Annotated in this window: 73 protein-coding genes and 1 pseudogene (1 of these 74 running past the window's edge); 38 read left to right on the top strand and 36 right to left on the bottom strand. The window is 75.2% G+C overall.

Features of this window, described 5'->3' with window-relative positions; translation table 11 throughout:
- From AC3ERT_RS16705 to AC3ERT_RS16665, 9 genes are all read left to right on the top strand, one after another.
- Nucleotides 1-630, top strand: partial view of a hypothetical protein gene (locus AC3ERT_RS16705; RefSeq protein ID WP_435175070.1) — the 3' portion only. It extends 2736 nt beyond the left edge of the window; 630 of the gene's 3366 nt are visible here — the last part of the coding sequence; its start codon lies off the left edge, out of view; its stop codon occupies nucleotides 628-630.
- Entirely contained in the window at nucleotides 627-3923 is a 3297-nt protein-coding gene (locus tag AC3ERT_RS16700) for a right-handed parallel beta-helix repeat-containing protein (protein WP_435175068.1), read from the top strand. The genes AC3ERT_RS16705 and AC3ERT_RS16700 overlap by 4 nt, the downstream gene beginning before the upstream one ends.
- 90 nt (nucleotides 3924-4013) lie before the next feature.
- On the top strand, nucleotides 4014-4349 hold the full coding sequence (locus AC3ERT_RS16695; RefSeq protein WP_202238224.1) for a WXG100 family type VII secretion target: 336 nt from the start codon (nucleotides 4014-4016) through the stop codon (nucleotides 4347-4349).
- Between the two features lie 72 nt (nucleotides 4350-4421).
- Nucleotides 4422-4709, top strand: coding sequence for a WXG100 family type VII secretion target (locus AC3ERT_RS16690; RefSeq protein ID WP_335979207.1), 288 nt, complete (start codon nucleotides 4422-4424; stop codon nucleotides 4707-4709).
- A 6-nt stretch (nucleotides 4710-4715) separates the two neighbouring features.
- Nucleotides 4716-5282: a hypothetical protein gene (locus AC3ERT_RS16685; RefSeq protein WP_335979209.1), complete on the top strand. Its 567-nt coding sequence runs from the start codon at nucleotides 4716-4718 to the stop codon at nucleotides 5280-5282.
- A gap of 150 nt (nucleotides 5283-5432) precedes the next feature.
- Nucleotides 5433-8990: a WXG100 family type VII secretion target gene (locus tag AC3ERT_RS16680; protein WP_435175066.1), complete on the top strand. Its 3558-nt coding sequence runs from the start codon at nucleotides 5433-5435 to the stop codon at nucleotides 8988-8990.
- 62 nt (nucleotides 8991-9052) lie between these two features.
- Nucleotides 9053-9490 (top strand): YbaB/EbfC family nucleoid-associated protein, encoded by a 438-nt coding sequence (locus tag AC3ERT_RS16675; RefSeq protein WP_335979212.1) that lies wholly within the window; start codon nucleotides 9053-9055, stop codon nucleotides 9488-9490.
- Nucleotides 9491-9576: 86 nt separating this feature from the next.
- Nucleotides 9577-9966, top strand: a complete 390-nt coding sequence (locus AC3ERT_RS16670; protein ID WP_335979214.1) for a WXG100 family type VII secretion target — start codon at nucleotides 9577-9579, stop codon at nucleotides 9964-9966.
- Nucleotides 9963-21461: a WXG100-like domain-containing protein gene (locus AC3ERT_RS16665; protein WP_435175064.1), complete on the top strand. Its 11499-nt coding sequence runs from the start codon at nucleotides 9963-9965 to the stop codon at nucleotides 21459-21461. The genes AC3ERT_RS16670 and AC3ERT_RS16665 overlap by 4 nt, the downstream gene beginning before the upstream one ends.
- Before the next feature lie 137 nt (nucleotides 21462-21598).
- Here the strand turns inward: AC3ERT_RS16665 and AC3ERT_RS16660 are convergent, their stop codons facing one another.
- From AC3ERT_RS16660 to AC3ERT_RS16640, 5 genes are all read right to left on the bottom strand, one after another.
- On the bottom strand, nucleotides 21599-22051 hold the full coding sequence (locus AC3ERT_RS16660) for a protein kilB (protein WP_335979219.1): 453 nt from the start codon (nucleotides 22049-22051) through the stop codon (nucleotides 21599-21601).
- Between the two features lie 157 nt (nucleotides 22052-22208).
- Complete coding sequence (locus tag AC3ERT_RS16655) at nucleotides 22209-26210, bottom strand: Kelch repeat-containing protein (RefSeq protein WP_435175062.1); 4002 nt, start codon at nucleotides 26208-26210, stop codon at nucleotides 22209-22211.
- Nucleotides 26211-26476: 266 nt separating this feature from the next.
- The gene (locus AC3ERT_RS16650) at nucleotides 26477-29578 is read right to left on the bottom strand and encodes a helix-turn-helix transcriptional regulator (RefSeq protein ID WP_435175060.1); all 3102 of its coding nucleotides are present in this window, start codon (nucleotides 29576-29578) and stop codon (nucleotides 26477-26479) included.
- A gap of 109 nt (nucleotides 29579-29687) precedes the next feature.
- Nucleotides 29688-31388 carry a glycine betaine/L-proline transporter ProP gene (gene proP, locus AC3ERT_RS16645; protein ID WP_335979224.1) on the bottom strand — a complete coding sequence of 567 codons (1701 nt, stop codon included), beginning with the start codon at nucleotides 31386-31388 and terminating at the stop codon, nucleotides 29688-29690.
- Between the two features lie 242 nt (nucleotides 31389-31630).
- Complete coding sequence (locus AC3ERT_RS16640) at nucleotides 31631-32440, bottom strand: siderophore-interacting protein (protein WP_435175057.1); 810 nt, start codon at nucleotides 32438-32440, stop codon at nucleotides 31631-31633.
- A 24-nt stretch (nucleotides 32441-32464) separates the two neighbouring features.
- On the opposite strand from AC3ERT_RS16640, the gene AC3ERT_RS16635 reads away from it, so the two are divergent.
- The 4 genes from AC3ERT_RS16635 to AC3ERT_RS16620 are packed head-to-tail and all read left to right on the top strand — an operon-like array spanning nucleotide 32465 to nucleotide 36493.
- Nucleotides 32465-33535, top strand: a complete 1071-nt coding sequence (locus AC3ERT_RS16635) for a FecCD family ABC transporter permease (protein WP_435175055.1) — start codon at nucleotides 32465-32467, stop codon at nucleotides 33533-33535.
- Nucleotides 33532-34632, top strand: a complete 1101-nt coding sequence (locus AC3ERT_RS16630; RefSeq protein ID WP_435175053.1) for a FecCD family ABC transporter permease — start codon at nucleotides 33532-33534, stop codon at nucleotides 34630-34632. The genes AC3ERT_RS16635 and AC3ERT_RS16630 overlap by 4 nt, the downstream gene beginning before the upstream one ends.
- A complete protein-coding gene (locus AC3ERT_RS16625) occupies nucleotides 34629-35471 on the top strand; it encodes an ABC transporter ATP-binding protein (protein WP_435175051.1) in 843 nt (280 codons plus the stop codon). Before AC3ERT_RS16630 ends, AC3ERT_RS16625 begins: the two co-directional genes overlap by 4 nt.
- 17 nt (nucleotides 35472-35488) lie before the next feature.
- Entirely contained in the window at nucleotides 35489-36493 is a 1005-nt protein-coding gene (locus AC3ERT_RS16620; RefSeq protein ID WP_335979236.1) for an ABC transporter substrate-binding protein, read from the top strand.
- A gap of 99 nt (nucleotides 36494-36592) precedes the next feature.
- Here the strand turns inward: AC3ERT_RS16620 and AC3ERT_RS16615 are convergent, their stop codons facing one another.
- Complete coding sequence (locus tag AC3ERT_RS16615; RefSeq protein WP_435175049.1) at nucleotides 36593-37666, bottom strand: BUD32 family EKC/KEOPS complex subunit; 1074 nt, start codon at nucleotides 37664-37666, stop codon at nucleotides 36593-36595.
- 234 nt (nucleotides 37667-37900) lie between these two features.
- Here AC3ERT_RS16615 and AC3ERT_RS16610 point away from each other — a divergent pair, with 234 nt between their 5' ends.
- Nucleotides 37901-38383 (top strand): Fic family protein, encoded by a 483-nt coding sequence (locus tag AC3ERT_RS16610; protein ID WP_435175047.1) that lies wholly within the window; start codon nucleotides 37901-37903, stop codon nucleotides 38381-38383.
- On the opposite strand, the gene AC3ERT_RS16605 is transcribed toward AC3ERT_RS16610, so the two are convergent.
- The 8 genes from AC3ERT_RS16605 to AC3ERT_RS16570 all read right to left on the bottom strand — a co-directional run bounded on the left by AC3ERT_RS16605 (nucleotide 38380) and on the right by AC3ERT_RS16570 (nucleotide 61256).
- A complete protein-coding gene (locus AC3ERT_RS16605) occupies nucleotides 38380-38802 on the bottom strand; it encodes a hypothetical protein (RefSeq protein ID WP_435175045.1) in 423 nt (140 codons plus the stop codon). The genes AC3ERT_RS16610 and AC3ERT_RS16605 overlap by 4 nt on opposite strands.
- Nucleotides 38803-38861: 59 nt before the next feature.
- Nucleotides 38862-44498, bottom strand: a complete 5637-nt coding sequence (locus AC3ERT_RS16600) for an SDR family NAD(P)-dependent oxidoreductase (RefSeq protein WP_435175043.1) — start codon at nucleotides 44496-44498, stop codon at nucleotides 38862-38864.
- Between the two features lie 8 nt (nucleotides 44499-44506).
- On the bottom strand, nucleotides 44507-50614 hold the full coding sequence (locus AC3ERT_RS16595) for a condensation domain-containing protein (protein WP_435175041.1): 6108 nt from the start codon (nucleotides 50612-50614) through the stop codon (nucleotides 44507-44509).
- Complete coding sequence (locus AC3ERT_RS16590; protein ID WP_435175039.1) at nucleotides 50611-53967, bottom strand: non-ribosomal peptide synthetase; 3357 nt, start codon at nucleotides 53965-53967, stop codon at nucleotides 50611-50613. The genes AC3ERT_RS16595 and AC3ERT_RS16590 overlap by 4 nt, the downstream gene beginning before the upstream one ends.
- Nucleotides 53964-57389 (bottom strand): non-ribosomal peptide synthetase, encoded by a 3426-nt coding sequence (locus AC3ERT_RS16585; protein ID WP_435175037.1) that lies wholly within the window; start codon nucleotides 57387-57389, stop codon nucleotides 53964-53966. The genes AC3ERT_RS16590 and AC3ERT_RS16585 overlap by 4 nt, the downstream gene beginning before the upstream one ends.
- Before the next feature lie 380 nt (nucleotides 57390-57769).
- A complete protein-coding gene (locus AC3ERT_RS16580; RefSeq protein WP_435175035.1) occupies nucleotides 57770-59950 on the bottom strand; it encodes a beta-ketoacyl synthase N-terminal-like domain-containing protein in 2181 nt (726 codons plus the stop codon).
- Nucleotides 59951-60099: 149 nt separating this feature from the next.
- Complete coding sequence (locus tag AC3ERT_RS16575) at nucleotides 60100-60906, bottom strand: thioesterase II family protein (protein WP_435175033.1); 807 nt, start codon at nucleotides 60904-60906, stop codon at nucleotides 60100-60102.
- Nucleotides 60903-61256, bottom strand: coding sequence for a phosphopantetheine-binding protein (locus tag AC3ERT_RS16570; RefSeq protein ID WP_435175031.1), 354 nt, complete (start codon nucleotides 61254-61256; stop codon nucleotides 60903-60905). Before AC3ERT_RS16570 ends, AC3ERT_RS16575 begins: the two co-directional genes overlap by 4 nt.
- A gap of 281 nt (nucleotides 61257-61537) precedes the next feature.
- On the opposite strand from AC3ERT_RS16570, the gene AC3ERT_RS16565 reads away from it, so the two are divergent.
- Entirely contained in the window at nucleotides 61538-62890 is a 1353-nt protein-coding gene (locus tag AC3ERT_RS16565) for a salicylate synthase (protein WP_435175029.1), read from the top strand.
- An 88-nt stretch (nucleotides 62891-62978) separates the two neighbouring features.
- Nucleotides 62979-64592 (top strand): (2,3-dihydroxybenzoyl)adenylate synthase, encoded by a 1614-nt coding sequence (locus AC3ERT_RS16560; protein WP_435175027.1) that lies wholly within the window; start codon nucleotides 62979-62981, stop codon nucleotides 64590-64592.
- Nucleotides 64593-65305: 713 nt separating this feature from the next.
- On the opposite strand, the gene AC3ERT_RS16555 is transcribed toward AC3ERT_RS16560, so the two are convergent.
- Nucleotides 65306-66217: a siderophore-interacting protein gene (locus tag AC3ERT_RS16555; RefSeq protein ID WP_435175025.1), complete on the bottom strand. Its 912-nt coding sequence runs from the start codon at nucleotides 66215-66217 to the stop codon at nucleotides 65306-65308.
- A gap of 139 nt (nucleotides 66218-66356) precedes the next feature.
- On the opposite strand from AC3ERT_RS16555, the gene AC3ERT_RS16550 reads away from it, so the two are divergent.
- Entirely contained in the window at nucleotides 66357-67082 is a 726-nt protein-coding gene (locus AC3ERT_RS16550; protein ID WP_435175023.1) for a TetR/AcrR family transcriptional regulator, read from the top strand.
- Between the two features lie 111 nt (nucleotides 67083-67193).
- On the opposite strand, the gene AC3ERT_RS16545 is transcribed toward AC3ERT_RS16550, so the two are convergent.
- Together AC3ERT_RS16545 and AC3ERT_RS16540 are read right to left on the bottom strand one after the other, a co-directional pair.
- Nucleotides 67194-68255 carry a YqcI/YcgG family protein gene (locus AC3ERT_RS16545; protein WP_435132398.1) on the bottom strand — a complete coding sequence of 354 codons (1062 nt, stop codon included), beginning with the start codon at nucleotides 68253-68255 and terminating at the stop codon, nucleotides 67194-67196.
- Nucleotides 68256-68323: 68 nt separating this feature from the next.
- On the bottom strand, nucleotides 68324-69730 hold the full coding sequence (locus AC3ERT_RS16540) for a cupin domain-containing protein (protein WP_435175021.1): 1407 nt from the start codon (nucleotides 69728-69730) through the stop codon (nucleotides 68324-68326).
- A gap of 214 nt (nucleotides 69731-69944) precedes the next feature.
- On the opposite strand from AC3ERT_RS16540, the gene AC3ERT_RS16535 reads away from it, so the two are divergent.
- Entirely contained in the window at nucleotides 69945-70376 is a 432-nt protein-coding gene (locus AC3ERT_RS16535) for a hypothetical protein (RefSeq protein ID WP_435132392.1), read from the top strand.
- A gap of 22 nt (nucleotides 70377-70398) precedes the next feature.
- On the opposite strand, the gene AC3ERT_RS16530 is transcribed toward AC3ERT_RS16535, so the two are convergent.
- The 5 genes from AC3ERT_RS16530 to AC3ERT_RS16510 are packed head-to-tail and all read right to left on the bottom strand — an operon-like array spanning nucleotide 70399 to nucleotide 76444.
- The gene (locus AC3ERT_RS16530; RefSeq protein WP_435175019.1) at nucleotides 70399-71859 is read right to left on the bottom strand and encodes a chlorohydrolase family protein; all 1461 of its coding nucleotides are present in this window, start codon (nucleotides 71857-71859) and stop codon (nucleotides 70399-70401) included.
- The gene (locus AC3ERT_RS16525; RefSeq protein WP_435175017.1) at nucleotides 71856-73127 is read right to left on the bottom strand and encodes an amidohydrolase; all 1272 of its coding nucleotides are present in this window, start codon (nucleotides 73125-73127) and stop codon (nucleotides 71856-71858) included. Before AC3ERT_RS16525 ends, AC3ERT_RS16530 begins: the two co-directional genes overlap by 4 nt.
- Nucleotide 73128: 1 nt before the next feature.
- On the bottom strand, nucleotides 73129-73833 hold the full coding sequence (locus AC3ERT_RS16520; protein WP_335979271.1) for a GntR family transcriptional regulator: 705 nt from the start codon (nucleotides 73831-73833) through the stop codon (nucleotides 73129-73131).
- Nucleotides 73830-75644 (bottom strand): 2-oxo-4-hydroxy-4-carboxy-5-ureidoimidazoline decarboxylase, encoded by a 1815-nt coding sequence (locus AC3ERT_RS16515; protein WP_435175015.1) that lies wholly within the window; start codon nucleotides 75642-75644, stop codon nucleotides 73830-73832. Before AC3ERT_RS16515 ends, AC3ERT_RS16520 begins: the two co-directional genes overlap by 4 nt.
- Nucleotides 75645-75694: 50 nt before the next feature.
- Nucleotides 75695-76444 (bottom strand): aspartate/glutamate racemase family protein, encoded by a 750-nt coding sequence (locus tag AC3ERT_RS16510; protein ID WP_435175013.1) that lies wholly within the window; start codon nucleotides 76442-76444, stop codon nucleotides 75695-75697.
- Between the two features lie 280 nt (nucleotides 76445-76724).
- Here AC3ERT_RS16510 and AC3ERT_RS16505 point away from each other — a divergent pair, with 280 nt between their 5' ends.
- From AC3ERT_RS16505 to AC3ERT_RS16475, 7 genes are all read left to right on the top strand, one after another.
- Entirely contained in the window at nucleotides 76725-78326 is a 1602-nt protein-coding gene (locus AC3ERT_RS16505) for an ABC transporter substrate-binding protein (RefSeq protein ID WP_435175011.1), read from the top strand.
- Complete coding sequence (locus AC3ERT_RS16500) at nucleotides 78326-79363, top strand: ABC transporter permease (RefSeq protein WP_435175009.1); 1038 nt, start codon at nucleotides 78326-78328, stop codon at nucleotides 79361-79363. Before AC3ERT_RS16505 ends, AC3ERT_RS16500 begins: the two co-directional genes overlap by 1 nt.
- Nucleotides 79360-80388, top strand: coding sequence for an ABC transporter permease (locus tag AC3ERT_RS16495; RefSeq protein ID WP_435175007.1), 1029 nt, complete (start codon nucleotides 79360-79362; stop codon nucleotides 80386-80388). The genes AC3ERT_RS16500 and AC3ERT_RS16495 overlap by 4 nt, the downstream gene beginning before the upstream one ends.
- On the top strand, nucleotides 80385-81374 hold the full coding sequence (locus AC3ERT_RS16490; protein WP_435175005.1) for an ABC transporter ATP-binding protein: 990 nt from the start codon (nucleotides 80385-80387) through the stop codon (nucleotides 81372-81374). Before AC3ERT_RS16495 ends, AC3ERT_RS16490 begins: the two co-directional genes overlap by 4 nt.
- Nucleotides 81371-82162: an ABC transporter ATP-binding protein gene (locus AC3ERT_RS16485; RefSeq protein ID WP_435132372.1), complete on the top strand. Its 792-nt coding sequence runs from the start codon at nucleotides 81371-81373 to the stop codon at nucleotides 82160-82162. The genes AC3ERT_RS16490 and AC3ERT_RS16485 overlap by 4 nt, the downstream gene beginning before the upstream one ends.
- Nucleotides 82163-82247: 85 nt before the next feature.
- Nucleotides 82248-83345: a sugar phosphate isomerase/epimerase family protein gene (locus tag AC3ERT_RS16480; protein ID WP_335979286.1), complete on the top strand. Its 1098-nt coding sequence runs from the start codon at nucleotides 82248-82250 to the stop codon at nucleotides 83343-83345.
- A complete protein-coding gene (locus AC3ERT_RS16475; protein ID WP_435175003.1) occupies nucleotides 83342-84343 on the top strand; it encodes a sugar phosphate isomerase/epimerase family protein in 1002 nt (333 codons plus the stop codon). The genes AC3ERT_RS16480 and AC3ERT_RS16475 overlap by 4 nt, the downstream gene beginning before the upstream one ends.
- Before the next feature lie 226 nt (nucleotides 84344-84569).
- On the opposite strand, the gene AC3ERT_RS16470 is transcribed toward AC3ERT_RS16475, so the two are convergent.
- Both AC3ERT_RS16470 and AC3ERT_RS16465 read right to left on the bottom strand, forming a co-directional pair.
- The gene (locus tag AC3ERT_RS16470) at nucleotides 84570-85352 is read right to left on the bottom strand and encodes a class I SAM-dependent methyltransferase (protein WP_435175001.1); all 783 of its coding nucleotides are present in this window, start codon (nucleotides 85350-85352) and stop codon (nucleotides 84570-84572) included.
- A gap of 94 nt (nucleotides 85353-85446) precedes the next feature.
- Nucleotides 85447-86421: an STM4015 family protein gene (locus AC3ERT_RS16465; protein WP_435174999.1), complete on the bottom strand. Its 975-nt coding sequence runs from the start codon at nucleotides 86419-86421 to the stop codon at nucleotides 85447-85449.
- A 300-nt stretch (nucleotides 86422-86721) separates the two neighbouring features.
- Between AC3ERT_RS16465 and AC3ERT_RS16460 the strand changes: the two genes are divergently transcribed.
- The 6 genes from AC3ERT_RS16460 (at nucleotide 86722) to AC3ERT_RS16435 (ending at nucleotide 94173) form a co-directional block, all read left to right on the top strand.
- Nucleotides 86722-89016 (top strand): DNA/RNA non-specific endonuclease, encoded by a 2295-nt coding sequence (locus tag AC3ERT_RS16460; RefSeq protein WP_435174997.1) that lies wholly within the window; start codon nucleotides 86722-86724, stop codon nucleotides 89014-89016.
- A 22-nt stretch (nucleotides 89017-89038) separates the two neighbouring features.
- Nucleotides 89039-90772 (top strand): LppU/SCO3897 family protein, encoded by a 1734-nt coding sequence (locus tag AC3ERT_RS16455; RefSeq protein WP_435174995.1) that lies wholly within the window; start codon nucleotides 89039-89041, stop codon nucleotides 90770-90772.
- A 74-nt stretch (nucleotides 90773-90846) separates the two neighbouring features.
- Nucleotides 90847-92412, top strand: coding sequence for a zinc ribbon domain-containing protein (locus AC3ERT_RS16450; protein WP_435174993.1), 1566 nt, complete (start codon nucleotides 90847-90849; stop codon nucleotides 92410-92412).
- Between the two features lie 30 nt (nucleotides 92413-92442).
- Nucleotides 92443-92820 (top strand): hypothetical protein, encoded by a 378-nt coding sequence (locus tag AC3ERT_RS16445; protein ID WP_435174991.1) that lies wholly within the window; start codon nucleotides 92443-92445, stop codon nucleotides 92818-92820.
- A gap of 89 nt (nucleotides 92821-92909) precedes the next feature.
- On the top strand, nucleotides 92910-93659 hold the full coding sequence (locus AC3ERT_RS16440; protein WP_335979302.1) for an SDR family oxidoreductase: 750 nt from the start codon (nucleotides 92910-92912) through the stop codon (nucleotides 93657-93659).
- Nucleotides 93660-93708: 49 nt separating this feature from the next.
- On the top strand, nucleotides 93709-94173 hold the full coding sequence (locus tag AC3ERT_RS16435; protein ID WP_335979304.1) for a MarR family winged helix-turn-helix transcriptional regulator: 465 nt from the start codon (nucleotides 93709-93711) through the stop codon (nucleotides 94171-94173).
- A gap of 96 nt (nucleotides 94174-94269) precedes the next feature.
- Here the strand turns inward: AC3ERT_RS16435 and AC3ERT_RS16430 are convergent.
- A pseudogene (locus tag AC3ERT_RS16430) lies at nucleotides 94270-95560 on the bottom strand (alpha/beta fold hydrolase).
- A gap of 293 nt (nucleotides 95561-95853) precedes the next feature.
- On the opposite strand from AC3ERT_RS16430, the gene AC3ERT_RS16425 reads away from it, so the two are divergent.
- Nucleotides 95854-96279 (top strand): Ohr family peroxiredoxin, encoded by a 426-nt coding sequence (locus AC3ERT_RS16425; RefSeq protein WP_435174989.1) that lies wholly within the window; start codon nucleotides 95854-95856, stop codon nucleotides 96277-96279.
- A 35-nt stretch (nucleotides 96280-96314) separates the two neighbouring features.
- On the opposite strand, the gene AC3ERT_RS16420 is transcribed toward AC3ERT_RS16425, so the two are convergent.
- The 7 genes from AC3ERT_RS16420 to AC3ERT_RS16390 form a co-directional block, all read right to left on the bottom strand.
- On the bottom strand, nucleotides 96315-96911 hold the full coding sequence (locus AC3ERT_RS16420; RefSeq protein WP_435174987.1) for a hypothetical protein: 597 nt from the start codon (nucleotides 96909-96911) through the stop codon (nucleotides 96315-96317).
- 214 nt (nucleotides 96912-97125) lie between these two features.
- The gene (locus AC3ERT_RS16415) at nucleotides 97126-97365 is read right to left on the bottom strand and encodes a hypothetical protein (protein ID WP_435174985.1); all 240 of its coding nucleotides are present in this window, start codon (nucleotides 97363-97365) and stop codon (nucleotides 97126-97128) included.
- A gap of 83 nt (nucleotides 97366-97448) precedes the next feature.
- On the bottom strand, nucleotides 97449-97778 hold the full coding sequence (locus tag AC3ERT_RS16410) for a hypothetical protein (RefSeq protein WP_435132346.1): 330 nt from the start codon (nucleotides 97776-97778) through the stop codon (nucleotides 97449-97451).
- 132 nt (nucleotides 97779-97910) lie between these two features.
- Complete coding sequence (locus AC3ERT_RS16405) at nucleotides 97911-98534, bottom strand: hypothetical protein (RefSeq protein WP_435174983.1); 624 nt, start codon at nucleotides 98532-98534, stop codon at nucleotides 97911-97913.
- Nucleotides 98535-98651: 117 nt separating this feature from the next.
- On the bottom strand, nucleotides 98652-99410 hold the full coding sequence (locus tag AC3ERT_RS16400; protein WP_435174981.1) for a TetR/AcrR family transcriptional regulator: 759 nt from the start codon (nucleotides 99408-99410) through the stop codon (nucleotides 98652-98654).
- Between the two features lie 414 nt (nucleotides 99411-99824).
- Nucleotides 99825-101543, bottom strand: a complete 1719-nt coding sequence (locus AC3ERT_RS16395) for an ABC-F family ATP-binding cassette domain-containing protein (protein WP_435174979.1) — start codon at nucleotides 101541-101543, stop codon at nucleotides 99825-99827.
- An 80-nt stretch (nucleotides 101544-101623) separates the two neighbouring features.
- Nucleotides 101624-103258: an ABC-F family ATP-binding cassette domain-containing protein gene (locus AC3ERT_RS16390; protein WP_435174977.1), complete on the bottom strand. Its 1635-nt coding sequence runs from the start codon at nucleotides 103256-103258 to the stop codon at nucleotides 101624-101626.
- A gap of 426 nt (nucleotides 103259-103684) precedes the next feature.
- Here AC3ERT_RS16390 and AC3ERT_RS16385 point away from each other — a divergent pair, with 426 nt between their 5' ends.
- Nucleotides 103685-105310, top strand: a complete 1626-nt coding sequence (locus AC3ERT_RS16385) for a tannase/feruloyl esterase family alpha/beta hydrolase (RefSeq protein WP_435174975.1) — start codon at nucleotides 103685-103687, stop codon at nucleotides 105308-105310.
- Nucleotides 105311-105944: 634 nt separating this feature from the next.
- On the opposite strand, the gene AC3ERT_RS16380 is transcribed toward AC3ERT_RS16385, so the two are convergent.
- On the bottom strand, nucleotides 105945-107015 hold the full coding sequence (locus tag AC3ERT_RS16380) for an alpha/beta fold hydrolase (protein WP_435174973.1): 1071 nt from the start codon (nucleotides 107013-107015) through the stop codon (nucleotides 105945-105947).
- A 212-nt stretch (nucleotides 107016-107227) separates the two neighbouring features.
- Between AC3ERT_RS16380 and AC3ERT_RS16375 the strand changes: the two genes are divergently transcribed.
- Nucleotides 107228-107656, top strand: coding sequence for an SRPBCC family protein (locus tag AC3ERT_RS16375; protein WP_435174971.1), 429 nt, complete (start codon nucleotides 107228-107230; stop codon nucleotides 107654-107656).
- 361 nt (nucleotides 107657-108017) lie between these two features.
- Here AC3ERT_RS16375 and AC3ERT_RS16370 read toward each other — a convergent pair whose 3' ends face one another.
- Nucleotides 108018-108932, bottom strand: coding sequence for a phosphotransferase (locus AC3ERT_RS16370; protein WP_435174969.1), 915 nt, complete (start codon nucleotides 108930-108932; stop codon nucleotides 108018-108020).
- A gap of 547 nt (nucleotides 108933-109479) precedes the next feature.
- Between AC3ERT_RS16370 and AC3ERT_RS16365 the strand changes: the two genes are divergently transcribed.
- Nucleotides 109480-110271, top strand: coding sequence for a hypothetical protein (locus AC3ERT_RS16365; protein ID WP_435174966.1), 792 nt, complete (start codon nucleotides 109480-109482; stop codon nucleotides 110269-110271).
- Between the two features lie 39 nt (nucleotides 110272-110310).
- Here AC3ERT_RS16365 and AC3ERT_RS16360 read toward each other — a convergent pair whose 3' ends face one another.
- Nucleotides 110311-110574 carry a hypothetical protein gene (locus tag AC3ERT_RS16360; protein WP_335979330.1) on the bottom strand — a complete coding sequence of 88 codons (264 nt, stop codon included), beginning with the start codon at nucleotides 110572-110574 and terminating at the stop codon, nucleotides 110311-110313.
- Between the two features lie 258 nt (nucleotides 110575-110832).
- Between AC3ERT_RS16360 and tap the strand changes: the two genes are divergently transcribed.
- The 3 genes from tap to tpg all read left to right on the top strand — a co-directional run bounded on the left by tap (nucleotide 110833) and on the right by tpg (nucleotide 114993).
- The gene (gene tap, locus AC3ERT_RS16355) at nucleotides 110833-113019 is read left to right on the top strand and encodes a telomere-associated protein Tap (protein WP_435174963.1); all 2187 of its coding nucleotides are present in this window, start codon (nucleotides 110833-110835) and stop codon (nucleotides 113017-113019) included.
- A 588-nt stretch (nucleotides 113020-113607) separates the two neighbouring features.
- Entirely contained in the window at nucleotides 113608-114144 is a 537-nt protein-coding gene (locus tag AC3ERT_RS16350; RefSeq protein WP_435174960.1) for a hypothetical protein, read from the top strand.
- A gap of 291 nt (nucleotides 114145-114435) precedes the next feature.
- Entirely contained in the window at nucleotides 114436-114993 is a 558-nt protein-coding gene (tpg, locus tag AC3ERT_RS16345; RefSeq protein ID WP_435137923.1) for a telomere-protecting terminal protein Tpg, read from the top strand.
- A 45-nt stretch (nucleotides 114994-115038) separates the two neighbouring features.
- On the opposite strand, the gene AC3ERT_RS16340 is transcribed toward tpg, so the two are convergent.
- Nucleotides 115039-115206 (bottom strand): hypothetical protein, encoded by a 168-nt coding sequence (locus AC3ERT_RS16340; protein WP_335979337.1) that lies wholly within the window; start codon nucleotides 115204-115206, stop codon nucleotides 115039-115041.
- Nucleotides 115207-115343 lie beyond the last annotated feature (137 nt).

The raw sequence follows: 115343 nt of genomic DNA, 5'->3' as shown, positions 1-115343 counted from the left end.
GGCAACAGCGCGGGCGTGGACGCGTCGGTACGCTCCGCGCGGGTCGGGCCGCACGTGCCGCTGGCCCGCTGCGTGGCGTCGGGCCTGCGCCGGCTGCCGTCGTACCGGGGCATCGCCGTGCTGGGCGCGGAGCTGACGGACGCCGAGCGGGCCTGGTACCGCGACGGGCGGCTGGTGACGGAGTGGTCGTTCTGCGCCGCCTCCGCGCAGCCGATCCAGGAGGTCGCCGAGCGCCCGACGTTCGTGGTGTGGTCGATGACCGCGCGGCGCACCAACCTCCTGGACGGCTCCGCGCCGGACCGGGTGGTGTTCCTGCCGGGCACCACGTTCAAGGTGCTGCGCCCGGCCGCCGCTGCGGGCGACCTGGTGCTGATCCGCGAGATGGCGGCGACCGAGATCGGCGCGGACGGCCGGGTCGCCCCCGGGCGGACGGCGCTGGACGAACGGGCCCTGGAGAGCCTGGAACGGGCCGCGGCCGCCCTGCCGAGGACGCCGGTCGCCGCGGACGCCGACCGGCCCCGTACGCCGCACAGCCCGCCCGGCCTGATGCCCGAGGCACCCCGGCCGGGCGCCCGGGCCCGTACCGACGCACCCGCAGCGGGCGCGCACGACAAGGGAGCGACGCAGTGAACCGGCAAGTGCTTGTGGTCTCCCCGGACCGGCCCGGCGCGTACCGGACGCTGACCGAGGCGCTCGCGGACGCCGCCGAGGGCGCGCTGATCACGGTGGGACCGGGCCGCTACGACGAGGCGCTGCACCTGGTGCGGACCGTCACGCTGGCCGCCGACGGCGCCGGGGGCACCGCCCATGTGCACGCCCCCGCGGGCAGCACCGTGGTGGTGGACGCCGAGGCCGTGCAGATGTCCGGGCTGCTGCTCAGCGGCGCCGACCCGGAGGCGCCGGTGCTCGATGTGCGCCGCGGGCAGGCCGCGCTGGACGGCTGCCGGGTGGCGGGCGAGGCGTGGACGGCGGTGCTGGCGTGGGACACCGGGACGGTGGCGCTGCGGGACTGCCAGGTCTCCAACCCGCGGGGCGCCGGCGTGGTGCTGACCTCCGGCGGCGGCAACGTGGTGGAGCGCACCACCGTCGCCGAGGCGGGCTCCTCCGCGGTGGTGGTCGCCGAGCAGGGCCGGTTGACGCTGCGCTCGTCGACCCTGGACCGCGCGGCGGGCAACGGCCTGTGCGTCAACGGCCGCGGCGCGGTCGTGGTGGAGTCCACCCGGATCACCGGCAGCGGCAAGCCCGCGCTGGCCGTCGAGCAGGACGGGCGGGCGGAGTTGACCCGCGTCGAGGTGTCGGGCAGCGCCGGGCTGGACGCGTATCTGGCCAGTACCGCGGGCGCGACCCTGACCGAGTGCACCTTCAGCGGCTCGCGCGGCGAGTCGGTGTACGTCAAGGACAGCGCGCCGGTGCTGCGCGACTGCGTGGTCAGCGGGGCCGCGCAGGTCGGGCTGCACGCCGCGGCGGGCGGCCGGCCGGTGCTGGAGCGCTGCCGGATCGAGGGCACCCCGGTGGGTGTCCTCACCGAGGACGGCGCCGAGGTCGCCGCGAGTGAGCTGGATGTGCGCGGCGCGTCCACCGCGGCGCTGCGGCTGGGCGGCGGCGCCATCCGGCTGACCCGGCTCGCGGTCGCCGACGGCGGCCCCGCCGTCCAGGCGCTGGGCGGCGCGCGGCTGGACCTCGACGAGGGCGAGGTCGCGGTGACCGGCGCCGCCGGCATGGAGCTGGGGGAGCGGGTCACGGCCCGGCTGTCGGAGCTGCGGCTGCGGGTCGGGGGCGGCACCGCGCTGGCGCTCGCGGACTCCGCGCAGGCCGAGGTGGAGTCCGCGACCATCGAGGGCGGCACGGTCGTCATCGGCACCGACAGCCAACTGACCGCCCGCGACAGCGAGTTCCGCGGCTCCGACGGCGACGGCCTGCGGGTGGCCGGCGGCACCCTGACCGCCGTCGGCTGCCGGGTGCACGGCGCCGCCGCCAACGGCGTGCACCTCGCGGCCGGTTCACGCGCCGAGCTGAGCAACTGCACCGTCTTCGACAACGCCGGCGAGGCCGTCCGCTCGCAGACCGCCGAGCCGGTCGGCATCCACGACTGCGACCTGCGCGACGACTCCGGGCCGCACGGCGGCCGTTCGGGCGGCGGCAAGGAGCTGACCGCCACCGCCGCGGACGGCGGCTCCGGCGGCTTCGGCGGGCCCGGCCCCGCCTCGGTCGTGCAGAGCGCCACCGGCGCCGGACCGCTCGCCGAACTCCAGTCGCTGGTCGGCCTGGAGAGCGTCAAACGCGAGGTCACCGGCCTGATCGACCTCAACAAGATGACCAAGCGGCGGATGGAGATGGGCCTGCCCATGCCGCCGATGAGCCGACACCTGGTCTTCGCCGGCCCGCCCGGCACCGGCAAGACCACCGTCGCCCGCCTGTACGGCGCGGTCCTGGCCGAACTCGGCATCCTGCGCCAGGGCCACATCGTGGAGGTCGCCCGGGCCGACCTGGTCGCGCAGATCATCGGCGGCACCGCCATCAAGACCACCGAGGTCTTCACCAAGGCCCTCGGCGGCGTCCTGTTCATCGACGAGGCGTACACCCTGACCAACCAGTCCCGCGGCTCCGGCCCCGACTTCGGCCAGGAAGCCGTCGAGACGCTGATGAAGCTGATGGAGGACCACCGCGACGAGATCGTGGTCATCGTCGCCGGCTACTCCGCGCAGATGGACCAGTTCCTCGCCTCCAACCCCGGCATGGCCTCCCGCTTCGCGCGCACCATCGAGTTCCCCAACTACGCACCGGACGAACTCGTCACCATCGTGCGCGGCCTGTGCGCCAAGCACTACTACGAACTGGACGACAGCGCCCTTGAGGCCCTCGACCGCTACTTCGTGGAGGTCCCCAAGGGCGACACCTTCGGCAACGGCCGCGTGGCCCGGAAGATCTTCGAGGAGATGATCGGCCGCCAGGCCACCCGGCTGTCCGCCCAACCCCACCAGGACGACAGCGCGTTGAGCGTCCTGACCGGCGAGGACGTCACCGAGGCGCCCAGCGCCCCCGGCGGCGCCGACGGCGCCGCCGAACCCGAACTGCCCGAACTGCCCGGCCTGCGGCGGCTGGCCGCCGTCACCGGCCTGGACACCGCCCGGGCGGCTCTGCGCACCCGGCTGCGCGCGCTGGCCGCCGCCCAGCAGCGCCCCGGCGCCGGCCCGGAGCCGCTGTCGGTCCGCGCCAACGTGGTGCTCGAAGGCCCGCCCGGCAGCGGCCGCCGCGCGCTGGCCGCGCTCTACGGGCGCTGCCTGGCCGAACTGGGGCTGCTGCCCACCGGCGCCACCCGGCATGTGCGGCTGTCCTCGCTGCCCGCCCGCTGGGCCGAACAGCCGCTGCTGCGGCTGGCGTCCGCGCTGGAGGAGAACAGCGGCGGCCTGCTCGTACTGGAGTGGACCGAGGCGTTCGAGCAGCGCAGCCCGCAGTCCCGCGAGGCCGTGCTCGGCGCGCTCGCCCGGATCGTCGCCGTGCCCGGCGACACCGTACTGGCGCTGATCGGCACCCCCGAGCACCTGATGGGCCTGATGCGCGAACGCACCGACATCGCCCAGGGGTTCGCCGAGTACGTCCGGCTGGCGCCCTACACGCCCGAGCAGTCCGTGGAACTGGTGCGGCGCCGGCTGCGCGGCTACGGCTTCCAGCTGGACGAGGACGCCGCCCAGGCGCTCGCCGAGACCTTCGGCCGCTCGCCCGAGCCGGTCGGCGCCCACCGCGCGCACCGCCTCGCCGAGCACCTGGCTGCCGGCGCCCGGGCCCGCACCGTGACCACCGCCGACCTGCCCCGGCCGGAAGCCGAGCAGGCCGCGGTGCTCGCCCCCGACGAGAGCGCGCCGCCCCCGGCCGCGCCGCCCGAACCCCCGCACCAGCGGCCCGAGCCGCTGGCCCGGCTGTAAGGACTTCCGGCCCGCCGCGACCCAGCGCCACCCGCGGCAGGCCGGGACACCGAAGCACCACCCCGACACCGACGAGAGGACCGCCCGACCATGGCACTGACATCAGTCGAACTCCAGGGAATGACCGCCGCCCAGGGCACCTTCCAGACCGCCCTGGACGACGGCGCCACCTCCTACGCCCAGATGGCCGGCCAGATCGACGGCCTGCGCGGCAGCTGGACCGGTGACGCCTCCACCATCTACGGCAACGCCATGCAGGCGTGGCTGGACGACTTCAACAAGGTGAACCAGGCGCTGCGGACGATGCTGGAGAAGCTCCAGCAGAACACCAACGTCTACGCGAACACCCACGAGGAGACCCAGCAGACCGCCAACCAGGTCGCGCAGAACATCGCGTCCGGCGTCACCAGCCTGCCCGGCTTCTGAGCCGCCCGCACCGCAGCACCCCCGCATCACCGCACCACGCCCGTTCCACCCTCTTTCCTCCAAGGAGCCCCCGTGGCGACGTACACCGTGCAGATGGAGCAGGTCGACGTCATCGTCGGCGAGATGAACGCCATCACGCAGCGCATCAACCAGGCCCTCCAGGACCTGGACAACCAGGCCAAGATCAACCTCGCCGAGTGGACCAGTGACGCGCAGGCCACCTACGCCCAGGTCAAGGCGCAGTGGGACGCCGCCGCCGCGGACATGACGCAGAAGGCGGCCCTGGCCACCCAGCAGCTCGGCAACATCAACGAGTACTACTCCCAGGGCGAGCGCGCGGGCGTCCAGCTCTGGGGCTGACCTGCCATGACCTACGGAACCCTCGACGGCACCCTGCCCCCGACCCCGTCGCCGCCGGCGCACAAGCCGGAGCAGTACGACGGCGGCACGACGCTGCCGAACGGGCAGGGCACGTACTCCGACGACACGCCGTTCTCGGCGCCGACGGTACCCGGCGGCTCCGGCAGCGGCTCGGGGACGAGCGTGGACACCCCGTCGATGAAGCTCTTCGCGGACAACATCGACAAGCTCATCACGCCCACGCAGGAAGCGGCGAAGAAGCTCGACCCGATCAACGTCGCGCCGGGCGCCTTCTACCACGCCGACCAGATCCGCACGAAGGTCAACGGCCTCAACGCCGACGACGGGCTCAAGGCCCAGTACGGCAAGGTGCTGGCCGACCTGGTGCAGGGCCTGGGCGACCTGCGCGACGGAGTCCGCCAACTGGCGTCGAACTACGCGACGTTGGAGGACGCCAACAAGATGACGTCCACGGACCTGGACAAGGCCATGCAGTCGACGAGCGGGGACTTCACCGTGTTGTTGACCGACGCGGGCGGATCGAGCGGCGGGACCGGCGGGACCGGCGCGTAGGCGGCCGCACCGGCCGGCGGGCGACACGGCGGGCCGGAGACGGCAGGCCGTGCGCACGTGTCCCGTCCGGCGGGGCGGCCCGGGCCACCGGACGCCCCGCCGGGCGGGACCGGCGCACAGCGACGGCGTATTGACGGAGGACTTGCGCACATGGGCACCGACTACGACAGCAACGGGTTCTCGCAGGGCGACGACGGGTCGATCTACGGCGACCCGACGGCGACCGGCTCGATCTCCGACTACGACAGCTGGGACTGGAAGCAGATCGAGGCCGCGATCCGCGGCATGTCGGCGGGTGTGGACGACTCCGACAACCTCGACCGCGCCGCTTCGGTCGCCTCGCCGCAGAGCCTCCAGGACGCGGCGAACGTCTTCTACCACGTGCAGATGGTGCTGTCGGGTGTCGCCAAGGCCCTCCAGGACCAGGCGAAAGCCCTCGCCGGGGACGACGGGCCGTGGAAGGGCGACGCCGCCGACGCCTTCTACGACATGATGAGCACGTTCTCCAAACAGGTCGCCGCGACCGCCGACGTGCTCTCCGGCGGTACCAGCGGCTCGGGCAACTCCGTGCCGCAGCAGCTGGCGGACAACGCCGTCAACCTCACCAACGCGCAGAACAAGATCCACGAGATCGACGTCTGGTACGCCAACCAGGCGACCTTGATGGGCGTCACGCCGATGAGCAACGGCCTGATCCCGGTCAGCAAGAAGCCCGAGCTGGTCAAGATGCTCAACCACGACATGCGCCAGGTGCTGAAGAGCCTGGCCGCCGACTACCAGGTGACCATCGACTCGGTGCGCCCGCCCGGCACCATCACCGGCCCCGGCGCCGGCGACACGCCCCCGGTCGACACCCCGCCGGACGACATCACCGACCCCGGCGACCAGGTCGGCGACATCACCCCCGCCGAGATCGGCCCGCTCGCCAACACCGACACACCCGGGATCGACGCGCAGGGGCCGGAGGCACTGACCGACCCCGACGGCTACACCGCCGCCGAGAACGCGCTGGCGCCCACTCCGTACTCCGGCAGCCTCGACACCAACGGGCCCGGCTCGGGCCTGAGCGACGGCAGCGGGCTCGGTGACGACTCCGGGCTCGGCGGGCTCGGCGACGACAACAGCACCCTGGACCCGAACGCGCTGGACAGCGCGCTCAACCCGGCGGCGTACGACGGCGGCACCGGTGTCGACGGCACCGGCGGACTCGGCGACGGCTCCGGACTGGGCGACGGCTCCGGCCTCGGCGGCACCGACGGGGTCGGCGACGGCACCGGACTCGGCGGGCTGACCCCCCTCACCACCCTGCCCTCGCGCTTCGCCGGCGGCACTGGCGTCGACGGCACCGGCGACCTGCCCGGCTCCGACCTCGCCGAGGACCCCAGCACCTGGGACGACGGCACGACCGCCGCCGACTACCCCGGCGACACCGGCATCGGCGGCGACGCGGCCCTGGGCGACGACAGCGGGCTCGGCGACGAGGCGGGCCTGGGCGGCCTCGGCGACGTCAAGAGCGTCTCGCCGTCCGCGTTCCCCGGCAGCACCTCCACCGCCGGCAGCGTGCCCACCGCGGGCGACCTCGGCCTGGAGTCCGACACGCCCGGCTACAGCCCCTCCGCGTTCCCCGGCTCCACCGGCCTGTCCAGCGGCTCCGGCCTCACCAGCGGCAGCGGCAGTGGGATGCCGTTCATGCCGGGGATGGGTGGGGCTTCGCAGGCGGGGCAGCAGGGTGGTTTGGAGCGTAGTGACGCTTCTGGGTTGCTTGATCCGACGGCGGAGCCGTGGTCGGGGGATGCGAGCACGGCGGGCGACGGGTATCTGCCTTCCAGCGGTGTGCCGGTGGGTGCGGATGACGGGTTGGATCTGGCGGGGTTCGAGCCGTCGGAGTTCCCGGGATCGTCCGACCTTGGTGGGGCGAGTGCGGGTGTCGGCAGTAGCGGGAGTGGGATGCCGTTCATGCCGGGGATGGGTGGGGCTTCGCAGGCGGGGCAGCAGGGTGGTCTGGAGCGTAGTGACGCGTCCGGTCTGCTTGATCCGACGGCGGAGCCGTGGTCGGGGGATGGGGATGTGGCGGGGGAGGGGTTGTTGCCGTCGGGTGGGGTGCCGGTGGGTGCGGATGGGGGGTTGGATCTGGCGGGGTTCGAGCCGTCGGAGTTCCCGGGGTCGTCCGAAGTGGCCGGTGATGTGGGGGGTGTGGGGGCGTCCGGGAGTGGGATGCCGTTCATGCCGGGGATGGGTGGGGCTTCGCAGGCGGGGCAGCAGGGTGGTTTGGAGCGTAGTGACGCTTCTGGGTTGCTTGATCCGACGGCGGAGCCGTGGTCGGGGGATGGGGATGTGGCGGGGGAGGGGTTGTTGCCGTCGGGTGGGGTGCCGGTGGGTGCGGATGGGGGGTTGGATCTGGCGGGTTACCAGCCGTCAGAGTTCTCGGGATCGTCCGATCTGGGCGGTGGGAGCACGGGAGTTGGCAGCAGCGGCGGCGGGATGCCGTTCATGCCTGGGATGGGGGGCGCCTCCCAGGCCGGGCAGCAGGGTGGCCAGGACCGTAGTGACGCGTCCGGGCTGCTCGACCCGACCGCCGAGCCGTGGACGGGCGCGTACGACCCCGCGTCCGGCGAGGTCGCGGCGGCCGGGACCGTACCCGGCGGGCAGGGCGCACTCGACCTGCCCGGGGACGTGGCGGAGGAGGAGCAGGCGGCAGCCGCCCCGAACGGGGAGCCCGGCATGATGATGCCGGGAGCGGGCGGTATGCCGGGCAGCGGCGCGGGCCGGGAGGAGGGCGTGTCCTCCGACGCGTCCGGACTGCTGGCGCCGAGCGCGGACCCGTGGACGGACGCGGGCACGCCGGACGCCGAAACGGCGGGCCAGGTGCCGGCCGCACCGGGCACGCTGTCCGGGCTGCCCGCGGCCGCGGAGACGGGCGGGACGACGGCCGAAGGGCTCGCCGTACCCGCCGCCGCGGCAGCCGCCACTCCGTTCCTGCCGATGGGCGGGCTCGCGGCGCCTGGCGGGACCGGCCGCGGGGACGACGAGGAGCACGGCACGCTCGTGGAGCCGACCGGCGAGGCGTTCGCCGAACCCGCGGCCCCCGAGGCGCTGGCCGCCGACGCGCTCGCGTCGGGGATGACCGCCCCGGCTGTGCCGGGGACCCCGGAGCACGACGGCGACGCGCGGTACGCCGCCGCCCCGTCCCCGTACGACACGGCGGGCGCCGACGACCTCGGCGACCCGCTCGTCGTACTCCGCCCCTCCGACGACGACCTGGCGGAGGAGGACACCGCCGCCTGGGGCGTCGCGGGCGCGGCGTTCGCACCCCTGCTGTGGGCGGGCCGCCCGGAGGAGGAGCCCGAGATCAGCGCGCCCGGGTACGCCACCGCCGACGAAGGCACCTGGGGCATGGGCCCGGCGGGTGCCCAACAGACGGCAGAGCGGCCCGAGACGGCCGAGGGCGACGACCAGCCGCTGGCCACCTGGCGCCCCAATCGGCCCGCGGCGGGCGGCGAGACGACCGTCCTGCCGCCGGCCGACCAGCCGCTGTCCTGCGCCGCCGCGTCCCCGGACGACGACTGGGACGAGGAGGAGCCCGAGGCGTCGCACGAGGAGCCCGACGAGGAGGAGTCCGCCACGCGCGGCATCGCCGACCTGCTGGTGCAGGAAGGCGACACCTGGGGCGCCCCGCCGACCGCCGACGGCCCGCCCGGGGTGTACTGAGCGGCCCCCGCGGAAAGGACCCGGAACGGCTCGGCACGGCGGCGACGCGAGGAGAGGAAGCCATGAGCACCCCGTACGACCAGGAGATCGAAGAGCTCCTGGAGCTGTACCGCAAGCAGCGCGACGAGGCCGTCGAGACCCGGCGGCAGATCAACGAGGTGACCGGCACCGCGACCGCGCCGCGCCAGACGGTGAAGGTGACCGTCGGCGCGCAGGGCGACGTGACGGCCATCGAGTTCCCGACCGGCGCCTACCACCGGATGGCGCCCAAGGAACTCGCCGACGCGCTGCTGTCCACGATCCGCGAGGCCCGCGCCGACGCGCTGGAGAAGGTCGCCGAACTCACCTCGCTCGCGCTGCCGCCCGGAGTGACCGTGGGCGACCTGCTGCGCGGCGAGGTCGACCCGAAGGCGATCCTGCCCGACGACCCGGCGATGCCGGACCAGGTGCGGGACTACATCGACAACGGGCGCCCGGAGGGAGCCGCCGGCCGCCCCTAGCCGCGCCCACCTGCCCGCACCGGCTCCGCCACCCCGCCGCCCCACCACCACCGCGACCATCTCCGCGCCCACCCGAGGGAGTTCCCATGTCAGGCGAGTCGTTCTCGGTCGACACCGACGGCCTCCAGGCCCAGATGCCCTACATGATGGAGCTGGCGCAGCGGTTCCTGAACGTGCACAGCACCCTGGAGTCGAAGCTCGGTTCGCTTGGCGAGCCGTGGGGCGAGGACGCGAGCGGTGAGGCGTTCCTGCGGCAGTACACCAAGCCCAAGGGGCAGATCCTGGACGCGACACTCGACGCGGGCGACGTGCTGCGGAGCACCGGCGACGGCCTGAAGACCATGGCGAGCGGCTACGAGCGCATCGAGTCCGACAACTCCGAGTCCGCGCGGCAGCTCGGCGGTTCGCTCGAACCGGTGCAGACGACGGACGGCGGCGGGGACGGCGGCGGCCGGCAGCGGTCAGGCCGCTCGTGAGCATCAACCTGCCCCCGGAACTCGGCTGGGTCGCCCGCCTGGCCGTCGGCCAGTCCTGGCCCAAGGGCGACGAGGACAAGATGCACAGCCTCGGCCTGGCCTGGGACGAGGCCGCACAGGCGCTCGCCGCCATCAGCCGCGAGATCTCCCCCGCCACCCGGGGCGTGCTGCACAGCATCGGCGGCTCCGTCGCGGACGAGTTCGCGTCCTTCGTCAAGCAACTCCAGTCCAACGTCCCGGACATGGCCGAGGCGTCCGGCCAACTCGGCAAGCTCGGCCGGAACACCGGGGTGCAGCTGGAGTACGCGAAGTACATGATCCTGGTGCAACTCGTGTGGCTGGCCGCCGAGATCGCCCAGATGTCGTTCTGGGCGCCGGAGGTCATCCCCGCGCTGATCACGTCCGTACGGCTCATCGTGCGGATGCTGCTGCGCCGCCTGCTGACGTCGATCGCGACCGGCGTCGGCATGATGCTCGGGATGGACGCGGTCATCCAGAGCATCCAGATGCTCAAGGGCGACCGCACCTCCTGGAGCGTGGAGAACACGATCTCCGCCATCGAGAGCGGGGCGATCGGCGGCGCCATCGGCGGGCTCACCTTCGGGCTGGGCGACACCTTCTTCCCGAAGTTCGGCGCGTCGCTGATCGGCCGGGGACTGCTGGGCGGGATCTCCGGCGTGGGCAGCACCGCGGCGCTGAACTCCCTCTTCCACAGCGGCGAACCCTCCGACCTGGGGTTCGGCGGTGCGGCCGGGGCGATCGGCGCGATCGCCGGGGGCGGCAAGCGGCGCGGCGGCGGGGGAGACGAGACGAAGGTCGACGACTTCGACATCCACATGCCGACCACCATCGACCTGCCCGACCCGCACGGGATCGACAAGTCGACAGGCGGAGACTTCGGGGGCGGCGGGGAGTTCGGGAACAGCGGGGACATCGGCGGCAGCGGCCACGGTTCCGGCGGTACGGGTACGGGCGGTACGGGTACGGGCGGCACCGGCGGGTCGAACCTCGGCGGAACGGGTGGTACGACCGTACGGACCGCCGGCGGCGACAGCCATGCTTCCGACGCGCCCTCGCAGGTCAGTGCGTCCGCCACGTCGGGCAGCGGCCACGCACCGCCCGCGGTCGAGCCAGGCACCGAACGGCCGCCTGCGACCGCACCCGCCACCGCACCCGCCACCGCACCGGTCACCGCACCCGCCACAGAGCACGGCAGCGCGCCGCCGACCGGGACCCGTACGACGGGGGCGGGTAGCGACGCCGCCACCGGGCACCCGGCCGCGGACACCGCCGACTCCGCCGCGGGCAACGGCGGGACCAGCACCCTCACTTCGCGGGGCGCCCCGACCGGCACCGGCACGCAGAGCGACACGCGCACCAGCGAGTCCGGCGGGCACGGCGGCACGAGCCAGGACGGGCTGCCCGGCTTCACGACGGCGTTCCCCGCCACCGGCTCCACCGGCACCGACCACGCGCCTGCCGCCGCGAGCGGCTCCACCGGCTCCACCGGCACGACCGGTTCCGGGGCGCCGGGCGAGACCCGGACGAGCGCGCCGCACGAGAGCGGGAACAGCGGGAACGTCTTCACGCCGACGCAGCACGGCACAGGCAGCGGCAGCACGCACGTGCCGGTGGAGTCCGCTCCCACCGGACCGCACCAGGAGTCGGCGCCGAGCAGCACGCCGAGCGCGGCGAGCAGCAACACCCCGCAGTCCGGGGCCACTTCGGCGCCGCCGGTGACCGAGCACGTGGCGGCGGGCGGGCCTGCGTCGTCCGCGCATGTGGACCAGGCCCAGACACCGACCGGAACAGGCCCTGCCCGTACGGACGCCGCCGGCACCGGCACCAGCACCGGGCAGGGCACGGGCGCCCCCGCGCCGACCCGGGCCGCCGACCCCGGGCAGAGCGCTGCCACACGTGGCGGGCCGTCCGAGGTCGCTCCCCGGGCGCCGCGGGCACCCACGGTCACCACCACCGGCGGCACCGGCACCGGGCATGCGAGCGGCGCGACCGGGAGCACCGTCACGACCAGCGGGGGCGAGACACCGCCGGCCCACGCGGCAGCGACCACGACAGCCGAGTCGTCCGGTGGCGGCACCCACCTCACTCTCCCGGACCCGCCCACCGAGACCCCGCACGCGCCGCTCACCACCGGCGGGCCCGGGGAGAGCAGCGGCGGCAGCCCGGCGTTCCCCGACGTGCCGACGCATACCCCGACCACCGCGCCGGTCCAGCACGTCGCACCCGTCGAACCCGTGGCGGCGCCGGGCGGGGCAGGCACCGCGGTGACCGCCCAGCCGCACACCTTCCCCGACGTGCCGACGCACGCCCCGGGCAGCACCCCGGCGCCCGCACCCGCGCCGGCCGCGCCTGCTCCCGCCGCGTCCGCCGCGAACGGTCACGGCGACGGGTCCGCCGAGGGCGGCTCCGGCGGCGGCCGGGGCCTGGGCGACCTGGACGGCCTCACGGTCCCCACCCACCCGATCGGCGACGCGGCGCACCCGATCCACGACGCGCCCGACGCGCCGACGACCCCGCTCGTCTCGCCCACCGCCCACATCGACGCGCGGCTGGACGCGTTGGACCGCGCCGGGCGGGACGCGGGCATGTCGGCGCCGGACCGCCAGAACTACCGGCAGTCCGTCAGCCAGGCGGCGCGCGACGGCAACCTGAGCGGGGCCACCCGCGGCCTCCAGTCGTTCCGGGACCACGTGGAGACGTCGGCGCTGAACCAGCGCTACGAGGACTTCCGCCAGCACGCGGCCGGCGGCTTCGAGAACACCCGGGCGCCGCAGTCCGCCCGCGGCACCTGGGACCACCTGGTGAACTCCGTCGAGCAGGCCCACCGCGGCGGCGACCCTGCCCTGCTCGACAGCCACCTGCGCGAGTACACCGACTTCGTCGAGCAGCACGCCCCCGCGGAGGCGCTGACCGGCCCCGACGCTCCCCAGCCCTACCACCCGGACGTGGAGGACGTACGGCGCCAACTCGCCACCGCCACCGGGCCCGACGCGGACCAGCTGCGCACCCAGCTCGCCGACCTCCAGCAGACCGCGGACCTCCAGGACCGGCTCCGCCAGTTGGGCGGCCAACCGAACGGGCCCGACCCGCACGAAGCCGCACTGACCCGAGCCGTCGACCGGGCCGCCACCCCCGACGACGCGGCCCGCGCCCTCGCCGCACTCCAGGACCACCGCACCGACCAGGCCCTCCAGCAGCGCCTGGACCAGCTCAACTCCGACCACGTGCCCGAGACGGGCGGCGGCCGGAGCAGCATCGAGGACCTGAACCAGCGCCTCGACGCGCTGCGCGGCGACACCGGCCCCGACGAGCAGGCGCTGCTCCAGCAGATCAGCCACGCCGCCGGCCCCGACGAGGCCGCCGCCGCGCTCGACGCCCTGCACGACCACCGCGAGCAGCAGCAGATCCAGAACCTCCAGCAGCGCCTGGACCAGCTGCGCGACACCGCCCCGGCGCCCCGGACGACCACGGGCACCGGCACCGCGACCACCGCCGGCACCGGACACACCGCCGACGGCCCGGGTCATGACGGCCGCGCCGGCCTGCCCTCCGACGACGAACTGCGCCAGCGCCTCGACGCCTTGGAGGACGACCCCACGACGCGCGACCTGCGCAACCAGGTGTACGACGCGAACACCCCTGAGGACGCGCAACGCGCGATCGACCAGCGCGCCGCCCACCAGGACCAGTTGGACCAGCAACGCCAGCAGCGGATCGACCAGCTCCGCCAGGACCTCGACAACGCCGAGCAGCAGCACACCCGCGACCTGCTGTCGGGCAACGCGGGCGCCGCCGCCCGGTCCGGCCAGAACGTCTCCGACCTGCGCGACCAGCTCGACCACGCGCTGCCGTACGACCAGCGGGCCTCGGACCTCACCCAGGAACTCGGCCAGGGCATCGGCGGGCAGCAGGCCCCCGGGCACCTCGGGCGGATCGGCACAGGCCCGGAGCCGGCCGCCGACCACCACGAGCCGGCCCCGCCCGCCGACACCGCGGCCGCGCCCGGGTCCACCCCCGCACGGCAGCAGCCGCAACCCGCCCTGGAGGAGCCGCTCACCACCTCGCACGGCAGCGGCTCGGACCAGACCACTGCCACCACCTCGCACGCCACCCCGGTCCGGCAGCAGACCGCAGGCGGCGACGACCGGCCCACGACCGCGCAGCCCGCGGCACACCCGGGATCGGAGCAGGTCCCGCTCCAGGAGCGCCCGGCGCCGCCGGAGCAGCAGACGTCGGGGACGACCGGCACGGGCGACGGCGACGGCGCCCGGACCGATCCGGCCCGCAGCCCCGTGCCCGACACCTCCGGGCTGGACGACCTGTTGCACGGCCCCGGCACCGAGCAGACCACCGACCACACCGCTGACCACGGCACCGAGACGACGACCGAGCCGTCCACCGCGCACCCGTCCACCGCGCACCCGTCCACCGTGGAACCGCCCGTGGCCGTCGACCACACGGCGTCCACCGCCACGTCCCCGGCCGCGGTCCGGCCGCCCGCCCGGCTGAACCACGCGCCGCGGTTCGTGGTGCACTCCTCCTTCGACCAGCGCCGGTTCACCTCCGGCGGCACCCCCTACACCGACCTCACCGTGAAGGTGTCCATCCACCCGGGCGAGACGGGCCCGGACGGCGTGGCGGACACGCTGAACCGCGTCCAGCAGGGCGTCCAGACGTACTTCAACGCCCCCGGCTACCGGATGCCCAACGGCGACCTCCTGCACGTCACGGTCGAACCCGTGCCGCCGGGCGAACCGGCGCACCTGACGGTCGACCTGACGCACGGCGGCGCCAACGCGGCCATGGACCAGACGACCTGGCCCACCGGGGCGCCCCCGATCGCGTACGCCCACGAGATCGGGCACCAACTCGGCCTGCGGGACGAGTACCAGGACTCGGACACACCCGAAAGCGGCGGCGTCACCGGCGGGTTGATGGGCAACTACCATGTGCCGTCCCCCGACGGCCTGCCGCGGGGTGGCTTGGGCAGCCGCCACGTCTCGCTCCTCGGCGCGCTCACCGGCGGCCACGGCGACGTCCCGCACCCCGGGACCGGCACGGCGACCGGCGCCGGTCCGCACACCGGCGCGCACCACGACCCCGCCTGGCAGGCAGCCCGCGCCCAGGTGCCGCCGGTCACCCGCAGCCACGCGTACGTGGACCCGGTCACCGACCCCTTCGCCGAGACCACTACCACCCCGGACCCGCACTTGCCGACGATCACCGTCACCCCGCCGCAGGAGCACCCGCTCACGGCCGTGGGTACGGATACAGGAGCGGGTACCGGCACGGACCACGTCGACACGTCCACGACGGCCGACCCCAGCCACACGACCACCACGACCGACCCCGGCCACACGGCGACCAGCACCGACACCGCGCCCGTGGTCACCGACCACGAGACCCCGCCCGGGACGCAGACCGTGAAGGAGCCCGCGGAGGACCCGCCGCCCGCGCAGCTGAGCGGGGACTGGCGGGACAACTCGTTCGCCGGCAAGCGGATCGTGGAGGCGCCCGGGCCGGACGAGATCCGGCAGCGGGTGCAGGCACTCCTCGGTGACCGGGGCAACGACCCGCTCGTGGTCCAGCGGCTGAACGGGCAGTTCGACCCGGCGAACTTCCGCAAGCAGTACCCGAAGATGGTCAACGGCGGCTGGCACTTCCCGATCCACGTCGGCGGCAAGCCGTACGAGGTGCGGGTCGGGGCCCAGACCACGCCCTGGCAGCTGGACCCGACCCGGGACGCCGCCAAGGAGAACGACGGCGACGGGCTGGACGTGAAGGCAGAGCCGGACTACGCCCCGCCCAAGGTGAAGACGGAGCTGACGAGTTCGCAGGCCGGGCTGGACTACAACCCCGCCTTCCTGCAGCCAGTGAACCCCAAGCTGTTCGTGCTCGTGAACGGCGCGGTGAAGGCCGGCGGCGCCAGCCACGGCACCGAGACGACCAGCTCCACGTCGGCGAAGACCTCCGGCGAGGTCAAACTGACCGGGAAGACCGACAGTTACACCTCGCAGGCCACGTTCGACGTCCAGGTGGTGGACCACAACGGGGACGCGCTCACGGTCGGCGGTCAGGACGGTGCGACCCAACCGGCCCCGATCAGCGGCCCGTTGCGGGCCGACGTGCCGCGCACCGCGCCGCGCGGCACCACCGGTCCGCACACCTGGGACGGCTGGAACCCGCCCCCGCGCACCACGTCCGGTACCGGCACGACGGCCGGCACCGGCACGACGGCCGCCGACGGCACCGCTGCGGGCACCGCGACCGCGCCACCGCGCACCGGCGCGCCGGGGCCGGCCGCCGGGCACCCGCTGACGATCACCGGTCTGGGCGGCGTCCGCGATGCGGTCTTCGACGCGCTGCCCAAGGACGCGAAGCCGGGCGGCACCGCCCACCAGGACATCGTGGACTTCCTCGACACCGACCACGTCATCCAGCACTTCGAGCAGGTCTCGGGCCCCGGTCTGCTGTCCAAGCCGCTGACGCTGTCCGACGGCGGCACCGGTTTTCTGCGGCTGGCCGCGGAGCCGGACACCTCCACGGTGGTGCACACCACCGACACCACCACCAGCACCGGGTGGAGCAACAAGGGCGAGCAGGCCCGCAACCACTCGCAGAGCAGCGGATGGGCGCTGGGCGCGGGCGGCGGCGCGTCCGGCGAGGTGTGGCACAGCACCCCGGCGGGCGAGACCAAGTGGCTTACCGGCACGGGCACGTACACGTACGGGCAGACGACGGCCTATGGTGCGAAGGGGGCGCACGGGGTCGAGGACGGCGTGACCGTCGAGCAGAAGGGCCCGGCCGACGTGGTGACCACCCCCACGCGGTTCCGGGTCTGGCTCACCCGCCAGCAGTTCTCCCCGGGCACCGACGGCCTGCACTCCACCACGACCGAGGAGATCACCGACCACACGCCGGCCACCCCGCCGCCCGGCGCCCACGTGGTCCAGATCGAGCCGCCGCTGCGGGCGCCCACCGGGGACGTCGTACGCGTCCTGCCCCACCCGCAGGAGAACGCGACCACCTCCACGGCCTCCCCAGCCGCCACGACCTCCACGTCCGCCGCCACCTCCACCGATGCGACCAGCGCCGCCACGGCCCCGGGCGCAGCCACCCGGCAGCCGCCGCCCGGGCAGCAGTTGGCCGGTCCAGGGCTGGTGCAGCGCACGACCTTCTCCGACTTCCCCGGCTCCGACCAGTTGGAGCGCCACATCGTGCAGACGCTGTGGCAGACGGCCCCCGGCGTGCTGCCGCCGCCGCACATAGTCCACCCGCCCGCCGGGACCGCCTCCGGCGCCCACCCGCCGGTGCGCGTCCCCCCCAAGGCGATCACGAACCTCGCGGACCTGCGCAGGCAGATCGCGCCCTCCCAACTCGGCGCGAGTGGCCACCAGTTGGTGGACGGCACCTTCCGGGTCAGCCTGGACAGCTCGCACCTGCCGCTGCTGAACGCGAAGACGTACGACGTGCTGGTGAAGGCCAACCTCGGCGACGGCACCCACACGGGCACGCAGAACGCGACTGCGAAGAACACGCTCACCCGGACCGCGGGCGGCGAACGCGCGGTCACCCAGGGCAGTTCGCACGTGGTCGCGGGCAGCGGCAACCTGCGCAGCTCGCTGGACCACATGGACCTGAACCGCGGCTTCTTCAACGTCAACGCGGACGGCACGTACGCGCCGACGCACGGCACGACGGTCGGTGACAGCACCGAGGTCAAGCGCACCCTGACGGTCTCCGGCGACCGCGACCGCTACTCCTACCCGGTCTCCTTCGACGTCCTGACGGTGCGTCAGGACTCGGACCACCCGGTGCTGCGGGTGCCGACGCTTCCGGTCGAGCCCAACCACCAGGCGGTGCAGCACGTCGACACCGGCGGCGGCCACGTCACGGTCGACATCGGCCGGACCGAGACACCGGCGACCGACGCGCCCCCCGCGCACGTGACCGTCCAGCAGCTGCCGGACCACCACCTCGTGGACCACGTGGGCGGCGCCGACGACTACCGCGACCACGCCCGCCAGGCGATCGAGAGCGCCTTCAACACCCGCCACGCCCAAGGGAACTCCGTCCTGCCGGTACGCATCCCGAACCTGCACGACCTGGTCGACCCGCTCGCGACCCAGTCCCAACTGCGCGCGAACGTCTCGGCGTCGCACGGCGGCTGGACCAACACCGCCGACCAGCACGTGGGTTCGGGCCGCAACCGCGACACCGCCGGGCTCTCCCAGCGCACCCAGCTGACCAACCTCACCTACCGCGAGACGCTCTCCGGCGACGGCAAGCTGGACGTCGAGACGAAGACCGAGACATCGGTCAAGGTCCAGGACAAGTCCGCGCTGACCGGAAAGGGCGGTGTCGGCGGCGACTTCGGCCGCTTCCCCGCCACCCCGAAGGACCCGCACACCTCCACGTACCAGGCGCGCGGCGGCATCCGCGGCAAGGGATCGTACGGCGGCAGCACCGCGGACGCGGTCAAGCACACGTTCAGCACGAGCAACAAGACCACCCAGAAGGGACCCTGGCACGTCTACGAGGGCGACGCGCGGATCATCCTCCAGGGCAAGGTGACCAGTTCCACCGGCGAGGTCACCTACGGTGAGCCGGTCGCCCACAACCACCCGGTGCGGGTGCTGCTCTCCGACGCCGAGGCCAAGGCGCTGACCCCGCCCGTCCGCCCGACCACGACGACGGACCCCGGCACCTCGACCACCACCGCGACCGGCGCCGGCACCGCGACCGGTACCGGCACCACACAGCAACCGCCGCGCCGCTCCGTCCCGTTGGAGAACGGCGTCAGCGGCGGCAGCCGGATCGAGATCCCCTCCACCGACGAGATCCTGCGCGAGGTCGACCGCCAGATCCGCGGCGGCTCGCTGCCCCCCGGCGACCTGGAGGCCGGCGACGGGCTCGGCGACGTCCCCGTGGCGGCGCTGCCCTTCGCGGACGTGATCACCCCCGACCACCTCGGCGCGCACTACGACGACCTGGTCGGACCCGGCATCCTGGTCCACCGGGTCGACGACCACCACGGCGTGCGCACCGTGACGCAGGTGCTGGTCAAGGGCACCCCCGAGGGCTGGCAGCACGACGGACGGCAGTCCGACGGCGGCTGGACCCGCAAGGTGGCCAGCAGCCAGGCCGTCACCGGCGACAGCGGCCGCACCTGGTCCGCGGGCGGCGACGGCAACGTACGGGTCTCCTACCGCGCCCCGACGGCCGAGAGCCACCTGAACAACGTGACGAACACCGGCACCGCGGGCGCCGACACCAAGGGCAACACCTCGCACACCTCCGGCCAGACCACCAAGGTCGAGCACAAGACGACCTCCAAGGAGGACCTGCACAAGTTCAGCACGCCCATGCGGTTCGACGTCACCGTCACCCGCCGCAACGCCACCAGCCGGTTCGTCAACCTGCCCGCGCCGCGCCCCGTACGGCCCGACTGGCGGGCCTCCGCCTGGGTGCCCGAGTCGATGACGAGCACCGCCCCCGCGAGGACGACGACGGCGACCGCGGGCACGACGGGCACCACGACCGCGACCCCGCACCCGTCCGGCAGCGCCCAGGGCAACGGCGTCGAACTGCAACAGCTGAACGGCACCCCCGGTCAACGCGCCCAGTGGCAGGCGGACTTCGCCGCCGGCCACGACCTGGTCGGCATCGACCACCCCGAGCGGCTGGTGGACTCCGCGCACAACCTGCTGGGCACGCCCCGCCCGTGGGGCGACGGCGTCCTCGGCCGTACCGGCTCGGCCGCCTCCCAGGTGTGGAACGCGACGACCGGCGCGCTCGGCCACGCCGCGTGGGCCATGGCCCCCGACGCGGCCCGCCAGGTCGTCAACTCCTTCGTCCACGACCCCCGGCTGGGACCCGGGCACCAGCTCCACACCGAGCAGACCACGCCGGTCGCCCAGCAGATCTCGACCCGCCAGGCGCTCTCCGGCCAGGCGCTGTCCACGGTCTTCCCGCACCTGAAGGACCCGGCCGCCGGCTACCGTACGGCACCGCTCGGCCCGGACCACCGCACCGGACTGAAGGTCACGATGCAGCCGACCGGCCAGGCGGAGGAGATCGGGCGCCGCGGGGACGGCAAGGACGAGGTCACCGTCTCGACCGAGGACGAGCTGACCACGAGCGCCGGGCGCGGCGCCTCCTACAGCGTCGCCCCCCTCGACGTCAGCTTCCTCACCCGCAACCCGGGAGCGACGGTGCCGCTGCCCGGCCTCAACTCGATCCAGTTCAGCCGGGACCAGGCGCTGACCGCCGACACGCCCGTCACCCGCCCGCCCGGCGTCCCCGGCCGCCAACTCACCCCGCCCACCGTCCCCCACGGCCTCACCGGCGACAAGCCCGGCCAGGGCAAGACCGACGGCACCCAGCGCCTCTTCCGCCAACCCGTCCGCGTCACCCTCCAGAAATACGATGAGAACGGCACCTACGGCACCCCTACCAGCACCGACCACCACGCCTACTACTGGTCCACCGACCCGACCCCGGACACGACGGCACCGGCGACGACCACCACGACGGACACGACGACCGTGCCGGTGACGAGCACGGCTACGGACGCGTCCACGGTGCCGGCGGCGGTGAGCACGACCGTGACGGCCACGAACGTGACCGCCGCTCCGGCGTCGACGGTCGCGGCCGGTTCGACCACGCGGCCGGCGGATGCGGCCACTTCGGCGCCTGTGGCGGTTGCGCCCACCGTCAAGGCACCCGCCGCACCCGCACCCGCGCCCGCGGTCGAGGCGATGCCCGCGCCGCATGTTGCCCCGCCGGAGGCGACGACCGTGCCGGGAGCGAGCACGGCTACGAACGCCTCCACGGCGCCGGTGGCTGCGAGCACGACCGTGACGACCTCGACCGCAGCTCCGGCGTCGGTGAGTACGTCCGCCTCGACCTCGACCGCCACGAGCACGCCGCCGGCGGAGGCGGTGGACCCCACTCCGGTCGCGCACCCCGCCACGATCACCGCTACCACCGACGTACTCGGCAGCGCGCCGGTGCAGGTGTCGTCGGGGCCGACGTCCGTGTGGGACACACCGGCCGACGGGGGCGCCGTCGTTGATGGGAACGTCCCGTTGACGGGGGAGCAGCGCGCGTGGGTGGCGGGCAGCGCGGGGGAGGCGGCCGCGGCGATCGCCGCGGCGGTGGCCGGGGGCGGGCCGCCGCCGGTGATCCGGATCGAGGACCGGGCCGTGGTGCCGGTCGACGGCGTGCCGCACTTCGGCCGGTCCATGCAGCTCGCCGAGGCCCGGGCCCGGGCGGTCGCGGCCGCCTATCAGGCCGAGCTGCGGAGCGCGCTGGACGCCCTGCGCGCCGCGGGGCAGCCCGTGCCGGACGCCGCGGACATCGCGATCATCGCCACCCCCGACCTGGAGTGGCCCCCGGCCACCACGGCGGAGGCCCCCGGTGGCGCGGTGACCGTCACGCTCTTCGACCCGCGCGGGGTGGTGACCGTCTGACCGGGGCCGGGGCCGGGGCCGCGCCTGCGAGCGGGCCGACGGGCAGTTGCCCGCGCCGCTGTCGGCAGACGGGCGGGCGCCGTTCCGTGCGGCGCTTTCAGGGCCATCCGCTTCCGCTGAGCGCCCGGCAGAGGGCCTCAGGCCATGGCGCGGCCCGCGGCGGCCACCAGGACGTCGGTCGCGGCGATCGCGCGTTCGCGGCGCGCGGCCAGCTCCTCGCGGTCCGGGGCGTCGCGCAGGTCGAACGCGGCCTGCGCGGCCTCCTTGGCGACCTGTGCGAGGGCGGGCTCGATGACCGAGACAGCCACCAGCGGCGCGGTGACCGCCGAGCGCGTCGAGCGGGACTCCATCCGGGCGGCCTCGTAGGTGTGTTGGGCCGCGCCGTCCAGCCGCAGTGCCTCGCGGTGCCACATCGCCCGGCGGTGGTCGCCGAGCGCGGCGACCAGCTCGCCGAGGGCCGTGCGCAGTGCCCGCGCCTTCTCGTCGGTGCGGGCGGCCAGCCGGGAGCGCCGCTCTCCGCGGCTCTGGAGCAGCCCGGTGAGCCCCCCGCCGAGCAGGGTGCCGAGGACGGCTATGACGGTGGACCACATCGGGACACTCCTTCACTGTGACGGCCGATCACGTGACGATCGATCACATGAGGATTGTCCCCGCCCTCGGCGCCCGTCCGCAGCGTGCGGAACGCGTCCGGTACGGCGGACGGCGCGCCCCGGGTGGGGCGCGCCGCCGTGGTGTGCGGGGGAGGGGTCAGCCCTTCCCCCCGCCGTGGCCCTTCGACGGCTTGACCGTCAGCGTCACCGGCACCGCGGGCACGTGGTACGGCGTGCCCGAGGTGGCGGGCAACTCGGCGTCATACACACCGGTCTTGGTGATCCCGCCGGCCGCCGAGGCGGTGAGCGTGACCGTCACGGTGGCGTGCTGCCCCGGGCGGAGCGTGAGCGTGCGGCGGCTCTCGCGCAGCCAGCGCACGTCCGTGGCGCCGGTCGGGCCGTAGCCCGGCAGCACCTCGACGTTCGACAGCGGCGAGGCGGCCTGGGTCGAGCCGCCGATCTTGTACAGGCCGGGCGCAGCTCCGGCGCCGTAGGTCGCGGTGGGGGCGTTGGGCAGGCTGCTCCACCGGTTCGTGGCCGGGTCGTAGGCGTAGCCCTTGTTGGTGGCGGCGCCGGCGCTGATGCCGGTGGTCAGGACGAACTGCCCGGCCGCGACGGTGCCGGCGGTGGCGGACATCGCGGAGGGCAGGTCGGCGATGGCCGTCCAGGCGTTCTTCGCCGGGTCGTAGGAGTAGGCGTGGGACACGTCGGCGTCGTCGTTGCTGCCGCCGGCGCAGTAGAGCGTGCCGGACAGGGCGCCGCAGGAGACGGCGCCGATCGGCTCGGGGTAGTCCGCGGCCGCCGACCAGGAGTCGGTGGCCGGGTCGTAGACCTGCACCTCGGTGCCGGCGCAGTGGCCGCCGCCGCAGCCGCCGACCACGTACAGCTTGCCGTCCAGCACGCCGCTGCCGCTGCCGGCGTACGCGATGGGCACGCTCGCGCCGGTGGACCAGGTGTCGGTGGCGGGGTCGTAGATCTCCAGCTTGGCGTCGGGCTGGTAGTCGGACCCCCAGCCGCCGGTGGCGTAGAGCTTGCCGTCGATGAAGCCGTAGGCGGGCGACTCGCGGGTGTCGGCGGCGGACGCGCGCTGCGTCCAGGTGCCGGTGGCCGGGTCCATGGACCACATGGCGGCGGTGTCCGACAGGCCGTCGTAGCCGAACGCGGAGTAGACCGTGCCGCCGTCGGCCGCCACCGCGTTGTCCATGATGGTCGTCGGGTAGGCGGTGCCGCTCTGCCATGTCCCGCCGGTGCCCGCGTCCGCCGCGGTGCCGGTGGAAGCGCCGGTGGAGGTGCCGGTCTTCGCGGGGCCCGCCTGGGCTTTCGCGGAGCGGGTCGGGGTGTAGTCGGTCCTGGTCTCCTTCAGGGGGGTCCCGGCGCCGGTCGCCTCGGTGTCGCCCGGCTGCTCGGCCAGGCGCAGCGTGGCGGGGGCGGTGCCGGTGTTGGTGACCGTCAGGCGCTGCGTGGTGGTGCCGCCGAGCTTCGTGGCGGCGTCGACGCGGCCGGGCGTGACGGTGAGCCGGCCGGCCTTGAGCGTGTAGTCCTGCCGGACCGTGCGGTCCGCGGCGATCCGGACCGCGGCGGAGGAGCTGGTGTAGCCGCCCTTGGCCGCGGTGACCTGGTGCGTGCCGGTGCGCGGCGCGAACAGGTGGTACAGGCCGCCGCCGACGGCCGGGTCGTCCGGAGTGGCGGCCGAGACCGCCTTCGTGGCGGCGCCGGGTACGTCGAGGGCCGCGCCGGTCACCGCGGCGCCGTCGTTGGCGTCCCGGACGGTGCCGACGACCAGCCCGCCGGGTACGGCCTGCGGGGTGCGCTCGCCGACCTGGACGTCGTCCAGCTCCCAGTACATGTCGGCGCTGCCGTAGTAGGTCATCTGGAACCGGACCCTGAGCGAGGACGCGCCGGCGTAGGAGGTCAGCGGGATGTCGACCGTCGAGCCGGCGCCCAGTGAGCCCGTGCCGACCCAGAGGAGGTTCCAGGTGCTGCCGCCGTCGGTGGAGGCGGAGATGATCGGGACCGCCCCGGACTGCTGCTGGAAGGCGGTGCCGAAGTCCAGCTCGGGCGCGGACATCCTGCTCAGGTCGTAGGAGGCGCTGTCCAGCGTGCCGGTGATGTACGCGGGGGACGTCGACGCCTTGGCGTCCGCGACGGCGAACGCGCCGTCACCGCCGGTGAGGTTGCCGCGCCCCGCCGGGTCGTCGAACTCCCAGCCGGCGGTGGCGTACGGCGACGTGCTCGCGGCGCTCCAACCCTCGGGTGCGGCGGTGGTCGAGTCGAACGCCTCGACGGGCGCGGTGTCCTCGATCCGGTAGCCCGGGGTGGAACCGGCGTTCGGGTCGACGGGGACGGCCACGTCCACCTTCTGGTCGGACGCGGTGACCGTGACGGTCTTCGCCACCGCCTGGTAGCCGGTGTACTCGGGGGTGATGTGCAGCGTGTAGGAGGCGCCCTCGGGCAGCTTCAGCGCGTAGGCGCCGGTGACCGGGTCGGTGAAGGCGCTCAGCGCGGTGCCGTCCACGGTGAGCTTCGCGTACAGCGGCCAGCCGTGCCCGGAGCCGTCGGTGACCTTGCCGGAGACGGTGTGGGAGCCGACGGCCTTGAGCGCGAAGTCGCGGGTGACGGTCGCGTTGTCGTCGACGCTCACGTCCGTGTCGTCGCCGGCGGCGTAGCCGAACGCCGTGACGGTGATGCCGTGGCTGCCGGCGGGCACGGTCACCTGGTAGCTGCCGTCGGTGCCGGTGGTCGCGGCGAAGCCGTCCACCGCCACCCGGGCGCCCGCCAGGGCCTTGCCGGTGGCGGCGTCGGTCACGGTGCCCTCGACCTCGCCGTGCGGGCCGCTGCGGAAGGCCGACAGGCCGTTCGGTGTGCCCAGCCCGGTTGGGCCGTCGTAGCCGGCGCCGGCGGTGCACAGCACGGCCGGGGAGCAACTGCCGTTGCTGCCGCTGGTCACGTCGTTGAGGCCCGAGCCGCTGGCGAGGTACGGGTAGGAGTTGGGGTAGCTGCCCGCGACCGGGGTGCCGGCGTCGGCGTAGACGCCCGCGATGATCGGCGACGCGGCGCTGGTGCCGCCGAAGACGTTCCAGCCGCTGCCGCCGTAGGTCTGGTAGACCGCCACGCCCGTGACCGGGTCGGCGACCGCGGACACGTCCGCGACCGCGCGCTTGTCGCAGTCGGTGCCGGACTGGAAGGAGGGCTTCGGCTCGTAGAGCGAGCAGCCGGAGCCGGGGCCGCCGGAGGAGTTGTTCCACACCGACTCGGTCCAGCCGCGCGGGCTGTTGCTGTCGCGGGTCAGCGCGGTGCCGCCGACGGAGGTGACGTACTGCGAGGACGCCGGGTAGCTCACGCCGTACTTCGAGTCGCCCGAGGAGGCGACGACGGCCACGCCCGGGTGGTCGTAGTGCGCGTCCTCCTCGGTCGTCTCGGTCGCCGACTCGCCGCTCCCGGCCGTGGTGTCGTAGCCGGTGCCGTAGGAGTTGGAGACGTACTTCGCGCCGAGCGCCACCGCGGTGTCCACCGCCGCGCCCAGCGCCTCGATGTCGGCGCTGTCCGCCTCCACCAGCAGGATCTTCGCGGCCGGGGCGACAGCGGAGACCATGTCGAGGTCCAGGGATATCTCCGAGGCCCAACCGGCGTTCGCCGCCGGGTAGTCGGTGCCGCCGCGCTGGTCGGCCTTGGTGAAGCAGCCGTCGGCGGAGGTGCACGCGGGCAGGCCGTACTGCGCCCGGTACACCGACAGGTCCGCCTCGGCGCTGGGGTCGTCGTAGGCGTCGACGATGGCGACGGTCTGGCCGGCGCCTCCGTCGGCGGGCAGGTTGTAGGCGCTGGTCAGGTCGCTCGGGCCGTAGCCGGAGGGGGTGGCGACGAGCGGCTGCACGCCCTTGGCGGCTTTGACGTCGGTGCGGCGCAGCGCGAAGCAGGCGAACTGGCCCTTCGCGGCCTCGCCGCAGCTGCGCTGGTAGGCCGCGTCGCTGCCGGTCGCCGCCGCGGCGGTCCGTGCGGTCGCGTTGGTGGCGGCGGTGGAGGTGGCGGAAGTGGCAGGGGCTGAGGTGGCGTGCGCCTGGGCCGGGAGGCCCAGCAGCGTGAGCGCGAGGGCTCCGAGCCCGGCGACGGCGGCGGCTGCTCTTCGCCGTACGGTGGCGCCGGTCGTGGTGGCGGTGGGCAAAGCTCGACTCCTGTGGATGAGGGCACAGGTCGCCTGAGGTGCGGGATCAGGGGCGACGGCGACGGGGGTGGTCACCGAGACCCCATTGGCCGCCCAGGCACCGGAAGTTGTCAACGCACCGGCTCCCGGCGCGGCCGTTGTTTAGGTCATCCGACCTAACGGTGGTGCCCGGGTGACGCCTGCGGGACGGGCCGGTGATCTCCTCAACGCGACGCTCCCGCAGGCCCGTTGACCGCTGTCGAACCGGGGTGCGGGCGGGGCGCGACTCAGGCGGGGTCCGCGCCGGGCGGCCCGGCCGCCGCGGCCTTCCCCGTCGACCGCACCGCGAGGGCCGTGCGCGTGGTCACGCCGTACTTGCGCATCGCGGAGTTCACCTGCGCGGCGATCGTCTTCGGCGATCGCGAAAGGGCCTGCGCGATCTGCCGGTTGGTGAGCCCGCGCACGACCAGCCGGACCACCTCCTGCTCGCGCGGCGACAGCAGACCGCCGTAACCGCGGCGCCCGGTACGCCGTTTCGCACTCCGCTCGCCGGACGCGGCCCCGGACGCGGCCCCGGACGCGGCCCCGGACGCGGCCAGCGTGCGCGCCACCCGCGCCGCGTCATGGCGCGCACCGAGCGCGCCGAACTCCTCTGCCACGGTGTGCAGTTCACGCACCGCGGCGCCCGGCTGCCCCGCGGCGAGCAGCCAGCGGGCGGCGCGCTCGCGGGCCTGCGCCGCGTCATAGGGGCGCGGCAGCGCCTGCCACGCTTCGGCCGCCGCCCGCCAGCTCGCGGCCGACCCCGCGGCGCGCTCGGGCGCGCCGGACAGGTCGGGCGGCTCGGCGAGCAGCGCCCGGCAGCAGGCCAGCGCCGCGGTCAGCACCGGCACCGACCGCCCGGCGGCGCCCTGCGCGAACGCCTCGGCCAGCGCCTCGGCCTCCGCGCGGCGGCCGGTGGCCAGCAGCGCCCCGAGGTGCGGCGGGAGCAGGTCCGCGGCCCACAGCCACAGCCCCTTGCGGGTCATCCGCCGCACCGGCTCACCGGTGACGGCCAGCACCTGCGCCGGATCGGCGGTGAGCCGGGCCAGCGCCCCGGCCGCCTCGGCGACCGTCTCGGCCGCGCCGCGCTGCCGGCTCTCCGCCAGCAGCGAACGCAGCGCCCGGACGCTCTCGGCGTCCGGCCCCGAGCGGGCCGCCCGCAGCATCGCGCCGACCAGCTGCGCGTCGATCCGGATCATCGGCTCGCCCACCGCCGCCCACTGCGACAGCCGCCGGTCCAGGCCCTCCCAGGCCCCGGTGCGCCAGTCCAGATGGTCCCTGGTGGCGGCGGCCATGTCGTGCAGGCCCTGGTAGCCGTGCCGCTCGGCGCAGTCGACCGCGAGGTCCAGATGCTGCCGGGCCTGCTCGTACAGCCCCCAGTACAGGCCCTGGCTGCCGGCGTTGAGATGGAGGCGGGCGTGCTGCCGGGCGGCCTGCGGCGTCGACTCGTCGCCGTCGTGCTGCTGCGCCAGCTCCCAGCCGCTCTGCTCGCCGAGGTTGAGCAGCGCGGTCACGTGGTTGACGTGCAGGACGCGCTGCTGGTCCGCCGTGACCGCGCCGAGCGCCGCGACGGACTGGGCGCGCCTGAGCCACCGCAGATGGGTGGAGACCGGCCACGACGCGTGCAGCGGGATACCGAGCATCGTCATCCCGTACGCCACCGCGTAGCCGCCCTCGGCGAGGTCGGGGATGGCGAGCTCGAACTCGGCCGCGCCCTGGGCGTGTTCGCCGACGTCCAGCAGCAGCCGGCCGAGCTGCGCGCGGATCGCCGCCCGCTCGCGCGGCACGAGCTGCCCGCCCCCGGACCCCGCGGCCAGCGCCGCGCGCAGCGTCCGGACGATCCCGCCGCGCTCGGTCGCCCCCGTCGCGGTCTGGAGCGGCAGCTTCGCGGTGAGCGCGGCCAGGTCGGTGACGGGCAGCGCGGGATGGGTGATCAGGGCGTGCAGCAGGGTGACGGCGGCGGCGTGGTCGCCCGCGGCCAGCGCGGCGTCGGCGGCCTGCCGGGCGTACGCAGCCCAGCGCTCGACGTCCCCGGCCAGCTCGAAGTGGCGGGCGATACCGGTCAGCGGGCGCGGCGCGGTGGCCGCCAGGGCCTCGGCGGCCCTGCGGTGCGCGGCGCCGCGCTCGGGGGCGGTCGCTTGCGCGTAGACGGCCCTGGCCGCCAGGGCGTGCCGGAAGCCGATCAGGGGCGGGCCGGCCTGGTGCGGCGCGGCGCCGACGCCGCCGGCAGCGGCGGGGAAGGCGTCGTCGAGGAGCCCGGCGGCCAGGGCTCGGCCGACCGCCGCGGGCCAGTCCGCCGCGGGCAGCCCGCTGACGGCGGCCAGGACCTGCGCGTCGGCCGGTTCACCCAGGACGGCCGCCGCCAGCAGCACCCGCCGCGCGTCCGCGTCCAGCCGGGCGGCGCGCTCGCGCACCGCGTCACCGATCGCGGCCGGCACCTCGATCTCGCGGCGGCCGCGGCGCGCCCACTGCCCGCCGCGCAGCACCAGGTCGCGCCGTTCGCGCAGCAGCCGCACGCACTCCGCCAGCGCCAGCGGCACCCCCTCGGTCCAGCCGTACAGGGCCCGCGCGAGACCGGGCGACACCCGCTCCCCGCCGAGCATCGAGGACACCAGCGCGGCGGCGTCCGCCTCCGGCAGGCCGCCGAGTACGACCCGGGCCCGGCCCCCGTCCTCCGGCGGGCGGGCGGTCAGCCGCAACAGCGGCGAAGCCGCGGGCACTTCGCCCGGGCACCAGGTCAGCACCACACTCACCCGCCGCGGCCGGGCCGCCAGGAGGTGCACCAGGAAGTCCAGCGTGCCCGCATCGGCCCGGTGCGCGTCCTGCACCACCAGCGTCCGCACCTCCAGCCGGTCCAGCAGCTCCGCGAGCGCCCGCAGCCGCTGGTGCGCCGCGGCGCCGGGGTCCACCAGGCCGGGCGGCACGGGCGGCAGATCACGCGCCCACTCCGGGAACAGCGGCCGCAGCGCCGCCCCCACCGCGGACAGTCCTGCGCCGCGGACACCGGGCGCGGCCTGCCGCAGGGCGTCCACCACCGGCGCCAGCGTGAAATGCCCGGCGTACGGCGGGCACCGCACGTACAGCGTGCCGATCGGGGCCCGGCCGCACTCCGTCTCGGCACCGGCCGCCCGTACCGCCTCCCGTACCAGGCGGCTCTTGCCGATGCCCGCCTCGCCCTCGACCACGACGAACGCGGGCGGGTGCGCCAACGCCTCGGTGAGCTGCGCGAGTTCGGCCGCGCGCCCGACGAACCGGGGCCGCCGCAGGCCCCCGCCCTGCTCCCCGGGTACGGCCGGCTCCCCGGGCGTCTCCACGCCCACCCCCGCGCCTGCGCCCGCGTCCGCCCCCACGCCCACCCGCCTCCTGTCCCCCCGCCGCTCCCCGCTCCCCGCTGCCTCGACCGACCGGCCGATTCTCGTGCACCGGCGCGCACCCGCGCCAGCAGGGCAGGCCCGGCGCTCAGCCGCGGCCGCGGCCGCGGAGCCTGATCCACATGTCCCGCGCCTGCCGCCCCGCGGCCGTACGGCTGCGTGCCACCAGCCGCCGGGCCTGCCCGGGGGTCTCGGCCATCGCCCGCGAGCCCGGCAGCGGCTTGCCCGCGGTCTCGCGCAGGAACAGCGTGGAGACGAAGCCGATCACCCCGGCGACCATCAGGTAGTACGCCGGGATCATGTTGTCGCCGGTCGCCTCGACCAGCGCGGAGGCGAACAGCGGGGTGGTGCCGCCGAAGAGCGAGACGGAGATGTTGAACGCGATGGACAGCGCGCCGTAGCGCATGCGGGTCGGGAACAGGGCGGGCAGCGTGGCCGCGGAGGTGCCCGCGAAGGTCACCAGCAGCAGGCCGAGCACCGCGCAGCCGACCGCCGGCAGCGCGATCCCGCCCTGCCGGATCAGCAGGAACGCCGGCGCCGACAGGGCGACCAGCGCGATGCTGCCGGTCATGAACAGCGGCCTGCGCCCCCAGCGGTCCGAGCCGCGGCCGACCGCGGTGATCGTCAGGACCACCAGCAGCATCGTGGCCAGCACCATCAACTGCGCGGTGGTGGACCCGAAGTCGAGGGTGGAGGTCATGTACGTCGGCAGGTAGGAGGTGACCATGTAGTTGGTGACGTTGTACAGCAGCACCAGCCCCATGCAGATCAGCACCGCCTGCCAGTGGTCGGTGAAGATCTCCTTCAGCCGTCCGCCGCCGGACTGCCGCGCCTGCTCCACCGGGCTGTCCTCGCCCGGCGCCGCGTGCGCCGCCTGCTCGACCTCCTCCTTGAACGCGGGCGTGTCCTCCAGCTTCAGCCGCATGTACAGGCCGGTCACGCCCAGCGGCCCGGCGACCCAGAACGGAATCCGCCACGCCCAGTGCTCCAGGCCGTCCGACCCCGCGGTGAGCGTCAGCACCGTGACCAGGCCCGAGCCGAGCGAGTAGCCGATGAAGGTGCCGAAGTCGAGCCAACTGCCGAGGAAACCGCGGCGCTTGTCGGGCGCGTACTCGGCGATGTACGTGGTCGCGCCCGCGTACTCGCCGCCGGTGGAGAAGCCCTGCACCAGCCGGCACACCAGCAGGAGCAGCGGCGCCAGCAGCCCGGCGGAGGAGTAGCTGGGCAGCACGCCGACCGCGAAGGTGCTCGCGGCCATCATGATCATGGTGATCGCCAGTACCCGCTGCCGTCCGATCCGGTCGCCGAGCGGGCCGAACACCAGCCCGCCCAGCGGCCGGACGAGGAAGGCGGCGGCGAAGGTGGCGAAGGTGGACACCACCTGCGTCCCGGGGCTGCTGGCGGGGAAGAACACCTTGCCGAGCGTGTCGGCGAGGTAGGCGTAGACGCCGAAGTCGAACCACTCCATGGTGTTGCCGAGCGCGGCCGCGGTCACCGCCAGCCGCACCTTCGGCAGGTCCGCGACGGCCACGTCCGAGGGGCTCAGCGGGTGCTTGCGGCGGCGCAGCAGCGTGCGGTAGAGCTGGTCGACCCGCTGGGCGGACCGTTTCTCCGGGTTGCTCTGTGCCCGCTCCCGGGCGCGCTCGCGGGAGGTCTCCAAGTCCCGTTCGCCGCCTGCCGGGCGGGCCTGCTCGCGGCGCCGCTCGCGCTGGCGCTGCTGCTGCCGCTGCCTGCGTTCCTGCCGCCGGGCCCGTTCGGGTCCGCCCGGTCGCCTTCGGCGCGCGTCCATACCGTCGCCCTTCTCCGGGCGGTCGGCCCGGGTCGGGGGCCGGCGCGGGCGTCCGTCGCGCCAGGTCGTGCCCTGTTCCTTCCTATCGGCCCGGCCGCCCGCACCGGCTCAGGCGCAACCGCCGTTCACCCCAGGAGAGGAGGGCCGAACGGTCAGCGGCCGGGCCCGCCGCGGGCCCGCCGCCCGCTCGTGTCGTCCGGTCGTCCAGGAGCCGACCGTGCGCGGCGGCGCTCCCGCGGGCCTCAGTGCTGCTCGGCCTTCCAGAAGCCGGAGAAGGTGATGCGGTCCTTCGGCATGCCCGCGCGGTGCAGGTGGCGGCGGCCTTCGGTGGCGAGCGTCTGCTCGCCGACGACGAAGGCGTACCCGTCCGGGTCGATGTCCCGGTGGGCGCGCAGGGCGGCCAGCGCGGCGCTGCCGGGCGCGGTGCCCGGGTCGGTGCGCGGTATCCACTCGACGCGTACGCCGGGCGGGCCGGCCAGGGTGCGGCGGTCGCCGTCGGTGGGCACCTCCTGGAAGACCCGGCCGACGGTGTCGGGCGCCAGCGAGCGCAGGATGCCGGCGACCGCGGGCAGGCCGGACTCGTCGGCGACCAGCAGCACGCTGGAGGCGTCGGCGGGCGGGTCGAACAGGATGCCCTGGTCGATCAGTGCGAGCTCTTCGCCGTGCCCGGTCGAGCAGGCCCAGATGGCGACGGTGCCGGCCAACTCGCCGTCCGGGCCGCGGTGCACCACCACGTCGATGTCCAACTCGCCGTCCTCGGCGCGGAAGTCGGCGACCGTGTAGTTGGCGCAGTGCGGCCGCACCTCGTCGGGCATGGCGAGGTAGGGCTGCCACCACTTCTCGCCGCCCGCCTCCGGCACGTGGAAGCGCTCCTGGTGCGGGTGGCGCAGGAACAGCCGGAACCAGTGGTCGTAGCCGCGCCAGGGGAAGCCCCGCAGCTCGTCGCCGCGTACGGTCACGCGCTGCATGTTCGGGGTCAGGCGCGTGGTCGACACGACCGAGGCACGGAACAGCTGGGATTCACGGGTGAGGGTGCGTGCGCGAGTGCTCATGAAGGTAAGGCTAAGCTAACTTTCGTGATCGTAGCTACGGAGCCGGCCGAGCCGCCGCAGCGGACCCGCCGGCCGTTCCCGTCCCCGTCCCTGTCCCGGTTCCGTGCCGCCGGTGGGAGATCCCTCGGCGCGCTGGCCGTGGCCGTGGCCGCCGTGTGCGTCGCGAGCCTTCTGCTGGGCAGCAATCCGCTCACCCCCGCAGCAGTGCTGCACGGACTGCTCCACCCCGGCTCCGGCACCGACGCCGCCGTCGTCTACGGCTCGCGGGTGCCGCGTACGGTCATCGGCCTGATCGCCGGGGTCTGCCTGGGCGTGGCGGGCAGCGTCATGCAGGGCCACACCCGCAACCCCCTGGCCGACCCCGGCCTGTTCGGCGTCTCGGCCGGCGCCGGGCTCGCCGTCGTCCTCGGCATCGTGGTGCTGGGCCTGTCCGGCCCGGCCGCGTCGGTGGGCCTGGCGCTGGCCGGCGCCCTCCTGGCGAGCCTGGCCGCCTTCGCGATCACCGTCGCCGGCAGCGCCACCGCGAACCCGGTGCCGCTGGCCATCGCCGGCACCGCGGTCTCCGCGCTGCTCGGCGCGATCACGTCCTTCCTGACCCTCGCCGACCGCGACAGCCTGCGCGCCTACCAGCTGTGGGTGGTCGGCTCGCTGTCCGGCCGCCAACTCCACGACGTGTGGGCCACGCTGCCCTTCGCCGCCGCCGGGCTGCTGCTCGCCGCGCTCAACACCCGTGCCCTGGACAACCTCGCCCTGGGGGAGGACCTCGCGCGCGGCCTCGGCGAGAACCTGCTCGTCGCCCGCGGCACCGGCCTGGCCGCGATCACCCTGCTCACCGCGGCCGCCACGGCCGCCGCCGGCCCGATCGCCTTCGTCGGCCTGGTCGTTCCGCACCTGGCCCGCGCGCTGGTCGGCGCCGGACACCGGCTGCTGCTGCCCGCCGCGGCCCTCGTCGGCTGTCTGGTCGTCCTGGTCGCGGACATCGCCGGCCGCGAGATCGGCGGCGCCTCCGAGGTCCAGGTCGGCATCATGCTCGCCGTCGTCGGCGGGCCGTTCTTCGTCGTGGTCGCCCGCCGCCGCTCGCTGGTCAGCCTGTGACCGCCGTACAGCCCGCCGCGCCCGCGGGAGTTGCCGGGGCCGCGGGGCGGCACGGCGTACTGGTCGGGCCGTTCGGGTTCGCGTGGCGGCCGCGGGTGCTGGCGGCCACGGCCGCGGCCGCGCTGCTCGCCCTCGCGCTGGTGGTGACCGCGATCGCGGTCGGCGGGGCGCAGGTGTCGGTGCCCGACATCCTGCGGACGCTGACCGGGCGGGGCGACAGCTTCGACCGGCTCATCGTGGTCACCCTGCGGCTGCCGCGGGTGCTCACCGGCGCGCTGGTGGGCCTGGCGCTGGGCGTGGCAGGGGCGTTGATGCAGACGGTCACACGCAACCCGCTGGCCACGCCCGACGTGGTCGGGGTGTCGTCGGGGGCGTCGCTGGGCGCGGTCGCGGCCGTGGTGCTCGGCGGCGGCGGGGAGAGCGTCGGCGGGACGCTGCTGGGCGCGGGCATGCCGGCCACCGCGGCGCTGGGCGCGGTCGCGGCCGCGGCCGTGGTGTACGGACTGGGGTGGCGCGGCGGCGGTGTGGAGGGCTACCGCCTGGTGCTGGTGGGCATCGGGGTGGCGGCGATGCTCGACGCCGGCACCAGCTATCTGCTGGTGCGCGCCCGCGTCACCCAGGCGACGGCCGCCTCGCAGTGGCTGGTCGGCTCGCTGTCCGGCGCGTCGTGGGACGGGGTGCGGCCGCTGCTGGCCGCGGTGGCCGTGCTGGTGCCGCTCGCGCTCGCCGGGTCGGCCGCGCTGGCCGTCTCGCACCTGGGGGACGGCATCGCGCGGGGCGTCGGACTGCCGGTCCAACTGCACCGCGCGGTCGTGGTCGGCCTGACCGTGCTGCTCACGGCGGCCGCGGTCGCGGCGGCCGGCCCGGTGGGGTTCGTCGCGTTCGTGGCGCCCCAGATCGCGGTGCGCGCGGCCGGGACCGCGCGCCCGCCGCTGCTGCTGTCCGGGCTGACCGGCGCCTGCCTGGTGCTGCTGGCCGACACGCTCGCGCGCACGGTCTTCCCGTGGGACGTGCCGGTCGGGATCGTCACGACCGTGGTCGGCGCGCCGTACCTGATCTGGCTGCTGGTCAGACACCGCAAGGAGATGACGGCATGACCGCCGCACCCGTACCCGAGTCCGTACCCGTATCCGGGGCCGGCGGCGCCGTACCCGTGCTCCAGGCCCGCGGTGTGTGCCTGGGCTACGACGGGCGCACCGTGCTCCAGGGCGTGGACCTGGACATCGAGGCCGGCACCGTCACCACGCTGGTCGGGGCGAACGGCTGCGGCAAGTCCACCCTGCTCAAGGCGTTCGGGCGGCTGCTGGCCCCGCGCACGGGCACGATCCTGCTGGACGGCGAGCCCCTGCGCACGTACCGCTCGCGCGCGGTGGCGAGCCGGTTGGCGATCCTGCCGCAGAGCCCGGTGGCCCCGGCCGGCACGAGCGTACGGGACCTGGTGATGCGCGGCCGCAACCCGCACCAGAGCTGGGCCCGGCCGTGGACGCCCGCGGACGACGCGGTGGTGACGCGGGTACTGTCCGACACCGGGCTCGCCGAGGTGTCCGACCGGGCGGTGACGGAGCTGTCGGGCGGTCAGCGGCAGCGCGCCTGGATCGCCCTGGTGCTCGCGCAGGAGGCGCCGACCCTGCTGCTGGACGAGCCGACGACCTACCTCGACCTCGCGCACCAGCTGGAGGTGCTGCGGCTGGTGCGGCGGACCAACCGCGTGTCGGGCACCACCGTCGTGATGGTGCTGCACGACCTGGGGCTGGCGGCCCGCTACTCCGACCGGCTGGTGGCCCTCGGCGAGGGGGGCGTGCTCGCCGACGGGAAGCCGGCCGAGGTGCTGCGACCGGAGCTGCTGCGGCGGGCGTTCGGGCTGCGCGCGCGGGTGGTGCCCGACCCGGTGACCGGCACTCCGCTGGTGCTGCCGGAGGAGGACGAGGAAGGTTAGGCTAACCTAAGCTCACTATGTCGAACCTTCCACGCCTCCGCCTGCTCCCGCTCCTCGCCCTGGCTCTGATCGCCGCTCTGGCCGCCTGCTCCTCGTCGAACTCCGGCGCGGACAGCGCCGCGTCGGCGTCCTCCCAGCGCTGGACCTTCACCGACGACCTCGGCAAGACCGTCACCCTCGACCACGCGCCGCAGCGCGTGGCGGGCATGAACGACGAGATCGTCCCCCTCATGCACTACGGCATCGAGCCCGTCGCCGCCTGGGGCTACGCCACGTTCAAGGCCGACGCCCGCTTCGACGGGCTCGACACCTCCGGCGTCCAGCAGGTCGGCTCGGTCGCCGGCGAGATCGACGTCGAGAAGCTCGCGGCGGCCCGCCCCGACGTCATCGTCTCCGAGGCATACCCGACCGACGAGAAGGGCACGATCGACACCACCCAGCCCGACTACGGCTTCAAGGACCTCGCCCAGCAGAAGCAGGTCGAGGCGATCGCCCCTGTCATCACGATCCTGATCGGCGGCGACGGCGCCGACGTCGTGGCGCACACCACCAAGCTCGCCACCGCGCTCGGCGCCGACGCCGCGACGGTCGCCAAGGCCAAGGCCACCTATGACGCGGCCTCGGACCGGCTGCGGAAGGCCGCCGCGGCGCACCCGGTCACCGTCGCGGCGATCTACGCCGACAGCGACGGCATCAACGCCGCCAAGTACCAGGACGACCCGGCGCTGCGGCTCTACTCCGACCTCGGCGTGAAGTTCTTCGCGCCCGAGCCCGAGGGCTTCTACTGGGCCGACTACAGCTGGGAGAACGCCGGCCAGGTCGGCGGCGACCTCTGGCTGCTGGAGCAGGACGGCTACGACCGGGCCCAGTTGGCCAAGCAGCCGACCGTCAAGCAGAGCCCGGCGCTGGCCGCGGGCCAGGTCCACCCGTGGCTGTCGGCGACGCTCGACTACGTCTCCCAGGCGGGCTACATGAACCAGCTCGCCGGGTGGATCGACGCCGCGAAGCCGGTCACCGGCTGACCGTTAGGCGGCCGGACCGACGGACCGACGGACCGACGGACCGACGGACCGACGGCCCGACAGCCTGGCTCGGGCGGTCGGTGTGGGCGGGGCGCCTCCTCAGCGTGCCGACGGTACGTCGCCCATGGCGCGCCGGACCTCGGCTGCGGGGAAGGGGGTGGCTTTGCTCTGCGCGATCAGGCGGCGGTGGAAGTCGTCCAGGACGATCGCGTGCCGGGCGTGGCGGCTGATGACCGCGCCGAGGTCGGCCGGCACACCGGGTGGCCGGCGGCCCGCGACCCATGCGCGCAGGAAGGCGCCGTGGTCGGCGCCGCCGCGCACGCCGTCGGGCAGGTGATGGCGCAGCAGGTGGCCCGGTGCGTAGCTGCGGTCGTAGACGAGGTGGTCGGCGAGGAAGGCGTGCTCCTCCGCCGACAGTTCGAAGTCGCGGCTCAAGGCCAGCCCGAAGTCGGCGAAGTAGACCCGCCGGCCGTCGGTGAGCAGGTTGGAGAAGTGCGCGTCGAAGTGGACCAGCCCGCGCGCGCTCATGAACTCCGTTCCCCGGCGCAGTTCCTCCTCCACCCACAGGTAGGGCGAGCGGACCTCCTTCTCCTGCCCGGCCCGTGCCTCGCCCAGCCACGCGCCCAGCGTCCTCGGCACATGCTCCAGGAAGAGCACCAGGCTGGCGGACGACCGCCCGATCGCTTCCAGGCGGTGGCGCACCGCCGGCGAGCCGTCCCAGTGCGCCACCGCCCCCGCCACGCCCCCGAACTCGTCGGCGAAGCCGGTGGGGGGAGCGTCCGGCAGCACCCGCCAGTGATACAGCAGCGGGAACCCCGCGTACGCGTCCCCCAGCACCCAACCGGTCGTCATGATGTGCGTCGCCAGCTCGCGCCAGGCGCCGAAACCGGCCGACCCGACGCCGTACTGGTAGAAGAGCGGAAGACCGAACACGTTGGCGGTGGACCGCACATGCGCCGGCCGCAACTCGAGGTCCGTCAACGGGACCCGCTTGACGAAGACCCGCCTCCCCTCCACCTCCATCTCCGCCGACCTGCCGCCGATGCCGGAACCCAGGCCCGGCGCGGCGGCCACCGCCTCCCCCAGCCGCCGGTCGCTCCACAGCGACAGCCGCGCACCCACCTCCGCGTAGGCGGCCACCCGCGCGGACCGCCCTGACCCGGACCCACCCATGAGCACCTCCCGACCGACACCCCGACCGACCGCGACCGATCATGGCAGAACGGCGGACTTGACCGGTCAGTTGGTCGGTCGGTCGGTCGAAGAGCCGACGGGCCCGGGCGATCACCGACTCCGGGCCCTCGCGCGGAGCGCCGTCCGCCGAGCCGACACCAGCGCCCGCCCCCTGCCCGCCTCCGCGGCCGACGCGGGCGGGGCCGACGCGACGCCGAGGGGGCCGCACGGGTCATGGCAGCCCTTGACGCGGCTTTCGCCGACGCGCGGCAGGGCGTTCCGCTGAGCTTCGCGCTCCTGGCGGGGTGGCAGCGGACCGTGCTGGGCCGTCAGTCTGTCGGGTTCCGTCCGGCACCCGCCTCCGCGAAGGGCGGGCAGGAGCGCTACGGCCTCGCCCCCGGCACACGGACGCGCTTCGAGCGCTGCCTGTCCGAGAGCACGCACGCGGATCTGCCGCTGCCCGCACGCGCGGCCCGTGCCTACCTCGACGTCCTCTTCTTCCATCCGTTCGAGGACGGCAACGCCCGTGCCGCCATGCTGGCGTTGGCGTTCCTCCTGGCACGGGAAGGTGTCTTCCTCCGGGATGCTCGTCCGGTGGCGGTCATGCGCTGGGCCGACGACGCCGAGGGAGCGGCCGATCTCGCGGTGCTGCTCGGCATCCTGACCACCGCGGCGGAGCGAAAGCGTTCTCACGGGGCGCCGGACACGGGCGGCTAGAGCGCGTAGTCGCCGGCCAGGGTGTCCCAGGGAAGGGTGTGGAGGGCGGGATCGGCGTGCTCGGGGGACGGGGTCGGCTGGAACCAGGCCACGGTGAGGGTGGAGCGGTGCAGGACCGGGTCGAGTGCGGGGGAGACCACCGTCGAGTCGAAGACGCCGATGCACGTGACGGAGGGCAGGACCTCGACCGGGCCGAAGGGGCCGGCGGGACCGTCCGGGTAGCTGCGGGTGGGCGGCAGGAGGTGGACCGGCGCGGAGGGGAAGGCGGCTTCGGCCCGACGTCGAAGGCGCCTGACCGTACGGTCGTTGAAGAGTTTGCTCGGGTAGCCCTCCAGCACCCCCGCGTAGGTCGAGGACATGCGCAGCTCGGTGAGGTCGATCGAGCGACCGGACGAGAGGACCATGCGGCTCAGGGGCATGACGACACCCTATGCGCAGGACCGGGAGGGGCCCGGGCGGCCGGGCCCCTCCCTCGGGGTCAGGGCTTGGGGGTGGCGCGGAGGCGGCGGGCGGCGCGGGAGCGGCCGCGGGTGCCGGGGGCGGGCGGGGGAGTGGAGGAGGCGGGAGCGGGGGCGAGGGCTTCGGCGAGGGCGCGGAGGGTGGGGCGGCGGAAGAGCTCCACCAGGGGGATGTCGCGGTGCAGGCGGTCCTGGAGCAGCCCGTGGACGCGGGTGGCCTGGAGGGAGCCGCCGCCCAGGTCGAAGAAGCTCGCGCCGCGGGTGATCCCCGAAACGCCCAGCACCTCGGCCCACACGGCGGCGATCACCGACTCCAGGCCGTCGCGCGGAGCGCCGTCCGCAGAGCCGGTGCCCGTACCTGCCCCCGCGCCCGCCTGCGTGGCCGACGCGGCACCGGACTTCGCCAGCCGCTCCCGGTCCACCTCGCCGGTGACCGGGTCCAGCGGCAGCGGACCGACCACGACCCGCGGCGCCGCGGACGGCGTACCGAACCGGTCGGGCGCCGCCGCACCGAGCGCGGGCTCCGCCTCGGCGTGCACCGACAGCTCCGTCAACACCGCCGAACCGCCGCCGAGTTGGGAGGCCACCCACGGGCGGCCCGGGTCCAGCCCCACCAGCTGGTGCGGCGCGTCGCGGCCGAGCGCCACCACGAGCGAGGCCAGCGCCTCGTCCGGCGGCAGCACCCGGTAGCCCCGCGCCCGCGTCAGGCTCTTCATCGGGTGGCCGGCGCTCATCCCGGTCTCGTCCCACATGCTCCACCCCAGGCTGTACGCGTCAAGGCCGCGCTCCCGCAGCGCGCCTGCGAGCGCGTCCAGGTAGGCCGAGGCCGCCGAGTAGCCCGCCACCGACGCGCCACCGAACAGGCCGTTCACCGAGGAGAACGCGACGAACAGCAACCCCCGCCGCCCGCCCAGCAGTTCGGCCAGCACCCGCGCCCCGTCGGCCTTCGCGGCCAGCGCCGCGTCGAGATCGGCGGGCGCGCACGCGTCGAGCGGCACCTCCCGGTAGGAGCCCGCCAGGTGCAGCACCCCGTCCAGCGGCGCCCCCCACCGCGCCTCCGCCTCCCGTACGGCCCGGCCCACGGCCCCGGCGTCCGTGACATCCGCGCGGACGTACTCCGCCGCCGGATCGAGCGCCGGCGGCCGGGGCCCGCGCCCCAGGCACAGCACCCGCGCACCGTACGACGCGGCCAACTCCGCTGCCAGCAGCCGCCCGACGCCGCCCGCGCCGCCCGTCAGCAGGTAGCGCCCGCCCGCGCGGAACGGCGCACGTCCGGCCCCGCTCCCCGCCCGCGCGGGCACCAGCCTCCGGGCCAGCCGCCGGCCCCCGCGGTAGGCCACCGCACGCTCGCGCGGCAGCCGCCCCACCTCCGCGGCCAGCAGCGCCGCGACCTCGTCCGCGTCACCCGGCAGCACATCCAGCTGGACCACCCGGGCCCCCGGCAGCTCCTGGCCGAGCGTCGCCAACAGTCCGGCCAGCGGCGCCCGTTCGACGTCCGGCACCTCCTGCGGCAGCCCCGCGACCGCACCGCTGGTCACCGCGTACACCGCACCGGCCGGCCCGCACCCCCGGATCAGCCCCAGCAGCGCGTGCAGCTCGCCCCGCGCGGAAGCGCCCGACGGCCGGCCGTAGCAGCGCAGGTCCACCACGGCCGCCGGCAGCAGGCCTACGGGGGCGTCGCCGCCGGGCCCCTCGGCCACCACCACCTCGCGCCCCGCGGCCCGCAGCAGCGCCGCCAGGCGCCCGGCGACGCCGCCGGAGTCCGGCAGCACCAGGACGGGGCCGTCCAGGGCAGGCGCCGACGGCCGCGGCGGCAGCGCGCGCGGCACCCACACCGGGCGGTGGAAGTGGTCCGGCAGCGTGGCCGCCTGCTGCGCCGCGGTGAACGCGCCCGCCTCGAAACGGGCCCGCAGCGCCGCCCGCTGGATCTTCCCGATCTCCGTCTTCGGCACCTGCGCACGCGCGACCGCCAGCACGAAGCGCGGATTGACGCCGATCCGGTCCAGCACCGCGTGCCGCACCCGCCGCGCGACCTCCTCCGGCCCGGCCGCGCCCCGCGGGTGGAAGAACACCGCCAGCTCGTCACCGCCGGACCCGGGCGGCCGCACCGCCACCGCGGCGGTGAACGACGGCTCCACGCAGTCCAATTCCTCCACTGCCGACTCGATCTCGTGGCTGTGGTGGTTGACGCCGTTGAGGATCACCACGTCCTTCGCCCGGCCGGTCAGCGTCAGCCGGCCGCCGACGATCCGGCCCAGGTCCCCGGTGTCGAACCAGCCGTCACCGGTGAACGCCGCCGCGTTCTGCTCCGGCGCCGCCAGGTAACCGGTCGTCACGGTGGTGCCGCGCACCTGGAGCCGGCCCACCGCGCCCTCGGCCAGCACCCGCGGCGCCTGCTGCGGCCCGTCCACGATCCGCACCGCGGTCCCCGGCAGCGGCGCGCCGACCTCCGCGAACGCGTCGTCGTCCGACGTCCCGGCGAGCGTGAACCGGTCGGAGTACACCACCGCGGACGACGTCTCGGACATCCCCCACGCCGGGCGCATCGCGGTGCCCGGCAGCCCGAACGGCGCGAGCAGCCGCAGCCAGCGCCGCGCCACCCGCGGCACGATCGCCTCACCGGCGTTCATCACGAACCGCAGCCGCGACAGGTCCCAGCCCGCCCCACGCCCCGGCAGCTCGGCCGCCCGGTCGCCGACCAGCCCGAACGCGAAGTTCGGCGCCCACGTCACGCTCGCGCGGTGCCGGTGCGCCAACTCCAGCCAGCGCAGCGGGTCCCGCAGCACCCAGCGCGCGGGCGCGTGCACCTGGCGGCAGCCGAGATACGTGTCCCGCAGGTGGAACATCACCACCCCGCCCACGTGGTCCAGCGGCAGCCAGTTCACCGACACCTCGTCCGCGCCGAGCCCGTTCGCGGCCGCGGTCGCGGCGCTGCGCGCCAGCACGTTGCGGTGCCGCAGCACCACCGCCTTCGGCCGACCGGTGCTGCCGGAGGTCAGCATCAGCAGCACCGGGTCGTCCGGGTCGGCCGGGCGCGGCCGCGCGGGCTCGTGCGCGGACAACCCGTCCGCCCCCGCGGCCCGCAGACCGGGCCAGTCCGCCCCCGCCGCCCGCAGCTCCGCCAGCCGCGCGTCCGCGGCCACCACCAACGGACGCTCCAGCGCCTCCCACGCGCCCCTGAGCCGCCCGCACGCCGCGTCACCGGCGGCGTAGTCGGCGGGCACCGCCAGCGGCACCGCCACCTGCCCGCCCAACAGGCACGCCCACAGCACCGTCAGGAAAGCGGCGTGCTCCTCCAACTGGAGCAGCACCCGGTCGCCCGGGCCCACCCCGAGCGCCCGCAGCCCGGCCAGCACGCGCAGCGCCCGCCCTTGCAAGTCGCCGTAGGACAGGCCGGTCTCCTCGCCGTCCTCCCCGATCACGACGATCCCCCCGGTCGCCGCCTTGGCCACCCGCGCCAGCGTGTCGCCGAGCGTACGGTCCACCGGGGCGACCGGCGGGCCGCCGTCGGCGAGCGCCTGCGGCCGGCCTGCGGGGGAGCCGTCCGCGGCAGTGGAGGCGGGCGGGGCAGCCGGCTGCGGAACGGGGGCGGCCGGCTCGGGGCGCGGGACGCGGGGGAGGGCGGGCGGTGCGGTGGGTGTGGGGAGGACGGCGAGGGGAACGGCGGGGTGGGCGGCGCGGAGGCGGGCTTCGAGGCGGTGGGCCTCGGCCGGATCGGCGACCGGCAGGCGCAGGAGCGCGGGGACGTCCACGGCGCCGTCGGGCGTCAGCGGCAGGCGCGCGACGGGCAGCACGCAGCCGGGCACCGGCAGGTGCGCGGCCAGCGCGCCGAGGTCCACCGGCCCGGCGGGCACCACGTAGGCGAGCAGCTCCGGCGGGCCCGCCGCGCTCGTCCGCGGCACGACCGCCACGTCCGCCAGGGCGGGCGCGGCCCGCAGCAACTCCTCCTCGACGGCGGCCGGTTCGACCCGGCGCCCGCCGATGTCCACCCGCGCGGGCACCACGCCGTCGAAGCCGACCGCGTTCAACAGCCGTACGGTGCCGCCGGGTTCGAGGACACCGCGCTGCCCGGTGGGCTCGCCGCCGGAGTTGTGGACCTCGCCGGGCACGCCCTCGGGCGGCAGGAGCCCGGCCGGGTCGCGCACCAGGAGCCCGCCGCGCGCCATCGCGCCGGCCAACTCCCGCTCCCGCGCGGCGGACCGCAGCGGGAGGCGGCCGACGGGGGTACCGGGGTCGCGGACGGCGGCGGCCAGCAGGTGGCGGTAGTGGCCGGTGATCCGCTCGGCGGTCGCCGGGTCGAACAGGTCGGTGTCGAAGACGAGGGAGCCGTGCAGGTGGTCGGGGTGCTCCCACAGGTGCAGTTCGAGGTCGAACCGGGTGGACTCCTCCTCGTCGTCGAGGCGTTCGACATCGAGACCGCCGAGGCGCAGCCGCTGGTCGGCGAAGTTCTGGAGGGCGAACAGGACCTGGAACAGCGGGTTGCCGCCGGCTCCCGCGCCCGCGCCCGGGTCGGCGCCGAGCGCGCGCACCAGCCCGTCCACGGGGGTGTCCTGGTGGGCCTGCACGTCGAGCGCGGCCGCCCGTACGGCCGCCAGCAGCGCGGTGAAGGGCTGCGCGGGGTCCACATCCACCCGCACCGGGAGGGTGTTGACGAACAGGCCCATGAGCGGCGCGAGTTGCGCGTTGTCCCGGTTGGCCAGCAGCGTGCCGACGACGATCCGCGAACCGGCGCCGTAGCGGTGCAGCAGGGCGTTCCAGCCCGCGAGCAGCGTCATGTGCAAGGTGGCGCCGTGGCGGCGGGCGAGGGCGCGGATGCCGGCCGCGGCCTCGGCGGGCAGGTCGAAGTCGACCCGGGCGCCGCGGAAGGTCGGCTCCGCGGGGCGCGGCCGGTCGGTCGGCAGGGCGATCCGCGGCGGCAGGCCCGCGAGGACCTCGCGCCAGTGGTCGTAGCGGTCGGCCAGCGGCTGCGGGGTGAGGGTCGCGCGCTGCCACTCGGCATAGTCGGCGTACTGGATCGGCAACTCCGCGAGGCCCGGCGGGAGTTCGCGGGAGCCGGAGCCGGAGCCGGAGCCGGAGCCGTCGCCCGCGTCGGCGCGGTAGAACGCGTCGAGTTCGGTGACCAGCAGCCCGAGCGACCAGCCGTCGGTGGCGATGTGGTGCACGCAGCACACCAACAGGTGGTCATCGCCTGCCAGCCGCACCAGCCGGGCGCGCAGCGGCGGTTGTGCGGTGAGGTCGAACGGCGCGCGGACCGTCTCGCGCAGGTGCGCCCGTACCGCCGGGTCGGCCGTCACCGGTTCGGCGGGCGCGGGGCCGTCCAGGGCCACCGACTCCAGGGGGACGTCGACGCGTTCGTGCACGAACTGGCGCAGGGCGCCGTCCGGTCCGGCCGCGTAGGTGGTGCGCAGGATCTCGTGGCGGTCGACCACCCGCCGCAGCGCGCGGCCGAGCCGCCCGGCGTCGAGGGCGCCGCGCAGCCGCAGCACCAGCGGCACGTTGTACGTGGGGTTGCCCGGGTCGAGCCGGTGGAAGAACCACATGCGCTCCTGGTCGTAGGAGGCGGGGAACTCCAGCGGGGCGGCGGACGCGGCGGGCGCGGGCTGCGCGGGGTGTGCGGGCTGCGCGGCCTGCACGGACGGTGCGGGTTCGGTGGGCATACGGGCTCTCACTCCTGCGCGGTGGGGGTCTTGGCCCGGCGCGGGCTCCGGGTGATGGCGGCGGGCGCGGGGCCCGCGGCGCGGGAACGCCCGATCAGCGCGGCCAGCACCGCGACGGTGGGTTCGCCCGCGTCGAAGAAGGACCTCACGGACAGCGCCACGTCCAGCTCCTCGCGCAGCCGGGTGACGAGCTGCATGGCGAGCAGGGACTCGCCGCCCAGGTCGAAGAAGTCGTCGTGGACGCCGACCCGGTCGACGCCGAGGACCGCCGCCCAGGTGCGGGCGATGGTCCGCTCCAGGTCGTCGCGCGGCTCGACGTAGGGCGTCTCCAGCGGCGGGCGGGCGTTGAACGCCGTCCCGCCGCCGTACAGCCCGCCCCCCGCGGGCGGCGCGGCGCCCGGACCTTCGGCAGCCGGGTGTTCGGAAGCCGGGCGTTCACCCGGGCGTTCACCCGGGCGTTCGGCCGCCGGCGTGCGGTCCGCGGACTCCATCAGCCGCAGCACCACCGGCTCCGGCGTGTCCAGCACCGCGCCGAGCGCCGCTGTCAGGCCGCGCGCCGCCTCAGGCGCGATGACCTCGACGCTGCCGCCGGCCTCCTCCAACCGCCGTATGCGCGCGGCCCGTTCGGCGGCGGCGTCGGACAGCGGGGCGCGCGCGGTGAGCAGCGCGTGGTCGGCGGCCGCCAGCAGGCCCGGCTCGTGCGGGAAGATCCGCACGTCCTCGAAGCCGCGCTCGCCGAGCAGGTCGCGCCAGCCCTCCGGCGGCAGCAGCGGGGAGTGCGCGCGCAGGTCGTCGCGGAAGTACCACCAGCCCGCGAAGAGGCCCGCGGTCAGCATCGACGGGCGCCGCTGACCGGCGGCCTCCAGCAGGAACAGCCGCCCGCCGTCGGCGAGCAGGGACCGGACATGGCCGAGCGTGTCGCGCAGGTCGGGCGTGGCGTGCAGCACGTTGAAGGCGAGCACCACGTCGAAGCCGCCGGCGGGGAAGCCCTGCGGCGCCGGGTCGCGGGAGACGTCCAGCACCCCGAACCGCATGAAGTCCGCGCCGCGTTCGGCCGCCGTGCGCTGCCCGGCCAGCACGAAGGACCGGCCCAGGTCGGTGAAGTGGTACTCCACGCCCGGCACGCCCTTCAGCGCCTCGACGACGTCCCAGGTCAGGTAGCCGCGCCCGGCGCCGACCTCCAGGACCCGCAGCCGCCCGCCGCGCGCCTGCCGGGCGAGGCGGGCCACCGCCTGCGCCACCAGCCGGGTGTGGACGGCGACGTCGCTGCTGCCGATCCGCTGGTCCACCACCTCCTGCGAGATGTCCCCCTCGCCGTCGGGCACCAGCACCTGGTGCCCCTCGACGGCGCCGGCCAGCACGTCCGGGTAGCGCTCGGCGCAGCGCCGCAGCAGCTCCACCTCGTCGGCGCGGTCGGGGTACTGGGAGCGGACCAGGGCCTCCAGCTCCTCGATGCCGGGCTCCGCGCCGAGGTCGGCGGCGTCCCCGGGCCGGGTGCGGAAGACGACCCTCTCACCGTCCCGGGTGACGTACCCGTCCTCGGCCAGCACCGCGAGCATCGCGTCGAGGAACGGCCGGTAGCCGGGTGTGACGCGGACGGTCGCGGCGACCTCCCCGGCGGTGGTGGCGGTCCCGCCCGCGGTGCGCACCCCGGCGCGGTGCAGGAAGCACATGATGTGGCGGGCGCACAGGGCGTCCATGACGCTGGTCAGGCCGGCCGGCGGGTGCGCGACGGCGATCCGGCCGCGCAGCAGCGTGTCGTCCGCGGCGAGCGCGGCGGACTCGGCGGCCGGGTCGAGGTGCGCGACGGCCGCCGCCGGCTCGTCCGGCCCGCCGCCCGCGACCAGCAGCCGGCTGCCGCCGGCGGCCAGCTCCAGGGCACGGCCGAACGCCGGGTCGTGCAGCCCGTCGGGCACCAGGTACGTGCCGGCCGGCGCCGCGTCGCGCGGCGGCGGGTCGATCCAGAAGCGGCGCCGCTGGAAGGCGTAGCCGGGCAGCGGCACCCGGCGCGGCGGCCGGTCGCCGTAGGGGGCGTGCCGGTCGATGGTGCCGCCGGCCGCCCACACCGCGCCGAGCGCGGCGGTCAGCGCCTCGCCGTCGCCGTAGCCGTCCCGGGGGTGGCGCATGGCAGGCACCGCCGTGGCGCCGTCGCCGAGCTGGAGTGCGGCCAGGCGGGTCAGGCCGCGGCCCGGGCCGACCTCGACCAGGACCGGGCCGCCGCGTTCGCGGTGCAGGGCGGCCAGGCCGTCGGCGAAGCGGACGGTGTGCCGGGTGTGGCGCAGCCAGTACGCCGGGTCGGTCGCCTCCTGGTCGGTCAGCGGCGCGGCGCTGACGTTCGAGACGATCGGGATGCGCGGCGCGTGCAGCGCCACCCCGGCCAGCGCCTGCGCGTACCGGGGCAGCACCGGCTCCAGCAGCGCCGAGTGCACGGCGCTGGCCAGCCGCAGCCGCGAGCAGTCCACGCCGTCCTCGGCCAGTCGCCGCTCCAGCTCCTCGACCTCGGCCACCGGGCCCGACACCGAGCAGTGCAGCGGCCCGTTGACCGCCGCGACCGACAGGCTCCCGGTCAGCCGGGCCCGCACCTGCTCCTCGCCGAGCAGCACGCTCAGCGTGGCGCCGCCCGCCTCGGCCATCAGCCGCTCGCGCGCGGCGACCAGCGGCAGCGCGTCCTGGAGCGACATCACCCCGGCCACGCAGGCCGCGGTGTACTCGCCCAGGCTGTGCCCGAGCAGCGCCACCGGCCTGACGCCGTACGCCTCCAACTGGCGGGCGATCGCGTAGCCGGTGGCGACCACTCCGACGAACCCGGCGCCGTCTTGCGCCAGTTCGGCCCGCAGATCGCGGCCGTGGCCGGCCATGACGGCCGCGGCTCGGTCCAGTTCCGCGGTGAACACCGGCTCGACGCCGTCGAGTTCGGCGCCCATCCCGGCGAAGTGGGTGCCCCCGCCCGGGAAGAGCAGCGCCACCGGGCGGGGCGCGGCCGCCCGGCCGGCGCGGCCGGCGCCCTCCCGCAGCGCCCGCACCGCCCCCGGCAGGTCGGCGGCGGTGACGGCCAGGCGGTGGTCGAACTCCTCGCGGCCCGACCGCAGCGTCTGGGCCACGTCGGCCGGTGCCAGGTCCGGGTGCTCGGTCAGCCAGTCGGCGAGCTGCGCGGCGCTGTCGGCCAGCGCCTGCGGCGACTTGGCGGAGACGGTCAGCAGGTGGTGGCGGCGGGTGCCGGCGGCCGGGGCGGGCCGCGGCGGCGCCTCCTGGAGGACGACATGGGCGTTGGTGCCGCCGATCCCGAAGGCGCTGACCCCGGCCAGCCGCGGGGCGCCCGGGGTGCGCGGCCACGCGGTCGGCTCGCTGACGACCCGAAACGGGCTGCCCTCCAGCGGGATCAGCGGGTTGGGCCGCTCGAAGTGCAGGCTGGGCGGGAGCAGTTCGTGCTCCAGCGCGAGGACGGTCTTGATGATCCCGGCGATGCCCGCGGCGGCGTCCAGGTGCCCGATGTTCGTCTTCACCGAGCCCAGCGCGCAGGAGCCGGGCCGCGCCGCGGTGTCCGGGTCGGCCGCGAACGCCTCCAGCAGCGCCTTCAGTTCGATCGGGTCGCCGACCGGGGTGCCGGTGCCATGGGCCTCCACGTAGCCGATGTCGGCCGCCGCGACGCCCGCGGCGGCGTGCGCGGCGAGGATCACCTCGCGCTGGCCGGCCGCGCTGGGCGCGGAGAAGCCCGCCTTGCGGTCGCCGTCGTTGTTGACCGCCGAGCCCTTGACGACCGCCCGGATCGGGTCGCCGTCGGCGAGGGCGTCGGCCAGCCGCTTGAGCACCACCACGCCCACGCCGTCGCCGGGGAACATGCCGTTCGCGCCTGCGTCGAAGGCGCGGCAGCGCGCGTCCGGCGACAGCGGGCCGTCGGGGAGGTGGTGGTAGCCGGTGTGCGGGCGGGGGTTGAGGCAGGCGCCGCCGGCCAGCGCCACGTCGCAGGCGTGGTCCAGCAGGTCCCGGCAGGCCAGGTGCAGCGCGACCAGCGAGGTGGAGCAGGCGGTCGCCACGGTGATGCCCGGCCCGGTCAGGCCCAGTTCGTAGCTGACCCGGGTGGCGAAGGTGCCCGGCGCGTTGGCCGACTGCGCGGGCAGCAGCGCCAGCGAGCGCGGCGCGTCCGCGATGTGCGGGTGCACCCGCTCCAGGAAGTAGCGGCTCTGGCTCGCGCCCGCGTACACCCCGATCGGCCCGGGGTGCTCGCGCGGGGAGCAGCCGGCCTGCTGGAGCGCGTGGTAGGCGCACTCCAGGAACAACCGCTGCTGCGGGTCGAGGAGTTCGGCCTCCGAGGGCCGGTAGCCGAAGAAGTCCGCGTCGAACAGCTCGATGCCCTCGACCGCGGCCTCCTTGCGCACCAGGCCCGGATCGTCCAGCTCGCGCGGGTCGTTGCCGGCGGCGGTGAACTCCTCCGCGGTGAAGGAGGACACCGCCTCGCGCCCGGCGGCCAGGCCCGCCCAGAACTCCTCCAGGCTCGCCGCGCCGGGGAAGCGGCCGGCCATGCCGATGACGGCGATGTCGAGGTCGGGATCGTAGCCGGGGCCAGGGCCAGGGCCAGGGCCGGGCGCGTACGCGGGGCCGCCCGCGGCGGCGGAGGTGTCGGGCATGGCGGGTGTCGTCCCTTCGCGGCGCGGGCGCGCGACAGCGCCCTCGCCGGTCGGCAGTGGTGGGGTCGCGCCCGGCTCGCCGCCGGCGGCCAGCTCCTCGACGAGGGCGGCGAACCGGTCGGCCAGGCGCTGCGTGGTGGCGGCGGTGAACATGTCGGCGCGGGCGGTGACGGTCACGGACATGCCGCCGCTGCCGCCGCTGCCATGCGGCCCGCCGGTGTCCGCCACGTCGAGCACCAGGTCGAACCGCGACGTGCCCGGGTCGACCGGGTACTCCGCGCACTCCACCCCCGGCAGGTCCAGCCCGCCGAGCAGGTGCGAACGGTAGGAGAACATCACGTCGAACAGCCGCGGCACGCCGCCGCCCCGGTCCGGCCGCACATCGGCGACCACCGTCTCGTACGGCACGTGCTGGTGCGCGTACGCCTGCGCGCACACCTCGCGCACCTGCTCCAGCAGCGCGCGCGGCTCCGGCTCCCCGCCCGGCCCGCCCACGTCGACCGGCAACACCATCACGTTGCCGAAGTTGCCGACCAGCGGCTCGAACTCCGGGCGCGGCCGCCGCACCACCGGCGTGCCGAACGCCACCGGTCCGGTGGAGCCGCAGCGGCGCAGCAGCAGCGCCGCGGCCGCCAGCAGCACCATGTACGGCGACGCCCGCGCCCGGCGCGCCAGCTCCCTGATCCGCGCGGCCGCGCCGGGGGAGACCGCCGCTCGACGCCGGACGCCCCGGCTCGGCGGGCCCGGCGGGCGCGGCTGGTCGGCGGGCAGCCGTACGGTCCCGGGCGGGCCGGCCAGCAGCTCCCGCCAGTACGCGCGGGACGCCTCGTACGCCGGTCCGGACAGCTCCTCGGCCTCCCAGCGGGCGAAGTCCGCGTACTGCCGGGATGCGGGCGGGCCCTGCGGTTCGCCGCGGTAGGCGGCCGACACCTCGCCGAGCAGCACCTGCCAGGACAGGTCGTCGCAGGCGATGTGATGGATCGTCAGGAACAGCAGGTGCTTCTGCGCACCGGTGCGCAGGAGCAGCAGCCGCAGCGGCAGGTCCCGCCCCAGGTCGAACGGCCGCCCCGCCCACGCCCGGACGCCCTCCTCGACCGCCGGGCGCGGCCGGCCGGGCGGCAGTTCACGCTGCTCGAACGGGAGCGGGGTGCCCTCGGGCGCGGCGATCTGCACCGGCTCCCGGCCGGCGTCGCCCCGGTAGACCGTCCGCAGCACCTCGTGCCGGTGCGTGACCGCCTCGAACGCCGCCCGCAGCCGCCCGGCGTCCAGCGCGCCGCTCAGCCGCACCCCGACCGTGAGGTGGTAGGCCGGGTCGTCCGGCGCCAGCCGGTGCAGGAACCACATGCGCCGCTGCGCCGTGGACAGCGGCGCCGGCAGCCGCCCGCCCGGGGCACCGGCGGGCGGCGGCGCCGCGGCGGGAAGGCCGCGGGCGGCCAGGGCACGGCGCAGCAGCTCGGCCCGGCGCGGGTCCGGGGGCGCCGCGCCGGTCACGACGCGCCCCCCGGCGGCGCCTGCTCGGCCGCCAGCGCCGCGTCCAGGTCCTCCGGCGACAGGTCGGCCACATACAGGTGGACCGCGGCGATCTGCGCCATCCGGCCCGGCTCGGCCTCCTCCTCGGCCAGCACCCGCGCCATGGCCGCCACGTCCGAGGTGGCCATGAGGGCGCGCGGGGACAGCCGCTCGTCGGGGAAGGCGTCGCGCAGCCGGGCCAGGATGCGGGCGCCGACCAGCGAGTCCCCGCCGAGCGCGAAGAAGTTGTCGTGCGGCCCGACGCGGGGCAGCCCGAGCGCTGCGGCCCAGGTCCTGGCGAGCAGTTCGACCAGCGGGTCGCCGGACTCCCCGCCGCCGTCGTCGCCGCGTGCGGCGGCCGGGGGAGCGGCCGCCGCCTGACGCGCCAGCGCCTCCCGGTCGACCTTGCCGTTGCCGGTCAGCGGCAGCGCCTGGCAGACCACGATGCTGCCGGGCACCAGATACCCCGGCAGCAGCCCCTCCAGATGGGCCCGCAGCTGCGCCGGGCCGGGTGCCGCCCGCCCGCCGGCCGGCACCGCGAACGCGGCCAGCCCGCGGTGGCCGGCCGCCGCCTCGCGCCGCACCGGCACCACCGCGGCCCGGGCCACCCCCGGATGCGCCGCGAGCGCCGCCTCCACCTCGGCCGGCTCCACCCGCCGCCCGGCGATCTGCACCTGGCCGTCCGCGCGCCCGGCGAACTCGATGACGCCGTCCGCCCGGTAGCGGCCCAGGTCGCCGCTGCGGTACAGGCGCTCCCCGGTCCGCGGGTGGGTGACGAAGGCCGCGCGGTCGGCGGGCGGATCGCCGAGGTAGCCGCGCGCCACACCGGGACCCGAGCAGTACAGCTCCCCGGTGACGCCGTCCGGGCGGTCCCGCAGCGCGCTGTCCAGCACGTGGTAGCGGGTGTTGGCGATCGGCGTGCCGTACGGCACGGAGGTCCAGTGCGGGCCGGGCCGCCCGATGTCGTACCAGATGTTCCACAGCGTGGTCTCGGTCGGGCCGCCCACCGACACTGCCCGGGCCGCCGGGAACCGCTCGCCCAGCTCCCGTACGGCCGCCGGCGGCACCCAGTCCCCGCCGAGGAACGCCAGCCGCAGCGCCGCCGGGTCGTCGGTGCGGGCCCCGCCGGTGTCGGCCAGCCGCGCGAGCAGCATCTCCATCATCGCGGGCACCGAGTTCCACACCGTCACCCGGTGCCGGGCCATCAGCTCCAGCCAGTGCGCGGGGTCGGTGCGCCGTTCGGGGCTCGGCAGCACCAGCGTGCCGCCCGCGCCCAGCACGCCGAAGACGTCGAACAGCGACATGTCGTGGTGCAGAGCCGTCAGCCCCAGGCACCGGTCGTCCGGCCCGAGCCCGAACCGCTCGGCCGTCGCCCGCAGGCAGTTGACGACCCCCCGGTGCTCGATCATCACCCCTTTGGGCTCCCCGGTCGTGCCCGAGGTGAACAGCACGTACGCCAGGTCGCCCGGCGTACGGTCCGACGGCGGCAGCCCGGCGCCGGTATCCGCCCGCGCCGGTTCGTCCGTGCGCAGCACCGGCCGCGCCCCGGGCGGCACCGCACCGGCCGGCGGCCCGTGCGTGACCACCGCCGCGGCCCCGGCCGTCTCAATCAGCCGCGCGAGGCGGCCCGGCGGGGACTCCGGGTCCAGCGGCACATACGCGCAGCCCGCCAGCAGCACCCCCAGCGCCGCCACCACCTGCTCCTCGCCCTTCTCCAGCAGCAGCGCCACCAGCGCGCCCGGCGCCACCCCGGGCAGGTCCCGCAGCCGCCGCGCCAGCCGCGCCGCCCGCGCCAGCAGATCGCCGTAGCTCAGCGTGCCCGACGCGCTGACGACCGCCGGCGCGTCCGGGCGGGCCGCGGCCTGCCGCAGGAACGCGTCCTGGACCAGCTCCCTCGGCACCGGCACCACCGGGCCCTGCGCCGCCTCGCGCCGCGCGGCCTGCCCGGCGGGCAGCAGCCCCACGTCGTCCCGCTCCCACAGCCCCTCGTCGTCGGCGAGCCGCCGCAGCAGCGACGTCCACGCCCCGAACATCGCGTCCAGCACGCCGGGTTCGAACAGCTCCTCCACCGCGTCCCAGTTGCACGCCAGGCTGCCGCGCCGCTCCTCCACCTGCGCGTCCAGATACACCTGCGGGGTCTGCGTGATCCCGTACACGGGCCGCAACGACCGCTCCAGGACGTGCGGTTCGGGCTCGGCCAGCGCGAGGGTGCTGGTCAGCACCACCGGCATCCGGGCCCGCTCCCCGCCGCGCAGCCGCGTCAGCCGGCGCAGCAGCCGCACCCCGCCCGCCGCGCCGTGCTCCAGCCCCTCCAGCAGCCGCCGCTGAAGCGCCCGGGCGCGTACGGCGAAGCCGTCCGCGCCGGCGTGGTCGGCCTCGACCAGCGTGAAGGACGCGAACTCGCCCACCAGCTCGGCCGCGCCGGGCACCGAGGGGTCGCGGTTCATGCTCGGCACGTTGAGCGTGAAGCGGTCGGTGGCGCTCCAGCGGGCGATCACCTCGGCGTAGGCGGCGAGCACCACACCGGTCGGGGTCAGCCCGGCCGCGGCCCCGCGCCGCCGCAGCCGCGCCCACGTCTCCGGGTCGAGCACGGCCTGACGGCGCACGAAGCGCGGGCAGCGCACGGTGTCCGGGTCGGCCCGCAGCGGCAACGCGGGCGCCGGGGGCAGCTCCGGCAGCCGCCGCTCCCAGAACTCCTCCGCCGCCGCCGCCCCCGTATCCGCGAGGGCCGCGCGCTGCCGCAGGTAGCCCGCGAAGTCGACGGGCAGCGGCGGCAGTTCGGCGGCCGGGTCGTCGTAGTAGGCGGCCAGGTCCCGGTACATCACGTGCCAGCTCGCCCAGTCGACGGTCAGCCCGTCGAAGCCGACGTGCACCCGGCAGGTGCCGCCCGCCAGCATGCACACCACGACGGAGAACAGCGGCCACACCCCGGCCGGGCGCACCTCGTGCGACAGCCGCTCGCGCACCGACGCGAGCGCCGCGGCCACCTCCTGCTCCGTACGCTCCCGCAGGTCCAGCACCTCGACCGGCGGGTCCGGCACCTCCGCCAGCTCCCGCTGCTCCTGCCGGGCCGGGTCCACCACGGTGCGCAGCATCCCGTGCCGGTCCACCAGCAGCCGCCACGCCCGCACGAACCGCCCCACCTCCAGCGGCCCTTCCAGCTCCAGGTAGGCGTGCGTGCTCACATTGCCCAGCGGGTAGGCGTCGCCGCGGCCGACCAGGTACGCCTGCTGGGTGTCGGTCAGCGGGAACGCGCCGCCCGTGGCCGTACCGTCCGTTGCGGTGGTGTGCGCTCCGGCGCCCTCCGCCCCCGCGCCCTGCCCGGCGGCCCTCACGCGCCCTCCCCGGCCGCCGGGACCTGCGGACGGCCCTGCGGGCGGCGCGACCGGCGCGCCGACAGCGCCTCCCGGCCGCGCAACGCCCGGGCCCGGGCCTGCGCGCCCGCCTCGCCCGGCGCCTCCTCACCCCCCGGCCCCGCCCCGCCGCCCGCGTCGAGAAAGGCCGCCAGCCGGGCCACCGTCGCGTTCGAGAAGAGCGTCAGCAGCGGCACCTTCACCCCGATCCGCTGCTCGATGAGCGTCTGCGCCCGGACCACCAGCAGCGAATGGCCGCCCAGGTCGAAGAAGTTGTCGTGCGCGCCGACCTTCTTCACCTCCAGCAGCTCGGCCCAGATCCGCGCCACCTCGTCCTGCGTGCCGGCCGCCGGCGCGGTCCAGCCCCCCTCGGTGCCGGAGACCGGCAGCGGCAGCGCGGCCAGCGCCCTGCGGTCGACCTTGCCCGCGGTGGTCAGCGGCAGGTCGGCCAGCAGCAGGACCGCGCGCGGCACCGCGTGCGCCGGCAGCAGCCCGGCCAGCCAGCCCCGCAGCTCCTCCCCGCCGGGCGCCTGCGCGCCCTGCGCACCGTCCGCACCGGTGCGCACCGAGGCGTACCCGACCAGCTCGTGCCCGCCGCCCGCCGCCGTACGCGCCAGCACCGCCGCCTGCCGCACCGCCGGATGCCGGGCCAGCGCCGCGGCGACCTCGCCCGGCTCCACCCGGAACCCGCGGATCTTCACCTGGTCGTCCACGCGCCCCAGGAACTCGATCTCGCCGTCCGCGGTGAACCGCGCCAGGTCCCCGGTGCGGTACATCCGGGCACCGGGCGTGTCCGCGTACGGGTCCGCGATGAAGGACTCTGCGGTCCGCTCCGGGTCGCCGAGATAGCCGCGGGCCAACGGCAGCCCGCCGACGTGCAGTTCGCCGCCGACCCCCACCGGCACCGGCCGCAGCGCCGCGTCCAGCACATACAGCCGGGCGTTGGGGTTGGGCCGGCCGATGGTGACGCGCCGAGCGGACTCCGACGGCTCGAACACCCGGCAGCTGACCCCGATCGTCGTCTCCGCCGGGCCGTAGCCGTGGTACATCCGGGCCGGCGAGACCGCACGGAACCGCGCGTACAGATCCGCCGTCAACGCCTCGCCGCCGCACCACAGATGCCGCAGCGAACGCAGCCCGGCCGCCGCGCCGGGCCGCTCCAGCAGCACATCCAGCATCGAGGCCACGATGTACAGGAACGTCACCCCGCGCTGTTCGACCGTCGCCAGCAGCCGGTCCACGTCGCCGTCGTCGCCCGGCTCGGCCACCACCAGCCGGGCACCGGCCACCAGCGGCAGGAAGATCTCGTTGACCGATATGTCGAAGCCCAGCGGCGCCTTGTGCAGCACCGCGTCGTCCGGCCGCAGGCCCAGCTTCCCGATCTGCCACAGCATCCGGTTGCAGATCGCCTGCTGCCGGATCATCACGCCCTTCGGGGTGCCGGTGGAGCCCGAGGTGTGGATCACGTACGCGATCCGCTCCATGTCGGCCGGTCCCGACGGCGCCCACTCCGCCTCCCCGTCCGGGCCTTCGCCGTCCGCGTCCGGCCGGACCACCGCCACGCCGCTGCCGGCCAGCAGCCGGTCCGCGTCCGCCGCGCCGACCACCAGCGCCAGCCCGCACCGCTCGGTGATCTCCCGGACCCGCGCCGCCGGCCACGACACCTCCAGCGGCACGAACGCGGCCTGCGACGTCAGCACCGCCAGCAGCGCCACCACCAGGTCCACCGAACGCTCCAGCAGCACCCCGACCAGCGTGTCAGGACCCGCCCCCGCCGCCCGCAGCCGCGCCGCGAGCGCCGCCGCCCGCGCCTCCAACTCCCCATAGGTGACGGACTGTCCGCCGCACTCCACGGCCACCGCGCCCGGGTCGCGCAGCGCCGCCTCCCGCACCAGCGCGGCCAGGTCCCGGTCCACCAGCGGGTCGTCGCCCTCCACCGGGCGGCCCCAGCGCAGCAGCAGTTCCCGCTCCTCGTCCGGCACCACCTCCAGCGCGCCGACCGCCGCCTGCCCGCCGCGCCCGGCGACGTCGCCCAGCAGCCGCACCAGGTGCCCGGCGGTCCTGGCCACCGTCGCCGCGTCGTACAGGTCGGCGTTGCCGGTGACCGCGCCGTGCAGCGTGCCGCCGTCCTCCCAGCAGTTGAGCACCAGGTCGAAGCGCGCCGAGTCCACCTCCTGCTCCACCGGCTCCGCCCGCAGCCCCGCCACCCGCGCCCCCCGCGGCGGGCTCTGCATCACCGCGAGCACCTGCGGCAGCGGCCCGGCACCGGCCGAACGGTCCCAGCGCAGCTCGGCGGCGACCGCGTCCAGCGACACCTCCTGCCGCGCGTACGCGTCATGGCAGGTGCCCCGCACCCGGTCCAGCAGTTCCCCGAACGGCAGCTCCGGCTCCACCCGCGTGCGCAGCACCACCGTGTCCGCGAAGCAGCCCACCGCGTCCCGCAGTTCGGGCCGCTCCCGGCCGTGGACGACCGAGCCCACCGGCACCGCCTGCTGCCCGGTGTAGCGGTGCAGCAGCACCGTGAACGCGGCCACCACCGCCATGTACGGCGTCGCGTCATGGCCGCGCGCCAACTCCCGCACCGCCGACCACACCTCGGGCGCCAGCGTGAAGCGGTGCGAGACCGCCCGGGAGCCGGCGACCTGCGGGCGCGGCCGGTCCGCGGGCAGGTCCAGCCGCGGCGGCTGTCCGCCCAACTCCTCGCGCCACGCCGCGAGATGGGCCGCGTATTCCGGACCCGCCTCCCGCTCCTCGCGCCAGCGCGCGTAGTCCCGGTAGGTGACCTGCGGCGCGGGCAGCGGGCTCGGCAGACCGGAGGTGAACGCCTCGTACAGCGTGAAGAGTTCACGCAGCAGCACCGCGAGCGACAGCCCGTCTGCGACCGCGTGGTGCACCACCAGCATCAGGACGTGCTCGGTCGAGGAGTGCCGCAGCAGGCCGAACCGCACCAGCGGGCCCAGCTCCAGGTCGAACGGCTCGGTGTCCAGCGCGCCGATCCACGCCGCCTCACCGCTCCGGTCGCCCCCGGAGTCGGCCTCGGCCCACGGCAGTTCGAGCGACGGCGCCACCACCTGCCGCACCACGCCGTCGGCTTCGGCGAGCGTGGTGCGCAACGCCTCGTGGCGCTCCAGCAGTTCGGCCAGCACCCGGCGCAGCGCGACCACGTCGAGCGGTCCGGTCAGGCGTACGGCCTGCCCGATGTTGTACGCGGCGGTGCCGGGCAGCAGCCTCGCGTGCACCCACATCCGGCGCTGGGCCGCGGTGGCCGGCACCGGCCCCTGCCCGCCGCTGCGGCCGATGCCCTCCGGCCGGGCGGCACCGGCCAGCCACCGGTCCAGGAGCCGCTGCTTGGCGTCGGACAGCCCGTGCTGCCCGGGCGATTCCTGCGAGCGTTCGTCGGTCATGCCTGTCTCCCGGCTTCCGTTCGGGTGAGGGGGTGGAGTCAAGGGGTCGGGTCAAGAGGTGGGGTCAGGGCGCGGAGCCAAGGGGCCCGGGCCACGGGGGAGGCGTACGGCGGTGCGCCGCGGCCCCGGGCGTGTCGGTCGCGCGTCCGCGGGCCCCGCGGCCGGCCGGCGGCCCCGGGCCGGGACCGCCGCACCGCCCGGCCGCCGGCATGCGGGGCGGCACGCGCCCACCGCCGACGCTGTCCGGCCCGCCGGGCTTCCGTGCCGCGGGCGCCGTCGTACGCGTCCGAGCGGGCACCTGACCGGCGGCGTTCCTCGCGGTGCCTGGGCGGCAGGGCCCGCCGGGCCGACGACCGCGGGGGAGCGGTGCCGGGCACGCCTCACGCCAACTTCGCCGCGAGGGCGGCCGCTTCGTCGTCGGTCAGGGCGCCGAGCGCGGTGTGCAGGCGGTCGCGGAGGCGGTCGGCGTGGCCGGCCGGGGTGGGCGGGGCGGCCAGCAGGTCGGTGGCGTCGGTCGGGACCGGCAGCACACCGCGCAGGGTGGCGGTGACGTGGGCCGCGAGCAGGGAGTGGCCGCCGAGGTCGAAGAAGTTGTCGTCGCGGCCGATGCCGGAGATGCCCAGGGCATCGCCCCACGCGCCCGCGACGAGTTCCTCCAGCCGGTCGGACGGCGCCGCGTACGCGTTCTCCAGCGCGGGCCGCGGATGCGGCTGCCCGGCCGCCGCCCCCGCCGCCCCCGGCTCCCCCGCGTACGGCGGGGGCGCGACCCTGTGCCGGGCCCGCTCGAAGGGGTAGGTGGGCAGCACGACCCGCTGCCGTACCCCGTCGGGGGCGACCGCGGGCTCGCCCTCGCCGCCCGCCACCCAGGCGGCCGCCTGCCGCAGCGCGGCCGTGTCTCCGTACGACTCCTCGGCAGCCGCCTCCGCCGCTCCGCCGCCGGGGCGCAGCACCGCCCACTCGGGGCCGTACGACGGCGTGCCGCCCGCGGCCAGCACCCGCAGCGCGGCCAGCGCGCCGTCGCGGTCACCGGCGAGGACCGCGGCGCGGCGGGCGAACCGGGCCCGCCCGGTCAGCAGCGTGAACGCCACCGCGTCGAGCGGCAGTTCGGGGTGCCGCTCCAGGTGCGCGGCCAGCCGGGCGGCCTGCGCCCGGACCGCCCTGTCGCTGCGCGCCGACAGCGGCAGGACGTGCACCCGGCCCGCTCGGGGCGCGGGCGGCCCGGGCCGGGCGGGCGCGGGCGGCGCCTCCTGGAGCACCACGTGGGCGTTGGTCCCGCCGATCCCGAACGTGTGCACCGCCGCGCGCCGCGGCCGCTCCCCGCGCGGCCAGGCGCTCGCCTCCGCGGCGAGCCGGAACGGCGTGCGCGCGAAGTCGATCTCCGGGTGCGGCCGCTGCCAGTTGGCCAGCGGCGGCAGTTCCTCGTGGGCCAGCGACAGCAGCACCTTGACCAGCCCCACCGCGCCCGCCGCCGCCCAGGTGTCGCCGACGTTCGGCTTGTGGGTGCCCAGGCGCAACCTGCCGGGCCCGGCCGAGGCGTACGCCTCCGCGAGCGCGGTGACCTCCAGCGCGTCGCCCATCGGGGTGCCGGTGCCGTGGGCCTCCAGGTAGTCGATGTCGGCCGGTTCGAGCCCGGCCAGCGCCAGCGCTTCGGCGGCCACGTCGGTCTGCGGGTCCACCGCGGGCGCGGTGAAGCCGGCCTTGCCCCCGCCGTCGTTGTTGACCGCGGTGCCGCGGATCAGCCCGAGCACCGGGTCCCCGGCGGCCCGCGCGTCGGACAGCCGGCGCAGCGCGAGGACGGCGACCCCGTCGCCGGGCGTGGTGCCGGACGCGGCCGCGTCGAACGCCCGGCAGTGCCCGTCCGGCGAGTTGACGCCGCCCTCGCGGTGGACGTATCCGGCCCGCTGCGGGAAGTAGACGGTCGCGCCGCCGGCCAGCGCGAGGTCCGACTCGCCCGTGAGCAGGCTCTGCACCGCGAGGTGGACGGCGACCAGCGAGGTGGAGCAGCCGGCCTGCACGGTCACGCTCGGCCCGGTCAGGTCCAGGACGTAGGACACCCGCGGCGCGAGGAAGTCCGCGCTGTTGCCCAGCAGGTGCTGCACCGGCCCGGCGCCCGGCCCGGCCGCGCGCTGGTGCGGGTGCAGGTGGTGGAGGAAGTAGCTGTCCGGGCCGGTGCCGCCGAAGACGCTCACCGCGCGCTCGGCCAGGCCGCGCGGGTCGTAGCCCGCCGACTCCAGCGCCTCCCACGCGCACTCCAGGAACAGCCGGTGCTGCGGGTCCATGACGTCGGCGTCGCCGGGGCTGTAGCCGAAGAAGGCCGCGTCGAAGAACTCGGCGCCCTCCAGCACCGGGCGGGTCCTGACCCGCGCCGGGTCGGCGGCGGCCGAGGGCGGCAGCCCGGCCTCCGCCAGGTCCTCGTCGGTGGACGAGGTGAGCGACTCGGTGCCGGCGCGCAGGATGCGCCAGAAGTCCTCGGGTGTGTCGGCGCCCGGCAGGCGGACGGCCATGCCGACGACGGCGACGGGGTCCACGGAACCGGCGGGCAGCGGTGTGCCGGCAGCCACGATGGTCAACTCCCTTGTGGGTTGGGTGTCGTTGGAGGCGTGCGGGGGCGGGGGCGCGCGGGGGTCCGCGTACGAGTCCGTACGGCCGCGGCGCCGCGGGCGGTGGTCGGTGCGTGGTCGTACGTGGTCAGTACGCGGTCAGTGCGCGGTCAGTGCGCGGAGGCGCCCCAGCCGAGCCGGGTGAGCACCGCGGCGGCGAGGGTGTCCGGGCGCTCCAGCAGGTAGAAGTGGCCGCCGGGGAAGGTCAGATGCTCGAACGGCCCCTGGGTGGTGCGCCGCCACCCCTCGACCTGCGCGGCGGTCACGGTGCCGTCGCCCTCGGCGGCGATCGACACCACGCCGGTGCGCAGCGCCGGCCCGGGGGCGGGCCGGTAGGTCTCCACCAGCCGGTAGTCGTTGCGGACGATGGGCAGCAGGTAGTCGCGCATCTCCGGTTGGTCCAGCAGCGCGGCGGGGGTGCCGCCGGTGTCGCGCAGCATCTCGGCGAAGGCGCCGTCGTCGAGCAGGTGCCGCAGCCGTTCGCGGTCGGGCGGGGCGTGGTAACCGGGGTCGTGGCAGGCCGGGTCGTGGAGGTGCGGAGGGTGCCGCGCGGAGGCGAACAGCCGTTCCACGAGGGCGCCTTGCGCTTCCAGACGGCGCGTCACCTCGTAGCCGACCAGCGCCCCCATGCTGTGGCCGAGGATCGCCAGCCGCCGCCCGGTCAGCGGGAGCAGCGCCTCGGTCACGCGGTCGGCGAGCACGTCCATGGCGTCGACGAGCGCCTCCCCGGCGCGGGCCTCGCGCCCCGGGTACTGCACGGCGCGTACGTCCACCTCCGGCCCGAACCGGACGGCGAGCGAGCGGTAGAAGCCCGCGCTGCCCCCGGCGTGCGGGAAGAGCACCAGGGCCGGCGCGTCCGGGCCGAGCGGGCGGAAGGCGCGCAGCCACGGCGAGCGGGTGGCGTCCGGCGCCCTCATCCGGCGGCCCTGTCGCCCGCGGCCTCGGCGATCAGCCGCCACCACGCCCGCAAGGTCGGCTCCTCGATCATCCGCGCGTAGCCGATCCGCAGCCGGTACCTGCGCAGTCGGGCGGAGATCGCCATCACGCGGACCGACTCGACGCCGAGTTCCAGGAGGTTGTCGTCGTCGCCGACCTGCTCGGGCGCCACGCCGAGGACGTCGGCGACGGTGGCGCGCAGCCGCTCCAGGTCGAGCCGCGGGTCGGAGTCCGGATCGGGGCTCGGGTGGGGGCCCGGGCCGGGCGCGGAGGGGGCTGGTGCGGCGGGGTCGGGTGCGGTGGGCGGGCTGCTCGGATCGGGCGGCGTCACAGGTCTCCCTCGCTCGGTGGACGGCACCGCGGCGGCGCGGCCGGGGCCTCGTACGGCGGTGTCCGCCGCGGATCACACGTGGACACACCGGCGGATGCTAGTTAGGCTCAGTGCGGTTAGGCAAGGCTTGCCTTAGTAATTCGCGACAATGTGTCAGTATGCACACGGCTTCCCGCCGATCCGCCCGACCCGCCGTGCCCGTTCCGCCGCCCGGTCCGCACCCCGCACCGTGGCGCCCCGCACCGCGCCCCCGCCGCCAGACGACACAGGACGGTCCCCCCGTGGCCCCTCACGCCCCCGCCCACGCCCCCGCCCCGGCCCCGCGCTACCTGCACACCCGGGCCGCCGGAGTCCCCGACCCCCTCGCCACCGCCGTCCGGCTCGCCCGGTCCCGCCTCGCCGACCGCTGCGCCGTCTACGAGCAGGACGGCCGCTGGTGGTTCGCCGCCGGCGCCCTCGGCGAGGTGACGGTCCGCCAGGACCGCGTCGAGACCGAGTGGAACGGCGAGCGCCGCGCGGCCCCGCGCACCTGCGGCCACGCCGCACAGGAACTCGGCGCCGCCCTGGCCACCGCACCCGTCGCCGACTGGCGCGCCTACGGCTGGATCGCCTTCGAGAGCGCCGCCGCCGCGATCGGCCGCACCCCGGCCGACCCCGAACAGCCGCTCGCCCACGCCTTCGTACCCGCCGTCGAGGCCGAGATCGGCACCGGCGGGCTCGACGTACGCTGCGCCGCACCCGACCTGCTCCAGCGCGTCCTGGCCGCCGCCCGCACCCCCGGCACCGAAACCGCCCGCCCCGCCCGCCCCCTCGACGTGGAGGCCGAGGGCCCGGCAGCCTACGAACAGGCCGTCGCCGACGCCGTCGCCCGCATCAACCGCGGCGACCTGGAGAAGGTCATCCTCTCCCGCCGCGTCGAAGTGCCCTTCGCGCTGGACTTCCCCGCCACCTACGCGGCCGGGCGCCGCGCCAACACCCCCGCCCGCTCCTTCCTGCTCGACCTGCCGGACCTGCGCGCCGCCGGCTTCAGCCCCGAGACCGTCGCCGAGGTCGGCGCCGACGGCCTCGTCACCTCCCAGCCGCTGGCCGGCACCCGCGCCCGCCACACCGGCGACCCCGAGCGCGACGCCCGCGCCGCCGCCGAACTGCGCACCGACGTCAAGGAGATCTACGAGCACGCCGTGTCCGTCCAGCTCGCCGACACCGAGATGCGCGCCCTGTGCGCACCCGGCAGCGTGGCCGTCGAGGAGTTCATGGCGGTCAAGGAGCGCGGCAGCGTCCGCCACCTCGGCTCCCGGGTCCGCGGCCGGCTGCGCGCGGACCGCACCCGCTGGGACGCCCTGGCCGCGCTCTTCCCCGCCGTCACCGCCTCCGGCATCCCCAAACCCGCGGCGTACGAGGTGATCGCCGCCCACGAACCGGCCCGCGGCCTGTACTCCGGCACCGTGCTGCGCGCCACCGCCGACGGCGACCTCGACGCCGCGCTCGCGCTGCGCACCGTCTACACCCACCAGGGCCGCACCTGGCTGCGGGCCGGCGCGGGCATCGTCGGGGTCTCCCGGCCCGCCCGGGAGTACCGCGAGACCTGCGAGAAGCTCGCCAGCGTCGCGCCCCACCTGGTGCCGGGACCCTGACCCGCGCCCGCCGACGCCGTCCCCGGCCGCCGTCCCGCTGTCCTGTCCCGCCGCCCTGCCCGCACGCGAACCCGCCGAGAGGACCCGCATGCTGCCCGGATGCGTACCCTGGCCCGCCGAAGAAGCCGACCGCCACCGACGCGACGGCTACTGGAAGGGGGAACCGCTCGGCGAGCTGCTGCGCCGCGCCGCCGCCGAACACGGCGACCGCACCGCGCTGGTGGCCCGCGGCGCCCGTATCGGCTACCGGGAACTCGACACCCGCGCCGACGACCTCGCCCGCGGGCTGCTCGCACTCGGGCTGGCCCGCGGCGACCGCGTCGTGGTCCACCTGCCCAACCGGCCCGAGTTCGTCCTCGCCACCTTCGCCCTGCTGCGGATCGGCGCCCTGCCGGTCTACGCCCTGCCCGCCCACCGCGAACGCGAGATCGCCCACCTGTGCGGCTTCGCCGGCGCGCGCGCCTACCTCACCGCCGACCGCTACCTCGGCCACGACCACCGCGACACCGCCCGCCGGGTGGCCGCGCTGAGCGGCGTCGCCCTGCGGCACGTCCTCGTGGCCGGCGACGCCCAGGAGTTCACCGCGCTCGACGCCGTGGAACGCGCCGGCCGCACCCTGCGGCACACCCCGCTGCCCCCGCCCGGCCCCTCCGGCGACGCGGCCCTCTTCCTGCTGTCCGGCGGCACCACCGGCCTGCCCAAACTCATCCCGCGCACCCACGACGACTACGCGTACAACGCCCGCGCCGCCGCCGAGGTCTGCGGCTTCGACCGCGGCACCGTCTACCTCGCCGCCCTCCCGGCCGCCCACAACTTCGCGCTCGCCTGCCCCGGGGTCCTCGGCACCCTCGCGGTCGGCGGCACCGTGGTCCTCCCCGACGACCCGAGCCCGCAGGAGTCGCTGCGGCTGGTCGCCGAGGAGCGCGTCACCGCCACCGCGCTCGTGCCGTCGCTGCTGGCGATGTGGCTCGACGCGCAGGAGTGGCTGCCCGAGGACCTCTCCAGCCTGCGGCTGCTCCAGGTCGGCGGCGCCCGGCCCGACGCCGCCACGGCCGCGCTGGTCCGGCCCGTGCTCGGCTGCACCCTCCAGCAGGTCTTCGGCATGGCCGAGGGGCTGCTGTGCCTGACCCGGCCCGACGACCCCGAGGAACTGGTGCTGTCCTGCCAGGGCCGCCCGCTCAGCCCCGGCGACGAAGTGCGGGTCGTCGACTCCGACGGGCGCCCCGTCCCGCAGGGCGCCGTCGGCGAACTGCTCACCCGCGGCCCCTACACGCTGCGCGGCTACTACCGGCTGCCCGAGCACAACTCCCGTACGTTCACCGGCGGGTGGTACCGCACCGGCGACCTCGTGCGCAGCCTGCCCGGCGGCAACCTCGCGGTCGAGGGGCGCGTGAAGGACGTCATCAACCGCGCCGGGGAGAAGGTCTCCGCCGAGGAGGTCGAGGAGCACCTCGCCGCCCACCCGGCCGTACGGCAGGCCGCCGTCGTCGGCGAGCGCGACCCCGTGCTCGGCGAGCGCATCACCGCGTTCGTCGTCCTGGCCGACGGCGCCCCCTGCCCCACCCCCGCGCAACTGGCCGCCTTCCTCCGCGACCGCGGCGTGGCCGCCTTCAAAACCCCCGACCGCCTCACCGCCCTCCCCGCCCTCCCCCTCACCGCGATCGGCAAACTCGACCGCAAATCCCTCCCCGCCCGCCCGTAAACTCTCGCCCCAGCGACTGGGGAGGACCCGGCCCTGCCCGGCCAGGCCGACCGCACGTCCGCCAACCCCAGGTGTGCGGTGCTGAGGGAGGCGGGGCCGACGGTGGGGCCGAGGGCCAGTCCCGTGGCGGTTACGGCTGACGGCCGTGTCCGCAGTGGCCGGCTGCCGTGCGATGTGCCGCCCGCGGCGGTGACTCGCGGGAGGGCGGGGTGTGGCCTGGTGGGCTCCTGCGGGTACGTGTAGACGCGCGCCCGGCTGCCCGGCAGTTCGCCGTCGGCGGCCGTGGGACGGCGTCTGCTCGGCGCGCGCCGATCCGCGGGGCCAACCGGAGTCGCCTCGGGGGGATTCAAGGTGGCGCGGCCTGTCCCTTGTGGCCGGTACCGCGGGCGTAGGTCCCGGGCTGCTGAACGCGGTTGGCTGGCTCAGGCGGCCCGGGTGCCGCGTTGTCCGCTGCTTTGAGGCCGCAGTGGAGGGGGAAGCGGGTCGGCGACTGGTGGGCGTGGTCGCCGATCGGCTGTTGCGCGTGCGCCTGACCGAGGTGCGGCTGGCCGCCTGCGGCGGGTGGCAAGTCGCGGATCGCCGGCGGCGATCGGCCGCGTTCGGCATGCCCGGATGCCCCGCGGGTCGCCGCCTGCGGCCGCGGGGAAGTCCCGGAGCATGGGCACGTGGGGGTGCGCACGCCTGCGCGGCTCGTGGTGGGCCGAGGGTGCGGGCTATGCCAGGTCGGCTTCGGTGGTGAGGGACGGGTCGAAGGGGTCGCCGCCGGCGGCCACCGCGGCCTGGTACGCGGCAAGGACCTCGACGTCCCGCTCGTCGCTGGTCAACTCCCGCTTCCAGTACGCCGATGCCTGCAACTGGGGCCGCGGCAGGCCGCGTTCGTCGAGCAGGCAGCGGCGGATCGCGCGGGCGGCGCCCGCCTCGGCGCCGACCCAGGCCTGGGCCCCGGCGAAGGGCCGGCCGATGTCGCGCACCGCCTTCTCCAGGGGCCCGCCGGGCCCGGCCGGCAGGCCGTCGCGGTAGAGCCAGCGCACGTCCGCGCCGGCGGGCGCGGCGAGTTCGAGCCGGTCGGCAGGGCCGTCGACCTCGATGAGCGCCACCACAGGGGTGCCGTCGGGCAGCGCCTCGAGGATGGCCGCGATCGCGGGCAGCGCCGTCTCGTCACCGGCCAGCAGATGCCAGGCGGCCTGTGCGCAGGGGGCGAAGTCGTGCCGGGGACCGGCGAGCGCGACCTCGTCGCCCGGCAGGGCGGTGCGCGCCCACACGCTCGCCGGGGTGTCGCCGTGCAGCACCACGTCCACCGTCAGTTCGTTGCGGTCCGGGTCGATCCGGCGCGCGGTGAAGGCGCGCAGTACAGGCGGGTGAGCGCCCGGCGGGTAGGTGGGGGCGCCGTCGGGACCGGCCGCCGGCAGGTCCACGGTGCGGCGCCCGGCCGGCGGGAGCATGAACTTCCATGCGTCGGCGGGCAGTCCGCCCTCCGCGCAGCCGGCCAGGTCCGGGCCGCCGACGGTGATCCGGCGCATCCGCGCGGTCAGCTCGGCGGTGCGCAGCACCTGCGCGCGGCGGACCCGGACCCGCGGCCGGGTCTGCCGGGTGCGCAGGCGCAGCTCCTCCTGGATCGGGGGCATGGGCACTCCGTACGGTCGCGGGCGAGCGGGGGAACAAAAGAAAGGTATGCCTTACCAAAGTTATTGGCAACGGGCTGTCGCTAAAGATGGCCGGCGGGCGGGTTCGCCCAGGTCGGAGCCGCTGGGGAAGAATGAGCCCATGACCGGGAAGAGCGAGCCGGCCCCGCCGGGACGGACCCAGGCGCCGCCGGCCGCGGGGCGGGCCCCGCGCACCCCTCGGCTGGGCCGCCCGCCGCAGGTCGACCGCGAGGCGATCGTCCGCGCGGCCGTCACCGTCGGCTTCGGCAGGCTCGGCATGAGCACCGTCGCCCAGCGCCTGGGCACCAAGCACTCCACGCTCTACCGCTACTTCGCCACGCGCGACGACCTCGTCGCGGCCACCGTGGACGCGGTCGTCGCGGCCGCGGACTGGCCCGAGCCGACCGGGAGTTGGCGCCAGGACCTGGCGGCGCACGCGTGGGCGACCTACCGGCTGCTGGAGCGGCACCCGGGCCTGGCCGGCCACATCGTCTCGCTGCGCGGCAACTCCGAGGCGTACGGCAAGGTGAACGGGCGCGTCGTCAGCCGCCTGGTGGACGCCGGCTTCCGCGCCGAGAGCGCGATCCTGGCGCACGACGTCGTCCACGAGCAGGTGCTGATGTTCTTCCTGGCCGGGCAGGGCGGCGAGGACGACGGGGAGGCCACGACCCCGCAGCGGGCGGCCGAACTGCGGCGCGAACAACTGCCGGACGCGCTGGAGGAGATCGACCCGCGGCTGCGGGAGGCGCTGGCCGGCATCGTCCGGGGCGAGCCGGAGCGCTGGTTCGCCCGCAAGCTCGACGTGCTGCTGGACGGCCTCGCCCCCTTGGCCCCGGGCGCCGGGTAAGGACCGGCGCACCGTCCGTACGGCTGCGGACCGCCCGTACGACGCCCCCACTCGCGGCCCTACCGGCGGCGGGAGTTCGCGTCCCCGCCCCCGGTACGGTCCCGCGCCGCGCTACCCCACCGGATCGAGGTCGCGCCGGCGCGAGGAGGCCGGGCGCATGTCCGTCCACACCCGCACCACATACGCCAGGCACGCCTCGCGCGAGCCGCGTACGCCGGTCGGGTGCCAGTGCGGCGGCACCGGCACGGCCGCCGGCCACAGCGAGGACTGGCCCTCGTCGTTGACCAGCACCAGGTGGCTGCCGCCGGTCGCGGCCGGCTCACGGGCACCGGCCCGGGCCAGGAACGGGCAGGAGGGGGTGCTGCCCTCGGGGCTGTCGGGCAGGAAGTACTGCCGCCACTCGCGGTTGCCCTCTTCGCCGTGGTTGCCGAGCTGCGGGGCCGGCTCCATGCCGTCGAAGCGTCGGATGCGGTTGCGGATCACCTGGCGGGCCCTGGCCCCGCGCGGGGTGTGCGGCTCCAGGCCCTCGAAGACCCAGCGCGGCTGGAAGGTGATCATGAAGTGCGGGCTGTGCCGGCTGTGCCGGTCGACGTGCGCGGGGGTGTTGCAGACCACGAAGATCTCGGTGCCGGCGAAGCTGAACTCCCACCACAGGTCCTCGGGGTCCAGCGGGGTGCCGGCCGGCCACGGCTCGGTGTCGCCGTCGTGCAGGTGCTGGAGCACCGCCCAGAAGCGGTGGAAGTACTCGGCCAGGCCGAGCGGGTGCTCCTCGGGCGGCCCGAAGAACACCACCAGCGAGGTGTCCTTGCCCAGGTCGCGGTAGATGTCGAGGTACTCGCGCAGGATGCCGGCGAGCGGCGCCCACGCGGCCGGGTCGTGCGCGCTGCCGACGAAGCCGAAGCGCAGGGACTCCTTCTTGGCGGCGGCGACCGCGAAGGTGCAGGGGAAGGGCTGCTCGGTGCCGACCAGGGTGGCCAGCAGGTCCGAGGCGGCGGCCGGGCCCCAGTCAGGCACGTCGCCGAGGGTCCGCACCCCGGGGGCCGCCGGGCGGGGGGAGGCGGAGCCGGAGCCGGCGGGAGCGCCGGGGGAGGGGCCGTCGGAGGTGAGGCCCTGGGAGGAGGGGCCGTCGGAGGGGAGGCGGGAGGAAGGGGCGTCGGGCACAGGGGAGGGCATGCTGGGGGACTCCATCCCGGGTCGGAGGGCTTCCGGCGCGGTCGCCGGGGACCGGAGGCGGCCGGCGGTCAGAACCGGGCGTACATCTCCTCGGGGATGATCGGCTGGTGGTAGGTGCACTCGCCGGACAGCACCGTGGAGCCGTGCAGCCGCGACACCGGGATGAGCACCTTGTCGCCCTCGTGCAGGTCGATCTTGTGCGTGACGTTGTTCCAGAAGTGCATCTCGCCGCGCTCGACCATCACCAGCCGGTGCTCGTTGTGCACATGGGTGGTCGAGGTCTCCTCGTGGCTCTCCACGAAGGTGTCGAGGTCGACGGTGATGCCGTTGTCCTGGATGTGGCGGTGGATGCGCTCGGCCTTCTCCTGGTGCAGCGGGATGTCGTCGGCCCAGGCGAGCTGGAGCGCCAGGTCCTCGTCCCACAGCTGCGCGAACCAGGCGGCGTCCGCGAAGCCGTGGTGGAAGCGCTCCACGCCGGCCGGCCCGTACAGGCGGTGCAGCGGCACGATCCAGCGGTCGGTGAACTCCCGCAGGTGGCTGGTCTGTTCGGCCAGGTGCGGCAGCAGCCCGGAGCGTACGCCGAGGCCGTCCTCGAAGACCTCGGCCAGGCGGGCCGCGGTCACCGCCCGGTCGATGCTGTGCTGCACCAGCGCGCCCAGGAACTCCGGGTAGCGCTCGCGGTCGCGGGAGAGCCAGTGCAGGTGGTTGCCCCGGGCCAGCGACGTGCCCAGGTACAGCTGCCAGTAGGCGCCCGTGGTGGTCTTCAGGCCGCCGCCCTCCACCAGGGCCCGGTACTCCTCGTGCAGCCCCGCCCAGGTGCGGTAGTCGTCCAGCAGCGCGGTGCGCGCGCCCGGGTGGGCGGTGTCGAACTCGCCGAGTGCGGCCCGCCCGGTGGCGAGGTAGGCCGCCGGGAGGTAGGCGGTCAGCTGGAGCAGCACGAACGTCGCCGACGCCTTGCGGTCCTTGGTGCCCAGCGCGGTGGTGAACGCGCGGTTCGGCTCGGCCAGCCGCTGCTGGTGGTACTCCTGCACGGCGGTGGCGACCTGGTCGGGGGAGTAGCCGGGCAGCGGCTTGCGCTCGCCGTCCAGCAGGCTGAACAGGTGCTGCTCCAGGATCGGGGCGGCGAGCGCGCCGAGCACGCGGTTCTCGTCGCTGTAGAACGTGGCCGCGTCGCGCCCGGCGGCCTCGTCGGCGGCGGGCGGCAGGAAGAGCAGGCCGCTGTCGTAGACGTTGCGCAGCATCCGGTGGCCGAGCAGCGCGCTCAGCTTGAGCGCCTTGGCCGCCGGCATCTTCCGGCCGTAGTCCAGCCACGCCAGGTCGTCCGGGCGCACTGGCCGGCGGTAGGGGTTCTGCTCGGTGGTGAGCTCCTCCCACTCGGCGGCCCGGTACGCGGGGTTCGCGGCGAACGCCTTGACGACGTCGTTGAGTTCACCGTTCGCGAGCTGGGCGATGGTCTCCGAGTGCTCCAGGGGCATGTCGGTCCTCCAGACGGATCGGGTGGTTGGGGAGGTTGGGGCTGATAGGGCGTACGGGCAGGGCGGCGCCGCGCGTCCGGGCGGCGCAACACGCTGTCATTTAATGCTTAGGTAAGCCTTACCTTAGAGATGGGCGCCGTCAAGTCCCCGCCCCCGCCCGCCCCGCGGGGTAAACCCGTCGTACGACCGGGCCGCACCGCCCTACGCTCCCGGCATGGACCCCCTCTGGTTCTCCTTCGACGAGGACGACCCCACCCCGGCGACGTGCGCGGCGTCACAACGGGAGTTCCTGCGCCTGGTACGGGCCGGGGCCGCCGACTGGCCCTGCCGGCCCGACGACACGTTCGTGCTGTTCTTCCCGCACGACGAACCGGACGACGACGGCAACACCGCCGAGCACGACGAGATGCGGCTGGTGGTGGACCTGCCCTGGCAGCGGGTCCACGGCTTCGCCGTCGGCGCCTGCCTGGAGGCGGACAGCGTGCTCTGCACCGAACTGCACCTCTGCAGCCTCCAGCCCACGCAGGAGTGGCCGGGCATCGAGCCGCGCCGCCGTACCGGCCCCCCACGGGAGTTGGCGGCCTTCACCCTCGACTGGATCGGCGACGTCCTGCGCCGGCCCGACCTGCGCTACGACCGCCGCTGACGCCCCCCGCGCGCACCGGAGTTCAGGACAGCGGGAAGCTCGGCGGGAACAGGTGCTCCGGTGAACGCCCCCGCCGGTCCCGCACCCCGTAGCCGGCCTTCATCCGCCCGAACAGCTCCTGCGCCCGCGCCCGCAGGGCGGCCGCGTCCACCCCCGGCACCCGCCCGTCCCGGACGACCACGCGCCCGGCGACCATCGACAGGCGGGCGGCGCGGGCGCTGCTGTTGTTCAGCAGGGTGCGGACCGGGTCGTCGAGCACCCCGTCCCGCAGGTCGTCCAGCGCGAAGGCGACCAGGTCGGCCTGTGCGCCCGGCGCGATCCGGCCCAGGTCCGCGCGCCCCAGCGCCCGCGCGCCGGCCACGGTGGCCGCCCGTACGTAGTCCGCGGGCGTGGCCGTGTCCAGCCGGCCGCTCTGCACCTTCGCGAGGTTGACCCCGAAGTCCATGCCGCGCACCAGGTCCGGCGGGAAGGAGTCGGTACCCAGCGCGATGTTCACCCCCGCCGCCCGGTAACGGGCGAAGGTCTCCATGGCCGAGCCGTAGCGGGCCGAGGTCAACGGGCAGTGGATGACACTGACCTGGTGGGCCGCCAGCCGCGCCAGGTCCCGGTCGGTGCCCGCGCCGACCGAGGAGTGCGCGTCGAGGTGGATGCCGTGCGGAACCAGCAGCCGTCCGCCCAGCAGCCCGGTCCGCGCCAGCACCGACAGCGGGTCGCCGCGCCCCTGTTCGGCCAGCCGGGCCCGCTCGCCGACGCCTTGCAGGCAGTGCAGCCGGACCTTGACGTCCAAAGTGCGCGCCGCCTCGGCGGTGGCGGTCAGCAACTCGTCCGTCACCGTCTCGATCCGGCAGGGCAGCAGGACCGGGCGCAGCAGGTCGTCGCCCCGCTCACGCAGCAGGCGCGCGAAGCGCACCGCGCCGTCGAAACCGGCCCGCCCGGCCGCCTCGTCCCACCACACCGCCGCGGTGCCGTCCGCGCGCACCACGTTGACCCCGGACCGGTAACTGGGCCCGAGATAGCAGCGCAGCCCGAGCGCGCGGGCCTCGTCCGCCATGTCCACGGCCTCGTCGTACGTCTCGGCCCAGCCGCTGTGCGTCTCCGCGGCGATCGGCATCGCGGTGGTGACGCCGTGCAGCAGCAACTGGACGAAGGCGTACCGGCGCACGAACGCCTTCTCCGCCCGGCTGAACACCTCCCGCGGGCCGTCGGCGGCGTACCGCTGCGACCAGTTGAGGTCCCGCGCGAGCTGGGGGTCGCCGAAGGAGTCCAGCAGGGCGTGGTCGATGTCGGCGAGCGCGTCGAGGTCGATCAGCCCCGGCATCAGCAGCGCCGCCCCCAGCTCCACGACCTCCACGCCCGGCGCCGCCGTCGTCCGCGGCCCGACACCCACGATCCGGCCGCCGTCCACGGCCACCTCGCCGTCACGCAGCAGCACGTGGTCCGCGCCCGCCCAGGCCAGGACGTGGTCGGCGCGCAGCCGGATCACGCGTCGACCAGCATCAGGTCCACGGCCACCACCCGGCCGCGGCGCAGCACCACCCGGCCGCGCGGCCGGTCCATCACGGCCGCCGCGGGCGCCTGCGCGTCCAGCAGCACGAAGTCCGCCGGGTCGCCCACCGCGACCCCCGGGTACGGGCCGCCGCCCGGCCGCGGCGCCGTGCCCGAGACGATGTGGGCGCCCCCGGCGGTGGCGACGGCGAGCGCGTGCTCCACCTGCGGGTCGTTGCGGAAGCCGTTGGTGAAGGCCAGCTGCCAGGTCCGGTCGAGCAGGTCGCCGTTTCCGTACGGCGACCAGTAGTCGCGCTGGCCGTCGTCGCCGAGACCGACCCGCAGGCCCGCCCCGGTGAGCTTCGTCAGCGGCAGCGTGTTCGGACCGGCCGGTGCGCAGGTGGTCACGGCGATGTCCAGCTCCGCCATCCGTTCCAGGGCCCCTTGCAGCTTCGGCTCCGGCAGGTGCGCGAGCGCGAAGGCGTGCGAGACGGTGACCTGCCCGGCCATCCCCAGGGCCGCAGTGCGCTCCATGATCTTCGCCAGGCTGAACAGGCCCAGTTCGCCCGGCTCGTGCAGATGGATGTCCACCGGCGCGCCGAACCGCTCGGCCAGTCCGAAGACGATGTCCAGGTGCCGCACCGGGTCGCCGTCCAGCGCGCAGGGGTCGATGCCGCCGACCACGTCGGCGCCCTCCTCCAGTGCCCGCGCCATCAGCTCGGGCACCCCCGGCTCGCGCAGGAGCCCCGCCTGCGGGAACGCCACGATCTGCACCTCGGCGCGGCCCGCGTGGTGCTCGCGCGCGGCGCGCACCGCCGCGAAGCGCTCCAGCCCCGCGTCGGCGTCGATCTGCGCGAACGACCGGACCCGCGTGGTGCCGTGGGCGACGAGCACGCCCAGCAGGTGCCGGGCGCGCTCCTCGATCGAGGTCTCCGCCGTACGCCAGTGGGCGCGGTCGTGCAGGACGTTGGGCCAGATGCCGCCCGGGGAGTCGTTCGGGCGCCAGGGCAGCCCGACCCGGTTGGAGTCCAGGTGGACGTGGGTGTCGCTGAAGGCGGGCAGCAGCAGCCGGCCGGCCGCGTCCAGCACGGGCGCGTCCAGCGCGGGCGTGCCCGGTCCGGCGGGCGCGGCGGCGCCCGGGGGAGTCACGGCGGCGACGGCGCCGTCGCGGATCAGGACGTCGACGGCGTCGCCGCCCCACGGGCGGGCGCCGGTCAGGAGCAGGCTGCCGGCCCGGTGGCCGGGCCGCTGGTCGTGCTGGGTCATGTCACTTCCCGAAAGCGCTCAGGGTCGGGATGCGGCCGCGCTCGATGTGCGCGTACGCCACCGACTCGGCGGTGCGCTGGTGGCCGGAGCGGATCGCGTCGAACAGTTCGTGGTGCTCCTGGCAGGCGAGGTTCTGGTCGCGGCCGGAGGTCAGGTAGAACAGCCACACCATGCGGCTGACGACCGCGTTCATCAGCGAGGACATCAGGGCGTTGCCGGTGCTGAGCACGACCGCCTGGTGGAAGGCGGCGCTCGCCTCGGCCACGCTGAGGTCGTCGTGCCCGCCGGCGCCGTCCAGGTAGCGGTGCGAGCGGGCGAGCGCGGCCTCCATGTCGGTCGCGTCCTGGCCCTGTGCCATCCGCCGGGCGGCGAGCCCCGCGGCGGAGACCTCCAGCGCCAGCCGGACGTCGAACAGGTCGTGGACGGCCTGCGTGGTCCAGGTGTCCACCACGGCGCCGCGCCGCGGCACCGTGCGGACCAGGCTGTCGGTCTCCAACTGCTGGATCGCCTCGCGCAGCGGCACCCGCGAGACCGACAGGTCCTCGGCGATCTTCTGCTCCGGCAGTCGCGACCCCTGCGGATAGGTGCCGACCAGGATGCGGCGGCGCAGCGCGGTGTAGGTCTGCGCGGCCAGCGAGGGTTCGGCGGACGACGGGCGGGCCGCGGGCGGGCCGGCAGCGGTGTCTCCGGCGGGCCGGCTGGTCATGGGGTAACCTCCGCAAGGATCAGCAGCTGGGCCAGACGATTGTCGATGATGGTGCGCAACTCCCTGCGCGCGCGGTGCAGTTCGACCTCCTCCTCGCGCCCGGAGCGGATGCGTAGGTCCATCAGTACGTCCTGTGCGCCGAGCCCGGCGCTGGAGAGCACGTAGCGGAAGCCGAGGTCGCGCTCGTAGCGCGCGGCGAGTTCGGCGACGAGGCGGCGCACGGCGCCGTCGGCGTCCAGCACACCGGACTCCTCGCGCGCCGACATCCCGTCGCGCACCGCCCGCGCCTCGGCCGCCGCACCGTCCTGGTGCGGTTCGGCCCGCTCCGGCTCGGCCGCCATCGGCTTGCAGTGGGCCAGCATCGCCACCAGGTCCGCCGCCGGCGCCGCCTCGACCTCCTGCCAGGCCGCGTCGACGAGTTCGGCGACGGTCGCGGAGTCCCCGGCCCGCGCCAGCACCCGCTCCCGCCAGGGCCCGTGCGGGTTCGCGGCGTGCAACGCCCGGCGCGCCGACGCCGGTTCCGGCACCTGCCGCAGGCCCGCCAGCACCGCGTCGAAGCGCGCGGCCGCCTGCTGCGGCGACAGCCACCGCGGGTAGGCGGGCACGGCCGCGACCGCGGCGTCCAGGCAGCGGCGCAGGGCCCGGGTCTCCGCGCCGGTCAGGTCGTCGTGGCCCTGCTGCGCGGCGAGCGCCCGCACCATGCCCTCGGAGCTGAGGCCACCCCACACCCACGTCATCTCCTGCCCCATCCGGGCCGGCACCAGGCCGTGGCTGACCGGGGGGAAGGCGTCCTGCCCCTGCGTGAGGGCGGCGGCCACGTCGCCGGGCATGTGCTTGAGGTAGGCGTAGCCGCCGGTAAGCGGCTTCAGCGGCGGCAGCGGCACACCCGACTCGCGGGCCACCACCCGGGCGACGTGCTGGATGCGCTCCAGCCGCAGGCCGGTGTCCACGCCGTAGAGGGTCTCCAGCGCGAGTACCACCTCCTCCAGCGGGGCGAAGCCGCAGCGGTAGGACATGCCGTTCATGGCGACGTCCGGGTGGGCGCCCGCGGTGGCCGCGGCGATCGCGCCCGCGGTGGCGAGCCCGAACTCGTCGTGGACGTGCATCGTCAGCGGCACCTGCCGGGCCAGCCCGGCCCGGAAGCGGCGCACGAAGCGCTTCATCGCCTCGGGGGCGAGGCTGCTGGTGGAGTCCATCAGGTCAAGCCGGCGCGCGCCGAGCCGCACCGCGTGGTCGGCCATGGCCAGCATCCGGTCGAAGTCGCGCCGCCCGACCTGCGCGAAGGTGATGGTGGTGTCCAGGCCGGCCTGCCCGGCGTAGGCGAAGTACTCCTCCAGCTCGTCGAGTTGGCGCTTCTGCGCGTCGTCGTCCGGCGCCTGCAGGATGCCCGGGGCGGCGGTGGTCACGCCCGCCGCGGCGAGCATGTCGACGGTCTGCCGCATCGAGACCGGCTGGTGGTCGCGGCCGTTGCCGACGAGCGTGTCGGTGTAGACGTTGAGCCGGAACGGGAAGCCGCCCTCGACGACCGCCTCCAGCAGCGCCCAGTCCTGCGGGGCCGGGTACGTCGCCCCGGTCCAGTTGACGTTGATGCTCTCCTCGCGCACACCCAGTTCGGTCAGCGCCTCGGCGATGCGCTGGAATCCGAGCCGGGAGGTGGTGTGCCCGGCGGTGAAGAGCGTCTTGCGCAGCGTGGAGTCGATCAGCCGCAGCGGCGCGGGGAAGTCGAACTCCGCCAGTACCTGCGGGTCGAAGTTCACCGGGCTGACCGCATGGCTGCCGGGGACATGCGGCCGACGTTCGGGATTGAGCATTCCAACTCCAGTTCAGGCACGAAGGGCAGGAGGCGGGCGGGGAGCGGAGGTCAGCGGGTGGGGGCCGGCGCCGTGAGCGCGGCGAGGGCAGCCGGCCAGCCGGGGCGGTGCTTGGCGGCCGGCGGCGTGTAGGGCCCGGCGGCCGTGGTGCGCTTGCCGAGGCCGACCAGCGCCTCGGCGAGCGCGACGGCCGCGGCCACCCCGTCCACGACCGGCACCCCGAGCACTGCCTCCAGGCGGGCGTCCAGCCCGCCCATCCCCGCGCAGCCCAGCACCAGCACGTCCGCGCCCTCCGCCAGCAGCCGCCGGCCCTCGACGGCGAGCGAGTCCGCGGTGCGCGCCATGTCGTCCTCGAGCGCGAGGACCCCGATGTCGCAGGCGCGCACGCCCGCGCAGCGCTCCAGCAGCCCGGCGGTCCGCAGGCTGTCGCGGACCGGCGCGACGGCCTGCGGCACCGTGGTGACCACGCCGTAGCGCGAGCCCAGCAGGCAGGCGAGCTGGGCGGCGGCCTCGGTGATGTCCACGACCGGTACGCGCAGCAACTGCCGCGCCCCTTCCCGCCCGTGCTCGCCGAATCCGGCCATCACCACGGCGTCGAACCGCTCCGCGGTGGTGCTCAGCAGGTCCAGTACGGCCGCCGCGGAGATGAAGCTGTCGTAGTAGCCCTCGGCGGACTCCACGCCCCAGGAGGGCTGGACGGCCACGACGTCCGTGCCGGGCCGGGCCGCCGCGCGCGCCACGGCCTCGATGCCCCGGGTCATGGCCGTCGAGGTGTTGCAGTTGACCACTAGCACGCGCATGGGTGTCTTCGCCTCGCTGTCGGGGGCCGTGGTGGGGGAGCCGGCGCCGGTCCGGCGCCCCGCTCCAACCCCATCTGTATACCAGAATCGCATGTCCGGGAAAGGTCTCGCGGTCGGACGAGCCATGTAACACGGGTTTTACCTGATGTCGTCGGATCGCTCATACAAAACGGTATACCGTCCTGGCATTCCGGGCCGCCGTCGCGGCAGCCCGAGGGCGCACCGCGCGGCGGCGGCGCCCGCTTCGAGGACACCCGTCTGTCAGGTGAGGAGCCTTTCCATGTCAGCGTTCCTGCGGTCGCACCTCGCCCCGCCCGCCCCGGCCAGGTCCCGCCGGCTGGCCGTCACCGTCGTCGCCACCACCCTGCTGGGTGCCACCGCCTGCACCGCGGGCAGCACCGCAGGCGGCGGCTCCACCTCCGGCGCGGGCAGCAGCAGCCTCGTCTACGCCTACCGCAACGAGGTCACGACCCTGGACCCCGCGCAGTCCAGCTACGCCCAGACCGACAACGTCGACCAGCTGCTGTACGACACGCTCGTCGGCTACGACAGCAAGGGCCGGATGGTCCCGCGCCTGGCCACCGCCTCCACCTACGCCAAGGACCTGACCAGCGTCTCCATCACCCTGCGCGACGGCGTCACCTTCCACGACGGCACCCCGCTGACCGCCGCCGACGTCGCCTACAGCCTCGACCGCTACCGCGACCTGAAATCCGGGATCGCCGCCCAGATCAGCACCTACGCCTCCGCCCAGGTCACCGACGCCCACCACCTGACGCTGCGGCTGAAGAAGGCCGACCCGCTCTTCCTCGGCGCGCTCAGCCGCGTCTACATCGTCGACTCCGCCCTGGTGAAGCAGCACGCCGGCAGCGACCGCGGCCAGTCCTACCTGCTGGACCACGACGCCGGCTCCGGCCCCTACGCCCTGAAGTCCGCGTCCGCCGGCACCTACACCACCACCCGCTACGCCCGCTACTGGGACTTCGAGGACGACCGCCCGCGCACCTTCACCATGCGCCGCATCGACGAGTTCGCCACCGTCCGCGACGAGTTGAAGGCCGGCACCGTCGACCTCGGCCAGGTCTCCCCGGACTCCGCCGCCGACCTGAAGAGCGCGGGCCTCCAGACGCAGGACATATCCGGCGGCCAGGCCGTCATCTACTTCAACACCTCCCACGGTCCGCTCGCCGACAAGTCCCTGCGCGAGGCGCTGCGCGCGGCCTACGACTACGCGGGCGGCCTGAAGAACATCCGCGCCGGCCGCGGCACCCTCGCCGACGGCCCGCTGCCCACCAACATGACCTGCCGCCCGAAACTGCCCGCCGTCCACCAGGACCTGGCCGCGGCGAAGAAGGACCTGGCCGCCGCCGGCCTGAAGAGCAAGACCCTCACCATGCGCTACCAGCCGGCCTTCGCCGAGCAGGCCGGCGAGGCCACCCTGCTCCAGTCCGACCTGAAGCAGATCGGCGTCACCCTCAAGCTCCAGCCGATCGCCTTCGCCGACTACCTGACCATGCTCGACGACCCGGCGAAGATCCCCGACATCATGCTGCTGACCGAGTCCGCCCCCTACCCGGACGCCGGCGTCATGGTGGCCGACACCTACTCCTCCGCCGCGACCGGCACCAACAAGGGCGCCTACCACGACGCCAAGGTCGACGCCCTGCTGAACCAGGCCGCCCGCTCCGCCGACGCCGCCACCCGCTGCGGCCTGTACGAGGACGCACAGAAGACCATCGACGCCGACGCCGCCTCGATGCCGCTCTACACCATCGACAACACCTACGCCGGCCGCGCCGACATCGGCGGCGTCACCACCCCCGCAGCCGCCGGCGGCGTCTCCCTGCGGGACCTGACGGTCGGCGCGGGCAGGGCGAGCTGATGAGAAGGCCCGCCACCGCCACCGCGCTGTGGGCGCTGCGCCGCCTGCTGGGCGCGGCCGCGACCCTGGTCACCCTGGCCACCGTGGTCTTCCTCCTGCTCAAGCTCGTCCCCGGCGACGAGGCCCGGGTGGCCGCGGGCGCCGGTGCCACCGACGCCCAGGTGGCCGCCGCCCGGCAGCGGCTGGGCCTGGACTCCCCGCTGCTGGTGCAGTGGCTGCGCTACCTCGGCCGGATCGCCCGCGGTGACCTGGGCACGTCCGGTTCCACCCAGGGGCCGGTCGCCAAGGCCGTCTGGGACGTACTGCCCGGCACCGCCGAACTCGTCGTCGCCGCCCTGGTGATCAGCGTGGCCGTCGCCCTGCCGCTGGCAGCGCTGTCCGCGCTGCGCGACCGCGGCGCCGGGGACGCCGTACGCCGCGTCCTGGTCGTGGCCTGCGCGGGCCTGCCCGTCTTCTGGCTGGCCCTGATGCTCCAGTACCTGCTGGGCTCCCGGCTGGGCCTCCTGCCCATCTCCGGCTCGCTGTCCGCCTGGTACGACGTGCCGCGCGTGACCGGGTCCACCGTGCTCGACGCGCTGCTCGCCGGGAACCCCGCCGCAGCCTGGGACGCCGTCCAGCACCTGTTCCTGCCCGCCCTGGTGCTCGCCGTGCCGCAGATCGGCATGACCTACCGGGTCGCCCGCGCCGAACTGCTGCGCGTCCTGACCCGCGAGCACGTGCTGGTCGCCCGCGCCGGGGGAGTGCCGCGCGGGCGGCTGATCCGCCGGCACGTCCTGCCGCAGGCCCTCACCCCGGTGGTGATCCTGCTCGGCATCGAGTTCGGCTACCTCTTCGGCGGCGCGGTGCTGGTGGAGTCCGTCTTCGGCCGCAGCGGCCTCGGCGCCTTCCTCACCAACGCCGTCGCGCAGAAGGACACCGTCTCCGTCGAGGGCGGCGTGCTGGTCATCGGCGTGATCGTCGTCGCCACCAGCCTCGTCGTCGACCTGATCCAGATCGTCCGCGACCCGCGCGTGCGCGCCACCGCGATCGGAGCATGACCATGGCCACCCTCACCTCCGCCGCGCCCCGGCCCCGGCCCGGCCGCCGCCCCCCGCTGCGCCGCCGGCCGAAGACGGCCTGGGGCCTGCGCTCGGGCCCCAACCCGCTGCTCGACACCGCCACCGTCGCCCTCGTCGCGCTCCTGCTGCTCGTCGCCGTCGTCGGGCCGCTGCTGGCACCCGACGTGTACACCTCGCACATCGACCTCGCCCGGCACGCCCCCAGCGGCGCGCACCTGCTCGGCACCGACGACCAGGGCCGCGACATCGCCTGGCGCATCGTGGCCGGTGCCCGCACCACCCTGCTGTCCTCGGTGGTGATCGTCCTCGGCTACGCGCTGCTCGGCACGCTCGTCGCCGTCGCCGCCGCGCTCGGCCCGCGCCTGGTCGACGAGGCGCTGATGCGCTTCACCGACGTCGTCCTCGCCTTCCCCGGCCTGGTCTTCGCGCTCGCGGTCACCGCCGCACTCGGCGCCGGACTCAAGTCCGCGATCGTCGCCCTCATCCTCACCGGCTGGCCGATGACCGCCCGGCTGCTGCGCGGCATCATCGCCGAGACCAGCGCCCTGCCCTACATCGAGGGCGCCCGCACCCTCGGCGTCGGGCCCGTACGGCTGATGGCCCGCCACATCCTGCCGAACTCGCTGCCCGCGGTGTGGGTGAAGTGGGCCGGCGACATCGGCAACACCGTCCTGGTCATCGGCGCCCTGTCCTTCGTGGGCGCCGGCGCCCAACCGCCCTCCGCGGAGTGGGGCGCCATGGTGAACAGCGCCAAGGGATACGTCTCCACGGCCTGGTGGACCGCGCTCTTCCCGGGCCTGGCCATCGCGGTGACCACCGCCGCCTTCGGGCTGCTCGGCGACATGCTGCACCTGCGTACCGACCCCGCGCTGCGCGCCCGCGCCGCGAGCGCCGCCGACGCCCTCACCGCGGCCGACCCGTCCGCCGACGCGTCCGCCGACCCGTCCGCCGGCACCGGGACCACCACCGGCACCGCTGGACACGCCGAGGGGAGCCAGCCGTGACCCGCCTGCTCGATGTCAACGCCCTGCACATCACCGCCACCGGCCCCGGCGGCCGCCCCGTCCCCCTCGTCGAGGACCTCTCCTTCGGCATCGACGCGGGCGAACGCCTCGCCCTGGTCGGCGAGTCCGGCTCCGGCAAGTCCGTCACCGCCCGCGCCCTGATGCGGCTGGACGACTCCGTCACACTCACCGGCAGCGTCCGCCTCGACGGCCGCGAACTGCTCGACCTGCCCGAACGCGACCTCACCCGGCTGCGCGGCAGCCGCGTCGCCATGGTCACCCAGGACCCGCTGGCGGCCCTCAACCCCCTGATGACCGTCGGCGACCAGGTCGCCGAACCGCTGCTGGCCCGCTCCGTCCCCCGCAAGCAGGCCCGCCGCCGCGCCGCCGAAATGCTCGGCGAACTCGGCGTCCCCGACGCCGAACGCCGCGCCCGCGCCTACCCGCACGAGTTCTCCGGCGGCCTGCGCCAACGCGTCGCCCTGGCCATGGCGCTGGTCTGCCGGCCGGCCCTGCTGCTCGCCGACGAACCGACCACCGCCCTGGACGCGCGCGTCCAGCAGCAGGTGATGGAACTGCTCACCACCGTCTCGCGCGAACGCGGCCTCGCCGTGCTGCTCATCACCCACGACGTGGGCGTGGTCGCCTCCTTCGCCGACCGGGTGGAGGTCCTGTACTCCGGCCGCGTCGTGGAGTCCGCCCCCGTACGGCCGCTGCTGGAGACACCGCGCCACCCCTACACCCGGGCCCTGCTCGGCGCGGTGCCGCGGCTGGGCGCCCACCGGCACCGCCTCACCGCGCTGCCCGGCACCCCGCCCGACCCCGCCGCGCGCCCCGGCGGCTGCGCCTTCCACCCGCGCTGCCCGCTCGCCGAGGACGCCTGCCGCACCAGCAGGCCCGTACCCCAGCCGGAGTCCGGCCCGCACCGCGCCGCCTGCCCGGTCACCGCCGACCCCGCCCGCCCGGCCCAAGGAGCACCCGCATGAGCCTGCTCGCCGTCGACGGACTGTCCAAGACCTACCGGTCCCCGGGCCGCCCGGCCCACCAGGCCCTCACCGACGTGGACCTGACGGTCGGCCAGGGCGAAGTGGTCGGCCTGGTCGGCGAGTCCGGCTCGGGCAAGTCCACGCTGCTGCGGTGCGTGATGAGGCTGGCGCAGCCCGACGCCGGGTCGCTGGCCTTCGACGGCCGCAACCTGCTGACGATGGGCCGCAACGCGCTGCGCGGCTACCGCCGCGAGGTGCAGATGGTCCACCAGGACCCCGCCGGCAGCCTCAACCCGCGGATGACCGCCCACCAACTCGTCGCCGAGGGACTGCTCGTCCACCGGCGCGAGCTGCCCGCCGCCGCCCGCCGCGAGAAGGTCGCCGAACTCCTGGAGACCGTCGGCATCAACCCCGGCCACCAGGACCGCCACCCCGCCTCCTTCTCCGGCGGGCAGCTCCAGCGGATCGCGATCGCCCGGGCGCTGGCGGTCTCGCCCCGGCTGCTGGTGTGCGACGAGCCCGTCTCCGCGCTCGACGTGTCCGTGCAGGCCCAGGTGCTCAACCTCCTGCTCGACATGCGCGAACAGCTCGGCCTGTCCCTCCTCTTCGTCTCCCACGACCTCGCCGTCGTCGACCACCTGTGCTCGCGGGTGTACGTCCTGCAAGCCGGCCGGATCGTCGAGGAGGGCCCCCGGGAGCAGATCCTCGCCGACCCCCGGCACCCCTACACCCGGCGGCTGCTCGACGCGGCCCCCGACCCCGACCGGGCGCTCGCCGCCCGCACCTGACCTGACCCCCTTCCCGCTCCTCCCCCTTCCCGCTGCTCTCCCCGGAACCCCTGGGCAGAGCCGCCCCGCGCAGAAAGGAGCCGCCATGCGGCTCGGAAGCGACGCCCTCAAGCTCCCCGAATCGGCGAAGTACACCGCCGTGCAGCAACTCGAACGCGCCGCCGAACACGGCCTGGCGGGACTGTTCTTCCGCACCCTGCTGCACCTCAGCGACACCCTCGACCCCGGCGAGCTGGCCGACGTGCGCACCCGCGCCGACGAACTGGGCCTCTACCTCGAAGCCGGCCTCGGCAAGGTCAACCCGTACAACACCGCCGAGTCGCCCGAACTGCGCGCCCTCGGCGACGGCGACACCGTCGCCGGATTCCGCCGCATGATGGAGGCGGCCGCCGCCGTCGGCATCACCGAACTGTGGGGCGAGACCGCCACCATCAAGCCGTACGAGGGCCGGTTCGCCTACGACCGGTTCCGCACCGACGTCCCCTGGAGCGACCAACTCGCCGCCACCGGCCGCTTCCTGACCACCCTCGCACCCATCGCCCGGGACCTGGGCCTCCACATCAACCTCGAGACCCACGAGGAGATCACCACCTTCGAACTCGTCCGCCTGGTCGAGACCGTCGGACCCGACACCCTCGGCATCACCTTCGACACCGCCAACGTCCTCCAGCGCGCCGAGGACCCGGTCCTGGCCGCCCGCCGCATCGCCCCCTACGTCCGTCAGACCCACATCAAGGACGCCGCCCTCTTCCGCCGCCCCGACGGACTCGCCTTCCAGATGCGGCCGGTCGGCGACGGCTGCGTGGACATCGGCGCGATCCTGCCGATCCTGTACGAGGCCAACCCCGACCTGAACCTCTCCCTCGAAGTGCGCGACTACGGCGGCGCCCCGCATCTGCCGCGCCGCGGCGCCGACCGCCGCGCGGCGATCTCCGTCTACGAACCCGAGTGGATGGCCGGCCACCCCGACCTGACCCCCGGGGAACTCGCCGCCTACTTCCTGCTGGTCCAGCGGCACGAGGAGCGCGTGGCCGCAGGAGAGGTCCCCGGACACGCCGCGTACGCCGCCGCGTCCTGGACCCTGGAGGACGCCTGGGCCTACGTCCACACCTCGCTCGACCACGTGCGGGCGGCGGCCGAGAGCCACGGCATCGCGCTGGACGCGGCGGCGACGCGGGCATGAGCGGCGACCCGCGCGGCATCGTCCTGCGCGACCTGCCCGGCGCCCCCGGCACCCTGGACGGGATGGTGGCCGCGCTGCACGCCCTCGGCCTGCGCCGCTGCCACCTGCCCGGCCCGCAGTGGGTGGACGCGGACCTGGACGGCGCCGCGCTCGACACCGCCCGGGCCGCCCTCGGCGCGGCGGACGTCACCGTGGCCGTTGGCCTCGGCGCGGTCAACACCACCCGGCCGGAGCGCGCCGGCGACGCGCTCCGACTCGGCCACGGCGACCTCGAAGCCGGCCTGCACCGCATGGTGCGGGCCGCCGCGCGGCTGGGCGCGGAGTCCGCGCACTTCACCGTCGGCACCGAGGAGGACCGCTTCAGCACCGCACCGCCCTGGGCCGACCAGCTCGCCGCCACCGCGCCCCTGGTCCGCCGGCTCGCCGAACGCTGCGCCGACCACGGGCTCCCGATGGTGCTGAAGACCCACGAGGAGATGACCACCTTCGAACTGGCCCGCTTCCGCGAGCAGGTCGGCCACGGCGGCCTCCTGGTCGGCTACAGCCCGGTCAACGTGCTGTGCCGGCTGGAGGACCCGGTCGCCGCGGCCGCGCGGGTCGCCGACTGGACCCACACCGTCTTCCTCGACGACGCGGACACCGCCTGGACCTCCCGCGGCCTGGAACGCCGGATGCGCCCGCTCGGCGAGGGCCGCGTGGACTGGCCCGCGGTGCTGGCCGCGCTCGCGTCGGGGCGTGCGCCCGCGCCGCCCCGACTCGTCCTGGACCTGCACCGCGCCGCCCTGGACATGCCGTTCACCGACCCCGGCTGGATCGACCGACACCCCGACCTCACCCCGGCCGAGTTCGCCGCCGTCGCCGCCACCGCCACCGGTGCACCCCCGGCGCCCGCCGCCGACCTCGCCCACCGGCGGACCGCGGGCCTGGCCCGGCTGGCCGCGCTACCCGGCCTCCCGCAGACGCAGCAGCCGCCGCGCGGTGCACCCGCCGGGCGGTGAGGGAAGCGCCGCAGCCGCTCGCCCCGGGATGTCCGGGCACAGGTCATGCCTTGCGGTCCTTCGTTAGTGCGGGACCTGCCGCCTCGCGGCCCGCGATCCCACCGCCGGGCGGCCCGTCCGGAACCGCCGGACCGCCGGCGGGCGCCTGTCAGATCACGACGACGAGCGGCGGCGGCCCGCGCCGCACCTTCCGCCCCCACCAGGTCCGGCCCCCGCCGACCAGCCGTCAGCGGCGGGTGGTGCGCCACGCGAGGGCGCGGAAGGGGAGGGCGAAGGTGTCGTCGGGCCCGATGCCGAGCTCGGCGCACAGCGCGTCGAGGGCCCGGGCGAGGTGGGCTTCGCGCTCGGCCTCGGGCAGGAGGATGACGCGGCTGTAGGTGCCGAGCAGCGCCGTGGTCTGCGCGGGGGTGCTGCGCCGGGTGGTGGTGAAGACGGCGTGCTCCAGGCCGCCGAATGGGGAGTCCGGCGCCTCCAGCGCCGCGCGCAGCAGCTCGCCCCGGCGGGCGACGCGGCCCTCGGGGGCGGGCTGGCCGCCCTGGTCGCCGAGGCCGCTCGACCAGCGGTCCACCCAGTCGACGCTGCGGTCGATACCGTTCCAGACGATGCCCAGCCGGCCGCCGGGCCGCAGCACGCGGGCGATCTCGGGGACCGCCCGGCCGGTGTCGAACCAGTGCCACGCGGAGGCGACGATCACCCCGTCCACGCACGCGTCCGGCAGCGGGATCGACTCCGCGGTGCCGGCCCGGACGTCGGCGCCGGGCAGGCGGCCGGCGAGCACGGCGCGCATCCGGTCGTCCGGTTCGACCGCGTGCACCTGCCGGACGCGGGACGGCAGCAGCGCGGTGAGGGTGCCGGCGCCGGCGGCCAGGTCGAGGACGTCGGACGGGTGTTCCGGCAGCATCCAGTCGATCGCCTCGTCCGGCGGGGCCGGGCGCAGCCTGCCGTAGTCCTCGGCGACGAGGCCGAAGGAGGCCGCGCGGTCCGGGGTGGAGGGGGAAGGAGTGGCCATGGCGGGTGCCTCCGTCGGTTCGGACGTCCGGACGGCAGTAGATCACGGCCCCCCGGCGGCTGTGCGCAGCACCCGCGCCCCAGACCGGTAGCGGTCAGTAACTCACCGGGCCCGCGCAGATCTCGGGGTCCAGGGTGCCGTCCGCCGCGCCGGGGTCGGTGTCGACCTCGACGCCGGCCGGTTCGAGCGCCTGGTGGACGCGCCGGCGCATGGCCTCGCCGAGGAAGTTGAAGTGCAGGTCCAGCTTCTTCAGGTGGGTCAGCGGCTGCCCGTCCAGGAGTGCGGCGGCGCCGTCGTCGGTCAGGGCGCCCCACGACAGGTCGAGGACGTCGAGCCGGGGCACCAGCGGCGCGCTCGCCACCGCGGCGGCGACCTCGTCCTGCATCCGGCTGTTGCGCAGGGCCAGGTGCCGCAGCCGGGGCAGCCGCGCGCCGGACAGGATCGGCGCCAGGTCGGCCACCTCGTGGTCGGCGCCGAACTCCGCGTCGCCCAGCCACAGTTCGAGGTGCTCCAGCGCGGGCAGGCCGCTCGCCGCGATGCCGCGTACGGCCGCCGCCGGCATCCCCGCGCTCTGGACGGTCAGCCGGCGCAGCGCGGCATGGCGCAGCGCGGGGAAGTCCAGCCGGAGTTCCCGGCCCAGGCTCATGCCCCAGCCGGCCCGCACCCCGAACTCCTCCAGCGCGGGGAAGGCGGCCGGCAGCGGGGTGACGTCGGTCTGGCTGATCCGCGCGAGGTGGCACTCCTTGTCGGTGATGTCCCCGAGGAACAGCGCGCGCAGCGCGGGCAGCCGGTCGCGTACGGCCACCAGCGCGTCGATGGCCTCCGACGGGTCGGTGTCCTCCGGGTCCTCCCACGCCCCGACGACCAGCGCCCGCACCCGGCCGAGGTCGACCTCGGCGCAGAAGCGCGCGAAGTCCTCCCGCCACAGCTCCTCCGACGTCCACATCTCCCGGCCGATCCGCCACGCCACGGCGTCCGCCGCGGGCAGTTCCCCGGCCGCGCCGGGGCCGGGGAAGGTGAGGACGGGCAGGCCGTACAGCTCGTCGAGGTGCTGGTCCTTGGTGCGCATCCGCGCTGCTCCCGGGGTCGGGTCGGGTGGAGGTCCGGGTGGAGGTGCGGCCCGCCGCCCGCGGGCCGGTTCACGGCGTACGCGCCCAAGTGCGGTGCGCCGGACAGCAGTTGTACCAGCCGCGACCGACGGGGCCGGGCGGCGCCCGAGCCGTTTCACCACGATTTCATCCGCAGTTCCTAGCGTTCTGGTGCGGTGGCGAACCGTCCGGCACGCGTCGTGCCGCGGTGGCGGAACCGCGGCAGGGGCCGGACGCCGGCGCCGGAGAACGCCGAGGAACGACACCGAGCGGAGCCCAAGATGGGGGATCACTACTGGCGGCAGGACGCCGACGAGCCGACGTTGCCGACGTGGCGGCAGACGCCCCGCGCGGTGCCGCCGCCGCTGGGCAGGCCCGCGCAGCCGTCCCGCAGCAAGCGCCTGACGCCGCCGTCCCTGGCGCAGTCCGGCGCACAGGCCGCCACACCCGCGGCCACACCCAAGGCGCCCAGCGCGCCTGCCCCGAGGTCCGTACCGGCGGCGCCCGCCGCCTCCGTGCCCGCCGCCTCCGCACCCACCGCCTCCGCCGGCCCGGCCGGGCACGGCCGCGGCACCTCGACGTGGAGCAGCCCGGCCGCGCAGCCGGCACCCGCACCCGCCGCTGCCGGTCCCGCCCCGGCCCCCGCTCCCGCCCCGCTGACCTCCCCGACCGCACGCGTCCGCTGGGCGGCCCTCGTGGCCGCCGGCGTCGCCGCCGCCCTGGCCGCGGGCCTGCTGACCTGGCACGGCTCCGGCACGCAACACCCGGACGGCCGGGCCCCGTTCGCGGCCGCCCTGGTGGACCTGGCCCTCCAGCCGGGCGTGGGGTACCGCCCCGCCGGAGCCGGCGCCACCTGGTCCTCCTCCCGGGCCACCGCCACCGGCGAGGCCCTCGGCGAGACCACCGTCGACGGGACCAGCGTCACCACGCTCAACGTCGGCGGCACCACCTACGTCAAGATGCCCGGCGCGCCCTCCTCCGACGCCGCCGGCACCGGCGGTGGCTCCGACCTCGCGGGCAAGTGGGTCGCGGGAGCCGCGAAGGACTCCGGGACCGGCACCGACCGCACCCCCGACGCCGGGCAGAGCCCCGCCACCCTCGCCAACCTGCTGCTGGCCGCGCTCGACAGCGACACGACGGTCCTGCCCGGCGACCACCCGGCGGCCCGGTACGTCGACGGGGTGCCCGCGATCGAGGCGACCACGCCCCAGGGCGACCTTTACGTGTCGAGCGCGAGCCCGCACCGGCTGCTGGAGTTCGTGCCGAACGGGTCCGGCGCCGAGACCGCCGGCACCGGTACGACGGATACGACCGGCACGTCCGGCGCCGGCACCACCGGCCAGCAGGCCGCCCTGCGCACCCCGCTCCTGCCGAGCCCCGCAGCCCCCACCCCCGCAGCCTTCTCCGCCCTCTACACGCTGGCCACCGCGACCACCGCGGACGCCTTCACCGTCAGCTACCTGACGGCGGCCGAGAACAGCACCCTGCGCAAGGAGATCCGCGACGATACCGCGGAGCTGGCCGACGCCGTCGACGCCGGGGTCTCGGCGAAGGTGGTCGACCAGCCTGAGCTGGCCTGCTCCGACGCCGGCTGCGACGTGGACATCCACATCACCTCCATCACCCCCACCAGCGAGGCCAGGCGGCGCATCACCAGCGGCCGGGTGACCGTCCAGCTGTCGGCCACCGTCACGGTCGACGGTGAAGCGGCCGGCAGATGCACCGCCACCGCTCAGATGCCGTTGGACAGCGCCGGCGAGATCTCCTGCCACGACGCCGGCGCCGGGCCGGTCTACGCGACGCAGGAAGCGCAGAAGAAGCAGCAGGCGCAGGCGGAGGCCCAGGCGACCGGCGCCCCCGTCCCGTACGACGTCCACTCCCTCGCCGACGCCACCACCCTGGTGCTGGCGCAGGTGGACACCGCCGCGCTGGAGCAGACGCAGCAGGAGGAGCAGCAGCTCGACGCCGCGCCCTCCCCGGCCGACGTGGCCGCACACGAGGCCCTGACCGACGACGACCCCGACGAGGCCGAGGACTGCACCCGCTCCCGCCCGTCCGGCGCGAAGCCCAACGGCGCCGGCTGGATTCTCAACACCACCGGGCACGCCGGGCGCAGCGAGACCGGCCAGGCCTGCCTGAAGGACCCGCCCAGCAACAGCAGCAAGGAGAAGAAGGCCAACCCGTTCGGCTGGTACGAGGCCCGCCTCGCGGTGCGCCGGCTCGGCCTGAACCCCGACGAGGACCTCGCACGTTGCCACATCGTGGCGGCGCGGTTCGGCGGCTCCAACAAGCTGAAGGCGAACCTCAGCCCCTGCGGCCAGCGGGTGAGCAACAACGGCGCGCTCGGCATGTCGGGCTTCGAGAGCGAGGTCGCCGGCGTCCTCGCCCGGCAGCCGGACGGCACCGTCCGCTACCTCGTCGAGCCGTTCTACGCGGCCGCCGACAGCAGCATCCCCAAGGGCTTCGTGATGATCGCCGTCTGCTACACCCCGGCCGGAGTGCCCCGCGAGGCCATCTCCCGCACCGTCCTCAACGTGGTCGAGGCCGGCGGCGGCCTGACCGACATCGGCAACTGAACCCGGGGAGAAACACACCGCGATGAGCGAGGAGCGCAAGCCCGCCGTCGACCACGGCACCCTCGTCCTGGGCGAGCGGCTGGGCACCGGCGGCCAGGGCACCGTGTACGAGGTCCCCGGCCGGAGGATCAACAAGCACGCCCCGGACGGCGGTTGGGACGTGGTGTACAAGGAGTACGCCGCGGCCGTGCTGCCCGACCTGGACGCCGACGCGCTGGCGGCGCAGGTCGGCCTGCTGCGCGAGCTGTCCGGCGCCGACGCGCGGTGGCTGTGCGGCAATGCGGCCTGGCCCGCCGCGGTCGTCGAACGCGACGGCCGCGCCCGCGGGTTCCTCATGCGCGCCGTGCCCGACCGCTTCCGCTTCGCCTACCGGGGCATGGCCGGCGCCGCCGCGGGCGGCTCGCGCCTGGCGAACCTGGAGTACCTGCTCAACGACGACGGCTACGTGGCCCGGATCGGCCTGACCATCAGCGAGCGGGACCGGCTGCTGCTCCTGGCCGACCTGGCCGCCACCCTGGACCGGCTGCACCGGATCGGCATCACCGTCGGCGACCTCTCGCCGAAGAACCTGCTGTTCACCACCGACCCGCGGCCCGAGTGCTTCCTCATCGACTGCGACGCCATGCGCCTGCGCGGCGCCAGCGTGCTGCCGCAGGCCGAGACCCCCGACTGGCAGGTCCCCGCCGGGGAGGAGAAGGCCACCCGGACCAGCGACGTGCACAAGCTGGCGCTGCTGGCCGTCCGGCTCTTCGCCCGCCACCAGACCGCCCGCGACCCCGCCGTGCTCACCGCGGTCAGCCCCGCGCTGGCCGAACTCGCCCGCGCCGGGCTCGACCCCGACCCGGCCCGGCGGCCCAGCCCGGGCGCGTGGGCCGAGCAACTCACCGCAACCGCCGCCACCGCGTCGGCCACCCCCGCCACAGCCCCCGCCTCCGGCGCCGCCACGCCGAGCCGGCCGCCCGCCCCGGCCGCGCAGCCGCAGGCGGTCCCGGCGCCAGGCACCGTACGCCCGCCCGGTGCCGTCTCCGGCGGCAACGCGACGGTCCAGCGGTGGCTGGTGGCCATCGCCGCGTGCGTGGCGCTCGTCGTGCTGATCGCGGTCGCGGCCGCGCACAGCGGCTCCCACAGCACGACCGACACCGCCCGGACCACCGCCACCACCAGCGACGACAGCTCGTACGGCGACGACGGCTCCTACGACGACAGCGACGCGTACGACAGCGGTGACAGCAGTGACAGCGGGGGAGCGGACCCCACCGACACCGTCCCCCCGCTCAGCGCCGAGGACGAGGAGTTCGGCGCCGTCACCGCCGACGACTGCCTGAGCAACTACAACGACGAGGACTTGGACTGGACCCCGTCCACTCCGGAGACAACCGACTGCTCCGACCCCGGCGCCTACTACGTCGTCACCTCCGTCCCGTCCGACGACTGCGGCGACGACGATGACATGACCTGGTACCACAGCAACGACGACGACACCGACACCGACCTCTGCCTGAACCGCAACTACGTGACCGGGCAGTGCATGTACGCCGAGAAGAAAGGCGACTCGCTGTCGATCTACTTCAACGCCGCCACCCCCTGCGACGCGGGCATCCCCGACGACTACCAGTACATCGTCCGCCTCACCGACGTCTACGACGGCGCGGTCCCAGGCGGCGCCTGCACCGGCTTCTACATCTGGCACGCCGATGACGGCACCAGCATGTGCGGCCGGGCGATCTACAAGGGCCACGGCCTCCCCGACATGTAGCAGCCACCTGTCCCGACCGCGGAGAAGAGAGCGCCATGACGGCTTCGACCCAGTGCCCCGGATGCGGCCGGGGCGTGACCAGCACGAGCACATGGGCCACGCACTGCGACGCCTGCGGCGCGCCACTGCCCACCATGGCTCCGACGGCGGGCGCGGCCCCGGCGGCGAGCGCGAGCACCGCCGCCTCCGGTGGGCCGTCCACCTGGAACGGCAGTACGCCCGGCCCCGCCGGTCCCGCTCCCCGCTGGGGCGGCGGCCACGACATCACCCGCTACCTGTGCGCCGCCGCCTACCTGGACCGCGCATACGCCGAGACGCTCATCGGGCAGGTCGCCGCCGAACCCCACCTGGGCGTGGCCCCGGCCCCGGCCTGCGACGTCCCCGTGGTGCTCCGCCACGCCTACCTCGCCAACGCCCGGCGCCACCAGCGCGACCTGCTGCTCACCGCCCTGCTCGCGCTCACCCTCGCCGGCCTCCTCGGCATCCTGCCCCCCTGGACCACCCCGCTCGCGCTGCTCGGCGCCTGGTCCACCGCGCTGACCTTCGAGTTCTCCACCCGCTACGGCAGCCACCTCCAGAGCCTGCGCCCGAACCGCTTCCACCCCGCGGCCGCGCCCGAGCCGCCCAACCCCGGCAGCACCGCCCGCCTGCGCCAGATCGACGCGTACGCGCGCGGGAACATCACCGCCTACAGCGGCTACTCGCCCTACACCGGGTACGGCACCCGGCTGGAGTCCTGGTCCCTGATGTTCGACATCACCGCCCCGGCCGCGGCCGGCAGCGCCCCGCAGGACGTCGACGTGGTGGAGCTGTACACCCATGTCGCCCAGCGATTACGCACCCTCGCCCTGCCCGCCCTGGAGATCGAGGAGCGGCTCTTCGTCGCCGGGGACCATCTCATCGGCGACCCCCGCTTCCTCGCCGACCCGCTCGGCCGGCCGCTGACCACGATCGGCCAGGACGCGATGGACGCGCTCAAGCGCCACCCGGAGGAGAACGCCCGGCCGTATCTCGCGGCCCACTCCACGGCGTGGGACGGCGAACTGGTCACCTCGCTCTTCCTGCGCTTCGTCCGCTCCCGGTCCAACCTGAGCGTGGAAGGGTTCCAGACGGTACTGCTGCCGCTGGCGGAGCGCTACCGCGTGATCGACGGCCTCCTGCCCAGCCCGTCGCCGGGCGACGTGGTGGAAGTGCTGACGCAGTCGCTGGTGAGCACGCCGTTCCTGATACTGCTGGCCCCGGTGCGCGCGGTGCGCGGCTTCTCCCCGGACCGCTGGATCAGCTGGCGGACGCGACGGCAGAACAAGCGCATCACCGCACTGAACCGCTTCGACTACGGGGCCCGGGTCGGGGTGCGGGAGGCGGCCGCGGTACCGCGCCACCAGCGGCACTTCCAGAAGGCGGACGCCACGATGGCGCTCAAGGCGATGGAGAAGCGGGCCCTGGACGCGCTCGTGGAGTTCGCCGAGGCCCGGGGGATCGACGTCAGCGAACTGGTGCAGCGCCAGGAAGTCATCGTCAACAACGGCATCATCGCGACCCAGGGCGCGTCCGTCTCGTCCAACTCCGTCGCCTCGGGACCGAAGTCGAGGATCTCGCTGCGCCCGCTCAACCGTATTCCCCTGGTGAACACGAACTGACGCCCGCAGCAGGGCAGACAGGAGGGCACCATGCAGCACAACAACGGCATCCAGGCGAGCGGCGGCGCCAACGTGGCCGGCAACGCCGTCGCCAGCGGCCGCGACGCCAGAGCCGAGGTCACCCTCACCGACAGCGAAGTGCACCAGACGGCGCCGCGGCCGCCCGGCACACCGGAGGAGATCTCCGCACTGCTCGGCCGCCTGGTCGACGAACTCGCCCGGTCCGGGCGCCCCGACCGCGACGACCTGATCGACCTCGCCGAGGCCGCCCGCGACACCCTCGCCGCGCCCGCACCCCGGCTGAGCACGCTCCGCGCACTTTCCCGCGCCCTCGCCGACGCGCTCCCGGGCGCCACCGCCCTGGCCACGTTGGCCACCACCATCGCCGACGCGATCCGCCGCCTGTGACCTGGCGCCAGCGGCGGGCCAGATTTGGTTGACGTGTCACCCACCTCTGCTTAGGGTTGGTGGGACCTGAACAGACAAGGGAGTGCGTCATGGGACAGCTGGACGGCAAGACGGTCGTGGTCACCGGCGGCACCACCGGCATCGGGCTGGCCACCGCGGAGCGCTTCAGCCGGGAGGGCGCGCACGTGTACGTCACCGGGCGGCGCAAGGACGTCCTGGACCGGGCGGCCGCGCAGATCGGCGGGAAGGTGACGGCCGTGCGCGCCGACAGCGCCGACCTCGCGGACCTCGACCGCCTCTACGCCACCGTCGCCGAGGCCGGGGACCGTATCGACGTGCTGTTCGCCAACGCCGGCGGCGGCGAGTTCGCCAGGCTGGAGGAGGTCACCGAGGAGCACTTCGACGCGACCTTCGCCACCAACGTCAAGGGCACCCTCTTCACCGTGCAGAAGGCCCTGCCGCTGCTGGCCGACGGCGCCTCGGTGATCCTCACCGGCTCCGCCGCCGCCACGGTCGGCGGCGAGGCGTTCGGCGTCTACGCCGCCTCCAAGGCCGCGATCCGCTCCTTCGCCCGGACCTGGGCGAACGAACTGCGCGGCCGCGGCATCCGCGTCAACACCGTCGTCCCCGGCCCGATCACCACGCCCGGCGTCAACGGCCTCGCCCCCGACGAGGAGCAGGCCGCCCAGCTGCGCGAGGCGCTGGCCGCCGGGGTGCCGCTGGGCCGCATGGGCCGGCCCGAGGAGGTCGCGAGCCTCGCGCTCTTCCTCGCCACCGCCGAGTCGAGCTTCGTCACCGGCACCGAGATGTACGTCGACGGCGGCGCCAACCAGGTCTGACGCCCGCCGGGGGCCACCGGTGGCACCGCGTTTCTCGTACGATGCGTCCATGGACACCGCACCCCGCTGGCTCACCCCGGTCGAGGAACGGGCCTGGCGCGGCATGCTGCGCATGCACGACCTGCTGGTGGGCGAGGCCGGGCGGGTCATGCAGAGCGAGTTCGGGCTGTCCGGGTCGGACTACTCCGTCCTGGCGGAGCTCAGCCGCGTGCCCGGCGGCCGGCTGCGCATCGCCGAACTCACCAAGGTGCTCGGGTGGGAGAAGAGCCGGACCTCCCACCACCTCGGCCGCATGGCCAAGCGCGGCATCCTCGCCCGCGAGGACTGCGCCGAGGACGGCCGCGGCGCCTACGTCGCGATCACCCCGGCCGGGCGCGCCGCGATCGAGGCCGCGGCCCCCCGCCATGTCGAGGACGTCCGGCGCCTGCTGCTGGACCACCTGACGCCCGGCCAGGTCACGATGCTCGCCGAGATCTGCGAGACGGTCATCGACCAGGCCGGCACCGACCGCTGAAGCCCCGCCCCGACTGGATCGCCGAACCGCGGCGCGGACCGTGCCGTACCCCGCCCATATGGGTGATGCGTCATCCAAACGGGTCGCCCGCGGCGGTCAGCCGGCGATGCCGCCGCCGGTCTGCCGGACCAGCTCCCGCAGCCGCGTGAAGACCCGCTGGTCGCCGACGCCGTCGTGCTCGTACTCGTTGGTCACCCACGCCTGGGCGTTGCCCACCCGGGCCGCGGTGTCCAGCTGCAACCTGCGCGTCCACGTAGAGGTCGTCGTGGTAGACGGCGGCGGCGACCGGCACCTCGTTGGCGGCCAGGCGCGGCGCGTCGTACAGCGGCGGCCAGCTCTCGCGCGCGGCGAGCAACTCGACCGCCGCGCGGAAGGGGCGCAGCTCGGCGATCTCCTCGAACATCCAGGGGTAGATCATCTCGCCGGTGAACAGCAGCGGCCGGGCGTCCTCGGCGAAGTGCGGGTGGCGGGCGTGTTCGGCCTGCGCGGCCCAGCCGGTCGGCCCCGGCCCGTGGCCGTAGATGCTCTCCTGGAGCGCCGCGTACAGGGGGTTGCCGCTGAAGGAGGTGCGGGCCAGCACCTGGTGCAGGAAGGACGCCGACAGCTCCCCGCCGCTCCAGGCGTCCTCCAGCAGCCAGTGCAGGCGCTCGTGCCCGGGCTTCATCCCGAGGTCGACGCCGAGCGACTGGAAGCGGCGGACGGTCAGCACGTCGCCGTCCGGCAGCAGCACCCCGCCCGCCGCCAGCCGGTCCGCGACACGGGCGACCTGCTCGACCAGGTGCGGGTAGCGCCGGTACAGCAGCGCGTTCTTCGCCGCCGCCCGCGGGTAGGTGCGCCGGTAGACCTCGGCCGCCGACGGTTCGAGCGCGGGCAGCCCGCCGGTGACGTAGCAGGCGCTCAGCGCCTCGGGCGCGCGCGAGAGGTAGCTCATGGTGAGGAATCCGCCGTACGACTGGCCGAGCGTGGACCAGCGCCGGCCGCCGTAGAGGGTCTTGCGGACATGCTCGTGGTCGGCGACGATCGCGTCCGCGCGGAAGCAGGCCAGGTAGTCCGCGCCCTCCTGCGCCGAGGCGAACGCGGCCATCCGGCGGCCGTCCACGCGGCTGCTGCGGCCGGTGCCGCGCTGGTCGAGCAGCACCACCCGGTAGTCCTCGAGCGCCACCCCCAGCCAGCCGCCCCGGTCCACCGGGCGCGGCCCCTTCCCGCCCGGCCCGCCCTGGAGGTACACCAGGCACGGCAGGTCCTCACCGGCCCGCGCCGGGTCGACGATCTCCCGGACGAACACCTCGATCGTGCCGCGGGCCGGATCGGACCAGTCCAGCGGCACCTCGACGGACTGCTCGCTGATCCGCATGCCGGGGACGGTGTAGCTGACGGTGCCGCTCATGTGCTCGCGTGCCTTTCTCCGCTGCCGCGGCCGGACCCGGCCGGGGCGCTTTCGTGACGGTGTGACGGTGCTGATCTGCGCGGACGCCCGCGCGCCGCGCATGGCCGAGGCCACCAGGGGACCATACCCCCGCGCCCGGAACCTGTGCCGCCCCTGCCCGCGCGTCACCGTATTGACGGGTGACGTGATCGATGTCAGAGTGACGTCACTGCTTGAGCCGGTGATAAAATCCCGCCGATGCGAGCACATATGACGACGCACCCTGCTCACACACATACGCAGATGGGAACCCCATGACCGTCACCTACACCGCCCGCGTCACCGTCACCGGCGAGGGCCGCAACGGCGGCAAGGTCCGCTCCGAGGACGGACTGATCGACACGAGCCTGGCCCACCCCAAGGAGCTGGGCGGCGCGGGCGGCGCCACCAACCCCGAGCAGCTCTTCGCGGCGGGCTGGGGCGCCTGCTTCCTCGGGGCGCTGCGCCGCGCGGCGGCCGAGCGGAAGATCAAGCTCACCAGCACCGACATCACCACCGAGGTGACCTTGGTGCACGGCGACGACGGCGAGTTCCACCTCACCGCCGTGCTGAACCCCTTCCTCGGCGGGGTCGACCAGGCCACGGCCGAGGAACTGGCGGCGGCCGCCGAGCGGATCTGCCCGTACTCCAAGGCCACCCGCGGCAACGTGCCCGTGACCGTCAACGCCTCCGTGGCCTGACGCCTGGCGTTGCCGCCCCGCGCCGGGGCAGAAGGTCAGCTCTTGGCGGCGGCGGCCGACCGCGCGGAAGGCACCAGCGAGTACATCACCGAGCGCTGCTGCTTGTGCCGGCGGATACGGCCCTTGGCCACCAGCGCCTCCAGGGTGTTGCGCACCACCTGAGGAGTCGGGGTGCGCTCCGGGTGCTTCGCCATCAGCTCCTCCCGCAGCTCCTTCGCCGGCCGCGGCTCCTGGTAGGTACCGAGCAGCTGCGTCAGCAGGTCGCCCAGGAGCGGCCGGTTCGCGGCCCGCCTGACGCGGCCGGCCCCGCCGCCCGACGTCCCGCCCGCCCGCGCGGCCTTCGCAGCAGGTGCGGCTTTCGCAGCAGGTGCGGGCTTCTCCGCGGGCGCAGGGCTCTCCGCGGGCACGGCGAACTCGGCCTCGCCGTGCGCCTGTTCCGGCAGCGGAGCAGACTCGGCCGAGGGGCCCAGCCGCTCGGCGAGCGTGAGGATGTCGAGCAGCAGCGCCTCCTCCTGCCGCAACACCTTGATCCGCTCGGCCAGTTCGTGCTGCACTCGGCGGTTTTCTTCCAGGTCCGACGCGGCTTGCTCGACGTACCGCGATCGGAGTGTGGAGGCGGACTGGCTGGTCACGGCCGTTCACTCCCTTGGCGTGGATGGGCTGCGCTTGGTACCCGGGCCGACAGCTCCACGCCGGCGAGCGCGCTGACGCCGGGGCCGTGGGAACAGGCGCCCATGTGCATCCACCTATCATTCCCGCACCCGTCATGGGTGGCAAATACGGGGTTTCAACACCGCACTCACACCTATCGTCCGGTCCTCCCGGACCGTTCCGCGGTGGCAGCGCTCAGCCGGCCGACACGTCCGGGTCGGTGAGCAGGCCCGCGGCGAACGCGTCCCAGCCCAGTACGGCCCCCTCCTGCCCGGGCGGCACCCGGGCGCAGGCATGCCGCAGCCACTGGGCCGACGGCGGCACCGGCGGCTCGAACAGGGCGGTGGTGCCGTCGCCGGCGATCTTCAGCCGGGCCGGACCGGCCGCCCGGCGCTCGCCGTACCGGCCGTGCACCGGCCGTGCACCGGCGGGCAAGCGCACGGGCACCCGCCGTGCCGGACCGGGCACACTTCCGGGGCACCCGGGCTGAGAAACATATGAGCAGCCCTGGACTCCCCTCATGCGCCGCAACTGCCGCTCGCCCGGGCGGCCGCCGCCGCGGCGATGACGGATGCCTCCGGACGCAGGTCCGCGAAGAGCCGGCCCAGCAGGTTCGCGGGCGGGACACCCAGCAGCGCGGCGGCGCCCTCGTTCCACTCGGCCTGGGTGAGCGCCCCGCGCTCCAGCGCCTCGGTGCGCCGCACCGTCTCCGCGTCGCCCAGCAGCACCCGCACCGCTGCGTGTTCGGCCAGCCCCTCGCGCCGCTCGAAGGCGAGGACGGAGGGCAGCAGCGGCGTGGTCAGCACCCCGCCGAAATCGAGGACGAGGCCCTTGTGCGCAGAAGTCATGGGCACACCCTAACCGCGGGTGACATGTTGTCGTACGCGGCCCCGACACAGGCGGCCACCCAGGTGTGCCGGGGCCGTCCCCCCGCACATGTGCACACATATCCGCGCCCATGCCCACGCCTGCGCCCAGGCTCAGCGCAGCAGCGCGAAGACCAGACCCGAGGCGGCCCCCAGCGCGGTCCCGGCCACGACCTGGGCCACCGTATGGGCGCGCAGCGCCAGACGCGACCAGCCGATCGCCGCGGCGCCCACCACCGCGACCGCCAGCACCACCGGCCCGAAGGCCAGGGCCAGGACGATGACGGTGCCGCCCGCCACCGAGTTGTGCAGGGAGATCTGCCACCAGGCCGTGACCGCCAGGGACAGCACCAGGCCCACGAGCATCGAGACGACCAGGGCCAGGACGGCGCGCGGCGCGTGCGCCCCGTGCAGCAGCGCCATTCCGGCCACGACGGACAGCAGACTCGCGCCCATGGGCACCAGGCGCTGGCGGCGGACCCGGATGTGCGCGTCGGTCAGCGCCCCGCGGCGCACCCCCATGGCCACGATGCCGATCGGCACCGCCCCGCAGAAGACCGTCGCGAGCAGGCCCCACGCGGCGCCCTGCCAACTGCGCGTGCTGTGCCAGCCGATCAGCGGCAGCAGCGCGATGACCAGGTTGGCCGGCGCGAGGACGTGCGACAGGAGCAGGGCGCTCTTCTCGCGCGGTCGCGCGGCCCGGTACGCCGGGGGCCGCGGCGGCGTGAACGTCTGCATGGGGCGGGGCTCCTGGCTGGGCTCGGGCCTATGAGCGGGCGCGGTCCGGAAACGGCTCCGGGGGGCCGTGGATGCAGCAGAAGCGTACGGCGGCGCGGTGCGGGCGCAGGCCGCAGGTCAGGAGCCGGCCGCGCGGTGCGCGCCGGACAACCGGTCGAGCCACTCGGCGAGCAGGGCCCGCTCGGCGGCGCTCAGGAGTTCGGTGCCCTCCCGCCCGAGCGCGGCCGTCAGGGCCCTGGCGCCGTACGCCACCGCGCCGCCGGGGGCGGTGACACCGGCGGCGGCACCGGCCGCGGCGGGCGGCAGGGTGAGGGCGGCGAGCGCCATCTCGCGGGACGCGGCGGAGATCCTGAGGTCGCGCTCGTCCTCGGGCAGGGCGGTCAGCGTCAGGACGGTACCCACCCCGCCGGAGTGCAGCACCTGGGTGGCCGACTCGACGCTCGTGCGCAGCCGCCCGGCGGCGGCGACCCGCGCCACCATCCCGCGCAGCCTGGCGGCGGTCCGCAGCCCGGCCCGCGGCAGGTGGCCGGGGCGGACCTGGCCGTAGACCAGCGCGTAGTACCGGGGGTGGTCCAGGCCGAAGCGGACATGCAGGTCCCACGCGTCCCGCAGTGCCTGGACCGGGTCGGACCCGGCGAGCACCTCGGCCTTCGCCGCGAGATAGTGCCGGAAGCCGTGCTCGGCGACCTCCTCCAGCAGCCCGTCCGTGTCCCCGAAGATCCGGAAGATCGACGGCGTCGGCACGCCCGCGCGGGCGGCCACGGCCCGCGCCGAGACCGCCTCCGGCCCCTCCGCCTCCAGCAGGTGCGCGGCAGCCAGCACGATCTTCTGCCGCACGGTGGGCACGGCCTGCTGCGGCGGCGGCTCCGTCGTCATGGAGGGACGCTATCAGGCGTGCTCCATCACTGGTCCGATCGGTGATGACCGCAGGCGGGGCGGCCCCACCGCCCGCCCTACGGCCACTTGGCCGACGCGGCGCACACCTCCCGCCGCCACACCGGCAGGCGTCGTCGGGAACCGCCGGCCGGCTGTCCGGACCCCGCCGCACCCAACCCCCGGGGGGCCCGGTACGTCCTGCGCGGCGCGCGCGGACACGAGCTGACCGGCTTGTACCCGATCGAGGCGGTCGCCGCCGACATCGAGCGCCTCACCGCCGGCCTCCGCTTCTTCTTCCTCCTCCTCGCCGCCCCGCGCTCCGGACCGCCGGACGACGCCGGTGCGCAACGCGACGTCCTCACCGACGTCTTCCGCCGGGTCATGGCCGCGCTGCTGCGCCCGGCTGCCCGCCGCTCACTCCGACCCCGCCGCTGGCGCCGACGTTCGCTCCGACCCCGCCCCCGAGCCCGCCTCCGCCTCCCGCTCCCGCGCCGGCTGCTCATACACCACGTGCCCCTGCGCCAGGCGCAGTTCGCGCCCCCGCCACCGGCCGCGCAGCCAGCGGTCGTGGCTGGCGACCACGATCGCGCCGGGGCCGGGCCCGAGCGCGGCCTCCAACTCGTCGCACAGCAGCGGCGAGAGGTGGTTGGTCGGCTCGTCCAGCAGCAGCAACTGCGGCGGGCGCGCCACCAGCAACGCCAGCGCCAGCCGCCTGCGCTGCCCGACGGACAGCTGCCCCACCGGCCGGTCCAGATCCGCCGCGTGCATCAGGCCCAGCGCGGCGAGCGGCACCTCCTGCGCCCGCCGCGCACCCAGTGCCCGCTCGTAGGTGTCCCGGGCCGTGCGGTCGGGCCGGGCGAAGGAGGTGTCCTGGGTGAGCAGCCCCACCGTCAACCCCGGGCGCGCCCGCACCTCGCCCTCGGCGGGCAGCTGCCCGGCCAGCACCGCGAGCAGCGTCGACTTGCCCGCCCCGTTGCCGCCCGTGACCAGCAGCCGGTCGGCCGCCGGCACCTCCAACGCCGCCACCGCCAGCCGCCCCGGCACCCGTACCTCGCGCAGCGCCACCGCCGGCCGCGCGTCCGGCCCGGCGGTGGCGGCCAGCGCGGCGGCCGCGAAGCGCAGCGGCCGGGGCGGCCGGGCGACCTGGGCCCGCTCCAGCTCCGCCAGCCGCCGCGCGGCGTCCCGCACCCGGCGCGAGATCTGGCTCTGCACCCGGCCGGCCCGGTGGCCGTACCCCATCTTCTCGTGGTCGCGCGGTCCGCGGTCCGGCGCGACCCGGTGCGCGGTCACCTCCGCCGAGACCCGCAGCCGCGCCAGTTCCTGCTGCTCCTCGGCGTACCGGCGCTCCCAGCGCGCCCGTTCGGCGCGGCGGCCGGCCAGGTAGGCGCTGTAGTTGCCGCCGAAGCGGACCGGGCCGGCCACCGCCGGATCGAGGTCGACCAGGTCGGTGCAGACCGCGTCGAGGAACACCCGGTCGTGGCTGGCGAGCACCACCGCGCCGGGCAGGGCGCGCAACTGCTCCTGGAGGAAGGCGGCGGCGCCGTCGTCGAGGTGGTTGGTCGGCTCGTCCAGCAGCAGCGCCGAGGGCCGCCGCACCAGCAGCGCGGCCAGCGCCAACCGCCCGCGCTGCCCGCCGGACAGCGAGCCGAGCGTGCGGTCGTGGGGGAGCGCGCCCAGGCCCAGTCCCTCCAGCACCAGGGCCGCGCGGCGGTCGGCGTCCCAGGACTCCCGGTCCTGGGCCTGCTCCAGGCGCCTGCCGTAGGCGTCCAGCAGCACCTGGTGGCGGGCGTCGCCCTCGGGGACGGCGGCCAGCTCCGCGCCGAGCCGGTCGAGCACGGCCAGGTCCTCGCGGGCCTCGCGCAGCGCGTCGTCGAGCACCGCGGCAACCGCGGTGGCGGCGTCGTACGGCATCTCCTGGTGCAGGAAGCCGAGGTCGGCGGGGCGGGTGACGCTGCCCGCGTCGGGCTCGTCCGCACCGGAGAGCAGCCGCAGCAGGGTGGACTTCCCGGTGCCGTTCTCCCCGATCAGGCCGATCCGGTGGCCGGGGGAGGCGGTCAGCGAGACGTCGTCCAGGACGCGGCGGTCGCCGAGGACGCGGACCAGGCCGTCGGCGATGAGGGCAGGATGGGGCATGGCGGGAACCGTTCCAAGTGGTCGGGGGCGGCCCGCGGGGCGTGGAGCCTCGCACGCGGGCCCGGTCGCACACCGGCGGCTCACACCTCGGGCGCGGCCGCCTCCGTCAGCGCCCCGCCGGCCAGACACAGCCACCGGTCCACCCCGATCGCGGCGAGGAACCGCTCGTCGTGGCTGACCACCAGGAAGGCGCCCTGGTAGGAGTTGAGCGCGCCCTCCAGCTGGCCGGCGCTGACCAGGTCGAGGTTGTTGGTCGGCTCGTCGAGCAGCAGCAGGTGCGGCGCGGGCTGCGCGCACAGCACGCACGCCAGGGTGGCGCGCAGCCGCTCGCCGCCGGAGAGCACACCCACCGGCAGATGGGCGCGCGCGCCGCGGAACAGGAAGCGGGCGAGCAGGTTCATCCGCTCCGCCTCGGGCCGCTCGGGGGCGAAGTCCGCGAAGTTCTCCGCCACGGTGCGGTCCACGTCCAGCAGGTCCAGCCGCTGGGAGAGGTAGGCGATCCGGCCGTCGTTGCGCCGGATCTCCCCGCTGCCGGGGGCGAGTTCGCCGGTGACCAGCCGCAGCAGGGTGGTCTTCCCGGCGCCGTTGGGCCCGACCAGTGCGATGCGCTCCGGGCCGCGGACGGTCAGGTCGACGCCGCCGGGCGCAAAGACGTCCCGCTCGCCGAGCCGGACCTGCATCGCCGTACCGAGGAAGAGGTTGCGCCCGGCCGGCACCTGGGTGTCGGGCAGTTCCAGGGTCAGGCGCTGCTCGTCGCGCAGGGCGCGGCCGGCCTCGTCGAGCCGGGCCTTCGCTTCGCCGACCCGTGAGGCGTGCAGCGTGCCGGAGCGGCCCGCCGCCTCCTGGGCGCCGCGCTTCATGGTGCCCGCGAAGATCTTGGGCAGCCCGGCGTTCTTGAGGTTCTTCGCGGCGTTGCTCGCCCGCCGCTCGGCGCGTTCGCGGGCCTGCTGCATCTCCCGCTTCTCGCGCTTGAGGTCCTGTTCGGCGTTGCGGACGTTCTTCTCGGCGACCTCCTGCTCGGCCCGCACCGCCTCCTCGTACGCGGTGAAGTCGCCGCCGTACAGGCGTAGTTCACTGCTGCCCGGTTCGGCGATGCGGTCCATGCGGTCCAGCAGGGCGCGGTCGTGGCTGACCAGCAGCAGGCAGCCGGAGAAGTCGGCGAGCACGTCGTGGAGGTGGTGGCGGGCGGGCAGGTCGAGGTTGTTGGTGGGCTCGTCGAGCAGCAGCACGTCGGGGCGCTTGAGCAGCTGGGCGGCCAGGCCCAGCGAGACGATCTGGCCGCCGCTGAGGGTGTGCAGGGTGCGGTCCAGCGCGAGGCCGGAAAGGCCCAGGCGGTCGAGCTGGGCGTGGGTGCGCTCCTCGATGTCCCAGTCGTCGCCGATGGCGGTGAAGTGCTCCTCGCTCACGTCCCCGGACTCCACGGCGTCCAGCGCGCGGATCACGTCGGCGACGCCGAGCACTTCGGCGACGGTCAGGGCGCCGGTGAGCGGCAGGGACTGCGGGAGGTAGCCCAGCGTGCCGTTGACCGTCACCGAGCCGGCGGTGGGCCGCAGCCGGCCGGCGATCAGCTTGAGCAGGGTGGACTTGCCGGCGCCGTTGGGGGCGACCAGGCCGGTGCGGCCGGCCGGGAGCGTGAAGGACAGCTCGTGGAAGACGGGGGTGTCGTCCGGCCAGGCGAAGGAGAGGTTCGAGCAGACGATGGACGCGTCGGACATGGAGGTGACCTCGACGGCTTGCGGGCAGAAGGCAGACTTCCGCCCTGGGCAGATGGGGGAGACGAGATACGACGAAGCCGGCCACCAGGAAGGCGCGCTCAGCGCGTCCGATGGCCGTCAGGTCCGGGGCTCACCCGGAGATGTCGTCCTCACCCGCCACGTTCGTGACTCCTCGACTCGTGGATCTACCTGCCGCGAAGTCTAGCAGTTTCCGGATCTCCACCGGTGGACGGCGCACCCCGCGGGGCCGCGGGGTCACATGTCCTCCGCAAAACACACGTGTGTCCACGTCCCGACGGACGCGAACTGCCCCGCGCCGATCCGTCTTTCGTCACCACTCAAAGCGGTGATACGGTCTGATCGGTCTTCGGCGAAGACGGCCCCGGGCCGCACACCCAGGTGCACACTCACTGTTTGGAGAAACCCTTGAAACGACTCCTGACCCTCCTCGCGGCCGGCGTACCCCTGGCCGCGGCGGGCGTGTACCTGCCGACGGCGTCGGCCACGCCCCGGCACAGCACCGTCCCCGCCGCGTTCAGCTGCACCGCACCGTCGGTGAAGGCCCCCTCGGGCACCAGGGTCGAGTCCGTGACCGCGGTCAGCTGGGCCGGCGGCACCGTCCAGGGCACCGGCGTCCTCGGCGGCACCGCCACGGACGTCCCCGCCTACTGCCAGGTCACAGTCACCCTCACCCACCCCGGCCAGGGCGACCACGCCACCGTGCAGACCTGGCTGCCCGCCACCGGCTGGAACGGCCGCTTCCAGGGCCTGGGCGGCAGCGCCTTCCTCGCCGGTGACAACGGCGTCGGCCTGGCCAACGCCGTCAAGAGCGGCTACGCCGCCGTCAGCACCGACGCCGGCGTCGGCGACGCCCTCGACACCAGCTGGGCGCTGAACAGCAAGGGCCAGGTCAACACCGCCCTGCTGGAGAACTTCGCCTCCCGCTCCCAGCACGAGGCGTCGGTCGTCGGCAAGGAAGTCGTCAACGGCGTCTACGGCAAGGGCCCGGCCTACTCCTACTTCACCGGCTGCTCCACCGGCGGGCGCGAGGGCTACATGGAGGCCCAGCGCTACCCGGACGACTACGACGGCATCGTGGCCGACGCGCCAGCCGTCAACTGGGACGAGTTCGAAGTCGCCACCCTGTGGCCGCAGGTCGTCATGAACAACGAGAAGACCTACCCGACCGCCTGCGAGTTCAACGCCTTCACCTCGGCCGCGGTCAAGGCCTGCGACAAGCTGGACGGCGTCCAGGACGGCCTGGTCGAGGACCCCGACCGCTGCGACTTCGACCCCCGCACGCTGATCGGCACCACCGTCGCGTGCGACGGCAAGGAGCTGACCGTCACCGCCGCCGACGCCACCGTCGTCCGCAAGATCTGGGACGGCCCGCGCACCACGTCCGGCCGGAAGCTGTGGGCCGGCACCCCGATCGGCGCCGACATCAGCGGCCTGGCCGGTGTCACCGCGCCCGACGCCGACGGCAACGTCAAGGGCGCGCCCTTCCAGGTGCCCGCCGCCTGGGTCCAGCTGTGGGTGGCGAAGGACCCCTCCCTGGACCTGTCCACCATCACCTACAGCCGGTTCACCCAGCTCTTCCGGCAGTCCGAGGCCGAGTACGACCAGGTGATCGGCACCGACGACCCCGACCTGACCGCCTTCCGCGACGCCGGCGGCAAGCTGCTGACCTGGCAGGGCGAGGCCGACCAGTACATCCCCGCGCAGGGCACCGTGCAGTACCTCCACCAGGTCCAGCAGAAGACCGGCGGCGCGGCGAAGACCGGCGACTTCTACCGCCTCTTCCTCGCACCCGGCACCAGCCACTGCGGACTCAACGGCATCGACGGCACCACCGACGGCCTCGCCGCGGTGACCGCCTGGGTCGAGCACGGCAAGGCGCCCAAGACCCTGCCCGCCACTCTCACCAACGCCGCCGGGCAGTCCGTCACCCGCAACCTGTGCACCTATCCCCAGGTCAGCCGCTACGACGGCCACAGCGACCCGGCCACCGCCGCCGGCTTCCACTGCGTCGACCCGTCCCACCGGCACTGACCGCGCAGCCGGCGACCTCCACCACCCCAGGAAGACCCCCGCCCCACCGGACGTCCCGGCCCGCGCCCCACCGGCGCGGGCCGGGACGTCTCCGCCCGCGGGCACCCGCGCCCCCCGTCAGGCGGCCTCCAGCCACGCAGTACGCCCGCCGGCGCGGCCCGCCCGCCCCAGGAGGCGGACGGGCCGGGTGACCTGAGTCAGTCCGCGGCCGGCCATGGCCGCCACCGATCCCGCCGAGGCCGACACCCTGTACGAGCGCGCCGCGACCCACCCGGCCGCCTTTCCCTTCGAACGCGCCCGCCGCCGACCCGCCCACGGCATCCGGCTGCGCCGCACCCGGGGGCCGCAAAGCAGCGCACCCGCCCGCGGTGAGGCACCGCCGCGCCCGCGTCCACCGCCCGAGGCGGCCCCGGAGCGCGAGCCGGGGCGGCGGCATCTCCTTCCCCGGCGCGACGCCGTCTCCAGCCGCGAACTGCCCGTTGTCGCCTTCGCCTTCGCGTTCGCGTTCGCCTTCGCCGTCGGCGGACCGGACCGGGCGCCGCACCTGCGGGCCGGCCCGGCGAAGGCCGTCGACGCACTCCCGCGGGGGGACCGGCGGCGGGAGTCCCAGCCGACTCCCGCCGCCGGGGCCTTCTCAGAGGTGGTCGGCGTCCACGACCGCCTGGGCGAAGACCGCGGGCGCCTCCTGCGGGAGGTTGTGCCCGATGTTCTGGATGGTGCGGTGGTCGTAGGGGCCGGTGAAGTAGTGGCGGTAGTTCGCGCCGTCGCCCGCCGGGGTGAAGGGGTCCAGCGCCGGGTCGAGGGTGATGGTCGGCACGCCGATCTTCGGCGCGGTGGCGAGCTGCTTCTCGTAGGGGGCGTAGCGGGCGCCGGTCTCCAGCAGCCCGATCCGCCAGCGGTAGTTGAACAGGACGATGGCGGCGTAGTCGGGGTTGGTGAACGCCTGCGCGGTCCGCTCGAAGGTGGCGTCGTCGAACGCCCAGTTCGGGGAGACGATCTGCCAGACCAGGCGGCACAGCGCCTTGCACTGCTCCGGGTCCTCCATGGCCTGCTTGCCCCGGTCGGTCGAGAAGTACCACTGGTACCACCAGTTGTGCTCGACGGCGGCCGCGGCCGGGGTCTTCTGCGCCTCGACGTCGGTGATGACGTAGCCGCTGGTGGACACCAGCGCCTTGACGCGCTCGGGCCACAGGGCGGCGATGATGTCGGCGGTGCGTGAGCCCCAGTCGAACCCGGCGAGGACGGCTTGGTCGATGCGCAGGGCGTCCATGAACGCCAGGACGTCCAGCGCCACCGCGGACTGCTCGGCGGTGCGGGGGGTGCGGCCGGACAGGAACGTGGTGGTGCCGTGGCCGCGCAGGTAGGGCACGAGGACCCGGTAGCCGAGAGCGGCCAGGGCCGGTGCGACGTCGACGTAGCTGTGGATGTCGTACGGCCAGCCGTGCAGCAGCACCACCACCGGGCCGTGGGAGGGGCCGAGTTCGGCGTAGCCGACGTCCAGCAGGCCCGCCTTGACCTGATGGAGCGCGGGGAAGGTGGTGTGGGTGCCGGGGGTGATCGGGGGCACGGTGGGGGCGGCGGTGTGCCCCGCGCCGTGGCCGGTACCGCCCGCGGCGTGCGCGGTGCCCGGCAGGCCCGCCAGGGTCACGGCCGCCGCGCCCGTGCCGAGCCCGAACGCCTTGCCGAAAGTACGCCTGTCGATCATGTGCGACCTCTGCGTCCCGTGAGTGCGGTGGCCGTCCGTGCGGCCGGTGTGTGGCGGGCGGCGCCGCGGGCCGCGTCAGTCAGTTGACGGTGCGTGCGGCGGCCACGCCGGAACACCTACTCTATACGTCACCAGCTTGACTGGTGACGCATGCGAATGACAGGATCGTCACCTGTCAGAGAAGTTACTTCTTGGGTGAAGGAAATCCCGCCATGGCCGTCGTCCGGTTCCACCTCGTCTCCACGCTCAGCCCGTCCGCCGTCCTCGGCGTCCTGACGGACTTCGGCCCCGACCGCCCCGCCGCGTGGCCCACCATCGACGCCGAGCACTTCGTCGTCCACGACCGCGGCGAGAACTGGGCCGAGGTCACCGAAGGCACCTCCGCGGCGTGGGAGCGGGCCCGCTACGACTGGCAGCCCGGCGGCGACACCGTCACCGTCACCACGCTCGACTCCAAGCTCTTCGGCGCCGGCGGCGGCTGGACCTTCACCCTGACCCCCGAGGGCACCGGCACCCGCGTGGACGTCGAACTCGTCCGGCGGCCGGCCACCGTCAAGGGCAGGATGCTGGCCGCGATGCTGCCGCTGGCCGCGCCCGGCAGCCTGCGCAAGTCCTTTGGGCGGCCGCTGCAAGCCGCCTGAGCGTTGCGCCGCCCGATCGCGGGGCGGCCTGGTGGTACCCGCTCCCGGCCGCCCGCCCCGGCTGCCGATCCGGTGCTCGACGGGCCCGCCGAGGCCGCCTACCGCGGCCGAATCGCGTTTCCGGGCGGGCGGCTTGACGTCGCGGACCGCGCGGGCGGCATCGAGTCCGCCGTCGTCGTCCATGCTGAACGTGCTGCGTTGGTGGCGGAGTTGCGGCACGCCGTCCGCCGCCTAGAACCGCGGGCTCCCCTCACCGCCTGCCTGCGCTCCTGTCTGCGTAGCGGCCGTCTCGTGCGCTACAGGCCCGCCGCGGGCGGACCCGGCCGCTGGAAGGTGTGAGTCGCGGCCCCCGCCCAGGTGTTCAGCACCCGGGTGTGTCCTGGAGAACACGTGTGAGTGCGGCGCGGCCCGCGGGGGCCCAGTGGGGTTTGCCGCCGGGGAGGCCGCGGTCTCCGTTCTGGCCCATGAGGAGGAGGAAGAGGCCCTTCATGGCGGCGAGCCCGCGCGCGCGTCGCATGGTGGCCTCATCGATGGGCGGGTAGGCGGCGAAGAAGTGCGGGGCGCCGCCTGGGGGCAGCAGGACCCATGCGGCCGCGAGGTCCCACGCCGGGTCGCCGGCGTGCAGGGCGCCGAAGTCGATGACGCCGGTCAGGGTGCCCTCGGCGGTCACGACGTTGGCGGGGTGGAGGTCGCCGTGCACCCACACGGGTGGTCCCTGCCACGGGGGAGCGGTGACCGCGTCGTCCCACACGGCCCGGATGCGGCCCTCGGCGTCGGCGAGGTGGCCGAGGTCCACGGCGTGCAGGAAGTTGTCGAAGCCGGCGGCGCAGTCCCTGGGGTGCGCGCCGAAGTCCGAGGCACCGGGTGCGTCGGCGGGCGCTTCGTCGTGCAGCGCGGCGAGGAAGGCGGCGAGTGTGCCGGCCGCGTGCTCGGTGCGGGTGAGGGCGCCGTGGTCGAGTGGCGTGCCCGCGACCCAGGTCATGACGGTCCAGATCTTGGCGAAGTGCTCGGTCGGCGCGCCGTCGCGTACCGGTACGGGGACCGGAAGCGGCAGGCGCGGGGCGAGGGCGGGCAGCCAGCGGCGTTCCTTGAGCTGGAGGTCGGGACCGGCGTCCATCCGCTGCACCCGGATCGCCAACTCCTCCCCGAGGCGCCACATCTGGTTGCCCCAGCCGCCGGCCACCTCCCGCAGGGGCAGCCCGGCGAGGTCCGGATGCTGCTCGCGCAGCAGCTGGCGCAGGAGGAGTTCGTCGACCTCGGTCGCGCTGTCGTTCACAGGCCCACACGTTACTGCCGCGGACAGCGGAGACGCGCCGACCCCCGCCGAATCGCGGCGGCTTGAGTCCTGCCCCCCATCGCCCTCCGCCACCGCGCCCCGGAGCCGTTGTCCGTGTCGGCCGGTGCGGTGGCGGCGTTTAGGGTGATGCGGTGTGTGCCGCGCGTGTGCGTGGTGCGGGTGGGGGCCCACGGGAGGGGACATGGCACTACGTGACCGGGTGCGCGGCATTGGCGGCGCGGTGACGAGCCGGGTGAACGGCGCGGCGGCGGGGCCCGTGCCGGGCGAGGTTCCCGGAACCGGCACCGGTTCCGACGCTGGGTCGGGCGCCGGGTCCGACCGTGCCGCCGGCGTGGAGGGCGCGGCGGGGCCTGCCGCCGGGGACGAGGCCGCTCCGCCTGCTCCCGCCCCGGCCTCCGCTTCCGCCCCGGCGCCCGTTGCCTCCGCGCGCAGTGCCGCTACCCGTGCGCTTGCCGCGGGCCGGGGGGCCGCGGGCCGTTCGCTCGCTGCCGGGCGTGCCGCGGCCGGAACCGGCAGGACGCAGGCGGTGGCGGCGGCTGCCACGGTCAGGACGCAGGCCGCCTCGACCGCGGACGCGGCTCGCGCGCAGGCCGCGGCGGGCGGTGACTGGGTGATGGACGCGGTGGCCCGCCTCGGAGCGCCGCAGGCGCCGGTCACGCAGCCGTGGGAGATCTCGCTGAGCCGGCTGCTGGGGGCGCACCCGCGGGTCCCGTCGGCTGTGGCACGGCCGCTGCGGTTGCTGGACCGGCTGGGCGCGATCCATCTCGCTCCGCAGAGCGTGGGTTTCGACGGTGAGAGCGTGCCGTGGGAGAAGGTCACCGAGATCCGGATGGTGGGCGGATACCGCCTGCTGACACGGGAGTTCATCGACACGGCGCTGGACGGCATCCGCGGCGCGCTGTGGGGTGTGCCGGGCCGCGAGTGGGTGCTCGGCCGCGCCGCGGAGGCACTGACCGGCCTGGTGATGTCCCAGGTGCAGCGCGGCGGCGGGGCCTTCGCGGAGGTGCTGGTGCCGGGCGAGATCGTCCACCGGGGCCGTTTCGGTCGGAGCCGCTCCCTGTCGGCGAGCCTCTACCCGACCGCTTTCCTGCTGGCGAGCCCCGGAGTGGTGGAGAGCTTCACCGCCACGGCCCGGGCCCGGGGCGTCACCGTCTCCGCTCCGCCCGTCGGCGAGGCGCCCCCGTTCGACCCGTCCACGCTCCCCGTCCTGACGGCGGCTGCGGTGGAAGGGGCCGCCCCTGCTGCGCGGCATCCGGCCCCGGGCCCGGCCGAGGGTGACACCTCCCCGGACCGTCCTACGGGGGCGGACGCCGGATAGCGTGCGGGAGGTGCCCGGCGGCGAGGGCGGGTGTGCCGTTCAGCCCTTGCAGGTGGGGTCGGCCATGATGACCGGTGCGGCGTCGCGGGTGGTGACGAACGCGCGGAACCCGGGTGCGCCGGCAACGCACTTGGTGGCGATGTTGGCGAACTGGTCGGGGAAGTTGGTGACGTTCGCGGGGCTGTCCTCACCGCGGTGGTTGGCCACGGGTGAGTCTCCCGTACCACGCTTTTCGCTGGCGCACCCCGCGGCGGCCGGCAGCGCGATGAGCACCAACGCGGCGGCGGCCAGGTATCTCGTCACACGTCCTTGCCTCATCTGTCCCTCGCTTCGATCGGCACGGTGGATGCAGTGAACGACATCCACCGGCCGTGTCCGGTTCCCGCCGCCGGTTGCCGGTTGCCGGTACGGCTGTGGCCTGGCGCCCTGTGCCGCGTGCGAAGCGGTTGGGCAGGCGGCGCCGCGAGCCGTCGACGGGGACCTGAAAACTCGACCGCTGGTGCGTGGTTGAAGAGCGATTGGATGTGTGACGTGGAGTAGGGTGCGGGTGGAGGTGAGCTTGTGCCCACGGAAAACGAGCTGTTCGGAGCGGTCGACGCGCTGCTGGAGCAGGTGCCTGCCGATGAGTTGCCGTCTCCGGTGGAGCGCAGGCGGCTACGCGAAGCCGCGGGCCTGAGCCAGGCCCAGGTCGCTCACGCGCTGGGCACCCGTCGTGAGGCGGTCGGTAGCTGGGAGGCGGGGCAGCGTGAGCCGCGGCCGCCGCAGCGCGCCGCCTACGCCCGGCTCCTGGAAGGTCTCGCGCAGCGTTTCCCCGCCCCGGCCCCGGGGGATCGGCCGGTGCCTGCGGCGGCGCCGGCGACACCCGCCGGACCGCCCGTCACTCCGCAGACTTCGGAGACTCCAAAGCCCCAGGAGCCCCCGGCCCCGGCCCCGGTGGCGTCGGCGTCGGCTGTGGGCGGCGTGTCGGAGCCCGTTGCCGCTCCTGCTCCCGCTCCCGCCCCTGCCCCTGCTTCTCTTCCGCCGGGCCCGGGGGATGCGCGGTTCGCGCATGGTCCGCTCGGTGTGTTGGACGGTGACGGCTCCCTGTACTGCACGGGCGGCCTGGTGCTGGAGTGCCCGGCCGCCACGGTGCCGGAGCTGGTGGCCTGGACCCTCGCCGACGCCCGACTCGGGGCAGGGCGGCTGCACCGGTCGGGAAAGGACTTCGACCCACTGATCGTGCTCACCGCGGCGGCCGCCGAACGGTTGGGGTTGCCGGACCACTTGGCGGACCGGCGGGCGATGCGGCTGCCGGAGGACCACAAGGTCGTCCGGCAGATCGCCCGGGCGAAGTGGCAGCTGACCAGGCGGGGCTTCGGGCCGTGGGCTCGGGTCTACCGCCCGGCGCTGGGGCAGCAGCGGCAGTGCGTGCAACTCGCCGTGCTGCCGTGGGGCGCGCTGGATACGCGTGCCTGGGGGAGCGCGGGCGATCTGCCGCCGGCGGAACTCGCGCGGGTGCTGTCCGTCTACGCCGCCCGCGTGCTGACTCCGCGCGGCTCCACTGCGGTGGCGGGGCTGGAGCTGATGACGGCGCTGCGGCCGCCGACGCGGGCGGTGGAGGACGGCAGTACCGGTACGTGGGTGTCCGGGCCGGTGCCCGGTTCGCTCACTGCGGCGGTCGACCCGGCGCCGCCGGAGGCGCCCGACGAACACCCCGTCGTCAGCGCGTTGTTCGCCCGTCACCATGAGCGGACCCCTGACGAGGTGCTCGACGAGGAGGCGTTCGACTGGGTCCGCGACACGGGGTTGCTCACCGACGCGGAGTGCGCGAGGCAGCACGTCGTCGGTGTCGATGTGAACACCGCGTTCCTCGCGGCCGCGAACCGTCTGGTGGTCGGGCTGAGCGGGCCGGAGCATGTGAGGGCGCCGCGGTTCGACAAGCAGGTGCCCGGGTCGTGGCTGGTGGACCTGTCCGGGATCGAGATCGACCCCCGCCTGCCCAGCCCGTTCACGCCGCACGGCCGTCGGCCGGAGGGCCCGGCCTGGTATGCCACTCCGACGGTGGCGTACGCGGCCGAGCTGATCAGCCAGTTCGGGCTGCCGGTGGAGGTGCGTCCGGTCGAGGCGTACCTACGGCGGGAGGCGGGCCCGTATCTGGACCCCTGGTACAAGCGTCTGGCCGAGGCGTACAAGGCGACGATGGCCGACCTCGGGGTGACCTCCGACTTGTCGCCGCAGCAGTTCCTGGACGCGATGGCCGGCCACAAGGCGGGTGATCCGGGCCTGGTGGCGGTGTTGTCCGCGATCAAGTCGACAGTGAAGGGCGGCATCGGGAAGCTGCGTGAACGCCCGCAGGGTGCGAGGTACCGCCCTGGTGAGCGGTGGCCGGCGCTGGAGCGTGCGACGTGGCGCCCGGACATCCGTGCCGCGGTGATCTCGGCGGCGCGGGTGAACATGCACCGCAAGCTGGTCAGGACCGCGCTCGCCACGCAGTCCGGCCCTGCCCCGAGCGGCTCCGTGGTGTTCGGTGAGGATGCGTTGCTGCCGGTGGCGGTGCTGTCGGACTGCGTCGTCTATCCCTCGTCGGGTCCTTCGCCGCTGGATGTCCTGCCCTACGACGCGGCGGGCAAGCCCGCTGCGGGCACGTTCCGGCTCGGGGTCTCGCCGGGCATGGTCAAGCACGAGGGGACGCAGCCGCTGTTCTGGGCGGTGGAGTTGATGGAGGACCAGCACAACCCCGCCCGCCACATCAAGGACGGCGACGTGTAGGTACTCAGAATCCGCGTCATGTTCTCGCGAACGACGACCTCTGAATAGCACTTATGACGCGAGGCTGAGATGCCCAGGCGGTCCGCTGCGTGCTGGTCTCCCTCTCTCCGATTTCCCCGTTCCACTACCTGTGGGCACGAAACTCGGCTTTGCTGGGAGTGGAGTAACGCCTCGTCGTTTGTAGTGGCTGGTGCGGGCTTGGTGTTGTCGTCTCCGGCGCCAGATCGACCAGTGCAAGACGTGCTCGACGGGTGTGGGCCGGCGGTTGGTGACGCGGTGGATCAGGCGTCTGATCTCGGCGAGGCTGAGGTGGATGAGCTCGTAGGATCCGATCTCGACTGGCTCCGCGACCAACGCGCTGCCGGACGCACCTGCCGCGAACTCGCAGAGGAGACCGGCTTCTCCCTCGGAATGATCAGCTACCTGGGCCGACGGCACGACCTGCCCGGCCGCCGCCCGGGGAAGAACGGGTTGGTCCCTGAATCTCAAGCCAGCAATACCCCGTTATAACGGGGATGGCTGGTCTATCCTGAGCAGGCCGCCTCGGCATCTCCAACCCACCCCGAGGCGGCCTCGCAGGGAGGCGCGATGATTCAGATCACCCTCGGCAGGCAGAAGAACGTGGACCCGAACAGCGACCCCCTCCAGCGCTCGCAGATCGGCTGGAGCGACGGGCTGACCGACCAGCAACTCCACGACATCGCCCGCGGCGTCTGGGTCATGCCCGGATCACGCGTCGAACGAGAGCGGTTCGCGGTCGTCAACGGCGGCGGGACCATCCGCCAGGCCATGGAGATCGACCAGATCGTCGACGTCCCTGGCGGGCGGCGGGCCTTCGAAGGCCGCATCCTCGGCCCCGGGCACCCCGTCCATGACCACTACGTCGGCAAGCCGGCCCCCAATGGCGCTCAGCAGAACCCCATCACCTACTTCGACTCCCCCCTGGGCAACCGCGAGTGCAACTGCGGATGCGGCAAACCCATCAGCCGCGGCGACTTCCTCCCCGGCCACGACCAGCGCGCCATCCACGAGAGAATCGCCCGCATCGGGACCGTGAAGAACTTCATCACCTGGTTCGACCAGACCTGGAAGCCCGACGAAGCCCAGCAAGGCGAAGCCGCGTGAGGAAATGCCACCGAACTGAGACGGAAGCCGCGGGACATCTGATGAGACAGCATCACAAGCAGCAGGTCACCGCGGTCCGTCATGACACTGGCGGGGCGAACCTACAGGATGCCGTGGACGGGGGCGAGTAGGCGTGGGTGACCAGCGCCGCAGCATCCGGTATCGCGAGCACCTGCGCATGCGCCTGACCGGCCCCGGCCCCGGTGTCGGCCCCGGCCTCGCCGGTTGTGGTGTCGGGGCGTACGGCGGCGCCGCTCGGGCTGCCTGTACCGTCCGGCGAGGAGCGTGACCGTGGGGGAGATCGACGACGCACTCCAGCGCGCGGCGGCGAACACCGCGACCCGCCCCATCCCGAAGACCGCGCAGGCCCGGATGCGTTTCCTGGTCAAGGTGGAGAAGGGTTCCACGGCGGCCGTCGCGGCCCGCCTGGGGACCACCCAGCGCACGGTGGAGCGCTATGTCAAGGGCACCTTGCGCCGTCCCCGCAAGGACCTGGCGGCCCGTCTGGAGCGCGAGGTGCGGCGCGAGTGGCAGCCCCGTGTCCGGCGGCGCGCGAAGAAACATGCCGCCTCCCGTGGGGGGATCGTGATCGAGACCCGCGCCCGCTTCGGCTACACCGCCGCGCCCGGCAGCACCGACGACTCCCGGATGCGCCGTATCACCCAGCACCTGCCTCCCGCCTACGCCGCCCGCCTGTTCGACGCGCAGGCCGCCGGCGCGACCGAGGAGCAGTTCCGGCGCATCGCCGCCGAAGGCCTTCAGGAGATCTACTTCAAGGACCGCGGCCGCCGCGCCGAGGGCTTGGAGGTGGAGTTCACCGACATCGACTACATCGAGCTGGACTTCTGACCTGCCCCGACCTCGACGGCGAAGTTACGGGTGTGTCTGAGCGCTTCATTTGGCCAGTGAGCGTGTGAGCTGGCCGTTTGAGTTCTCCATGTCGATGCCCCGGCTGAGCTGCTCGGCGTAGGCGTCGAGCAGCGGCCTCATCTGCTGGTAGAGAGGCACTTTGTTCTGCCGGAGCCACTGCCCGATGCTGAACCGGTCCTGACTCCATGCCATGTTGAGTTCGGGTTTGCTGCTGGATGTCCGGCGCAGCGTCCTAGCCGATCCGCAGGGGGAGGGTCTTCGGGCCGCGGGCCTGGGTGCCGCCCCAGGCCACCGTGGAGGGGTCCTGGAGGGTGAACTCGGGGATCCGT

The organism is Actinacidiphila sp. bgisy145, assembly GCF_057708125.1.
Note: the sequence above shows the minus strand (reverse complement) of the source record. Positions and strands in the feature narration are given on the sequence as shown.

Bases quoted from the DNA above. Each gene is read 5' to 3' on its own strand.
- AC3ERT_RS16675 (WP_335979212.1), top strand. From the start codon at position 9,053: ATGAGCACCCCGTACGACCAGGAGATCGAAGAGCTCCTGGAGCTGTAC.
- proP (WP_335979224.1), bottom strand. From the start codon at position 31,388: ATGGACGCGCGCCGAAGGCGACCGGGCGGACCCGAACGGGCCCGGCGG.
- AC3ERT_RS16540 (WP_435175021.1), bottom strand. From the start codon at position 69,730: ATGCCCCTGGAGCACTCGGAGACCATCGCCCAGCTCGCGAACGGTGAA.
- AC3ERT_RS16510 (WP_435175013.1), bottom strand. From the start codon at position 76,444: ATGCGCGTGCTAGTGGTCAACTGCAACACCTCGACGGCCATGACCCGG.
- AC3ERT_RS16380 (WP_435174973.1), bottom strand. From the start codon at position 107,015: ATGATCGACAGGCGTACTTTCGGCAAGGCGTTCGGGCTCGGCACGGGC.
- AC3ERT_RS16515 (WP_435175015.1), bottom strand. From the start codon at position 75,644: ATGCTCAATCCCGAACGTCGGCCGCATGTCCCCGGCAGCCATGCGGTC.
- AC3ERT_RS16340 (WP_335979337.1), bottom strand. From the start codon at position 115,206: ATGGCATGGAGTCAGGACCGGTTCAGCATCGGGCAGTGGCTCCGGCAG.
- AC3ERT_RS16440 (WP_335979302.1), top strand. From the start codon at position 92,910: ATGGGACAGCTGGACGGCAAGACGGTCGTGGTCACCGGCGGCACCACC.
- AC3ERT_RS16525 (WP_435175017.1), bottom strand. From the start codon at position 73,127: ATGACCCAGCACGACCAGCGGCCCGGCCACCGGGCCGGCAGCCTGCTC.
- AC3ERT_RS16410 (WP_435132346.1), bottom strand. From the start codon at position 97,778: ATGACTTCTGCGCACAAGGGCCTCGTCCTCGATTTCGGCGGGGTGCTG.
- AC3ERT_RS16620 (WP_335979236.1), top strand. From the start codon at position 35,489: ATGTCGAACCTTCCACGCCTCCGCCTGCTCCCGCTCCTCGCCCTGGCT.
- AC3ERT_RS16660 (WP_335979219.1), bottom strand. From the start codon at position 22,051: ATGTGGTCCACCGTCATAGCCGTCCTCGGCACCCTGCTCGGCGGGGGG.
- AC3ERT_RS16685 (WP_335979209.1), top strand. From the start codon at position 4,716: ATGACCTACGGAACCCTCGACGGCACCCTGCCCCCGACCCCGTCGCCG.
- AC3ERT_RS16600 (WP_435175043.1), bottom strand. From the start codon at position 44,498: ATGCCCACCGAACCCGCACCGTCCGTGCAGGCCGCGCAGCCCGCACAC.
- AC3ERT_RS16605 (WP_435175045.1), bottom strand. From the start codon at position 38,802: ATGCCCCTGAGCCGCATGGTCCTCTCGTCCGGTCGCTCGATCGACCTC.
- AC3ERT_RS16560 (WP_435175027.1), top strand. From the start codon at position 62,979: ATGCTGCCCGGATGCGTACCCTGGCCCGCCGAAGAAGCCGACCGCCAC.
- AC3ERT_RS16695 (WP_202238224.1), top strand. From the start codon at position 4,014: ATGGCACTGACATCAGTCGAACTCCAGGGAATGACCGCCGCCCAGGGC.
- AC3ERT_RS16460 (WP_435174997.1), top strand. From the start codon at position 86,722: ATGGGGGATCACTACTGGCGGCAGGACGCCGACGAGCCGACGTTGCCG.
- AC3ERT_RS16550 (WP_435175023.1), top strand. From the start codon at position 66,357: ATGACCGGGAAGAGCGAGCCGGCCCCGCCGGGACGGACCCAGGCGCCG.
- AC3ERT_RS16535 (WP_435132392.1), top strand. From the start codon at position 69,945: ATGGACCCCCTCTGGTTCTCCTTCGACGAGGACGACCCCACCCCGGCG.
- AC3ERT_RS16405 (WP_435174983.1), bottom strand. From the start codon at position 98,534: ATGCAGACGTTCACGCCGCCGCGGCCCCCGGCGTACCGGGCCGCGCGA.
- AC3ERT_RS16475 (WP_435175003.1), top strand. From the start codon at position 83,342: ATGAGCGGCGACCCGCGCGGCATCGTCCTGCGCGACCTGCCCGGCGCC.
- AC3ERT_RS16400 (WP_435174981.1), bottom strand. From the start codon at position 99,410: ATGACGACGGAGCCGCCGCCGCAGCAGGCCGTGCCCACCGTGCGGCAG.
- AC3ERT_RS16480 (WP_335979286.1), top strand. From the start codon at position 82,248: ATGCGGCTCGGAAGCGACGCCCTCAAGCTCCCCGAATCGGCGAAGTAC.
- AC3ERT_RS16395 (WP_435174979.1), bottom strand. From the start codon at position 101,543: ATGCCCCATCCTGCCCTCATCGCCGACGGCCTGGTCCGCGTCCTCGGC.
- AC3ERT_RS16470 (WP_435175001.1), bottom strand. From the start codon at position 85,352: ATGGCCACTCCTTCCCCCTCCACCCCGGACCGCGCGGCCTCCTTCGGC.
- AC3ERT_RS16680 (WP_435175066.1), top strand. From the start codon at position 5,433: ATGGGCACCGACTACGACAGCAACGGGTTCTCGCAGGGCGACGACGGG.
- AC3ERT_RS16435 (WP_335979304.1), top strand. From the start codon at position 93,709: ATGGACACCGCACCCCGCTGGCTCACCCCGGTCGAGGAACGGGCCTGG.
- AC3ERT_RS16615 (WP_435175049.1), bottom strand. From the start codon at position 37,666: ATGGGTGGGTCCGGGTCAGGGCGGTCCGCGCGGGTGGCCGCCTACGCG.
- AC3ERT_RS16555 (WP_435175025.1), bottom strand. From the start codon at position 66,217: ATGCCCCCGATCCAGGAGGAGCTGCGCCTGCGCACCCGGCAGACCCGG.
- AC3ERT_RS16495 (WP_435175007.1), top strand. From the start codon at position 79,360: ATGACCATGGCCACCCTCACCTCCGCCGCGCCCCGGCCCCGGCCCGGC.
- AC3ERT_RS16670 (WP_335979214.1), top strand. From the start codon at position 9,577: ATGTCAGGCGAGTCGTTCTCGGTCGACACCGACGGCCTCCAGGCCCAG.
- AC3ERT_RS16350 (WP_435174960.1), top strand. From the start codon at position 113,608: ATGATTCAGATCACCCTCGGCAGGCAGAAGAACGTGGACCCGAACAGC.
- AC3ERT_RS16640 (WP_435175057.1), bottom strand. From the start codon at position 32,440: ATGAGCACTCGCGCACGCACCCTCACCCGTGAATCCCAGCTGTTCCGT.
- AC3ERT_RS16545 (WP_435132398.1), bottom strand. From the start codon at position 68,255: ATGCCCTCCCCTGTGCCCGACGCCCCTTCCTCCCGCCTCCCCTCCGAC.
- AC3ERT_RS16485 (WP_435132372.1), top strand. From the start codon at position 81,371: ATGAGCCTGCTCGCCGTCGACGGACTGTCCAAGACCTACCGGTCCCCG.
- AC3ERT_RS16390 (WP_435174977.1), bottom strand. From the start codon at position 103,258: ATGTCCGACGCGTCCATCGTCTGCTCGAACCTCTCCTTCGCCTGGCCG.
- AC3ERT_RS16425 (WP_435174989.1), top strand. From the start codon at position 95,854: ATGACCGTCACCTACACCGCCCGCGTCACCGTCACCGGCGAGGGCCGC.
- AC3ERT_RS16520 (WP_335979271.1), bottom strand. From the start codon at position 73,833: ATGACCAGCCGGCCCGCCGGAGACACCGCTGCCGGCCCGCCCGCGGCC.
- AC3ERT_RS16465 (WP_435174999.1), bottom strand. From the start codon at position 86,421: ATGCGCACCAAGGACCAGCACCTCGACGAGCTGTACGGCCTGCCCGTC.
- AC3ERT_RS16610 (WP_435175047.1), top strand. From the start codon at position 37,901: ATGGCAGCCCTTGACGCGGCTTTCGCCGACGCGCGGCAGGGCGTTCCG.
- AC3ERT_RS16500 (WP_435175009.1), top strand. From the start codon at position 78,326: ATGAGAAGGCCCGCCACCGCCACCGCGCTGTGGGCGCTGCGCCGCCTG.
- AC3ERT_RS16375 (WP_435174971.1), top strand. From the start codon at position 107,228: ATGGCCGTCGTCCGGTTCCACCTCGTCTCCACGCTCAGCCCGTCCGCC.
- AC3ERT_RS16585 (WP_435175037.1), bottom strand. From the start codon at position 57,389: ATGACCGACGAACGCTCGCAGGAATCGCCCGGGCAGCACGGGCTGTCC.
- AC3ERT_RS16625 (WP_435175051.1), top strand. From the start codon at position 34,629: ATGACCGCCGCACCCGTACCCGAGTCCGTACCCGTATCCGGGGCCGGC.
- AC3ERT_RS16455 (WP_435174995.1), top strand. From the start codon at position 89,039: ATGAGCGAGGAGCGCAAGCCCGCCGTCGACCACGGCACCCTCGTCCTG.
- AC3ERT_RS16575 (WP_435175033.1), bottom strand. From the start codon at position 60,906: ATGAGGGCGCCGGACGCCACCCGCTCGCCGTGGCTGCGCGCCTTCCGC.
- AC3ERT_RS16505 (WP_435175011.1), top strand. From the start codon at position 76,725: ATGTCAGCGTTCCTGCGGTCGCACCTCGCCCCGCCCGCCCCGGCCAGG.
- AC3ERT_RS16445 (WP_435174991.1), top strand. From the start codon at position 92,443: ATGCAGCACAACAACGGCATCCAGGCGAGCGGCGGCGCCAACGTGGCC.